At 43.3% G+C, this 115,343-nt stretch carries 123 protein-coding genes and 2 pseudogenes (2 of these 125 only partly in view); 13 read left to right on the forward strand and 112 right to left on the reverse strand.

The genetic code is table 11. From position 1 onward, the window contains the following. Positions 1-226, forward strand: partial view of an FAD-dependent oxidoreductase gene (locus MHI01_RS06245; RefSeq protein WP_340982774.1) — the 3' end only. The gene continues 2,057 nt to the left of window position 1, outside the view; only the last 226 of its 2,283 coding nucleotides appear in the window; its start codon lies beyond the left edge, outside the window; it ends in the stop codon at positions 224-226. 59 nt (positions 227-285) lie between these two features. Here MHI01_RS06245 and bglB read toward each other — a convergent pair whose 3' ends face one another. The 32 genes from bglB to MHI01_RS06405 form a co-directional block, all read right to left on the reverse strand. Continuing rightward, positions 286-1,356: a beta-galactosidase BglB gene (gene bglB, locus MHI01_RS06250; protein ID WP_101313873.1), complete on the reverse strand. Its 1,071-nt coding sequence runs from the start codon at positions 1,354-1,356 to the stop codon at positions 286-288. A 35-nt stretch (positions 1,357-1,391) separates the two neighbouring features. Beyond that, positions 1,392-3,923 carry a hypothetical protein gene (locus MHI01_RS06255; RefSeq protein WP_340982775.1) on the reverse strand — a complete coding sequence of 844 codons (2,532 nt, stop codon included), beginning with the start codon at positions 3,921-3,923 and terminating at the stop codon, positions 1,392-1,394. A 29-nt stretch (positions 3,924-3,952) separates the two neighbouring features. Further along, positions 3,953-4,777 (reverse strand): carbohydrate ABC transporter permease, encoded by an 825-nt coding sequence (locus MHI01_RS06260; RefSeq protein WP_036609056.1) that lies wholly within the window; start codon positions 4,775-4,777, stop codon positions 3,953-3,955. Continuing rightward, the gene (locus tag MHI01_RS06265) at positions 4,777-5,682 is read right to left on the reverse strand and encodes a carbohydrate ABC transporter permease (RefSeq protein ID WP_036609058.1); all 906 of its coding nucleotides are present in this window, start codon (positions 5,680-5,682) and stop codon (positions 4,777-4,779) included. The genes MHI01_RS06260 and MHI01_RS06265 overlap by 1 nt, the downstream gene beginning before the upstream one ends. Positions 5,683-5,773: 91 nt before the next feature. Then, complete coding sequence (locus MHI01_RS06270; protein ID WP_101313871.1) at positions 5,774-7,045, reverse strand: ABC transporter substrate-binding protein; 1,272 nt, start codon at positions 7,043-7,045, stop codon at positions 5,774-5,776. Positions 7,046-7,067: 22 nt separating this feature from the next. After that, positions 7,068-7,949 (reverse strand): AraC family transcriptional regulator, encoded by an 882-nt coding sequence (locus tag MHI01_RS06275; protein ID WP_036609061.1) that lies wholly within the window; start codon positions 7,947-7,949, stop codon positions 7,068-7,070. Between the two features lie 237 nt (positions 7,950-8,186). Next, positions 8,187-8,981, reverse strand: coding sequence for a phosphotransferase (locus MHI01_RS06280; RefSeq protein WP_445744897.1), 795 nt, complete (start codon positions 8,979-8,981; stop codon positions 8,187-8,189). Between the two features lie 17 nt (positions 8,982-8,998). Further along, complete coding sequence (locus MHI01_RS06285; protein WP_036609065.1) at positions 8,999-9,274, reverse strand: hypothetical protein; 276 nt, start codon at positions 9,272-9,274, stop codon at positions 8,999-9,001. Positions 9,275-9,445: 171 nt separating this feature from the next. Beyond that, positions 9,446-9,985 carry a GNAT family N-acetyltransferase gene (locus MHI01_RS06290; protein ID WP_340982777.1) on the reverse strand — a complete coding sequence of 180 codons (540 nt, stop codon included), beginning with the start codon at positions 9,983-9,985 and terminating at the stop codon, positions 9,446-9,448. Between the two features lie 204 nt (positions 9,986-10,189). Beyond that, positions 10,190-11,377, reverse strand: coding sequence for a glycoside hydrolase family 5 protein (locus MHI01_RS06295; protein WP_036609069.1), 1,188 nt, complete (start codon positions 11,375-11,377; stop codon positions 10,190-10,192). A 207-nt stretch (positions 11,378-11,584) separates the two neighbouring features. Beyond that, on the reverse strand, positions 11,585-12,001 hold the full coding sequence (locus MHI01_RS06300) for a hypothetical protein (RefSeq protein WP_340982778.1): 417 nt from the start codon (positions 11,999-12,001) through the stop codon (positions 11,585-11,587). 26 nt (positions 12,002-12,027) lie between these two features. After that, complete coding sequence (locus MHI01_RS06305) at positions 12,028-13,056, reverse strand: alpha/beta fold hydrolase (protein WP_340982779.1); 1,029 nt, start codon at positions 13,054-13,056, stop codon at positions 12,028-12,030. Positions 13,057-13,107: 51 nt separating this feature from the next. Continuing rightward, on the reverse strand, positions 13,108-13,743 hold the full coding sequence (locus MHI01_RS06310; RefSeq protein WP_047842592.1) for a hypothetical protein: 636 nt from the start codon (positions 13,741-13,743) through the stop codon (positions 13,108-13,110). Continuing rightward, on the reverse strand, positions 13,740-14,267 hold the full coding sequence (locus MHI01_RS06315) for a GNAT family N-acetyltransferase (RefSeq protein ID WP_340982780.1): 528 nt from the start codon (positions 14,265-14,267) through the stop codon (positions 13,740-13,742). The genes MHI01_RS06310 and MHI01_RS06315 overlap by 4 nt, the downstream gene beginning before the upstream one ends. Before the next feature lie 360 nt (positions 14,268-14,627). Then, entirely contained in the window at positions 14,628-15,095 is a 468-nt protein-coding gene (locus MHI01_RS06320; protein WP_340982781.1) for an NUDIX domain-containing protein, read from the reverse strand. A 20-nt stretch (positions 15,096-15,115) separates the two neighbouring features. After that, positions 15,116-16,060, reverse strand: coding sequence for a serine hydrolase domain-containing protein (locus MHI01_RS06325; protein ID WP_257467760.1), 945 nt, complete (start codon positions 16,058-16,060; stop codon positions 15,116-15,118). A gap of 46 nt (positions 16,061-16,106) precedes the next feature. Beyond that, on the reverse strand, positions 16,107-16,550 hold the full coding sequence (locus MHI01_RS06330) for a GNAT family N-acetyltransferase (protein ID WP_101313462.1): 444 nt from the start codon (positions 16,548-16,550) through the stop codon (positions 16,107-16,109). A 59-nt stretch (positions 16,551-16,609) separates the two neighbouring features. After that, a complete protein-coding gene (locus MHI01_RS06335) occupies positions 16,610-17,068 on the reverse strand; it encodes a GNAT family N-acetyltransferase (protein ID WP_340982782.1) in 459 nt (152 codons plus the stop codon). Further along, positions 17,065-17,634, reverse strand: a complete 570-nt coding sequence (locus MHI01_RS06340; RefSeq protein ID WP_340982783.1) for a hypothetical protein — start codon at positions 17,632-17,634, stop codon at positions 17,065-17,067. The genes MHI01_RS06335 and MHI01_RS06340 overlap by 4 nt, the downstream gene beginning before the upstream one ends. Then, positions 17,631-18,173, reverse strand: coding sequence for a GNAT family N-acetyltransferase (locus tag MHI01_RS06345; RefSeq protein ID WP_127546102.1), 543 nt, complete (start codon positions 18,171-18,173; stop codon positions 17,631-17,633). The genes MHI01_RS06340 and MHI01_RS06345 overlap by 4 nt, the downstream gene beginning before the upstream one ends. A 2-nt stretch (positions 18,174-18,175) precedes the next feature. After that, positions 18,176-18,700 (reverse strand): GNAT family N-acetyltransferase, encoded by a 525-nt coding sequence (locus MHI01_RS06350; protein ID WP_340982784.1) that lies wholly within the window; start codon positions 18,698-18,700, stop codon positions 18,176-18,178. Between the two features lie 455 nt (positions 18,701-19,155). Next, complete coding sequence (locus MHI01_RS06355) at positions 19,156-19,623, reverse strand: DUF2691 family protein (RefSeq protein WP_340982785.1); 468 nt, start codon at positions 19,621-19,623, stop codon at positions 19,156-19,158. A 48-nt stretch (positions 19,624-19,671) separates the two neighbouring features. After that, a complete protein-coding gene (locus MHI01_RS06360) occupies positions 19,672-20,202 on the reverse strand; it encodes an AAA family ATPase (protein ID WP_340982786.1) in 531 nt (176 codons plus the stop codon). 12 nt (positions 20,203-20,214) lie between these two features. Next, a complete protein-coding gene (locus MHI01_RS06365; RefSeq protein ID WP_340984832.1) occupies positions 20,215-20,700 on the reverse strand; it encodes a GNAT family N-acetyltransferase in 486 nt (161 codons plus the stop codon). After that, positions 20,690-20,842: a DUF952 domain-containing protein gene (locus tag MHI01_RS06370; RefSeq protein ID WP_340984833.1), complete on the reverse strand. Its 153-nt coding sequence runs from the start codon at positions 20,840-20,842 to the stop codon at positions 20,690-20,692. Before MHI01_RS06370 ends, MHI01_RS06365 begins: the two co-directional genes overlap by 11 nt. Before the next feature lie 95 nt (positions 20,843-20,937). After that, complete coding sequence (locus tag MHI01_RS06375) at positions 20,938-21,459, reverse strand: AAA family ATPase (RefSeq protein WP_340982787.1); 522 nt, start codon at positions 21,457-21,459, stop codon at positions 20,938-20,940. Positions 21,460-21,659: 200 nt separating this feature from the next. Further along, positions 21,660-22,724 (reverse strand): polysaccharide deacetylase family protein, encoded by a 1,065-nt coding sequence (locus MHI01_RS06380; protein ID WP_127546090.1) that lies wholly within the window; start codon positions 22,722-22,724, stop codon positions 21,660-21,662. A 220-nt stretch (positions 22,725-22,944) separates the two neighbouring features. Then, positions 22,945-23,997, reverse strand: coding sequence for an ABC transporter substrate-binding protein (locus MHI01_RS06385; RefSeq protein WP_340982788.1), 1,053 nt, complete (start codon positions 23,995-23,997; stop codon positions 22,945-22,947). A gap of 108 nt (positions 23,998-24,105) precedes the next feature. After that, the gene (gene yjfF / locus MHI01_RS06390; protein ID WP_017689006.1) at positions 24,106-25,080 is read right to left on the reverse strand and encodes a galactofuranose ABC transporter, permease protein YjfF; all 975 of its coding nucleotides are present in this window, start codon (positions 25,078-25,080) and stop codon (positions 24,106-24,108) included. Beyond that, positions 25,070-26,113 (reverse strand): ABC transporter permease, encoded by a 1,044-nt coding sequence (locus MHI01_RS06395; RefSeq protein WP_083657362.1) that lies wholly within the window; start codon positions 26,111-26,113, stop codon positions 25,070-25,072. Before MHI01_RS06395 ends, yjfF begins: the two co-directional genes overlap by 11 nt. A gap of 4 nt (positions 26,114-26,117) precedes the next feature. Then, the gene (locus MHI01_RS06400) at positions 26,118-27,629 is read right to left on the reverse strand and encodes a sugar ABC transporter ATP-binding protein (protein ID WP_340982789.1); all 1,512 of its coding nucleotides are present in this window, start codon (positions 27,627-27,629) and stop codon (positions 26,118-26,120) included. Positions 27,630-27,714: 85 nt separating this feature from the next. Beyond that, positions 27,715-28,737, reverse strand: coding sequence for an ABC transporter substrate-binding protein (locus tag MHI01_RS06405; protein WP_017689009.1), 1,023 nt, complete (start codon positions 28,735-28,737; stop codon positions 27,715-27,717). 243 nt (positions 28,738-28,980) lie between these two features. Here MHI01_RS06405 and MHI01_RS06410 point away from each other — a divergent pair, with 243 nt between their 5' ends. The 3 genes from MHI01_RS06410 to MHI01_RS06420 are packed head-to-tail and all read left to right on the forward strand — an operon-like array spanning position 28,981 to position 33,345. Next, the gene (locus MHI01_RS06410) at positions 28,981-30,792 is read left to right on the forward strand and encodes a sensor histidine kinase (protein WP_340982790.1); all 1,812 of its coding nucleotides are present in this window, start codon (positions 28,981-28,983) and stop codon (positions 30,790-30,792) included. 5 nt (positions 30,793-30,797) lie between these two features. Further along, positions 30,798-32,387, forward strand: a complete 1,590-nt coding sequence (locus MHI01_RS06415; protein ID WP_340984835.1) for a response regulator — start codon at positions 30,798-30,800, stop codon at positions 32,385-32,387. Then, positions 32,380-33,345, forward strand: coding sequence for a sugar ABC transporter substrate-binding protein (locus MHI01_RS06420; protein ID WP_076326773.1), 966 nt, complete (start codon positions 32,380-32,382; stop codon positions 33,343-33,345). The genes MHI01_RS06415 and MHI01_RS06420 overlap by 8 nt, the downstream gene beginning before the upstream one ends. A 393-nt stretch (positions 33,346-33,738) precedes the next feature. Here the strand turns inward: MHI01_RS06420 and MHI01_RS06425 are convergent, their stop codons facing one another. From MHI01_RS06425 to MHI01_RS06455, 7 genes are all read right to left on the reverse strand, one after another. Further along, entirely contained in the window at positions 33,739-34,263 is a 525-nt protein-coding gene (locus MHI01_RS06425) for a GNAT family N-acetyltransferase (RefSeq protein WP_127546075.1), read from the reverse strand. Between the two features lie 37 nt (positions 34,264-34,300). Continuing rightward, positions 34,301-34,624, reverse strand: coding sequence for a hypothetical protein (locus MHI01_RS06430; RefSeq protein ID WP_100528755.1), 324 nt, complete (start codon positions 34,622-34,624; stop codon positions 34,301-34,303). 45 nt (positions 34,625-34,669) lie between these two features. Beyond that, positions 34,670-35,116 carry a GNAT family N-acetyltransferase gene (locus MHI01_RS06435; protein WP_339286498.1) on the reverse strand — a complete coding sequence of 149 codons (447 nt, stop codon included), beginning with the start codon at positions 35,114-35,116 and terminating at the stop codon, positions 34,670-34,672. 180 nt (positions 35,117-35,296) lie between these two features. After that, positions 35,297-36,103 carry a phosphotransferase family protein gene (locus MHI01_RS06440; RefSeq protein ID WP_340982791.1) on the reverse strand — a complete coding sequence of 269 codons (807 nt, stop codon included), beginning with the start codon at positions 36,101-36,103 and terminating at the stop codon, positions 35,297-35,299. 96 nt (positions 36,104-36,199) lie between these two features. Beyond that, positions 36,200-37,132, reverse strand: a complete 933-nt coding sequence (locus tag MHI01_RS06445) for a hypothetical protein (protein WP_340982792.1) — start codon at positions 37,130-37,132, stop codon at positions 36,200-36,202. 34 nt (positions 37,133-37,166) lie between these two features. Further along, positions 37,167-37,994: a methyltransferase domain-containing protein gene (locus MHI01_RS06450; RefSeq protein ID WP_340982793.1), complete on the reverse strand. Its 828-nt coding sequence runs from the start codon at positions 37,992-37,994 to the stop codon at positions 37,167-37,169. A gap of 44 nt (positions 37,995-38,038) precedes the next feature. Continuing rightward, positions 38,039-38,815 carry a class I SAM-dependent methyltransferase gene (locus MHI01_RS06455; protein WP_340936232.1) on the reverse strand — a complete coding sequence of 259 codons (777 nt, stop codon included), beginning with the start codon at positions 38,813-38,815 and terminating at the stop codon, positions 38,039-38,041. Positions 38,816-38,972: 157 nt separating this feature from the next. Here MHI01_RS06455 and MHI01_RS06460 point away from each other — a divergent pair, with 157 nt between their 5' ends. After that, positions 38,973-39,422 (forward strand): DUF1569 domain-containing protein, encoded by a 450-nt coding sequence (locus tag MHI01_RS06460; protein ID WP_076249741.1) that lies wholly within the window; start codon positions 38,973-38,975, stop codon positions 39,420-39,422. A 59-nt stretch (positions 39,423-39,481) separates the two neighbouring features. On the opposite strand, the gene MHI01_RS06465 is transcribed toward MHI01_RS06460, so the two are convergent. The 42 genes and pseudogenes from MHI01_RS06465 to MHI01_RS06670 form a co-directional block, all read right to left on the reverse strand. Beyond that, entirely contained in the window at positions 39,482-40,063 is a 582-nt protein-coding gene (locus MHI01_RS06465; RefSeq protein WP_340982794.1) for an HAD-IA family hydrolase, read from the reverse strand. A gap of 48 nt (positions 40,064-40,111) precedes the next feature. Beyond that, positions 40,112-41,047: an acetamidase/formamidase family protein gene (locus tag MHI01_RS06470; RefSeq protein WP_340982795.1), complete on the reverse strand. Its 936-nt coding sequence runs from the start codon at positions 41,045-41,047 to the stop codon at positions 40,112-40,114. 87 nt (positions 41,048-41,134) lie between these two features. Next, entirely contained in the window at positions 41,135-41,614 is a 480-nt protein-coding gene (locus tag MHI01_RS06475) for a DinB family protein (RefSeq protein ID WP_340936236.1), read from the reverse strand. 35 nt (positions 41,615-41,649) lie between these two features. Further along, positions 41,650-42,444 carry an aminoglycoside N(3)-acetyltransferase gene (locus MHI01_RS06480; protein ID WP_340982796.1) on the reverse strand — a complete coding sequence of 265 codons (795 nt, stop codon included), beginning with the start codon at positions 42,442-42,444 and terminating at the stop codon, positions 41,650-41,652. Between the two features lie 134 nt (positions 42,445-42,578). After that, complete coding sequence (locus MHI01_RS06485) at positions 42,579-43,037, reverse strand: DUF5662 family protein (protein ID WP_240767979.1); 459 nt, start codon at positions 43,035-43,037, stop codon at positions 42,579-42,581. A 50-nt stretch (positions 43,038-43,087) separates the two neighbouring features. Next, positions 43,088-43,606: pseudogene (locus MHI01_RS06490) on the reverse strand (phosphotransferase-like protein). 53 nt (positions 43,607-43,659) lie between these two features. Continuing rightward, positions 43,660-44,142 carry a DinB family protein gene (locus MHI01_RS06495; RefSeq protein ID WP_340982797.1) on the reverse strand — a complete coding sequence of 161 codons (483 nt, stop codon included), beginning with the start codon at positions 44,140-44,142 and terminating at the stop codon, positions 43,660-43,662. Beyond that, positions 44,139-44,867, reverse strand: a complete 729-nt coding sequence (locus MHI01_RS06500; RefSeq protein WP_340982798.1) for a metallophosphoesterase family protein — start codon at positions 44,865-44,867, stop codon at positions 44,139-44,141. Before MHI01_RS06500 ends, MHI01_RS06495 begins: the two co-directional genes overlap by 4 nt. 34 nt (positions 44,868-44,901) lie before the next feature. Beyond that, positions 44,902-45,558: a DUF4367 domain-containing protein gene (locus tag MHI01_RS06505; RefSeq protein ID WP_127546035.1), complete on the reverse strand. Its 657-nt coding sequence runs from the start codon at positions 45,556-45,558 to the stop codon at positions 44,902-44,904. Positions 45,559-45,600: 42 nt separating this feature from the next. Then, positions 45,601-46,155, reverse strand: coding sequence for a helicase (locus tag MHI01_RS06510; RefSeq protein WP_127546031.1), 555 nt, complete (start codon positions 46,153-46,155; stop codon positions 45,601-45,603). Between the two features lie 179 nt (positions 46,156-46,334). After that, positions 46,335-46,859 carry a YfiT family bacillithiol transferase gene (locus MHI01_RS06515; protein WP_255319731.1) on the reverse strand — a complete coding sequence of 175 codons (525 nt, stop codon included), beginning with the start codon at positions 46,857-46,859 and terminating at the stop codon, positions 46,335-46,337. A 260-nt stretch (positions 46,860-47,119) separates the two neighbouring features. After that, positions 47,120-47,443: a YxeA family protein gene (locus tag MHI01_RS06520; RefSeq protein ID WP_340982799.1), complete on the reverse strand. Its 324-nt coding sequence runs from the start codon at positions 47,441-47,443 to the stop codon at positions 47,120-47,122. 15 nt (positions 47,444-47,458) lie between these two features. Further along, positions 47,459-49,387, reverse strand: a complete 1,929-nt coding sequence (locus tag MHI01_RS06525; RefSeq protein ID WP_127546025.1) for an FtsX-like permease family protein — start codon at positions 49,385-49,387, stop codon at positions 47,459-47,461. Next, positions 49,384-50,163 carry an ABC transporter ATP-binding protein gene (locus tag MHI01_RS06530; protein ID WP_127546022.1) on the reverse strand — a complete coding sequence of 260 codons (780 nt, stop codon included), beginning with the start codon at positions 50,161-50,163 and terminating at the stop codon, positions 49,384-49,386. Before MHI01_RS06530 ends, MHI01_RS06525 begins: the two co-directional genes overlap by 4 nt. Before the next feature lie 150 nt (positions 50,164-50,313). Continuing rightward, complete coding sequence (locus MHI01_RS06535) at positions 50,314-51,366, reverse strand: sensor histidine kinase (RefSeq protein ID WP_127546019.1); 1,053 nt, start codon at positions 51,364-51,366, stop codon at positions 50,314-50,316. Between the two features lie 11 nt (positions 51,367-51,377). Next, complete coding sequence (locus MHI01_RS06540; RefSeq protein ID WP_127546015.1) at positions 51,378-52,061, reverse strand: response regulator transcription factor; 684 nt, start codon at positions 52,059-52,061, stop codon at positions 51,378-51,380. 221 nt (positions 52,062-52,282) lie between these two features. Next, positions 52,283-52,438: pseudogene (locus tag MHI01_RS06545) on the reverse strand (NUDIX hydrolase); the annotation flags it as partial. Positions 52,439-52,622: 184 nt separating this feature from the next. Continuing rightward, positions 52,623-53,180 carry an HAD-IIIA family hydrolase gene (locus MHI01_RS06550; protein ID WP_127546009.1) on the reverse strand — a complete coding sequence of 186 codons (558 nt, stop codon included), beginning with the start codon at positions 53,178-53,180 and terminating at the stop codon, positions 52,623-52,625. A 367-nt stretch (positions 53,181-53,547) separates the two neighbouring features. Next, positions 53,548-53,760, reverse strand: coding sequence for a helix-turn-helix domain-containing protein (locus MHI01_RS06555; protein ID WP_127546006.1), 213 nt, complete (start codon positions 53,758-53,760; stop codon positions 53,548-53,550). Positions 53,761-53,862: 102 nt separating this feature from the next. Then, the gene (locus tag MHI01_RS06560; RefSeq protein WP_127546003.1) at positions 53,863-54,264 is read right to left on the reverse strand and encodes a GNAT family N-acetyltransferase; all 402 of its coding nucleotides are present in this window, start codon (positions 54,262-54,264) and stop codon (positions 53,863-53,865) included. Positions 54,265-54,350: 86 nt separating this feature from the next. Then, positions 54,351-54,851 (reverse strand): DUF7674 family protein, encoded by a 501-nt coding sequence (locus tag MHI01_RS06565; RefSeq protein WP_282321781.1) that lies wholly within the window; start codon positions 54,849-54,851, stop codon positions 54,351-54,353. Positions 54,852-55,050: 199 nt separating this feature from the next. Continuing rightward, complete coding sequence (locus MHI01_RS06570; protein WP_340982800.1) at positions 55,051-55,374, reverse strand: hypothetical protein; 324 nt, start codon at positions 55,372-55,374, stop codon at positions 55,051-55,053. Positions 55,375-55,647: 273 nt separating this feature from the next. Next, a complete protein-coding gene (locus tag MHI01_RS06575; RefSeq protein WP_340982801.1) occupies positions 55,648-56,409 on the reverse strand; it encodes a nucleotidyltransferase domain-containing protein in 762 nt (253 codons plus the stop codon). 57 nt (positions 56,410-56,466) lie between these two features. Continuing rightward, positions 56,467-57,093, reverse strand: a complete 627-nt coding sequence (locus MHI01_RS06580) for a Type 1 glutamine amidotransferase-like domain-containing protein (protein ID WP_036609152.1) — start codon at positions 57,091-57,093, stop codon at positions 56,467-56,469. A 179-nt stretch (positions 57,094-57,272) separates the two neighbouring features. Then, entirely contained in the window at positions 57,273-57,677 is a 405-nt protein-coding gene (locus MHI01_RS06585; RefSeq protein ID WP_036609153.1) for a DUF4259 domain-containing protein, read from the reverse strand. A gap of 212 nt (positions 57,678-57,889) precedes the next feature. Further along, positions 57,890-58,534: an HAD hydrolase-like protein gene (locus MHI01_RS06590; RefSeq protein ID WP_340982802.1), complete on the reverse strand. Its 645-nt coding sequence runs from the start codon at positions 58,532-58,534 to the stop codon at positions 57,890-57,892. 237 nt (positions 58,535-58,771) lie between these two features. Continuing rightward, a complete protein-coding gene (locus MHI01_RS06595) occupies positions 58,772-59,491 on the reverse strand; it encodes a ferritin-like domain-containing protein (protein ID WP_051447116.1) in 720 nt (239 codons plus the stop codon). A gap of 314 nt (positions 59,492-59,805) precedes the next feature. Next, positions 59,806-60,351: a M23 family metallopeptidase gene (locus tag MHI01_RS06600; RefSeq protein ID WP_340982804.1), complete on the reverse strand. Its 546-nt coding sequence runs from the start codon at positions 60,349-60,351 to the stop codon at positions 59,806-59,808. Between the two features lie 334 nt (positions 60,352-60,685). Then, on the reverse strand, positions 60,686-61,969 hold the full coding sequence (locus tag MHI01_RS06605) for a hypothetical protein (RefSeq protein ID WP_340982805.1): 1,284 nt from the start codon (positions 61,967-61,969) through the stop codon (positions 60,686-60,688). Between the two features lie 164 nt (positions 61,970-62,133). Beyond that, positions 62,134-62,931 (reverse strand): hypothetical protein, encoded by a 798-nt coding sequence (locus MHI01_RS06610; RefSeq protein ID WP_340982806.1) that lies wholly within the window; start codon positions 62,929-62,931, stop codon positions 62,134-62,136. 148 nt (positions 62,932-63,079) lie between these two features. Further along, on the reverse strand, positions 63,080-64,108 hold the full coding sequence (locus MHI01_RS06615; protein WP_340982807.1) for a hypothetical protein: 1,029 nt from the start codon (positions 64,106-64,108) through the stop codon (positions 63,080-63,082). Between the two features lie 350 nt (positions 64,109-64,458). After that, positions 64,459-64,698: a hypothetical protein gene (locus tag MHI01_RS06620; protein ID WP_192132250.1), complete on the reverse strand. Its 240-nt coding sequence runs from the start codon at positions 64,696-64,698 to the stop codon at positions 64,459-64,461. 194 nt (positions 64,699-64,892) lie between these two features. Next, positions 64,893-65,270: a hypothetical protein gene (locus MHI01_RS06625; protein ID WP_340982808.1), complete on the reverse strand. Its 378-nt coding sequence runs from the start codon at positions 65,268-65,270 to the stop codon at positions 64,893-64,895. Between the two features lie 638 nt (positions 65,271-65,908). After that, positions 65,909-66,349 (reverse strand): hypothetical protein, encoded by a 441-nt coding sequence (locus MHI01_RS06630; protein ID WP_340982809.1) that lies wholly within the window; start codon positions 66,347-66,349, stop codon positions 65,909-65,911. A 359-nt stretch (positions 66,350-66,708) separates the two neighbouring features. Beyond that, positions 66,709-67,212, reverse strand: coding sequence for a hypothetical protein (locus MHI01_RS06635; RefSeq protein ID WP_340020052.1), 504 nt, complete (start codon positions 67,210-67,212; stop codon positions 66,709-66,711). A 202-nt stretch (positions 67,213-67,414) separates the two neighbouring features. After that, complete coding sequence (locus MHI01_RS06640) at positions 67,415-67,861, reverse strand: DinB family protein (RefSeq protein ID WP_340020051.1); 447 nt, start codon at positions 67,859-67,861, stop codon at positions 67,415-67,417. 304 nt (positions 67,862-68,165) lie between these two features. Continuing rightward, on the reverse strand, positions 68,166-69,263 hold the full coding sequence (locus MHI01_RS06645) for a Gfo/Idh/MocA family protein (protein ID WP_340982810.1): 1,098 nt from the start codon (positions 69,261-69,263) through the stop codon (positions 68,166-68,168). Between the two features lie 58 nt (positions 69,264-69,321). After that, entirely contained in the window at positions 69,322-70,494 is a 1,173-nt protein-coding gene (locus tag MHI01_RS06650) for a Gfo/Idh/MocA family protein (protein ID WP_036609172.1), read from the reverse strand. Then, positions 70,491-71,405 (reverse strand): sugar phosphate isomerase/epimerase family protein, encoded by a 915-nt coding sequence (locus MHI01_RS06655; protein ID WP_338708929.1) that lies wholly within the window; start codon positions 71,403-71,405, stop codon positions 70,491-70,493. Before MHI01_RS06655 ends, MHI01_RS06650 begins: the two co-directional genes overlap by 4 nt. A gap of 347 nt (positions 71,406-71,752) precedes the next feature. After that, the gene (locus MHI01_RS06660) at positions 71,753-72,250 is read right to left on the reverse strand and encodes a metallophosphoesterase family protein (protein ID WP_340982811.1); all 498 of its coding nucleotides are present in this window, start codon (positions 72,248-72,250) and stop codon (positions 71,753-71,755) included. Positions 72,251-72,284: 34 nt separating this feature from the next. Beyond that, positions 72,285-72,719, reverse strand: a complete 435-nt coding sequence (locus tag MHI01_RS06665; protein ID WP_340982812.1) for an Rrf2 family transcriptional regulator — start codon at positions 72,717-72,719, stop codon at positions 72,285-72,287. 42 nt (positions 72,720-72,761) lie between these two features. Further along, positions 72,762-73,139 carry a DivIVA domain-containing protein gene (locus MHI01_RS06670; RefSeq protein ID WP_017689054.1) on the reverse strand — a complete coding sequence of 126 codons (378 nt, stop codon included), beginning with the start codon at positions 73,137-73,139 and terminating at the stop codon, positions 72,762-72,764. A gap of 199 nt (positions 73,140-73,338) precedes the next feature. Between MHI01_RS06670 and MHI01_RS06675 the strand changes: the two genes are divergently transcribed. After that, positions 73,339-73,905, forward strand: coding sequence for a TraR/DksA C4-type zinc finger protein (locus MHI01_RS06675; protein WP_047842547.1), 567 nt, complete (start codon positions 73,339-73,341; stop codon positions 73,903-73,905). Between the two features lie 189 nt (positions 73,906-74,094). On the opposite strand, the gene MHI01_RS06680 is transcribed toward MHI01_RS06675, so the two are convergent. From MHI01_RS06680 to MHI01_RS06710, 7 genes are all read right to left on the reverse strand, one after another. Continuing rightward, on the reverse strand, positions 74,095-74,787 hold the full coding sequence (locus MHI01_RS06680; protein ID WP_036670450.1) for an ArsR/SmtB family transcription factor: 693 nt from the start codon (positions 74,785-74,787) through the stop codon (positions 74,095-74,097). Between the two features lie 133 nt (positions 74,788-74,920). Next, entirely contained in the window at positions 74,921-76,210 is a 1,290-nt protein-coding gene (locus MHI01_RS06685) for an MFS transporter (protein ID WP_340982813.1), read from the reverse strand. A 262-nt stretch (positions 76,211-76,472) separates the two neighbouring features. After that, positions 76,473-76,748 (reverse strand): barstar family protein, encoded by a 276-nt coding sequence (locus MHI01_RS06690; RefSeq protein WP_076318557.1) that lies wholly within the window; start codon positions 76,746-76,748, stop codon positions 76,473-76,475. Between the two features lie 14 nt (positions 76,749-76,762). Then, a complete protein-coding gene (locus tag MHI01_RS06695; RefSeq protein WP_036609184.1) occupies positions 76,763-77,203 on the reverse strand; it encodes a ribonuclease in 441 nt (146 codons plus the stop codon). Between the two features lie 269 nt (positions 77,204-77,472). Then, complete coding sequence (locus MHI01_RS06700) at positions 77,473-78,480, reverse strand: Gfo/Idh/MocA family protein (RefSeq protein WP_340982814.1); 1,008 nt, start codon at positions 78,478-78,480, stop codon at positions 77,473-77,475. Between the two features lie 2 nt (positions 78,481-78,482). Beyond that, positions 78,483-78,857, reverse strand: a complete 375-nt coding sequence (locus tag MHI01_RS06705; RefSeq protein ID WP_036609188.1) for a helix-turn-helix transcriptional regulator — start codon at positions 78,855-78,857, stop codon at positions 78,483-78,485. A gap of 516 nt (positions 78,858-79,373) precedes the next feature. Beyond that, positions 79,374-80,522 (reverse strand): acyltransferase, encoded by a 1,149-nt coding sequence (locus tag MHI01_RS06710; protein ID WP_340982815.1) that lies wholly within the window; start codon positions 80,520-80,522, stop codon positions 79,374-79,376. 72 nt (positions 80,523-80,594) lie between these two features. Here MHI01_RS06710 and MHI01_RS06715 point away from each other — a divergent pair, with 72 nt between their 5' ends. Beyond that, positions 80,595-80,987, forward strand: coding sequence for a YidH family protein (locus MHI01_RS06715; RefSeq protein ID WP_340029874.1), 393 nt, complete (start codon positions 80,595-80,597; stop codon positions 80,985-80,987). A 177-nt stretch (positions 80,988-81,164) separates the two neighbouring features. Here the strand turns inward: MHI01_RS06715 and MHI01_RS06720 are convergent, their stop codons facing one another. The 11 genes from MHI01_RS06720 to MHI01_RS06770 form a co-directional block, all read right to left on the reverse strand. Continuing rightward, the gene (locus MHI01_RS06720) at positions 81,165-81,770 is read right to left on the reverse strand and encodes a general stress protein (protein WP_017689064.1); all 606 of its coding nucleotides are present in this window, start codon (positions 81,768-81,770) and stop codon (positions 81,165-81,167) included. Between the two features lie 868 nt (positions 81,771-82,638). Beyond that, positions 82,639-85,158 (reverse strand): ATP-dependent helicase HrpB, encoded by a 2,520-nt coding sequence (gene hrpB, locus MHI01_RS06725; protein WP_340982816.1) that lies wholly within the window; start codon positions 85,156-85,158, stop codon positions 82,639-82,641. Between the two features lie 153 nt (positions 85,159-85,311). Further along, the gene (locus MHI01_RS06730; RefSeq protein WP_017689067.1) at positions 85,312-86,118 is read right to left on the reverse strand and encodes an SDR family oxidoreductase; all 807 of its coding nucleotides are present in this window, start codon (positions 86,116-86,118) and stop codon (positions 85,312-85,314) included. Positions 86,119-86,347: 229 nt separating this feature from the next. After that, complete coding sequence (locus MHI01_RS06735; protein ID WP_340982817.1) at positions 86,348-87,190, reverse strand: protein phosphatase 2C domain-containing protein; 843 nt, start codon at positions 87,188-87,190, stop codon at positions 86,348-86,350. A gap of 10 nt (positions 87,191-87,200) precedes the next feature. After that, on the reverse strand, positions 87,201-87,953 hold the full coding sequence (locus MHI01_RS06740; protein WP_017689069.1) for a vWA domain-containing protein: 753 nt from the start codon (positions 87,951-87,953) through the stop codon (positions 87,201-87,203). A 215-nt stretch (positions 87,954-88,168) separates the two neighbouring features. After that, positions 88,169-90,241, reverse strand: a complete 2,073-nt coding sequence (locus MHI01_RS06745; protein ID WP_340982818.1) for a hypothetical protein — start codon at positions 90,239-90,241, stop codon at positions 88,169-88,171. Between the two features lie 158 nt (positions 90,242-90,399). Next, positions 90,400-90,675: a WXG100 family type VII secretion target gene (locus MHI01_RS06750; RefSeq protein WP_017689071.1), complete on the reverse strand. Its 276-nt coding sequence runs from the start codon at positions 90,673-90,675 to the stop codon at positions 90,400-90,402. 186 nt (positions 90,676-90,861) lie between these two features. Further along, a complete protein-coding gene (locus MHI01_RS06755) occupies positions 90,862-91,410 on the reverse strand; it encodes a WXG100 family type VII secretion target (RefSeq protein ID WP_017689072.1) in 549 nt (182 codons plus the stop codon). A gap of 6 nt (positions 91,411-91,416) precedes the next feature. Beyond that, entirely contained in the window at positions 91,417-92,247 is an 831-nt protein-coding gene (locus tag MHI01_RS06760; RefSeq protein ID WP_047842537.1) for a hypothetical protein, read from the reverse strand. A gap of 16 nt (positions 92,248-92,263) precedes the next feature. Next, positions 92,264-96,268 carry a type VII secretion protein EssC gene (gene essC, locus MHI01_RS06765; protein WP_340982819.1) on the reverse strand — a complete coding sequence of 1,335 codons (4,005 nt, stop codon included), beginning with the start codon at positions 96,266-96,268 and terminating at the stop codon, positions 92,264-92,266. Positions 96,269-96,322: 54 nt separating this feature from the next. Next, a complete protein-coding gene (locus MHI01_RS06770; RefSeq protein ID WP_339286458.1) occupies positions 96,323-96,643 on the reverse strand; it encodes a hypothetical protein in 321 nt (106 codons plus the stop codon). 422 nt (positions 96,644-97,065) lie between these two features. On the opposite strand from MHI01_RS06770, the gene MHI01_RS06775 reads away from it, so the two are divergent. Next, positions 97,066-97,305, forward strand: coding sequence for a hypothetical protein (locus MHI01_RS06775; protein WP_074094612.1), 240 nt, complete (start codon positions 97,066-97,068; stop codon positions 97,303-97,305). A gap of 122 nt (positions 97,306-97,427) precedes the next feature. Here MHI01_RS06775 and MHI01_RS06780 read toward each other — a convergent pair whose 3' ends face one another. The 6 genes from MHI01_RS06780 to MHI01_RS06805 form a co-directional block, all read right to left on the reverse strand. Beyond that, the gene (locus MHI01_RS06780) at positions 97,428-97,580 is read right to left on the reverse strand and encodes a hypothetical protein (RefSeq protein WP_164783094.1); all 153 of its coding nucleotides are present in this window, start codon (positions 97,578-97,580) and stop codon (positions 97,428-97,430) included. A 245-nt stretch (positions 97,581-97,825) separates the two neighbouring features. Further along, positions 97,826-99,301 carry an aldehyde dehydrogenase family protein gene (locus tag MHI01_RS06785; RefSeq protein WP_339286457.1) on the reverse strand — a complete coding sequence of 492 codons (1,476 nt, stop codon included), beginning with the start codon at positions 99,299-99,301 and terminating at the stop codon, positions 97,826-97,828. Between the two features lie 170 nt (positions 99,302-99,471). After that, positions 99,472-100,011 (reverse strand): GNAT family N-acetyltransferase, encoded by a 540-nt coding sequence (locus tag MHI01_RS06790; RefSeq protein ID WP_340982820.1) that lies wholly within the window; start codon positions 100,009-100,011, stop codon positions 99,472-99,474. A gap of 163 nt (positions 100,012-100,174) precedes the next feature. Continuing rightward, positions 100,175-100,513, reverse strand: a complete 339-nt coding sequence (locus MHI01_RS06795) for a L,D-transpeptidase (protein WP_339286456.1) — start codon at positions 100,511-100,513, stop codon at positions 100,175-100,177. 56 nt (positions 100,514-100,569) lie between these two features. Beyond that, positions 100,570-101,679: a ribosome small subunit-dependent GTPase A gene (rsgA, locus tag MHI01_RS06800; RefSeq protein ID WP_051447125.1), complete on the reverse strand. Its 1,110-nt coding sequence runs from the start codon at positions 101,677-101,679 to the stop codon at positions 100,570-100,572. A 448-nt stretch (positions 101,680-102,127) separates the two neighbouring features. Further along, the gene (locus MHI01_RS06805) at positions 102,128-102,721 is read right to left on the reverse strand and encodes a DUF2087 domain-containing protein (protein WP_100529429.1); all 594 of its coding nucleotides are present in this window, start codon (positions 102,719-102,721) and stop codon (positions 102,128-102,130) included. Between the two features lie 178 nt (positions 102,722-102,899). Here MHI01_RS06805 and MHI01_RS06810 point away from each other — a divergent pair, with 178 nt between their 5' ends. The 3 genes from MHI01_RS06810 (at position 102,900) to MHI01_RS06820 (ending at position 105,276) form a co-directional block, all read left to right on the forward strand. Then, positions 102,900-103,898, forward strand: coding sequence for a YpdA family putative bacillithiol disulfide reductase (locus MHI01_RS06810; RefSeq protein ID WP_076249782.1), 999 nt, complete (start codon positions 102,900-102,902; stop codon positions 103,896-103,898). 5 nt (positions 103,899-103,903) lie between these two features. Then, positions 103,904-104,347, forward strand: coding sequence for a DUF441 domain-containing protein (locus tag MHI01_RS06815; RefSeq protein ID WP_036609212.1), 444 nt, complete (start codon positions 103,904-103,906; stop codon positions 104,345-104,347). 416 nt (positions 104,348-104,763) lie between these two features. Next, positions 104,764-105,276, forward strand: a complete 513-nt coding sequence (locus MHI01_RS06820) for a hypothetical protein (RefSeq protein ID WP_036609214.1) — start codon at positions 104,764-104,766, stop codon at positions 105,274-105,276. Positions 105,277-105,375: 99 nt separating this feature from the next. On the opposite strand, the gene MHI01_RS06825 is transcribed toward MHI01_RS06820, so the two are convergent. Together MHI01_RS06825 and MHI01_RS06830 are read right to left on the reverse strand one after the other, a co-directional pair. Beyond that, on the reverse strand, positions 105,376-105,825 hold the full coding sequence (locus MHI01_RS06825; RefSeq protein WP_282321827.1) for an NUDIX domain-containing protein: 450 nt from the start codon (positions 105,823-105,825) through the stop codon (positions 105,376-105,378). A gap of 56 nt (positions 105,826-105,881) precedes the next feature. Continuing rightward, the gene (locus MHI01_RS06830; RefSeq protein WP_036609218.1) at positions 105,882-106,178 is read right to left on the reverse strand and encodes a HesB/YadR/YfhF family protein; all 297 of its coding nucleotides are present in this window, start codon (positions 106,176-106,178) and stop codon (positions 105,882-105,884) included. Positions 106,179-106,663: 485 nt separating this feature from the next. Here MHI01_RS06830 and MHI01_RS06835 point away from each other — a divergent pair, with 485 nt between their 5' ends. Beyond that, the gene (locus MHI01_RS06835) at positions 106,664-108,409 is read left to right on the forward strand and encodes an ABC transporter ATP-binding protein (RefSeq protein WP_036609220.1); all 1,746 of its coding nucleotides are present in this window, start codon (positions 106,664-106,666) and stop codon (positions 108,407-108,409) included. Positions 108,410-108,421: 12 nt separating this feature from the next. Beyond that, positions 108,422-110,512, forward strand: a complete 2,091-nt coding sequence (locus MHI01_RS06840) for an ABC transporter ATP-binding protein (RefSeq protein ID WP_340982821.1) — start codon at positions 108,422-108,424, stop codon at positions 110,510-110,512. 183 nt (positions 110,513-110,695) lie between these two features. Here the strand turns inward: MHI01_RS06840 and MHI01_RS06845 are convergent, their stop codons facing one another. The 5 genes from MHI01_RS06845 to argS all read right to left on the reverse strand — a co-directional run. Next, positions 110,696-111,322: a YdcF family protein gene (locus MHI01_RS06845; protein ID WP_340982822.1), complete on the reverse strand. Its 627-nt coding sequence runs from the start codon at positions 111,320-111,322 to the stop codon at positions 110,696-110,698. Further along, complete coding sequence (locus tag MHI01_RS06850) at positions 111,319-111,864, reverse strand: hypothetical protein (protein ID WP_053061520.1); 546 nt, start codon at positions 111,862-111,864, stop codon at positions 111,319-111,321. Before MHI01_RS06850 ends, MHI01_RS06845 begins: the two co-directional genes overlap by 4 nt. A 99-nt stretch (positions 111,865-111,963) precedes the next feature. After that, entirely contained in the window at positions 111,964-112,674 is a 711-nt protein-coding gene (locus MHI01_RS06855) for a hypothetical protein (RefSeq protein WP_340982823.1), read from the reverse strand. Continuing rightward, positions 112,671-113,726 carry an ABC transporter ATP-binding protein gene (locus MHI01_RS06860; protein ID WP_340982824.1) on the reverse strand — a complete coding sequence of 352 codons (1,056 nt, stop codon included), beginning with the start codon at positions 113,724-113,726 and terminating at the stop codon, positions 112,671-112,673. The genes MHI01_RS06855 and MHI01_RS06860 overlap by 4 nt, the downstream gene beginning before the upstream one ends. 6 nt (positions 113,727-113,732) lie before the next feature. After that, positions 113,733-115,343 carry the 3' portion of an arginine--tRNA ligase gene (gene argS, locus MHI01_RS06865; RefSeq protein WP_340982825.1) on the reverse strand. The gene runs 120 nt beyond the window's last position, so 1,611 of the gene's 1,731 nt are visible here — the last part of the coding sequence; its start codon lies off the right edge, out of view — the gene reads right to left on this strand; its stop codon occupies positions 113,733-113,735.

Here is a 115,343-nt window from a genome sequence, read left to right on the forward strand (position 1 = left end):
CCATCACACAACATTCCGTGTGATGCCTGAGCTGGTGCGTGATTATCACGTGGAGGTACTGACTCCTGCTGGCGAATGGACACAAGTCGCAAGTGTTCAAGAAAATCACAAAAGAAAAGTTATTCATTCTCTGGATGTCCCTGTGTCAGCTCAGGCTCTGAGAATCATAATTGATGCCACAAATGGCAGCAGATATGCCCAATTAATCGAGATTCGAGCTTACTAAAACAAAAAGGAGGATACAGGAAACTGTATCCCCTATCCTCCGTACAAGTCCGCCTGATTCTATTCGGCGGTTGGAGCCCGCAAGCCCTCAATCAGGATAAACAACGTAAGTGCTTGTCCATATCCCATCGGACTGATCGCTATATCTTTATAAAACTGAGCATCCTGCCCCACAGGTGTACCATAGGACACCTGCTGTACAACGCCGTTATCATCAATCTGTTTCAACACCGCTTCAAGCGCACTCAAGCCATTCTGGCGATAGGATTCATCCAGGTATCCATACCGAATTCCCTTAAGAATGCCGTATCCAATCGCTGCCGTTGCCGAGGTTTCTTTGTAAGAGGTTGGATCATCCAGCACAGTGTGCCACATGCCATCCTCACCTTGAAGCTTGCTCAGTGCTCTGACTTGAGCGGTTGCTGTATCCAACAGATAGGCCTTTAACCCGTCTTCGATCGGAATGATATTCAGGAAATCCATAACTCCCGCCGTATACCATGCATTGCCTCTTCCCCAATGAACAGCACCATAGTTATGATTTTCATTGAAATCCCAGCCATGATAGAACAATCCGGTTTTCTTGTTATATAGATATTTGATATGCACAAGGAACTGTCGTTTGGCTTCTTCCACCATGTCGGGTTTCTTGAAGTATACCCCTGCCTTGGCCAAAAATAGCACCGTCATAAACAGGGTATCAATCAGAATTTGACCATCATTGGCATCTCCCGTAATCATATGTTGAAACGCACCATCTCCGGTTCGCAGCAGTCCATCCATGATCCAACTGCTCCACTCCTCACAGACCTGTTCGTACTCCCTGTTTTCGGTCAGCTCGCATAGTGAGATCAAAGTAAGGAGCGGAGCGCAGGTGTTCACATTTTTTTCCGGTAACCCTTCCATCAGCCTTGCATTGTACCATGATTCGAGAAATTCCAGCACTTTAGGATCTTTCGTTGCCTCATGGAGTTGAAGCAAGCCATACAGACCGACACCTTGCGGCCATTCCCATAGATGTATGTCGATTAGTCCGATGGGAAACTGTTCATTGATACTTGTGTTTTTCATAGACTCCATCGCTTGGGATACCTTGCTTATTCTCTCCTGCAGCACCATTTGATTCGGCATGTTGGTTATCACTCCCTTGGTTTCTTGCAAATGATTCAGCGCTCCATGTCCAGTAACTTCAGTTGTCCCTTCACTCCATAACCTTCATGTATAATTTCCTCTTCTTTAATAAGAAAAGGCTTGTTCATTCCCCATTGAATTGGACCATATACCGGGTCTGTTAGAGTGAGAGTTAAAGCTTGATTATCGAATTGCGGGCTTGCAGAACGAACTTGGTTGATAAAAGCGTCAAATGACCCGAATTGCTGTTCGCTTCCTGCTCTTATAATCCAGGCGTTACGCAAGCCAGGTGAAATAAGCTCACGTTTTCTTGTCACCCCGCTGCTCTCCATACTCGTCCCGTTGGCCGCATATATAGCTGCATAACCCTTATCCAAACGGGCAAAGTGCCAGTTCTCATGCCTTACCCATTCCGTGAAGGAGTGAGTAGGAAAATAAGCATGTGTCCAGTCAGAGTTGTTGTCCGCAGGAATATCAAACATCATCAAAGCGATCCCCTCATGCTGAACAACATCGGGCAATATCCCATTCCCAGCCCAGAAGCAAGGTCGACCATCCCCATGCTTGTATATTTCTGCCGGATGATTCACCCAGATCAGCGCCTCAGGTGACAGAGATAAATGCTGGACATGCTCCTGATAACCTGGCTTGCCTGAACGAAAGCGAATGATTGAGGATAAGGAGTATTCCCTGGTCCGACAATGATAGAGCTTGGCGTAACCTCCCTTGCCCTGCTGATTAGCGAACACCAACTGCTGATTGTCCCCAAGCAACAGATGCTCCTGATATGCTGCTGGAGGGCTGTAATCCGATAAACTCAAGGCAACATTGCTTATTGAATAATTGTTTACATTGCCAACGCCATAAGCGATCCAGCACATTGAAGTTGTTCCCGCTGCATAACCACCCAGCAGTTCCTTCTCATAGCTGCGCCCAAACGTTGTGGACAAGACTCCTTGATGCATCTGAACGGTAATATAATAGAATAACAAGTCCATTGCCTTTTTGGCTTGCTCTCTGAGCTGTTCAGTATGGGCAAATTCATAGATATGCAATAGCCCAACCGCATCAATTGGAATGTATGCACTTGAATTCCATTCTGCCAATCCTTCATCCAAAAAGCACTCAAACCATAATGCAAGCCTCTGCTCTGCTTTTTGACGGTGTACTTCACCTGATTCACCACTGTTGCTGAACGTTTCATCTCCAAACAGCTGTCCGGCTAACAGTTCATTGGTATGGAACAACAAGGCATGGTTCTCACTGAAGAACCACATCACATCATCGCCAGGTTCATCAATCCAATACCGATAGCCCAGAATACTTGCTTTCACCCGATCCCAGAACGATTCACTGAACAGACCGCTATTTCGCTCATCTCTCCAAAGACGGAACAGTCCCACCAGGTAGAAGTCACTGCAATCCTTCCGTTGCTCAATCCCTTCCACACCCTCAAGCAAAATGTTCTCCGCTTCTTGCAGATTACCTCCTGTTTTGAGCATGGCGATGGCCTTATGAATATTGGAACTGCCCTTCTCGGCAATGCATCGCAGAGCCAGGGATTTGCGAGCTTCAATATCCGCAGCTTGCTGAGCAGCCTCATCATAGCTCGTATCATAGGATTGGCAGCCAAACTTCTTGGTTAGTACAACATTTGAAACTGAAATAGCCAGCGTGAAATATACGTAATGATGACCGAGTTGATTCGTATGTGCCAGGACCAAGTCCGTTTCCTTTTCGGCGATGTGTATCGTCTTGTTTTCGGTACCGTCAAAAAAATTGCCATACTGAATATCAACCTCTCTAACGATATCCGGCAAGGGAAGCGGCAGCTTGAGCTTAATCTGCTCACCTCTGAAGAGATCCGAAGGAAAATAAGCCTGTTCGAGGGCTTGCTCTGCGGATTTTACAGACTCAGCCAAATGAGGAGCAATAGGCAGGGAAATCACCAATTCCTCGTCTCCCAGATATTCCAACGCAAAGGCATACATGGTATCCCGCTCAGCCAGATCCTCCCAGCAGGCATAGATCTCATTAATTCCAGCTAAAAGTTCAGCTTTAATTACGATTTCCTGCTCCTTGTTACGCATGAGTGGCGCAAAATCCGTTACCATTTCCCCATTCACCCACAACGTCAGACTGCCATAGGTCTTAATCCGCAAAGAGGCGGTATGAGCAGTCGGAGAAATGAGTCTTGTCGCCGCGTAACTGCGCAGATGTGTCGGTACAAACCAAAATCCTGATTGCTCCACACGTGGATTATTCCAAGGAGAATACAGTGCCCAAGGCATTCCGTTCTCTTCTCCAACGAAGTCGTCTCCCGGGCTAGGAAACTCGCTCCATTGATCAAAAAATCGCTTCACAGGCTGCGTTCTCCTATGTTCTACAAATTCCTTTCTGCATGGATTCTCATGAATGGCAAAACCATCGATAAGCCAATCATTAATATCTCCCTCCATCGTTGTTGGAACAAAGGCAACAGGCTTTGTATATATGCCGCTGATCATCCAATGATTAATGACCTGATTGTGACCTAATTTCATAGGTTTATAATTCAAGGTATCCATCCCACTCCGGGTGGTATCTGACATTCAACTCATCCTTTCATTCCTGAAGTAATCATACCGCTGACAAAATACCGCTGGAAAACCATAAAAACAATCAGTACCGGAAGCATCGTGATGACGGACATCGCAAGCAAACTTCCCCAATCCACGTTGTATTCACCAATAAAATTAGAGAGCGCAAGCTGAATCGTATATTTCGATGGATCACTAATCGCAATTAATGGCCATACAAAATCATCCCATCTCCACATGAAGGAGAAGATTGCGAGCACCGCAAGAATCGGCTTCGCTATCGGAAGAATAATGCTCCAGTAAATTTTCCATTCGCCCGCTCCATCCATCCGGGCAGCTTCCAACAGCTCGTCCGGTACGGACAACAAATACTGCCGCATAAGGAACACACCTGTTGGGGTTGCTGCTGGCGGGATAATAATCGCGAGTAGGCTATTATACAACCCCAGTGCACTCAGCACTTTGAATATAGGGATCATAATTACCTCAATCGGAATCATGAGTGTTGAGACAAAAGCAATTAATATGATCGCGCTTCCGCGGAAGCGATATTTCGCCAATGCAAAACCTGCCATGGAGTTAATCAATAACAGTAGCAGCGTTGAGCTTACAGTTACGATCGTACTATTCATAAAATACAAGCCAAAATCGCCTTTACTGAATGCCTCCTTGAAATGCTCGAAGGTGATTGGCTGCGGCCATAACTTGGGAGGGAAGCTGTACAGATCGCTATTCGTTTTTAGAGAAGAAATCACGACCCACAGGACAGGCAGGAGCCACACCACTGCGGCAACACTTAACAGACTGTAGATGAAGATTTTGACCATAGGCTTCATTACCATTACGTAGCCCCTCCTTTCGATAGACGGAATTGCAGAGCCGAGAATCCACCAATAAGGATAAACAGTATCACCGACATGGCACTGGCCAGACCGAGTTCCTGTCTGTTAAAGCCAATCTCATAAATATATTGAACAATATAGGTGGTATCTTTGCCCGGCCCACCACCTGTAAGCGCAAACATAAGTGGGAATGCTTTGAACGCGTCAATCAGAGTCAGCATAACAACAAGCAAACTTGTGGGCTTCAAAAGCGGGAGCGTGATATAGCGGAACACCTTCATTCCCGTTGCCCCATCCAAGCGGGCAGCCTCATAATAATCCGTAGGTATAGCCTGCAAACCCGCGATAAAAATGACCATGAAAAAGCCTGCACGTGACCATACTGTCGCGATGATTACTGCCGTATTTGCCCAAAAGGAAGAGGTTAAAAAGCCGACAGGTTCCACACCAACCACGGTTAACAGATGATTCAAGATGCCAAATGAATCTCCGAAAATCCACTTCCAGGTCAATCCTACGATAATGTAAGAAATCATGGTCGGCCAGTAAAATACGGCCCTGAAGAACCCGCGCATTCTAATCTCGCGTGCAAGCAGTAAAGCAATGCCTAACGCTGCTGCATATATTAGAGGGACAACAATCGCTGCATAAATCCCCGTTCGTCCGATGGTCGACCAAAATTCCCGATCCCCTATAATTTTGATATAATTATCCAGCCCGTTGAACTTCATTGGGTTCAATCCATCATAGACATGAAAAGAATAATAGAGGCCCAATAAAGAAGGAAATACGATAAAAGTTCCAAAGATCAGGAGGTTGGGTAGTATAAACAGATAAGGAGCAATAACGAGCTTCCTGTTCTGTTTTGCCAGCGTATTTTTGTTTAATCGTTGTCCTTCACTCATCTGCTTGCCCCTTCCTTATGCGTTATTCGAAAGGGAGGCTTCACAGGAATCGGTAAGCCCCCGTATACGAATTAACCAAAGCGCTTTACGTTTATTGACTGCCAACAGCCTCGTTAATCAGTTTGGCTGTTCGATCCAATGCCTCCTGCGGAGTTGCCTTATCGGATAAAACCTCAACAATATTATTTTTCAGGTCCGTTGAAATTTTGGATATAATGGTCTGTCTGGACCAGTCATTAGCTGCAAGAGGCGAACTGTTCTTCAGTTCATCCGCGAAAATTTCAAACATTTCCTTGCCGAATTCATAATTCAATACAGAGCTGTCCTTCCGTGGACTCATAAACAATGATTCTTGGTTATATTTTGAATTTACTTCTTTGGACGTTAAGTATTCAATAAATTCTGCCGCCTCCTGCTCATATCCGCTGCCTTTGAAAGCCATCAGAAACTTCCCGCCTGGTACTGAAGAACGTTGTGTTCCTTTTGGCATATAGGTGACTCCCCATTCAAAATCGGTGATATCCTTGTAATTGCTGATCATCCAGTTGCCAGCCCAGTGGGTAGCCACCGTCCCGGAACGGAACAGGTTGTTCGGATTTTCCCCTCCGAGCCATACGGATTCGGGCATGATCCCTTCTTGATGAAGCTGCTTGAACTGCTCCATGCTACGGATTCCGGCTTCACTGTTAATCGCTGCTGCAGTGCCATCCTCTGTTAAGATGCTTCCGCCATTCTGATACAAAAGAGTGGACCATCTATGCGGTGTGACATCCCATACCATGCCATAACGTGCTCCGCCTTTGTCCATAACCTCTTTTAACGCAGCTGTGTATTCATCCCACGTCCATACCTGGTCAGGAGAGGTCGGTACTTTGACGCCCGCTTTATCAAATAAGGTTTTGTTATAAATAAGCCCATTCGCTGTAACATCCATAGGCGCCGCTACCAGCTTGTCATTAATAACATAATAAGGTTTAAGTGAGTCAATAAATTGATCCTCGAATTGGTCCGCATTGTCCACGTAAGGTGTCAGATCAACCGCCTGATTAGCAAATGATCCGGTATCCGTGACCCGGCTCAGGGCAGGTGGCTTTCCACCGGATAACATTGTTTTTAATTTGGTTTGGATATCCTTGAAGCCAACTTCAATCAGGTTGATTTTAACCTTGGTATTGGTCTGCTCATAATCTTTAATGATTTCCTTGATGACTTCTCCTTCTTTTCCGTCAGAGAACCACAGGAAATCCAGGGTTGTTTGTTTTGGATTAGCATTGGTACCTGAATTTCCGCAAGCAGTCAATACGATGAGTAACATGACCAATACCATGCTAGTGATGAGCTTAAACGTTGTTCTTCTTGTCATATCAACATCTCCTTGGAAGGTTCTAATGAATTTTGGCTTCGTTGAGCAATTCACTTTTACGGAATAACTGTGGTGATACACCCACATATTGTTTAAAGGCCCTGCTAAAATATACAGGTGTGTTAAAACCTAGCGTCTCAGATATGGACAAAATCGGTGCATCCGTAGACAGCAACAATTTTTTGGCCTCTGCAACTCTTTTCCGTATAACATAGTTGCTTATGGTATATCCCGTCGTCTCTTTGAAAGAATGACAAATGTAGTATTTATTCAAATGGAGTGTTTTGGACAGTTCATCCAATGAAACATTCTCCGTGTAGTTCTGGTTTAAATAATGAAGAACCCGGCTTACGCTTGTTTGCTTCTGGGAAGAACATAAGATAGGATTGGCGGATTGCTCACTGGTTGTTTTCCGGTAAATCCGCAGTAGCAATTGGGTAAGACTTAATTTGACCATTGTTTTGTACCCTGTATTTCCTGCCCCCATCTCCTCCTTGATTCCCTTAAATATAGCTGTGATATACTCACGCTCCTCCGGAGGCCAATGCACCAATAACCCATTGGGATGACGGAATATGGACATCAGATTCTCCAACTGACTGACAGCAAGCATGTCCAAAAGCAATAATTCCGTGAAATTGACAAAACTTCGCTTGTACACCATTTCTCTTGAAGGATTGATTCGGTGGGGCACACCGCCTCTGAATATAAACATATCTCCAGGCAGCGGCTTATATATTCGGTCACCGATTAAAAAGGTTGCATCTCCTTGAATAAAATAATGTATCTCATACCCATTATGCGTATGAACAGGCCATTCATCCTGAAAATTATCTGCTTCTGATCGCACATAAACTTCATTTTCCTGCAAAGCAATATTCGTCGGGGTGTGTATGGTTAGCATCAGTAAGATCTCCCTTCCCAGAATATAAAAAGCAATATAGTTTAATAATTTACAATGATAGCGCTTTACAATGAATTGTATCACAGTTATTTCGATCTAATCTGAACTATATTGCTGTATTGTTGATCACAATTGTTGAAAATGATTAGAAAGGAATTTATAGGGATTTGAAAGATGAAAACAAAAAAAACCGCTGTCCAGCCCGTAGGCTATCACGCGGTCCATTAGCATTACCTTTCAAACCCATTCATCCCAATGGTTTTCAAGAAAAATGACTTCTTTCTCATAGTGGGCCAGATGCCCCTCTTCGACCATCTTCATAAAAGCGACATCTCCATCAGCCGCACGATCAGTCAGTGTTTTACACATGAAACGGATACGTGATATGACCCAATCCTTCAAATCTGCTGGAACACTCAGCCCGTACGTAGCCATGAATAAGGCAATCCGTTCTTTTCGAACAGTTCCGTGTGCCTGGCTGACGTATGGCATTACACCCTTTCCGTCCATCTCTGGTGAGAAATTTGCGAGTGGAACGGATGTATACAAGACATAGGCGATATCCCACATTCGCGGACCCGGACCCGCCATATCAAAATCAATAATGCCTTGAGGACGGCCATCCTTGTACACCACATTATACGGCGCAAAATCGTTATGACATACAACTTCATCTTCTGTTATGCCTGGATATCTGTTCGTTGAAACTGATGTTGTTGTAAATCCAACGGTCGCATCATGGTAACTTCTCAACAGTTTTGCGACTTCAATCAAAGATTCGTCTGACCACATATACTCTTCTAGATCAGGGTAGTCATTGCCTGGAACGATGCCTTTGAGGTAAGAGAGCGTTTCTCTCCCCTGTTCATCTATTCCCAGAAATAGAGGGGCATGATCATAACCAACTTTTTCGAGATGTAAAAGCAGTTCAACCACATATGGATTTGGTTTCACATGCCGGCGAACCGTCTCACCTATTCTGACGACCTGATTCACATTACCTCCCGATAACACTTCCTCCTGTTGGGCCACTTTCATCCCTCCTCAAGCTAAACTTCCTTGTTATACCCATGATTACGATTTTTCTTATAACTCCCGGGGAATCCCGCCACCAATAGTATGAATCCAACAAAAAACATGAAGTATACGAGTAAACCTGTTGGATGCTCGTTCATCTGAGCAAACTGGGGTACGTTCGTCCCTCCTGACGCATATCCTGCTTCTACTATAGCGACAGAAACTCGGATTGAAATTCTCTCCATCGTTGAAATAAACACACTGCCAAGCATGAGGACTACACCCAAAATCTTGTTAATATTATTCATTTCATGCCTCCTTGATTAACCATCCACTTTTTATTAGATTATGTTTACCTATTAATGTCTTTCGATTCTCTAGTCCATATTCCTGCATGTTATATTAACGGTCCGTTCCTATATCATTATATCAAATAGCGGCGTCATCACTGACGCCGCTGTTGACGCTCTCTGAATAAGTTACGTAGCTACCACTTGGTGCAGATCCATACTATTTTCGAAAAAGGCTGACCGTTCAACATAATACAGATCATACATCTGTTCATTCATATTAATTCGTTGATATACATCTGGATACACATCATTGGCTGACTTCACATAAGGCAGTTTTTGTACTGCTTTTCTGGATCTTATATTCTGCTTGCGAATCTTCATAAATACCGTTTCAATCCCATGTTCCAGAAATAATTCAACAAAAAAGGCTGATTTGGCTCTTTGGCTATACCCATTTCCAAAAAACGGTGATCCAATCCATGTGGCTAAAAAACCGGTTTGATGCTCGATATGATATAGATCAATGGTTCCAATAGGCTGCCCTGTTTCATTCAAAATCGTTCGGGAAATCACTGTCTTTTGCTCTTCTTCGACCATCAATTGTTTGGTCAGGAATAGATATTCTTCATACGATTGGCATTGATAACGAACGTAAGGAGAAACTGCAGGGTCCATCACTAAGCTGTACAGTGAAAGGCATTCCTGCAAATCACGTTTTTTTAACATTCTGTCTACCACCTAGTCCTTTTAGTTCGCTATATCAAGCAAATTAAGTATATAAAAGCTATTGTGGGATTTAATGAATTCTGTATGTGGCTTATGTAAAATGCATTGGTAAATGTTGTTCATCTTCATCTCCGGTAGCACAAAAAAACGGCATGTCCCTTTTACAGGAACACGCCGTTTACACGGATACAGCCAGACAGTAATTTATTGCATACCTTGCATGATGGCATTAATGATATTTTGCTGCGTCACGGTTTTGTTTGAACGGTTAAACAAGGCGAATCCATGTTGACCGTTATGCCCGTTATCCCAATAAACAGGAACCATTTTGTATTTCTTGGCTTTTGCTGTAACTGCTTTGGCGTAAGCAGCACGATAGACATTGTTGCTGGAATCATAGGACGTTTTATCAATGGAACCGAACTCACCAATCACTACGGGATAGCCCTGAGTCACAAATTTGTCGTACATGGACTTGAACTGCGATTCAAGATAATCCTCTTGGCCCCAAGTAGACTTTTTGGCAGGATTCGTAGAAGTTGCACCCCACTGTGTGATATTACCGTTTTCCTCACCTGCAAAATCCCACGGAGAGTAATAATGTGCCGAGATCATGATTCTCTTCTGCGAACTAGGAATAGCCGAGGATCTGTAATTATCTGTCGGAAGAGCAAAGCCATAATTACCAACAGTGTAGTCAATATTGGTATTCCAGCCTGGAATCAGCAACCATCTGGCATTGTTGTTACCTCCAGTCTGACGAACCGTATCCACGAAGATTTGATTGTATGCGTTCAGATTGGCGTAATAGGCCGAGTTTGGATTGCCATAGTTACCATCGAATACTTCGTTCATGGATTCGAAAATAAGACGGTCATTGTAGTTGCTAAACTTGGTGGCAATCTGCTGCCACACCTTCTTATATTTTTCCTTAATGGCAGTCTGATTGCCACCATTCACGAGTAGCCATCCACCCTGTACGGAATTAAACCCATCACCATGAATATTGATGATCACATACAGACCTTCATTGTACGCATAATCCACGACTTGCTGAATTCGATTCAGCCATGCCGCATTGATTGTATAATTGGGAGCGCTTCCAATGTTACTCAAATAGGAAACGGGAATACGAATGGATTTGAAGCCTGCCGCTTTTACCTTTTTAATTAACTCTGGAGTTACCGTAGGATTGCCCCAAGCTGTCTCATTCGGTGTACCGTTCACCGCTGCTTCCAGCTGATTGCCAAGATTCCATCCTGCACCCATCTCAGACACTATTTGCGAAGCGTCCGCTGCTGATGCTTTAGCGCTCCATCCCGTAAAGGCTACCGCAGCCACTAATACCAGTGCCAAGCTGCTGATGCCAAATTTCTTCCATTTTTTGAACATAACCATACCTCCGCTTATTCTATTATTTTTAACAAGCAGTGCAGTTAATCTATGCATACAGATTGAATGATTCGAGAATACGTGCCTCCTCTCTCTATCGATCAAACAAATGAATTCTTCGTCCAACACCAACATAATAACACATTTATGGAAAATAAAGCGATATATTTATTGTTTTTTGTGACTATTTACTACAAAATAATCCATCTATCCGTTTAAGTGGATTGCTTGGATTTGTTCTCTATCAAAATCAATAATCATAATGTGATCGCGCAAAATATGATCTCCGCAAGATATTGTTGCGCCGTAATCGGCTATACTGTTAAATGTGATATCCACACGATAGACTTCAATTTCATTAAACCAATTCTGATGTACTTTTTCCTGAAGTTCATTCTCATAATAATCTCGAAAGACAGTCTCACACGTTGAAAACCACTTAATGTAGTCTTCTATTTTATGAACAACTGAATCTAACGGTGTATTAGTAGACACATATATTCGAACGTCATTTAAATCCTCATCCTGTATGCAATGTTTAAATATTTGCACAGTATTTTGCAGAGTGTAACACCGGTAACTCTCATCACTCTCTTCTTCAAGCTCAATGAATTCATTTAACAATATGATCTTACTCCTCTCAATGCATATTAAAATAGCTCATTTAACCATTTTACGAATTTTTCTTTCTCCTCAAACTGTGGGTAATGCGCCGACTCGTTGAATACAATGAAGTCTTTGATCGGTGCATCCAATACGTCAAAATAATCACGTGCTGCATTTGCAGTGGTCATATAATCATATTTACCCGTTACAAAATAGGTAGGAATCTCCAGATGATCAACAATATCAGGTAAATTTTGATCAAATGCTTCCCTCAGTAAGATGTCTTGTGAACTGAACATCCCTGAATAAAAGCGAATCATATCCAGCCCATTATATTCGGGATTGAAAAGGAATCCTGAAATATAATCTCTATTCTCGTTGATTAGTCTGGCTGCACCACCGTACTTTTGCAACAAAATTCTAGGCGTAAGTTCCTTTCCTTGCTCGATCGAGTTGCGGATTAGCTCCAGTTTTTTAACATCATCTTCATTACCGGCTTGTTTCGCTTGCTCGTACGTGTACTCCAAACTTTCCAGTTCGCTCTGAAGTGTATTAGCCATCTGTCCAATGCCTATATAAGCGTGAAACTGAGTAGGTGCTTTAGCCGCAGCTTTCATCCCGATGTATGTACCAAATGAATGACCGATTAATATAACCTTCTCTTGACCTAACTCCTTAGATACATAATCCCTTAACGCTAACAAATCATCTACTAATACATCTGTTGTGAGATTCGAGTAATCTTCAAAAAAGTGATAGGACTTCCCACTCCCACGTTGATCGTAATGCACCACCGTGAAGTGTTGCTCAAGCTCTTTCTGATACTTCCTTACGTATGGAATCTCCGAGCATCCTGGCCCACCATGCACAAAAATCAGGATAGGGTTAGTCCGATCAACCCCCCTGATCATGACTTCATGTCCTGTACCGTTAATTTCGACCTGTTCTAACATGCTGATGCTGTTTTCACCTTTAATTTTGGGTGTCCATGTGGGAAATATCAGAGCTACTATAACTATTAAAATAATACTGAATATGCTGTACTTGAGTGTTTTACGTATTTTTTTGCGCATGTAATGCTCCTTAAATAATAAGTTTCATTTGTAATTCTACCAACGGTTCCTTTATCGTAACGGATACAACAATTCAACGGGTTCTATCATCAGCTCTTCTTGGAAGATGTAATTGTGATCGGCTCCAACGATACAGAGGATTCGTTTTCCTGGATGAGCTTCAATTGTATTTTTGACTCTTTGAATCATAATCTGATTACGGACCACCCAGCGAAAGTTCTGTGCCTTCGCGTTTACCTGATGCAACCATTCATATTTTTGTCTGGTTACACGATCGAACTCCTTTGAATTAAAAGGAATCTCGCCAAACTGATACGTCTCCATTTGCTCTGCAAACCAATGATCATCCCGTTGTTCAAGTTCTTTGCGTTCCACGTCCGAATAACCGTTGAATGGATCAAAAGCATTCCAGACATCCAATTCAAACCAGTCAATAGGGACAAATGGGATGTTATGCTCCTCGCATAAAGGGAAGACCAATTCCCAATACTCACTGGCTGGTTCTCCCCAGTATCCTCTATCATGTTTGTCCTTCAGATACCTCAACCAACTCTGCGGATGAACTTCACCACAAATGAGATCTGGTTTAAACTCAGTTATCACATTCTTGTAAAGGGAAAGAGAACAATGATATCGCTCCCTGAGTTCAGGATTATGAATGGTTCCGAGTATCCCAACCGTTGTCATGTGCCCAGCTCCTTTATCATATGTATATCGTTCGGCTCTTTGTCATAAAGTTCTTGATCAATCTCGCTTGCAATCTGACTGCCCTGACTTCTATAAAAGGATACCGCTGATTTCGTCTCTGTGGAGGAGATATACAGATACTGTGCACCACGTTTCTTAGCCTCTTCACCTAACTCGTTTAGAATACGTTTACCAATACCTTGTCTTCTGTACCCGCGTGAGACATACATCAAGTCAAATTGATTTCGTTCTTTTCCTCTATATTGATGTGCCAGCACACCAAATCCGATTAATTGATCGTGAGCAAACGCACCATATGCCATGCCACCTTGTTCTAATTCGTACACATATCGATTTTGAATCTCTTTCAAAAGCATCTCATCCCAGTTTGAGCATTCATGATTTTGTTCAAGTTCAACCAATCGGTTCTCTCTCATTTCATAAATGAGATCAATATGTTCCGAGCGATCTATTTCCTGCAGCTGATTCACATCATCAAGGGTCAACGTTCTATACGTTATCATGATTGTTGCATCTCTCCTTCCCCATGTTATTTCTAAGATCCTATGGCTTTATTGATCGAAGTCTGTATTTATCAAAGACCCTTTTATCGTACAAAATAGTGTATTCCTTGTTCTCTTCAATTAGTTTTGACATATCCATTGGAACGGCTATTGTTCTTTCAAGATTATTAAAATTAATTACAGTCATTTCATTTTCATTAATCTTTTGAACAGTAACTGCTTCAAAAATTGAAGTTCGAAAGGAATTCCATAACAAAATTAAAATCAATAAAAGTAATAGTGACCTGATGAGTCCCTTATTCTTATTCACTAGTTCTTTTCATCTCCTTTAGTTTCAAAACAGAGTTTCTCCAACTAAAACTAGCTTATTTTAATTTCAGGTAACTCATTCAAATGATTTATTTCGATAGTGTATTTCTTAAGCTTATGGTTCTCAAGTCCATCCCATCTGTCTGAGAAACGATAAAACATATCTCCGAAGTTCATGCCTTCAGGTAATACATCCACAAGCTTTATTTCATCGATTTCAGACTCCGGTAAGCTCTCCAGCAATTTAACCTCAGCATAAGAAACCATACCAAAGCTCCCATTCCATTCATATACACCATAAGGTATTAATTCGAAGTGTACTGCCCCTGTCTCTTCATAGAGTTCTCGACTTGCCGTGTGTAAAATGGTTTCCCCTATTTCTTTGTTGCCTCCTGGGATCTCCCAACCTCCTCTTTTCCTATTTTTTACAATGATGAATTTATTATTGTATTTAGCGATCATAACTGCAAATTTGATTAACTCCGGATCAAGTTCATCTAGATCAAACCAGTGGCTCATGTTATCTCTCCCATAAACAACTATTCTTTCAATATATAATTGTTAAACCATTGAAGTGGTAACAAGCTATCTTCGGATATAATCGTTGTGAATACCGCAACCAATCCTTGCTTTTGGTTAACAAAGATATATTGCCCTCTTCCTCCGCCCATACCCATAGCATAAAACGTTTTATTTTCAGCGTCTTCTTCCTTGATGCTTTTCATTATGCGCCAGTGGTAGCTATATAAGGGTTCGGAAGTAAGAGAAGGACTTACACTTCTAGCAATCCAGTCAGCAGAGATGAGTTGTTTAGAATTCCACTTCCCATTCTCAGCGTATAACATTCCAAACTTCAGCATATCTTCAATTTTCATTCGTAAACCAAAACCACCTATGGCAATCCCTTGTGTATCCTGATACCAATGAAAATCGTTAATACCTAGAGGTGCAAATAAGTTCTTTCTTGCAAATTCCGAAGTGTTCATACCAGTCGCCTTCTGCAATATGGCGCTAAGTATATGCGAACTCCCGCAACTATATTTCATTTGGATTCCAGGTTCGAATTCAATGGGTTGCTCAAGAACAAATTTCGTCCAATTCCTAGATGGGATCATCGCTTCATTCCCCGGATAGTGCAAGCCCGAGGACATCGTTAATAGATGCTTAATCGTAATCCCCTTTTTGCTGTCATCCACATCGTTAAAATAATTCACAATTGGGGTATCCTCATTCTCAATGTAACCCTGTTGTATAGCTATTCCCACCAATGCGGAGAGCACACTTTTTGTAATTGAATTCACTTTATGTTGTTTTTCTTTCGTTTTTCGATTCCGATAAAATTCATATTGAATTGCGTTTTCTCGGTATATCATGCAGCTCTCCGCTTTATTTCGTTTTATCTCTCTTTCGAGATCATTAAATTCAGTGATATGTAACCCTCCCTTGTGGCTCGCATACTTTCCGCCATCCTTTTGTTTCTCCATAAAAATTCATCATTCGTTAAATCCAATACTATGTTAGGTACTCGTCTTATAATCTTTTCTTCATAAAATATTGAATGATTCCATCAGGATACTCATCAATTAATCCAAACACTTCATAGCCCATTTTTTGATAGAATTTCGGTGATTGATATGAAAATGTGCTTGTGTGTGCAAGCTTACATCCTAATTCAGAAGCCATGCTTTCTGCTTGCATGATTAAAGACTTCCCATATCCTTTCTTTCTGTGTTCCTCATCTATCCAAAAATTATCAATATATAATGTTTCACAATATGTAGCACAGAAGATCCCACCAACTGCCTTACCTGTCTTGTCCCGTAAAAAAAGATTTATTGTCTTTCCAGGCTTCTTTAATAACCCATTTGTTTCAGAGACGTTATAGTTATATAAGTTATTACAAACGTTTTTGTAGTCTTCTTCATGATCATCAAATGCGATTTGTAATTCTTCTTCATGATTCATACGATTCATTGTTTAAGTCCCCTCATTTAGAAAGTCATCACATGTAATCTTTACACTATTCAAATTTCTTATTTTATTTCCAACCTGTAGATCACTTCATCATCTGAATTGGTTCTGTTCTCACTAATGAAGGACATGCTCTTATACAAATTCTGTGCTATTTCGTTATCACGTTCAACCGTTAATGAAATAACCTTGCACAACGGATGCCGTTTTGTAATGTAATCTAGAATGGCTCTTATAGCGCGCTTTCCCATTCCTTTGCCTTGATAGGATTGATCGATTTGAAAACCACCAATCCAGTAATTATCTGTACTATCGGGAGTGTAACTCAGATAAAAGAAACCAAATACCTCCCCATCAATCTCAAGTACGTAAGGATCAAATGCTTCATCCCACGGTTTTATATAGGCGTAAGCGATCCCCTCAATAACAGATGGAACTAATGAGACTTGGTGTTCATACAAAGAGATCTTCAGCGCCTCTTCCCAATTCTCTCGGGTGACTGGTTGTATTTTTATATTCACCACTGCATCTCCTCTTTCGACAATCCTTGTTTGATTCTAACGTTCTTTTCAATCTCACTTACAACCACTTCCAAATGATGTTCAATCAACTGTATCACTTGTTTTTTATTCTTCGTGATTGTTGCAGTCTTATGGTTTTTGTTAATTGTACATATAACTTCTTTTATATTATATTGATGGTTCCATTTCACAATCATCTTGCATAAGTTCTTGAATGACTGCTTGTAATTCCACGGTTGCAAACCCATTCTGGACAATACAAACCTTTTTATAATCCGATAATCTCTAATGAAAACATTTGGAGCTAATACAAAAATCAAATCCGCTTCCTGGATGGACGCTATTGTCCAATCTTTGCACTGTACTCCTTCTATGATCCAAGTTTCGGAACTGACAATAGATTGGAGGGATTCATCCCTAACATGTTCAGGATATCTCAGATTTTCGGCACTTCTGTCCCAGATGAGATTGTCTAATTCATAAGAAGGAACACCGTATTGATCCGACAATTCTTGGGCTAATGTTGATTTCCCACTACCGCAAGATCCAATAATTCGGATTCTCATACATATTCTTTCTTCAAAATTGCATAGATGACATTATCAACAAATCGATTTTTCCAATAAAAATGTTCTTTCAATATGCCTTCTTCACTGAACCCAATTCTCTCAAGCAACTTTCTTGATCCCGCGTTCTCTGGCTCTACAAATGCTTCAATTCTGTTTAATTCAAGGTTCTTGAATCCATATTCAACGATTTTCTGAGTTACCTCGGTCATATAACCCTGTCGCCAAAACTCCGGTGCTAACTCATATCCCATCACAGCTTTATGATGTTGTTTCATCCAACCATGAAATCCGCATGTTCCAATAATTCTATTGTCCGATTTCAAAGCAATTCCCCAGCGGATGACCTGACCATTTTCGAATCGTTCAGTCCATCTTTGTATGAGTTCTTCTGCTTGTTTTATAGTTGTAAAACTTTCTAAATCGTAGAATCTTGTAACTTCATCTGAAGAAAAATATTGAAATATGTCTTGGGAATCACTCTGTTTAATCTCTCTTAACAGCAATCTTTTGGTTTCTAGCTCAGGAAATGGAGTCATATTCACTTCACCTCAATCGAGTATACTGCTACATTTTTCCCTATTATGTCTACATCCTTCTCGTGTTTCATGCCATTCTTTTGCGCGACTTTCATAGAACCCACATTGCCATGTTGAATTAACGATATTAATCTTTTCTGCTTCAAGTGATCCATACCATATTCTTTCCACGCTTTTGCTTGTTCATATCCGTAACCCATTCCCCAGTATTGCTCTATAACCCAGTAACCAACTTCAAGCTCATCAGTGCCTTCAATGATTTGAGGAATCAGACCAGAGGTTCCAATTAACTTGTTATCCTCTTTGTTAAATGCGAGTAACAGCCCTTTATCGTCTTTATTCCAGTTGATGAACTTTTCCAGGCTTTGCATGGTTTCTTCCTTCGTCCAGGGTCCTCCATGTCTAATAAATTTCATCATATTTGGCTCACGTGTCATCTCAAAAAGTAAATCGAAATCATTTTTAGTATATTTCCGAAATATAAGTCGTTCTGTCTCCATTTTTCTCTCAACTCCTTCTTCATTCATAAAGATGTAATCGTATTCATACACATTCAAATATCATGGGGGAAACGGACTAGAGTGTGTCTTCAAACTCAGGCAAGTAAACGATGATGGGTGCCAGCTTACCGTCCGAAAATCCCTAAAGTTCAGGGTGGCTGATGCTGGCGAATGGCCATGCGATTTTCTAAGGAACACAGGACATCTTATTCGGCCTTCAGGTCCTCTTTTAAAATTGTAAGGAACATGAGACATCTTATTTCTCAAAATCATCTGACAAAAACGCTACAAAAGGCTATTTTTTCTGGTATAGCGTGTCTCAGATTCCTTAGTTTTCGGAGGGCGTTTCAAATTCCTCAATAAGACGTGTCAGGTTCGTTAGCGTTAACACCTAACACCTAAACTCAACGCTATGCTAATGCATATCAACGTATGCATGGGATGGTCTATCAAACCTTAGCAGTTAATCCCATGTTCCTTTATCACCAGACCGATAGTTTTGTCCTCGTATCATTATCATCCGTTAAATATTCGAGAGATTCAAATCCCTGTCTATTTATATGATTATATAATTCCTCGACTTTCTCTAGATCTTTACAATAAACCGTGACGTAGGTACTATCGATTACAAAAAGAACCATCTGACAGTCACTCTCCACATAATCTTCATAGGTGATAATATCTGTTATTTGTGTGCCTTTTGGAAATGCTTTTAAATTCGCAAATATTAAATAATACTCGTTGTTATCAATAATCTTCTGTAATTCTTCTCCATTCATACCCATAATCACATCCGGAAAAAGATCATCCCCTAACGTATCATCAACAACGAAATAGGACTCCTCCTCACCAATAAACCAATCGAAATTAGATACTTCCATTGGTTTTAAAATCTCCCCAAGAAAGCGACCATAGGCATTTGGTATTTCAAAACGTATTCCTCTGTTCATCTGTTCACCCTCTTATCATTTTCAATTCGAAGCATAATAACAGTACAGTTATTTCAATCGATACTTCTCATTATTTATAATTCCACTTACTATTTCAGGTAATTGTGCTTCTGTAAAATGATTAGTATACAGCTTGTTATCTACTTTCAGGTCCGGATGATTTTCAAACTCATCCAGCAGAATTATACTTCTTTCTTTCATTTGATATTCTTCTGCTCTTAGACGGTCTCTACGAATAATGGTTTGACGATCAACCATGAGTACAACATAGATTATGCGAACATGATAGTCTGCCAATTCTGTCATTAATCCATCAATGTCTTCCGGAAGGGCCACATAGTCCAGAACAACATCGTATTTATAATCCAATAAGTTTTTCACTAGACTAGATATATTTTTCCAAGTTAAGTCGTTTGTATCCTTATCAAACCAGGGTTTACCTCGCCCTTTGACCGGAAAGTGACTAACCGCATCTCCAGAAATGTAGGCACTTTTATCTAAAGTCTGAACCAGCAGCTTGGAAGTTGTAGATTTCCCTACTCCAGGGGGGCCAGATATAATATATAGGTTTCTACTCATTTCGTATTCTCCTTACAATATCTTTTGGAAACTTCCAATATCCAGTTTTCTATCGAATTTATATCCAATCTCTTTAAACAGAGCACATTGTTCATAACCATTTCTCTCAAATAATGATTTACTTCTTGTATTCTCCATGCAAATCGTCGCAATTAAGGTATGGAATCCTTGTTCTTTTGCAATCTTCTCAATAAAACGTAGTGCTTGTTTCCCCAAGCCTTTTCCCAAAATATCGGGCTTCAAATATATGGTGACTTCACCGCAAATGTCATATGCCTGTTTACTCTTATATTGGGTGATCAGAACATAACCCATCATTTGATTGTTTTCAAGAATTACATAAGTTTTATACCGCGTATCCTTGTTCATCACAGAGGATTTAATCTGATCAATATCTAATTCCTCCGTATGAAACGAAATCGTTGTATTCATTACATAATAGTTATAAATCTCTCTAATTTCAGGGAGGTGCTGTTCGGTTACCTCTTCAAAAGTCACAGTCGTCAATTAGGTTCCATCCTCTTCTGTTCATGTCTTCATCATATGTATGAAATACCGCGTCTAGATTTAATTCACCGTAAATATGAGGATATTCCCTGCCTTCATTATACAGATCTTCCCATATAGCTTCTGACTTTATTTTAGAATCCCATTAATCAACGCGGCTTCCCTCTCTTTTCTTAAGAGTACATGTACAATCATCATCCTAAAATCCTCCTTAATAAAAAATGATAATTATTTGGATAGGATCTTCCTCAATATGAGTTCTATGATTTCACTAGTCTCCAGATGATCGGTAATAATGCGAGTTTGAAATTTTTCATCTTTGAAAGCTTCAACACACTTTGGTGCTTGTTGATACTGCCAGCCTCCATATTCATCTCCACGTTTAGCCAAACGATGATAAATCGTCTCTTCTGTAGCCGTAAGGCAAAAATGATGAATGTCCTGATCGATCTCTTTCAACCCGTTATAGATGTAATTAAAGTTTTCCTCTTTATAGATGGTCATGGGGATAATTAAGTGTCTGTTGTATTTCTGCTTTACTTCTTTAGCCGTCTTTACGGTTAGAATTTTCCATAAATCGATATCTTGAAAATCATCCGTACGTTCCCTTTCCTCTCTACAATTCTCCGGAAGAAGTTTTCTGAGCATATAACCTATTTCTTCAGGATCGTAGATCATGCTATTGGCAATTAAGGGCTGAAGTGCTTCAGCTGCAGAAGTTTTTCCCGAACCAAACGCTCCGTTAATCATGATGATCATTTGATGATTTCACTCCCATTCAATGAAACTTTTCAATAGAAACCAGATTCTTCACATACAATTTCATCCATTATAAATGTTTTCCTTCCACTTTTGTGTTACAAAATGGAAAAAAAATATAATTAAATCCCATTGGGTCAACCCAACGGGATTTAATTATAGTGCATTATGTTTCAATCAACCTAAGCTTGTTAATGTATTTCCAAGTAATCGATATATATGTCCCATGTCCCGTCATCGGCTGTTACAACCAACTCAATGACCTGATTTCCCGTCCCATGACTGATATTATTCAGGGTATAAACCGCTGGAGCGCTTCCGCCAAAGTAAAAGGTTCCCTTCGTCTGTCCGCCAATCTTCAAATCAACTCTAGCCATGTTGGCATTGTTTGAAGCTCCACGAAGCGAGAAATTATGAGTGCTCGTTGCAAAATTCTGAGTGTATTTAACCAAATCATTGTTGGCATAAAGGACCACACCATTGAAAGGAGAACTGATATTGCCGGTGTATTGTCCACCTTTGGTCATGTTCTCAGCTTCCACTTTTGTTCCGTTACTCGGGGGATTAGTAGTGCTATTATCGGGTGCGACTGCCCGACCGGTAGTTGATGAGATCATCCCGGAGCAAAGGCCGCGATTCTTCAGATTTTGTGCAATCTGCGGAATGGCCTGAAGTGTCGTCTGGTACTGATCATGCATTAGTATAACGTCACCACTTTTCATCGTATTCACAGCTGCTACAATCTGGGTTGCGCTGGCACCATTCCAGTCTTGGGAATCTACGTTCCACAGTACTTCCTTCAGACCGTTTTGGCTCACAACGGATTTCAAGGTCGCATTTGTCGCACCGTAAGGAGGTCTGAACAGTTTAGGTGAACTTCCGGTAATAGACTGGATCGTCTGTTGTGTCCGAGTAATCTCTGACGACATCTGAGAACTGTTCAATGTAGTCATGTTTGGATGTGTATAGGAATGATTGCCAATCCACATACCAGCTGCTACTTGTGCAGAAACCAGAGATTTATTATTTTGTGCATTTTGTCCAACATTGAACATCGTTGCCCGTAAGCCAGCCTGCTTCAACGCGTTAAGCATGTTTGTTGTATTTCCAGATGGGCCATCATCAAACGTCAGACCTACATAACCATTCGGACAACTTGCATCTGCAGCACGAGCATCAGGCACCCCCGGAATAGAAAACAAGGTACCGAAAAGTGCGAGAGATATTACCGCCTTTGCCAGCTTAACTTTGAACATAAAATTACCTCCTCATAATATATTCACAGCATACTACCTTCTACACTCCCTCTCTTTATCGAACTCTCACCCCTCGAAAAAAGCGCTTTCAAAAGTATGTAATCCGCTACGTCCTTTCTCATAGAGAAGAGCTTTTAGTTCAAGGTGAGTTCAGTATAAACGATACCTCCATTTAAAGTAAATTGAATTTCATCCAAAATGTTCTAATTTTTCACATGTTCTAGAATCGCCTGTTGTACATCTCCCGTCCAGCACTCTCCTGTGTAAAAATGTCCTCCGGAGGCACCATGCGCTTCGGGAGTGTACGCCCTGCAATAATTTCTTTTGTAGCCTGCATAAGCTGAGGACCAAGCAGCGGGTTACATTCCACCACAGCGTTGATTTTCCCACTCGCCAGAATTTCAAGTGCTTTGCGGGAGCCGTCCACCGAGACAATGATAATGTCCTCTCCCGGCTTCAGCCCAACTTCTTCTATCGCTTGTATAGCGCCAAAAGCCATTTCATCATTATGGGCAAAAAGAACCTGCGGCCGTTCGTCTTCCGGGACCTGAAGGAATTCTTTCATGACTTGTTTCCCATTGTCCTCCGTAAAATCGGCAGGAGCACTTTGTGAGAAGATGATATCTGCTCTGGTTTCGAAAATGCTTCTAAATCCCTCGCCACGCTGGATAGAGGGTGTAGAACCACTCGTGCCTTGCAGTTCGGCAATCCGTAACAAACCCGGATGATTTCGCATCCGATCCTGAATGTACTTCCCAGCCTTCACACCTTCCTCATAAAAGTCCGATCCAATCGTTGTCACAAAAAGTGAAGTGTCTTTGACATCAACTGACCGGTCTACGATGATCACGGGTATACTTGCATCCCTGGCCTCCTGAAGAATACCATCCCAGCCCGATTCCACGACAGGTGCAATGGCAATGACATCCACCTTTTGCCTGATGAACGACCGAACAGCCTCGAACTGTTTCGTCTGAGACTGTTCTGCATTTTTTATTACAAGGGAGATTCCCGATTCAGCCGCAGCATTGCGAATAGACGTGGAGTTTGCCAGACGCCAGGCACTCTCTCTGCCCAGTTGTGAAAAACCTAAGACAATCGGTTTCGTAGAGATATCCCTTGCTACCGCTGATTCCATCCATTCCTCAACGGAGGGAAGAGTTTCTAAGTTGTTAGACGAGATGGGAGGAGGAACAGATTCAGACTCAGGGGTTGTGCAGCCGACAAGCAGCAGTAGAATGAACAAACACAACCAGTTCACATGTCTTCTCACTCACGTATCCCCCATCTCCATGTTACGCTCAGCATTCACCAATGCAGAGCGCATATTGTTATATCATTGTTTCGGTATCCGTGTTCAATATCATTTAATTCGATCAACTTAATGCAGTGATTTCGAGGATACTCGCCGCCCGCTAAGAAGTCGCTGGAACAAAATAAAAACAAACAGCATCAGGCCAATCACAATCTTGGTCCACCATGAGCTGAGCGTACCTTCGAAGCTAATTATAGTTTGGATAGCCCCCTGGATCAATACACCAATAAAGGTTCCCGCTACATACCCCACACCACCGGTTAACAAGGTGCCTCCTATCACAACAGCCGCGATGGTATCGAGTTCAAGACCCATGGCGTGTAATCCATAACCGGATAACATATAGAAGGTAAAGACAACACCGGCAAGCGCGGAGCACAAACCGCTGAACGTGTACACCAGGATTTTGGTACGTGCAACCGGCAGTCCCATGAGCAACGCGGATTGCTCGCTTCCGCCGATGGCGTAAACGTTGCGCCCAAACCGGGTGTAATGTGCCAGGTAGATCGCGAGTAGTACAATGACCAGAGCAATAATCACATTAATGGAGACAAAGCTGCCCCCTGGCAGAGAAATCTTCGCCTGCGCAACCTGTGTGTAAAATGGATTCGTAATGGTAATGGTGTCGAGACTGATGACATAACACAGCCCCCGCGCCAAAAACATGCCTGCCAGTGTCACGATGAAAGGCTGAATTTTAAAATAGTGGATGATCGCCCCCATGACTGTGCCAAACAACGCACCCATGACAAGCACCATAGGTATAACGATCGCAGGCGACCATCCTTGCTTCTCGACCAGACTTGCGCTAATGATGGTCGTCAGCGCAATGACAGATCCTACCGACAGGTCGATTCCTCCCGATACAATCACAAAAGTCATGCCAATTGCCGTGATAATCAGAAATGCGTTATCAATGAGAAGATTAAGCAGTACCTGAGTGGAGAAGAACCCCGTATAGCGGAAAGAGCCTATGGCAAACATCACGGCCAGCAAACCGAAGGTGACAAAGACCGGGAGATACTTACGATTAAGAAACATGGCGGTTAACCCCCTGTTCGGCTGGAAACTTCCGTTTTTTCCAACGGATCACCATGGAATTGCGGAATGAATCGGATTGAATCAAACAAACGGCCAGTACAACAAAGGCTTTGACAACCAGCGTAACTTCTGGCGGGACTCCAATCATATAGATCGTCGTTGTTAAGGTTTGGATAATGAGTGCTCCAACGACGGTACCCATTAGATAGAAACGACCACCATTGAGCGAAGTACCCCCGATGACTACAGCAAGAATGGCATCAAGTTCATACCACAGACCTGCGTTATTGCCATCCGCACTGGATACATTCGAGCTGAGAATAAGCCCGGCAATGCCGGCACACAGACCACAGAAGACATATACCGTGAGAATAACCGTTTTTGAACGAATGCCTGCCAGTTGGCTCGCGTTTGCGTTACTTCCAACCGATTCGATAAACAGTCCCAGTGCCGTTTTTCTCGTCAACAATGAGGCAACTAGCAGCACAGTTAATACGATGAAGATGGAAAAAGGCAATGCTGCAAGCGAACCTGCCCCGATATAGGCGTAGTTCGCGTTGGATACAGTAATAATCTGTCCACTCGTAATCAATTGCGCAATCCCACGTCCGGCTACCATCAGTATAAGCGTTGCAATGATGGGCTGGATTCGGGCAACCGAAACCAGCGCCCCGTTCCATATGCCCAAGATCAGTGAGAGACCTATAGATAATCCAAGTGCACCCAACACAAGCCAGAGCGAACTCTGATCCACTCCTCTGCTGATGCTCATACAAGCCACGGCACCGGAGATCGCTACAATAGAGCCCACGGACAAATCGATACCTCCGGTTGCAATCACCAGTGTCATGCCGATCGATACCAGAATTAAGGGCGCTCCAAAATTGAGAATATCAATCAAGCTGCCATACAGATTCCCTTCACGCATGACGAGGGAGAAGAAATCCGGAGAGTACAGCAAATTAAAGATTAAAAGTAAACCAAGCATACATAACGGCCAAAACAAATGATGTTTACGCATCTTGCCCGCCATCTCTTTAACCTCCTGCCATTGCTTTCATGATTTGCTGTTGATGGATCTGATCCCCGCTAAGTTCTTGCACTTTTTTGCGGTCCCGGATTACGGCAATCCGGTGGCTGACACGAATCACTTCTTCCAGCTCGGACGAAATGAACAGCACGGCCATTCCCTGCTTCGACAGAGAGAGCACCAGCTTCTGTATCTCAGTCTTTGCACCGATATCAATTCCACGCGTAGGTTCATCGAGAATCAACAGATCGGGGTTCATCAGCAACCACCGTGCAAGCAACACCTTTTGCTGATTACCGCCGCTCAGATTTTTAATTAAATGCTCCGGGTTTTTCGGATGGATATTTAACAGGTTGATGTACTTTTCGGCGATCTCATCCTGTTTCTTGCGTGAGATGGGTTTGGACCAGCCTCGTGTCGCTTGTAAAGCCAGAATAATGTTCTCCCGAATGGTCAAATCATCGATTATGCCTTCGGTTTTACGGTTCTCGGAGCAAAAAGCAATATTCTGATCAATTGCATGACGCGGAGACTTGACCGTACTTCCTGTATCTACAACGAGCAGCTTGCCTTCATCTGAACGATCTGCACCAAAGAAAAGGCGAGCAATCTCAGTACGACCAGACCCCAATAATCCAGCCAAGCCAACGACTTCTCCTTTGCGAATGTCCAGATCAAATGGCTCAATTGCTCCTTTGCGTCCAAGTGCCTTAGCGGTAATTAACATTTCTCCCGACTCCGCCTGGGCAGCATCTGCTTCCTTCGGAAGCTCCTCAAGCACCTCAAGCTCCTTGCCGATCATCTTGAGCACCAGTTCCATGCGTGGAAGTTCTGCGGCTATGTACTCTCCTTCCAATTCCCCGTTACGGAGCACCGTTAGACGATCCGACATTTCGTATACCTGATCAAGAAAATGAGTAACAAAAAGAATTGCGAGACCTTCACTCTTTAATTTGTGCATAATACGAAACAGTTGCTGAACCTCGTTTTTGTCCAGACTGGATGTGGGTTCATCCAATATGAGCACTTTTGCCGAGATGCTGAGTGCTCTTGCAATTGCAATCAGTTGTTGCATCGCGACCGAGTAGGTCTGTAAAGGAGCCTTAACGTCGATGGACAGATGTAATCTGTCTCGCAGAATGTTCTCCGCATCTTTGTTCATTTGCTTCCAATTGATTTTGCCAAATCGCATCGGCTCCCGCCCGATGAAAATATTCTCAGCGACCGTTAAGTTCGGACAAAGATTGACCTCTTGATAAACGGTACTGATTCCCGCCTTTTGCGCTTCAAGCGGACCGGAGATCGAAAGATGCCGGTTATCCATGGTTACCGTTCCTTCATCAATGGAATAAACGCCAGTCAGAACTTTAATAAGCGTCGACTTCCCCGCTCCATTCTCACCCATCAAGGCATGAATCTCGCCCGGAAACAAGCGAAAGTTGACGCTGGATAGCGCTTTAACCCCGGGAAATTGTTTGGTGATGCCTGTCATTTGCAAAATGGGTGCTTGCTCGGCCATATAACCCTCTCCTTTGTTATGGAAAAAAGTCATTTAGCGACAGCCTGGTCGAAAAATGACTTTTCGGTGTTATACGAATCTGCTTTTAATATTCACGTGTTGGCAATGCTTCTTTGGCTTGCTCCGATGTGAAGGTCGTCTCATCCGTAACGATTCGGGGTTCGATGTCTTTCCCGTCCACTACCGATTGAACCGCTTCCATTAATTGAGGTCCTAACAACGGATTACATTCAACAATAAAGTTGATTTTGCCATCAGCAGCAGCCTGCATACCATCCTTCACGGCATCCACAGAGATAATGGTAATATCTACGCCTGGTTTCAATCCTGCCGCTTCAATGGCCTGAATTGCCCCAAGTGCCATATCGTCATTATGTGCATAGAGAACATCTATTTTTTTATGTGCTTTGAGGAAAGCTTGCATGACTTCTTTGCCTTTGGCACGTGTAAAGTCACCCGATTGTGAAGCAATCACTTTAAGCTTCGAATTGGAAGCAATCAATTCCATAAAGCCCTCTTGACGGTCATTCGCTGGTGCAGAGCCTGTTGTACCCTGCAGCTCAACGATATTGATCTCGTCTTGTGTGTCCTTGTATTGGTCACTAAGCCACTGACCTGCTTTGCGTCCTTCTTCTACAAAGTCGGAGCCAATAAAGGTTTTGTAGAGGGTTTTATCCGGCGAATCCACAGCACGGTCCGTCAAAATCACGGGAATTCCTGCATCCTTCGCTTCCTTCAATACGGTATCCCAACCGGATTCTACAACAGGGGAAAAAGCAATGACCGTCACCTTCTGTTGTATGAAGGATCGCAAAGCTTTGATTTGATTTTCCTGCTTCTGCTGCGCATCGGAGAATTTCAAATCATAACCCGCTTCTTTGGCTGAATCCTGAATCGACTTGGTATTCGCCGAACGCCAGCCACTCTCCGCACCAACCTGCGAAAAACCAAGCGTAATTGTTTTGGCGCTGGCAGGTGTACTGCCATTCCCACTCGTTGAAGTTTCATTATCGGAGCCTGCTCCTCCATTGGTACTGCTACATGCCGTGCTGACCAGCATCACCATAGCCAATGTTATGGCAAGTCCCCACTTTTTTTTGGTTCGCATGTTGTGATCCTCCCTTTTTTCGTTTCACCTTGTGGTGTGACCACATTATAGAACGCTTTCATTCCGAGCTTATATGGAGTCTCATACTTTATTTATGTAATAATTTAGTAATTTCAAAAAATGGAGTTTAAAAAGTGTAATTTCTTTGTTTAATTGTGTAGTATTTAGCGATTCTCTTACATATTAGAAAATCATGTTATACTAATGATACATTTTTGATCCCTTCAGATGGAGTGGAATACGTTGAAACTCATTCAATGGATTGCTTCAAGCCTCAGGCTTAAATTACTCAGCATGTTTATCATCCTCAGTTCAGTACCACTGATCGTGGTTGGATTGATTTCTTACCACAAATCCTATACGGTCGTATCCAATCATAACAAGGCCTCGACACAGCTGGTTGCCGACCAGCTTGCCAGGAACATTGACATCTTGTTTGAGGATACGGAACGGCTGCTCGAACTGGGCAAGAACCCGCAAGTGCTTCAATACTTGTATTCTCAATCGGAGTCCTACCCGGAAGCCAAAGCCATCCTTCAGACATACAATCTTTATCGGGAAACCTACAAGTATGACAAGGTACTTAATATCTCATTCGTGAATTTTTATGGAAAAGGCATAAGTGAACGAAAAGGCGTGTTCAAGCTGGAACGAAATCCGCTGCGTAACCCGTACTTCAAGTATCTGATACAGTATCCGGATGCCATTCTGCGCATCCCTCATTCTGCATCCTATGCCGAATATAACAGGCTGGATGGGTTTGCTTACCCTAAACAGAATGCGCTTTCAATTATAACCACGGTCAAAGAGCGAATTACGCATGAGGTCATCGGGTTCATCGTGATTGATTTGAATGACTCATTCATTGATGATTTTTTGACGAATACCCCCATTAAGGATTCCGGTTTTTTCTATATTAGTGATCAATACGGAAATACACTCTTCAGGCCGGATGTCACCCCGGCATCCATAACCATGATGGATCAGATCCGATCGGTCCCTTTACATCTACAGCACGACAGCTTTATCCTGTCTGCAGGATCCAAACCCCAGTTTGTTGTATACAGCACCTCAAAACAGACCGGATGGAAAATGATCGGGGTAGCTCCTTATCAGGAAATCATTGCAGAGGCCAATAGCATTCGCCAATTGATCATCATTACCGTTTTGTTAAGTGCTTTCTTTGCGATATCGTTATATTTTTTCCTGAATAATCGACTGATTCTTCCCATTCGGATTCTGATGAACAAGATGCGTAAAGCTGCAAACGGTTACTTAGAAGCCAAAGTCACACCACACGGCTCGGACGAAATTGCTGATCTGGGCAAAAGTTTCAATGTGATGCTGGATAATCTCAAAACACTAATCGAAAAGAGCATTCGAGAGAATGAACAGGTAAAAATAGCTGAACTACGTACGCTGCAAGCTCAGATCAACCCTCATTTCCTGTATAACACGTTGGAATCAATTCTATGGATGGCTGAAGCAGAGAAAAAAGAAAATGTAATCAAACTTGTGCAAGCCCTCTCGAAGTTCTTTCGTTTGAGTCTGAACAAAGGATTCGACTGGGTATCCATTCAAACCGAGCTTGAACATGCGCGGAGTTACTTGGTTATTCAACAGATGAGGTACCACGATATTCTCACCTACGAGATCAGCGTTGATCGTGAGCTTCAGGATTATCCCATTTTGAAAATGACGCTGCAGCCCCTGATTGAAAACGCGCTCTACCATGGGATCAAGAACAAACGCGGTCAAGGGCTAATATCCATACACGGATATGTAGAGGACAATAGCATCATTCTCACCGTACAAGACAACGGAATTGGCATGTCTGCGGATCGATTGGCACAATTACGTGAAGAGCTGGAGAAGCCGGCCGGTTCCCGTTCACCCCAAGATGACGAGCAGGAAGGCGGATTTGGTCTGCTCAATGTACATCACCGGATTCGACTCTATTTCGGACCAGCTTATGGCGTTGAAATGGAAAGTACCTATATGGAAGGCAGCACATTTATGATTCGTATCCCCAAAAGCAAGGAGGTTAACCGTTGAAAAAGGTGATGATCGTGGATGACGAAATTGGAATTCGGGAGAATATACGGAGTTGCATCGATTGGGAAAAGGAAGGTTTTCACTATTGTGGGGATGCACCCGACGGCGAGCTTGCGTTACCTTTAATTCATGAATGGGTTCCGGATATTCTGATTACGGATATCAAAATGCCATTTATGAACGGATTGGAACTGACCTCCATCGTTCGCACTCAACAACCTGATATCAAAATCATTATCATGAGCGGTCATGATGAATTCAGCTATGCCCAGGAGGCTATCCGACTTGGTGTGACCGAGTACTGTCTAAAGCCCATTAGTGCAGCAGAGCTAATCCAAATGCTTCATAAGGTCAGCAAACAAATGGATGAAGAACATCAACGCATGACAAACCGAACGATCACCAAAGAAAAACTGCTGGCCGATCTGTGCGGAGGACTCATCGGTACAACCGATGCGATTGAATCAGCCAAACAACTCTCACTTCCACTCTCGGCCCGGTATTATACAATTGTCATTATCGACGTTCGATTAACAGATGACTCCCGGGACCCGGAATCCCTGATGAAGAAGCTGCTTCCCATACTGGAGGAAACTCGTGATCCCCACGTCGAACTTCTTCCTTATATTCGAAGCCGGACCGAGTTGGTGCTTCTGCTCAAGTATCACTCCGATGACAGCATATCCGTATATCTGGGGCAGCTTCGCGGGCGGGTTCGTATGGAACTTGAGCATACGTTCAAATGTAATATTATTCTGGGCATTGGCAGTCAACAGGAGCGGCTGCAAGGAATTCATGTCTCGTATCTGGAAGCGGAGGAGGATAAATATATTAATCGACTCACCCTTCAGAACAGAGCTTCTCTACATGACATTAACCTGGATGAGCAAACGACTCTTTTTCTCGACAGGAATTCGTTTCTTGAATTTCTCAAAATCGGCAGCCCCAATCTGCGTGACCATTTTGTGCAAGAGTTTGCCACTCCATTACAGTCCTTCGACTGGAAGTCCTCCTCGTATGGCTTCTATCTGTTGAATGATCTTACGCTGGAGTCGTTTCGGCTCGCGAATCAGTTGTTCCGCATGAGTGACCATTCGGATGAGAACATTACTTCCCTGCAACAGACGATTCGGAAGATTACGTGCTGGGAGGATTGTACCCAATATCTGTGTTCCCTGCTTAACCTGTTATGGCAGAGAAGAGCAGCGTGCTCTGGAAAATACAGTGATGTCATTGATCAGGTGAAAGCCTATGTATCCCGTGAATACAATAACGAACAGGTCTCGTTGAAGATGATTTCTGCACACGTCAGAATCAGTCCAAGTCATCTAAGCAAGATTTTCAGTCAGGAAACTGGTCAAACGATAACGGAGTATCTAACCCAGATTCGAATCGGCAAAGCCAAGGAGCTGCTTAAAACAACCAACAACAAAACCTTTGAGATTGCTTACAAAGTTGGTTACAATGACTCTCACTATTTTTCTAATATATTCAAGAAAACAACCGGTTTTACGCCAAGAGAATACCGAACTCAAGGAACCGAGGAATCGCAGGCCAGACCATCAGATATGAGAAAAGAGTCAATGTATGAATAAAGCCAGATTTGCACTTTTACTTACACTAAGCCTTCTGTTCCCGATGATCGTTTCATCCGGTTCGGCACACATTCGCCCACAGCAGATGGCTGCAATACTTCCTGCGACTTCACCTGTAGAGAAATCTGCAGCGAGCAAAACTTTCGGTATTATTTATCCAATGACGTATCCAACCTATGAGATGATCACGAAGGATGCAACGGAGTATGCAGGGAAACACAATATTACATTAATTGTAAACGCACCTGATGAAGCCAATACCGAACAACAGATCCGTATCATGGAGAATATGATCAAACAGCATGTGGACGGGATAGCTATATCTCCCGTGGATGCTGCTGCACTTACACCCGTTATTGATGCAGCCCAAGCTGCGGGTATTCCTGTCATTACATTTGAGTCAGATGTCCCATCCAGTCATCGAATCGCTTATGTGGGCGCCGATAACTATCGCACTGGCCAGCAGTTCGCGATGACGACTACAAGACTTCTGCATAATCAAGGCATGATTCTTGTCGAGAATGGTTTGGAGGAGATGCAAGGTTTGCAGCAGCGGCTTAATGGATTCATTGATTATATCCGCAGTGAAACAGACATCGAAATCTTGGAAGTTCGTTATCATCAAGGGAATGAAGATCAAGCCATGTCCGATATGGAGAACATGATTCAGGCTCACCCTCACTTCAATGCAATTATCGGGCTCGATTTTGTTTCTGTCTCTGCTTCTACCCTGATCTGGAAAGCAAAAGGCCTTAACCGGCATTTAATCGCGTTCGGTGATAGCCCGACTAGTGAAAACGGGTTGCTCAACGGTCAATTGTCTGCCGTTATTTCGCAGAATGAAGGAGTCTGGGGTGCCAAAATGATGGAGACCCTGTTACTCGCTAGCGACAGTGTGCCTGTGAAGGAATTTATTGATACGGGGATCATTGAAATAAATCAGAAAGAAAGCAATTAAGGGGATGTCCGCCTGTCATTCTGATGACAGGCGGACATCCCCTTTTAATTTTCGTACACGTAGTTATTTCTACCCTTTACGGTTTAGCTTCATAATGATCCGATCCAGGATGAACCCCACTCCGCCCCAAAACATCAAATGGAACAAGTATATTAACGGCCTGAACAATGAGTTCGTCTCTGGATTTGTATTTATCTTGGTCAACCAGTCATTCAGCAACGGATTTATAGGATTCGTTAGGTAAATCAGAATATTCTTATCATCATTTCCTGATAGATTAATGAAACATACGGTTAGCGAGAAAATAACAAACCAAAAAGTCAGCTTTTTCAGTATGCTCAGCATGACGAGTGGGAGAACCTCCTCTCAAGTATGATGATCGCTTTTGATAAGCTATTTTTTCCATTCATTTTCTAATATGCTCATTTCGATTAGATTCCAGAATGTATCTTCATATCTTCTCGCATCACGAATAAGTCCCTCTTGTACAAAGCCCGCTTTTTCATAACATCGGATGGCTGAGACATTAAAATCAAATACGCCCAGACTGATCCGGTGCAACTTCTCCTCTTCAAATCCAATTCGAAGTGCCTCATCGATCATTTGCTTCCCATAACCTTTACCCTGATACGGCTCGCCAAGTAGCACCTTACCGATACGCCCTGAACGATTATATCGATCGATACCGCCAAGAGCAATATGACCCACAATCTCCTGAGTTGATTCATCCATCACTTTATAAATGAACTTATTTGAAGTGTTCTTATCATTGGCACCCTGCAAATAATCCGATAGTTGCTCTCTGGAAAGTGGATATTGGAACTGAGGGCCGGCCCACTGGAGCAAAAATGCTTCATCCCCACTCCATTCGATCAGTTTATCAAAATCTTCCGGTTCAAAGTATTGGAATGTAATCATGTATATCCGCCCTTTCTTTTTTATGTCATATCATAACCTATTTCAGTTCTCTTGTGTCGTCATAATTATGAGTTTCATCAAACGCTCTGTTTCTTATATTCATTTCATGAATGTAGTTTCTGACAACATTCATTGTACTAATTAAACAGATAACTCCACCCAAAATGCATATCGCGCCTATCCAATAATTCAGTACAAAATTCACTTGATAATCACTCGGAGTATAGCTGCCAGCTGCTGCTGACTGGAATGCTGCATACCCTAGCTTAGGAATCACCTCTTCAATCATTTTCGAGATTGTAATAATCACAATTCCCAGCATGATAAAGAGTAATGAGAAAATAATGTGTATATGCTTCAAAGACAAGCTACCTCCTTTACAATCCAAATCGCGTGTGTTTTGGCACTACTTGCATCTTAGAAGCCGAACGACTTCGCCATCAATCAGCCCTTCACTTACGCTGTGAAAACCAAATGATTCATACAGATTTCCGGCGATACCATTTTCCGGCCTGTGTCCAATCATGATGCGTTTGCAATTCAGCGATTCTTTCATTAGATCAATCAACTTCCTAAGCGCTTCTCTTCCATAACCTCTGCCCTGATATTTTGTATCTATCATTAGAGCAAGAAGCCAGTAGTTATCCTCATGATCGGGCTTATCTGAGTACACAGCAAAACCAACCAGATCCGAATCAAAATAGATGGCCATGGGTTGAAAGTCTTCCACTACTTTGGATTCAGCAATCCAATATACAACTGGCGCGGGAAAACTTTTTTTCTGTTCTTCCGTTACATTAAGTTGAGTACATGCATACCAATTATCCACCGACACACTTTTTAATTGAATCATAAATTGAAACTCCTCCTAGTGAAAATTACACAGAGGAATCCCTCGATACCCTTCCCTGGGTCCTCTGCGCTAGACAAAAACACCTCTTGCAACTTCATTTCTTCTACTCAGATTTGTATTGTTTCTCATATCACATCACTCCTCTCACGTATATTTCAGCGTTTCAACGAAATTTCACGATTAAGACTTGTTAAAGCTCGCTTGCAGTGTCCATTCTAATCTGCGGAGCCATTCCCTATGTACATCTGGATGAGCATTCTTGATTCGGTTCATGATCTGTATTACTTTGGATGTGGAATATGCCCGAATTAGATCATTTGTTACATCAATATTTGTACGTTCTGTATATGCATTTAAGAAGACTTCTGACAGATCCTTTGCCATGTGAGGGTAATGAAGATGCACAAACCAGACCACCCATGCGATATCAAACAACGGATTGCCCCATCCTGCCCACTCCCAGTCCAAAATGAACATTGAATCGTTGGATAAGATGACATTATGTGGTCCGTAATCTCCGTGAATCAGAGTTTGCTCCCCATGATCGGAAATGTCCAACACTTCTTTTACCATGCTTTTGATTCCGGAGGGTACAAACTCAAGTTTCTCCACATCATTAGCGGACTTCGTTATGACTGGCAGCTCTGCTTCGCAGTCACCTCGTTTGATTGTGTGCACGTCTCTGGCGAGATATATACCAAGTTGCTCATAAATTTTCCTGCCTTGGTCACGTCCATCTTGATCCAGCAGCCTCTGTGCGTTTATTCCTGGAACATAATCCATCATAACAAACAGCCAGTTTTCTTTTTCAAAGCAATCATGCACTCGCGGAGTCACGCCAGAATGATTTAACAACCTTAGCGCGCTTATTTCTGTCCTTGCATCTGTATTTTCTACATGATAGATTTTAGCAATCATCTGCGGATCAGTTCCCTCAAGTAAAAGGGTCGTATTGGTATAACCACCTGTTAGTTTAACAATGTTCACATTCGGAAATCTGTTTAACAAGATGTCATGGTTCACTTCATGCATTCCTTCTTTCTTAGTCCTTGAAGTTCAGTCCTCTTTTAGACAACCTCAAACCTAATCTTCGATCTCTGAAAGCATAGGGCTATGTTTAATCAGTTCAGCGATTTCAAAAGATTTATTGGCACCTAACACTTCCCTAACAGCTTCAACCCCCTCTGACTTCCAGACCGAACAGACATATTTAGAAAAAGCATACCCATTCAAAGCATATCCATTGTCCTGTAGCCGTCTGAATAACCCCACACTTTCCTCTACCTTTTCAATATCTGTCAAAATACATGCCAGATTGTTCATCGCGATGTGAACATCTCTCTGTGAGTTACTGGATGAATTCAATTGTCTCCAGCTACCTACAACTTCCTGATTTTTTATTTGATCTAATGCTGACCAGTCGATCTTGTTTATCAAATTCAGCGTTTCATCCAGAAGCAGATTTACTTCTCTAACCTCCCCAACATGATGCAGATAGGCCAGACGCTGTTTGTTGTATGTAATTCGGGCAAAAAGAATATTGGACCATGTCTCATCTTCTTGTATAAGCTGGTTCATATTTTCAAGCACACTGTCCATTTCACTGTATCTCTCCAAAACCCAAAGCGAACCACCCAAAGCCCGATGGCTCTCGAATCGAACACCTCGGTTGGTATCCAACTTCGGGGCATAATCGCAAGCATATTGGTACCAATCCATCCAATGATCAAAGTAGTTCCCTAGAGATAACGACAACGCTTGTGTCGAATCCGAAACGATCCAGTGTAACTGCTCCGGGGCGAGGTTTTTTCTCCCCCATTCGAAGAATTCCCGGTGATTGGCATAAAGCGGTTCCGGCTCTCTTAACAAGGCATAACCATCTGAAATATTCCAGTAGACCCAGCCTCGTTCATGGACAGACAATTTCCTGGATTGTTCGAAGTTTTTCAGTAACTCAATCGTACCCTGATGATCCCCTCGAACTACTAATTCCTGAAAAGAATGAACGATATTCATCCCCATCCTCCGTCCTTAATTAGTTTCAATTCAGCTATGTCAATGGCTTTGTGCCGCAAGCTGTAATGAAATTCATCATGGCATAGGCTTCCGGCGAATGATTTATCGCTTCAGAAGCTTGTTGCAGCTGAGCAAATTCCTCCGAACTGATCACACCTTTTTCAGCAAAATGTACAAAACGATTAAGATTAAACTGGTGCTTAAACCCTTCTATGCCTAACAGATCACTATGTTGAAGGACAGAATCAATGTCAACATCGATGTATCCGCTCTCAGAAAGGAGACGCGGCAGACTTCTACCAATTAAACGATTACCGCCGTGTTGTGCTACATAGTTCGAAATTTTCATTAATACCGTATGCAAAGCAGGAACATCAGGATTCACTGCTCCAAAAACGCCGTCATCCACATCAATAATAGCAAGACGGCCACCAGGCTTCAGTACACGATATATCTCTTGTGCAGCTTCGTCAGGATTGTTCAAATGAAGAAAGATAAGTCTTGCCACGACAAAATCAAAAGAATCATCAGGCTGATCCATCTGGTAGATGGAAGACTCTACAAATTGTAATCGCTTGGAAGGAATATCTTTCAGCCGTTCTTTGGCTTGTCCTTGCAGCGAATGATCAATCTCAAGCGAGGTAAGCTCGCTGTCCGGCAGGCTGTTCAATAATTGCTCTGTAATGTAACCTGGTCCGCTTCCGACCTCCAATAGACGCATTCCATTTTTCAAACCATACCATTCTAGATTTCGGAATTCTTTGGACCACCCCATTATCGCCTGCATCTTTAACCTCTCTAATTCCTCTTGTAAGCTTAACACTGCCGTTTGGATACTGTATGTTGAACGCGGATCACTCATATATTCTCTCCTGTTCTTAAGTAGAATAATAAAAACATATATTCTTAGACCTTTTTCTTCCCTAGAAAAAGCGCAACCTTATGTTGTTTCTCTATCGTTCCACCTGCAGCATCAATGGAATGTTTGATTCGCTCTAGAAGTGAACGCCGAACATCAATAGAAAGCTGCTGATGTTTGGAGTTGGTATTTAATAAAGCGACATATTCTTCGCTGGAGCAAGTCTGTATCCAGTTATACTCCTTAACCTCAATATCCGTGAACAAGCCGGATTTTTCTGTTATTTCTTTACGCTCCTGGATAACTTCATCTGGCGAAGGATAGTGCGAATCATCGAGATGAGGGGATAATGCTGTGTAGTGGGAACGAATTTCATTGTGCAGCTGGTCATAGACCGGTACATGAATCGTCCAGAAAAGTCCAATGCCGCCTGTATTCTCTAGCAATTCCCAAGCCCGGTGGTAACCGACCTCCGGATCAATGAAGTGAAAGGCCGTTCCTGACACAATCAATTGAAATCGCTTTCCTTCGTTATTCCAGTCCTCAAAGGAAGTGTTGATTACTTGAATCGATGGATATGATTTGAATTTGTCTGCGGTGAACTGTGCCAAGTTGTTGCCTAATTCAATACACGTGATGTTTGTATAATCCTTGCTCACCAATCCGCCTGTGGCCTGCCCCGTTCCGCAGCCAATCTCAAGAATGGAACCCTCTTTACTAAGATTCAGGTATGTAAAAATCTCATCAAACATTTCACTCGGATAAAGGGGTCTATATCGTTCATATTCATGTGTTACGAGATTAAACGTTTCCTTATTTTCCAAGTTCGCATCCTCCGATTTCAATTGTGATTTTCCTATAACACATTGACTAAACTTACCATATCTTATTATTCTTGATAGTAAGAGGATAAACCTTTCAATAAGAGAATGATGATAGTTTAAGTTCAAATTTTATATCCTGGAGGAATGAGGTGTTCTTGTGAAAAGTATATTTGATACGATGAATGCTGCTGAAATTACAGAGCGCATGGATCAACTTAGTGAAAAATCCATCCCTGAATGGGGCACGATGCAGGTCTCTCAAATGCTGGCTCACTGTTCAGCATTTCATGATATCCCCTTAGGAAATGCTTTTCCACCTAGAGGATTACTTGGAAGACTTATAGGACGGTTCGCAAAACCAATGTTTTATAATGACAAGCCCTTGCCCCATAATATGTCTACGATCCCGACAATCATTATTGATGACCAACGACAGTTTATGGCAGAAAAAGAAAAGCTTGAGCAGCAGATTAATATCTTTCAACAAGGTGCTTCAGAAAATTTCTCCCGCCACCCCCATCCCTTCTTCGGAAAATTAACAGCCGAGCAATGGGGTAAGGGCATATACAAGCATTTAGATCATCATCTAAAGCAATTTGGAGTTTAGCGGTTATGCACGGTGTGCCAGTTATGCATGCTGTTCTATTACTGTTTCTGGATTACATTCTAAATTAGCAATGACTCAACTTCATTAACCCAATCTCCTTCTTCGTCAGCCAGTAAAGTCTTCCAACCAAGTAGCTTAGCAGAATGTAAATTTTTCTCTTGATCATCTATAAATAGAACCTCTTCTCCAGCTGCCAGGAGGGTTTTGACCCGTTGGTATATCTCAATCTCAGGTTTGCATAAACCCACTTGATTAGAGATGGTTACACTTTTGGTAAATGAGCTTAAACAGCTCAGATTCGGCTCAATCCATTCCTTACAATGATTGCTGAGTAGATGGATATCTGCGAACTCACTCCATCGCTCAAGGTATTGAGCGGCTGGTAAGGGAACAATTGAATTGTATAAGATGTCCTTCGCTCGGCTTATTGATAATTCGGGATACATCTCCTTCAACGATTGCCAGAACTCTTCTTCCCTCATCATTCCTGTCCAGAGCTTTCGTTTGATTCCTGCAAAATGTACTTTCAAAGATTCTGCCGATAGGTTGGTTTCCTCACTCATATCTTTCCAGCACGTCAACGACATATTACTTAACAAAACCCCTGCGATATCTAAAACGATCTGTGGTCTGCCTTTCATTTTATCGACCCCCGAGTTCAACTAATACGACGTATAACAGGCCTTAAGTCACTTAAAAGCGTCATGCGGAAGGACAGCATGTACACCCTTAACGCCATTCACAATTTGGGTGATACGCAGGTCAATTACCGCGCTTCCAAGTGCAATCGCTTCCACTCGATCTAGTCCGTACAACTCACCCATCAGATTGAGCATCCCGTCTAATGCTTGAACCGTAGCCTCATTAAGATCTTCATGAAAACCGAAGGTAAGCCAGCCGGATGGCGTATGTGCACGAGGATTGGTCAAAATCATATCATCAATCACGTTGATCGTGATATCCACAACCTCCATTGGACATTCGATGGCCTGACAGCTGACTTCACCGTCTCCCTGCCGTGCATGACCATCACCAATCGCGAGATAACCTCCGTCTACGGGGATAGGTAAATATAATTTACTTCCCTGCACCAGTTCCTTGCAGTCGATGTTTCCTCCACAATAGCGAGGCGGCCAAGTCGTATGAATTCCACCTGACTCTGGCGGCATACCCACTACACCCATAAACGGCGAGAGAGATACCGTGAAGGATTTCCCGTGTACTTCACAGGTTCCATTCATCGTTTGGCGATCAAGTGTCCAGTTCAGCGACAGTTCTTCAACCTCTGTTAGATGTAACTTATGGTTCTGCCAGTTCGGATATCCGCCAGCGGAAGTAAACCCGTAACTCCCGGGTACGATCTCATTGAAAATAACTTCCAACGTCTGTCCTTGCTTCGCCTCATCGATATAGATCGGACCGATTAAGGCATGACCTCCATCTTTTTCACCTTGACGATCAAAAGGTTTCATGCGTTCCACATAACTCACACCTGTTCCCCAACCCGCATCTAGCGTCTGAAAACGAATGGAATCACCAGATTTCACGCTCAAAATGGGGGTTACCTCATTAGTAAATGAACCGATCAGATTTTCCTGAGTTAATTCAATTGTATGAGTACTCACTACAATCCCTCCCTGGTTTGGGATACATATTATATTCAAAGCAAGCAACATGCTGTGTTCCGTGTCACCCCCTGCCTGCTAAATCCTTTATGCTTCAAGGTTGGCAAGATATTTCTTCAACGGTTCCATATGATGCTGGTCATGCCATATAAAATCTTTAAGGTATTGAGGAATATAAAATACGTTTCCCTCTGCGTCTAAATACGTCTGATGAAGCTGTTCCTCCGATAACCCTCGAATGTCATTCATAATTTTATGGCGGTACGTGATAGCCTTATTTACGATTTCGGACGTCTCTGTGCGGTTACCAAATTCAATAGCTTTGCGATTAAACTCTTCAAAATTCATATGTTTCAACGTAACTGGCTGCTTCAGAGCAATCTTCTCAATCGCTTCCTTGTAAAAATATCGGTCCCATAACATGATATGAGTGACGATGGATTTTATCGTCCATTTCCCTTCTTCCATGCTGGAATTCCAGGTCTTCTCTTCAAGATGATTCATCGTCTTGACAAACACCGTCCATTCTTCAAAAGTTTGAAGCAAATGTTCAATTTCTTTGGTCATGATTACATTTCCCCCTTCTTTCTTTTTGAGATGATTCACTGCTCTCTTCGGTTCCGATTCATCCATCCCAAAGCATAATCAATCATCTCTCTTTGGGGTATCAGATAACTCACAGATTCCCCTACCATTCCTTCGGTAACAGCGTTAGTCTGGATCTTAAACTCATTAAAAATCAATTCAAAATCATCTGATTCATTGTTAATATCATCGTATGTAGTCCATTGCTCAATTCCATCCACCAGTATTTTTACTCCCCAGACTTTTGGCTTAACAAATGAATTCTGCTGTTTATATTCGGCCAGGTGCAAGGAGGTGTTACTATTTGTAGGTGCACCAAGTAACAGAATGTATCCACTCAAATCATAGATTTTTCCTAACGGAGATTTCTCATTTAATGCATAATGCAAGTTGTGATCTTCCATTATCCGTTTGGCCTCTTTCCCCCAGGCAGCAAAAGACATGTGCGGATGTGAGCTTCGAAACACACCATCTTGCCTCCGAAACACCTCAGGAATGATACCCATATACGAGGTTGGTGTTAAATCAGGATAATAAATAGGCATGTTGTCTTTGATGAACTCAATTTCCTCTGAAGACAGGTTCGCGTCATGCTCTGAAGGTTCACAAAGATGTTCTGTTTGAGTGGGCATGACAATGGTTCCATTGGTTCCAACGGCTTCTTCCAGAGCTAAAATAACACTTACCGGGCCACCTATAACCTTACCTATTGCTTTGAAGGAGGAATGAACGATTATCGTCATGCCCTTCTTAACACCTAAGCCTCTTAAATCATTAATGAGCGTACTTTTTGTAATTCCAGCTGTTATCATATGAACTTTTCATCCCATGCTGTATTGATAATTCCCAGTCTAACATTCCATTCTTTCAGCATTTTTCGTTTTACGGCAGCCCGCTCTCCTATGGCCAATTCCAAAAACCGCATATCATTTTGGATCATCATTATTCACCTCTCTAATAAGTACTGCATAAGCGCTTCTCTCGTCATTGGATGCAGAATAACATCTTCCGAGTTCATCATACGTTCTGCCAAATTGGAATCTTTGACTCTGCGGCCCCATTTTCTTGAAAAAGATCTCCAGTCACATACCATTTCTATAAAATATTTTTTTGGCATAGGCAAAGCTTCTTTTGTAGTTCTGTTTACAATCCAATACTCCCAATGATGTTTATTATGATTCTGGTGATGTAACCATGCGTTCTTCCATCTTAGTTCTGTATCTTCATCTTTACGGCCCGCATAAAACTTGATTGCATAAGGGATAAATTCTTGAGGACAAAACTTGGATAAATCATGAAGCAGCCCTTGTACATATAAACCTTCATGCCAGCACTCGATTAAAACATTCAATTTATGTTCAGTTACATATAAAAAGTACCTCCAGTATGCAGAAAGCAATGTCATCCACACCCCCAGCTTCTTTTTACATTCTCTTCAATTCATACAGTGAACCCCTATTCACTTTTAAACAGCGTATTTATAATCATCTCGGCACATTCCTCAGGTGTATGCAGACTCGTATCCACCGAGTAGCTATACTGAATGTCGGAAGCCATGATTTGATGTTGCTCATCCGATTGCTCTTCTCTTCGATCACCACGTTCGATGTTCCGCTGACGGCAGATGTCGAGGGGGCAATATAACTCAACGATATCCAGTGGATACCCTTCAAAAATCTGTTTGACTTGTTCATAATGCGGCGCGAGCTCCGGTCTTTCCACAAGAATGCCATCAATCAGAACATGCTTTCCATGGTCTGAAAATACTTTTGCCGTATGATACATCATTACAATCGCTTCACTCAGATACTTCCAGTAATCCGTCTGAAGATGTTTATCACCAATCGTATTTTCAAATAAATCATTAGCCACAACATAGAAAAACGGATCATCGTATTATTGCATCGCCTCGACAATTGAAGTTTTACCAGAGCTGGTTACACCGTTCAAAAATATAATTTTGCCTTTTTCCATGATAGTCATCTTCCTTGCTTAAGTATAATTTTATAAACGTAATACAGCATGTACTACGTGTGTTTCATTGATTTTTTGAGCAGCATGATCTGGCCAATATGATAGGCATTATGAATACATAGATTTGATACAACTCCCCACCATGGCGCGTTGAAATAGGAAGGGATTTCACGAGTCAATTTATGTTCTTCGCTATCTTCAAGTGCCCTGTTCCAATCACCAAAGACGGTTTTTAGTCTATGTAATGTCTTGCCCCACTCCACATCATTCAGGTTAGACGGATCTATCTCGAATGTATCCTCATTATTCACTGAATGCTGCCCGTCGACCTGTTCGGCAATATATCTCTCAAGCCACTTCTCATTCCAGAAAATAAGATGATTGACGATCGCCCAGATGGAGTGCTCCACCTCATTCTTTACATAAGCGGCCTCCGCCGCATTGAGGTCTGTCAAAATATCATGAAGCGGTATAAACCAGCTCTTGTCATGATAACAGGCATTTAATTGATCTATGAGAATAGTTTTGTAACTCATCGTTGCACCTCACTCAGATTAAACTTTGAATCAAAAGTTACGTAAGAACCATTTTGGTAAATCAAACCATTCAGCTGCATTCCATAGGCACATCCACCATCAATGCCTATCTTGTCTTCACCAAACCAAACATCCGCAGATCCATGAATGTCTATCGTTCTTGTATGTCCAAAGACGATCTTTTTGTGTAGATTGGTGAACGTATGATGAATAAATTTATCTTTGATATACATAAAATCATGATCTGGTTGTTTCCACCATTCTATGTAATCGGGGTTTAATCCGGCATGAACGTAAATATGTGTCTCATCCTCATGGTATAGAGGTAATTCACTCAAAAAATTAATATGATGACCGTAATCCATTTTTATTGCCTCTCTCGCTTGATCCAACATCTCATCAGAAATTGCGCCTTCAATATTACAATAGCTCTGAAGTGTTTGAATACCACCATGTTCAATAAACTTCGCTTTAATTACGGAACTCCCCTCATTTATAAAATCAACGAATCTTTGATCGTGATTACCTCTTAATGCGATCGCATGATTTTCTTTTACTAATCTGATAACCTCTTTGACCACTTCTTTACTGTTAGGACCTCGATCCACATAGTCACCGAGCAAAATTAGTTGATCATATTTCGAATTGTAATTGATATCATCCAATAACTGATTAAATGGATCAATGCAGCCATGAATATCGCTAATCATTATCGTCCGATTCATAGAAACTCCTTTTAGAACAGTTATAATATAAAATTTATCCGTTCATTGACTTCGCAATCTTCATCACAAGATCTTCTGACATGTTTCTACCAATGATCTCGTATTGTAGCGCCTTCCCATGCACATCCTCTTCGATCCATATCAATTGGGAAGTTTCGTTATTGAAAATATAAAATGCTTGGACGCCACGTATGGCTACCTGTTTAACCTTAGTACCATCATGATCAGACAATGCGATCCGGCTCTTTGTTGTCCCGAAAATATTAAGTTTATAACCACCGTATTCTTTATAGGTGATGCTGATGCCCACAACCCTCTTATTGGGCTTCAAGTCGCGTATCACTACATTTCTGCCTGACCTGTTACTTTCTTCAATCATTTCATCAATTTCTTGCGGAGTTAAATTATCAAATCCATAAAATACATGAATGGCATCTATATCAGAATCAATCGGAAATTTCGGCTGCCATGGAGAGTAATGCCGTTGCAATTGTTTCAAACCGTCTTCCCATGGAATGGGTGCATAATTGGTCTGTTGCGTGAATTGATTTTCTATAACATCTGCGGTATAAATCGCCTTCCCCTCACCAGGCTTTAAGTCAAAGACGATTCGGTCAATCGCATGATTATTGCGTAAGGATTCAATTTGAATTTTTCCAAGCACATCTCCGCTTTTGTTTTTGATATCCATTGGTCTTTCACTCCTTTGTTTTCAAAAATACCTTTCTGATCTTCATGCTATAGAAAGCTGAGACCTACAGAAGATAAAACGATCATGAGGACTCCAAATATGCAAATCGTCGGCAAGATATCCTCGTAACCATAACTTGTCGTTTATTCGTCTGAGATAAAAACCTTTTGGAAATTCATTATCCTCCGTAAGGGCTGCAGATGCTATCGTAATGGAGCCGGACGGAGCTTTGTTACCCTCTGAAATATTGGTAGAACATATCTCAGGCTGATCCAAACATTGCATTCTTAGATAAGGTCCTAACTCAACCGGACAACATTCTAGCCCAAGATCATTTGCTCTTCGAAAGAGCTGAAAAGTCGTAGCACCATCCGAAAATCCAAGTTGTCTGACGGTCCACTCAACCGTTTGCAAGCTTCGCTTTGTACTGGAAACTATAAATCTCTCATCATTTAACAACTGTTCTCCATATTTATTCAATAAAATAGAGTGTTGGTCCAGTTTCTGTATAAGCTGTGGTTTTGTTAAACCGCCAACGTCTACTATTCTAATTTCAACTGCGCAATCAGGGTATACTTTTTCATCTTCAATCAACATCCGTATCCCCTAATCTAGTTTTCTTATAATTGACTTTATATTTCAAGTGCAGTCACTAATCCTGTTCTGAATTCGTTTACATACATATCCCCGGTAAATGATAGCAACAGACCAAGGCTCCTCAGAAATTCAACTCACAATTCCCCATATGTTACCTCCACACCTGAGATAAGACCCTATCACCTCTGCGATGTTATACAAGATTTAATTTGAGCAATATGATGCTGCCCGTGCCATACAAATCTTTGAATCGCGATATCCAATGAAATTGTACTTAACACTTCTGTTCGGAGTTTTCGTCTAAACTGATCGGGATGTAGCCCTTGCAGCAACGTGAGGAATCGCTTGTGCAGTATCTCCATCAGCAAAATTGAATCTTCGATTGGCGTATTCCTGTAATCATGTAATGATGCCCATAAATCCTCTCGATATGAGCTTGCCATCGGTTCATCTTCAGTCAAGGCTCTCTTAAATCTGATATAAGCGTTCATGTCATTGTCCGCCAGGTGGTGCACAATTTGTGTGATTGTCCAACCGCCATTACGATAAGGAGTACAACGTTGTTCATCATTGAGATATTGTGTAATCTCTCTTAAGGTCTTCGTAATTCCGGGAATTTGACGAATAATATGGATTCGGTCCTCATTAGAGAATTTAAGACTTGGCTCAAAGTGTCCTATCGGAAAGCGTATTTTTTCATCCAAAGTTGTCCACCTCTCCATTTCTCTACTATAGTACCAAATCATATCCAATATAACCCACAATGTTCCATTTACGAAGTGTAAAAGCAAAAAAAAGAAGCAACCTTTGTTCCCAGGCTGCTCCTTATATTAAACTACTCTCATATCTGTATCCTTAGTCATTTCACAAGATACCAAGCGGCCTAGGCTCCGTTCATCTCACCCCGGAAATTCGGCCTACTGCAATACATCCTTCGTAAGAATGGATAAAACGCTCCCTCTCTTTAATTCGATGGCATTTCATCCTCTTTGATAAACTTATAGTCTGCTGTGTAGGTACCTTTGGCGAGTACTTTTAAAAATGTGCCTTGATCGAGTCTGGTACTGGTGCTGAATACCACTCGTTTTGTCTCTCCACTTTCGGTGACCCCCTGCTCCTTATACTTATATCTGCCGTCATCATCTACAGGTTCATCTTGAACCTTAACATACACATGTTCCTCTTTAATCATTGGATTAAAACGATCAAATGGCTCACGCATGAAGAGATAGAGACCAGCAATCATAACGATAGCAACGAGAAAAGAAAAAAGGTTTCTTTTTTTCATCATTGTTCTTCCTTTCTATAGAGCATTGATAACGATATTTTTGTAATATCGAATGGTAACGACCGTAAACACTAAATAGATCACGATATAAGCTGCCATACTAATGAGGATTGGAGTAAGCATACTTGTAGCGATGAGTATGGAACTTACCTTCAAGGCAAAAGCAGCGTGAGTTAGCCCAATGCCAAGCGGAATTAAATAAATAAAGAGCTGTTTACGGATGATGCCTTTCATCATATCGTCTACTTGAAATCCGAGTTGGCGCAGTGTCCGATAATGAGGTTTCTCTTGTTCGGCCTCGGTCATTTGTTTAAAGTACAAGATACTTCCCGTTGAAAGGATAAATACCAAGCCTAGAAAACCGGCAATGAAAATGAGGAGTCCGAAGTTTTGACGTGATCCCTCGTATGTGGAATAAAAGTCCCTGAGTAACAGGTCACTGTCCACGCTCGTTCGAAAGATATCTGAAGCGATATCTGTTTTCTCCGTATCCAATACGTTAAACACCTCAAATGTCACCAATTCTTTGAATTCATCCTCCTGAATGCTGTCTCTCATTCGCTCGAAGGTTTCTTGAGAAACAAGTAATTGATAGCCATGAAGAATGTAATTCATCACATTATTAAGCTCAGACTTCGAGACGGTTATTAGATTAACTTCATCGTTTGAAGCGTACTGCACCTCTTTTGGAGATAATACCTCCATGCTTTCTATAATGGCTCGCGAACTATGATAGATGGCTTCACCATCTTGGGGACGCTTCAGATCTAATCCAACCTGTGCCATCTGCTCTGCTGAGAAAAGTAAAAACGGTCTGTTACGATGGCTTGGTTTTGAATTCTGATTCTGATCCACCCATGCACCATGAAATCGGATCGCATCCACTTGATGATAATCAAATTCAATCTGTGCCTCTTCTAACTTACTTGTGATCACAGCGGCTTCCTCAGGCATATTTTCTACTGCAAAATCAAAAGGCATCGCTAATCTTACATCCTTTTCAATGGAATAATATAAGGAATAGGATAGTGAAATCATTGTAATGGTCATCGCAGACAAGATCGTGATTAAGGTTAACGAATTGGCGTGACCTTTCATTCTGTGCATTAGAGATGCGATCGAGAGACTGTTAACCAGGCCGAGATTTCCATTTTGCCTTTTTCGATAAACATATAATATCCAACTTATGGTTGTATGGAAGACTAAATAGGTTCCAAGTATGGTACTGACGAGAACAATTAACATGATAAAAATCAGCGCATCTGCAGTGTATCCAATAAGAGTTGACACATAATAACCAAACCCGATCAGACCTATTCCGGCTGCCCCTAAAATGGCTGACACGATGCTTGGGCGTTTGACAAAACTTTCATTTTGATGATTAGCCTGAAACAATTGCAGCAATGTATTGCGATATACTATCCATATGATTTGTAAGGTTGTAACCGCAAGCAAGCAGGTAAATACAGCAATCGTTTGAATAAATGCCTGACCTGAGAAGGTTAATCCAAACTTGGCATTAAGCCCTAACAGGTTCATTAACAGCAAGAGAAAGAGTCGTGAGAGCATGGTTCCAACAAATGTTCCGATCAATAAAGCCCCCAGGCCAAGTATGGTGTGCTCCAGGATCAGTACCCGAGCGACCCAAGCCTTGGACAAACCAATTAACTGATACAATCCGATTTCTTGGCTACGCCTTCTGATAAAAATATTCGTCGCATACATCGTAAACACAATGGTGATGAGAATAAGCAATATGCCTGCGATCTGAAAAGCCGTTGAGAAGTTTACGCTGGTTTGAACGGTTTCCATGACGGTTTGATCGTTTTGCAGGGTCGAAAAGATAAAATATAAGCTGATGCTGAAAATCATCGCGAAAAAATAAAGATAATACATCTTGATGTTTTTCCGCGTGCTGCGCATCACCAGTTTCCAGATGTTCATTTCGGGCTGCCCCCTCCAAGAACGGCCTGCATATCCAGAATGTCTTTGAAGAACGTTTCTCTCGTTTTCTCTCCCCGGTACAATTCAGCAAAAATCTTTCCATCCTTCAGAAAAACGACCCGGCTACAATAACTGGATGCCAGCGGGTCATGTGTAACCATAACAATGGTGACTTGTCGTGTCAGGTTGATCTCATGTAAATTCTCTAATAGATTAGAGGCTGCTTTGGAATCCAGAGCACCGGTAGGCTCATCCGCAAAAACAAGCGAAGGCGAATGAATTAACGCTCTTGCCGCAGAGGTACGCTGTTTTTGGCCGCCTGAAATTTCAGTAGGATACTTATCCGCTAATTCCTTAATGCCTAAAATCTCTGCAATCTCATTAAACTCATGTTCTGCTTCGATTTTGCTCATGTTGGTTAAAGACACCGGCAGCAAAATATTTTCTTTGACCGTTAACGTATCAAGCAAATTATAATCCTGAAAGATAAAACCTAAATGCTGACGACGAATATCTGAAAGCTGTCTATCCTTCATTCTGGAAATCTCGTACTCTTGTATGAAAATTTCTCCATCCGTGGGACGGTCAATGGTAGCTAAAGTATTGAGAAGGGTGGTTTTGCCTGAGCCTGAAGGTCCCATAATGCCAACAAACTCTCCTTCTGTCACGCGAAGGTTGATGCCTTGTAACACCTGTTGAGCATTTCCCTTTGAACCATATGATTTACGTAGTCCCTCAGCAAGTAAAACGGTCTTCGGTGTGATTTGATCTTTCATCCCATACACTCCAATCAAGTTGTTCTATACACAGTGTAATTCTTTTATGCCTCTTGGTCGTAAGCTTTAGGTGATAAAATGGGACCCAATGTGATATTTTTGTCACCTTGCCAAAATAAAAAGCAGTCAGGTTTACATATCCTAACTGCTTCATTCATGCCTATTATTCAGGGGTGATCGTCTAATCCGTTCAAATGGATTGTCACTAGAGAATATCATCCCAATCGATGTACCTTCGCCAACAGCTGTAGCAACCTCAAGTCGAATGTGTAATTTCTTGCTTATTTCTTTTGCAAGATAAAGTCCCATTCCAGTGGCCGAGTGCTGAACCCTCCCATTTTCCCCAGTAAAGCCTTTATCAAATATACGTGGCAGATCATGTGTTTGAATGCCGGGTCCTTCATCCATAATCGATACCATGACATTTTCATTTTCTTGGAGATCAATATGAATGGATACCTTACCATCTGTTGGACTGTACTTAATCGCATTTGTTAAAAGCTGTCTCATCACAAATCCACACCACTTTTTATCCGTGTACACGGTAGCAGCGGTATTCCCCGTCACCTCGATGGTTATATTTTTTTCCATACACCATGTTGATAGCTCACGCACTTCTTCTCTTATCAAATCTTGCACTTTCCGCTTGTCCGGGAGCAAGTCTGAGTCTAAGTTAGCTAATCGCGAAATATAAAGCTGCCGGTCGATCAATAAGTGCATTCTCAACCAGGGCGCATTTAACCTTTGTACTAACTCATTAGAACGGTGACCATCCATGATGATCTTCATCGCTGTAAGGGGCGTTTTCACTTCATGAACCCATGAGGAAAGGTCATCATGATCCATTCGTTGAGTTAACTGGTCCTCACGACGTTTGTTTAGATCATACTCATGAATGTTTTGCAAAAGGGTATACATCACCCCGTCAGGAAAACGACGTTGGGGTTCCGGGATGCTTTCAAACCAATCATCTCCCACATCATTAAAAAGGGTATGCAAAGACTTATAATAGGCTGTTTCCTTCTTATATCTCCATATCAAAAAAATAATACAGATGGTTAGAAACAATGTATTTAAATAGATAAGGGAATGAGGCTCCACATCTATACCGGCGTCAAATTGTATCAAAGCATTCGTGAGCAGAAGCAATAACCCTATTGTGCTGATCCAACTTTTTTTATAAAAGAGATAAGCGATGAACAATGTGAAACCTCCTAAAGCGTAACGGCCATATACCCCAGACCTTTTTTAGTTACAATTCCCTCGGCTAAATGGAGAGAAGCGAGCTGTTGCCGTAACCTTGTGATGTTGGCAGTGAGCGTATTGTCATTAATATATTGATCATCATCCCAGAGCCTTTTCATCAGTTCATGACGTGAGATGACCTTGTTATTGGACCTTACTAATATTGATAGAATAAAAAACTCATTTCTTGTCAGGCTAATAGTTTTCCCATCCTTATGAATTTCGCAACTTTTCAAATCAACAATCGCTTGATTCCACTCCATTACATCAGAGGATGCTTCTTCATATGTATACGCTCGACGAAGAATTGCCTGAACCTTGGCGAGAAGTACATCCATATGAAAAGGCTTCTGAACGTAATCGTCCGCCCCTAAGTTCATGGCCATCACCATATCTGTCGGATGATCTCTTGATGAGAGAAAGATAATCGGAACTTTGGACACGGCACGTATTTCTCTACACCAATGAAAGCCGTCAAACTTGGGCAGCTGTATATCAATAATCACTAAGTGAGGCCGATGATCTACAAAGGAATCCATCACATGCGAGAAATCACTTGGGTGACTTACTTCATATGACCACTGACTTAACCCTTCTCTAAGTGCCTCTAGGAGAAGAGGGTCATCCTCAATAATGAAGATATTCATATTCATGTATAACCCTCCTTATCTTTTATCACATACTTAATTATTCTAAATTAATCACAATCAGAAAACTAGCGCAATTAAACCTGACTTACGAAGGTACAATCATATAAAAAAGCGCCCCGATCTTGGGTCGAATGGTGTTTGTCTAGAACATCACCAACCAAGAGAAGAGCGACTTTAAGGTGGAGTCTATCATAATGCAGAGCTTATGGAGTGTCGTATGGATTAGTTTCCTCTTTCACTTCTCGAACTGCTGCCTGTCTAATAGTCTCTCCTTCTTCAACACAACCTTGAGGCATTTCCCAGCCTCTTCGACCTTTCATGAGTAAAATCTCATTATGTTCATTGAGAACGATTACACTAGCAGAAACGATAAATTTCATTCTAATTCATCCTATAAAATTATTTTTTTTAATAATCATACAAATAAAATCCAAATTTACTATTCTTAAATGTCTTATTTCTACATCTAACATAGTTTTTATAGGCTCTTTTCCAAGTTTTTCTGTTAGTATCTATCTATATTACGTTCCCATATTCACAACACAAGCAGACCTTAGATAGTTCCTATCTTAGGTCCGCTTCAATCGTTCCTTCCAGACTAATAATATAATTAACTGCTTCTTCGAAATCACTTGCAATAAAATCCGCTTCTGTGTTTGACCATTTATGTCTGTATTTATTTAAAGCTTCATTCCCTGCTCCAGTCAAAACTAATACCTTTTTGCATCCAGCATGATGACCTGCTAAAATATCAGACCATCGATCGCCAATTACAATACATTTACTTAAATCTAAATTGTTTTTCTTAGCAGCGTCAAGTAACATTCCTGGGTTCGGTTTGCGGCATTCACATCTCTCAGTATGTTGATGCGGACATATAAAAACATTATCAAAGCCAAATTCTATCATTTCTCTAACAAATGCTTCTTTTGTAGCTTCACCTCTTGAAATACCGGGCTGGTTCGTAAATCCATACAGTTTAATTCCAAGTACTTTTAATTTTTCCAGAGATTTTTTAGTGTATGGAAACAATTCAAATTCCCCCGGGTAAAGGACTTCATCTGAACCACCGATCGTTCCATCACGATCGATAAAAACTGCTTCTACAGTGAATGCTCTCATAATTAACCTCCAATTATCGGATTTTGATCATTTATAAATACACCTTCACTAAGCTGTACGAAAACGTTTCTGTAATCACCACTCGAGACCAACATTAAGATTATCTCTTGGAAAACATCTAAGAATTGATTCTAAATCTAACTAAAGTCTGTCATCAAACCACTGTTATTCCTCCCTGATTTTAACATTAGCGATAATCTCACAAAACGTTCCCGTACTCACGACGTTCATTTTTAAATATGTAATCTGGAGCGCTTCCATAAAATACACTTCCCGCAGACTATGGCTCCGTTAAAAGCCACAGCATAAATATAATGTTATACGGCGGAATCGATTCTCTGATTTGACTAACATATTATTTATTTCTTCAACTTAGTTTCGAATCTGCTATATGCTCCAATAGATTTCCAGGCTGACATCCCAATGCCGTACATAATTTATCGATTACTTCTAACGATACATACTCATTCGTATTAAGTTTTGCCATCGTTGCCGATGAAATCCCCGTCATTTTCAATAAATCCTGCTTCTTAATCTCCCTGTCAATCAATAATTTTTGAAATGGTTTATAACTTATCATCTGGTATCCCTTCATTTCTGAATTGAAGCTTTATATAGGACCTTCTCAAAAAAAGATCCATCTATAATCAATTCTCATCTGATCGGAATCTTTACTTCAATGCTATACCAAATCTGAAATAAACATGGCTTTAGTTCCTTCTTCTGGCTTAAATCCAAATATTCCATAGAATTTTTCTGCACTATCATAGGATATAAGCACTTTTGTTTTGACATTAGAATATCGACTAAGCATTTGTTCCATCATTCTCTTTCCAATTCCTAATGATTGATATTCTTTGTGCACTAACATGTAATGAAAATATACTGTCATCACGCCGTCAGACAATGCATTTATTAAGCCAACTAGTTTGGTATCATCCCATGCAGTAATAACCGTATGCGAGTTGTTTATTGCTTGTCTCAGATCTTCTGGAAAATCTCCTGATTTCCAGTCCACCGAATGAAACAGTTCTTGAATTGCCTGTGTATCAATGTCTTTTATTTCTTTGAAAATAATTGTCATAATATTGCTCCTATGCTTGTTGTTTTGATTGGTAGTATTGGATACCCGTTCTTATATCCACGATGTCCCACCACGTTAATCAGCTTCTATCTAATCCTACCTAATCCTCTATCAGCCTCTAATTGAAGTTGCATGGTTTTAGGTCCCATATACTCTTGTGCAGCCCGAAGAATCTTTTCGTCGTTACCCAATATTTCCAATACTGTAACTGAAAAAATGCTATTAATTAAGTAATCATCTTTGCAATTAGATACTTCTTCAAAATAATCAAAAATACTTTCTAGAAGCTTGTTATTTCTATTCTCGCTTAATAACTTAATAATCTCCGGCATGAATATTCCCTCAATTATGACAGTTTCTAATACCATACCGTGATTCTCAATTGATTTTTTATAATCAGTACTAGTGGAAGGGAAGAAATTTAACATCATCTTTAAAAATTCCTCCGATTTTTTAATCATGAATCCCCACTCCTCTGTATAAACTGTCTTTGAATTACGATGACGCAAGTCTGAAAATTTTTGTATTTGATTCTGTTCTTTAACACAGTTCTTAACAGAGGTTTTTGCTAATGTTCTTGTATTCACGACGTCCCACCGACTTTAAGAGACGAAGTCGCTGGGCGTGATGCGCTTAGTCGGTGCGGATGTGTACGGCTGATTCCACTTCCCTCCAGCTACCAAATACTTCTCCGAATCCTCATCTTACTTTGGCCGGACCGAGCTCCGAATGACTCGAAGAGTGAGATGGATCAGACTTCTGCGAATTACTAACCATTATCCATTTTTAGAAGGCCCATCTATGCTCCTCTGGCAAACACTCATCACAAAGTAATTGCCCTTCAACAACAGCTCCGTTATTGAGTTCATCAATATGATTTGGCTTTTCTCTATCAGTTGCCCATGAATTACATTTTGCGCATCTTCCGCAATTCATTGCTTCTGGATCGAGATATACAGAGGAACTGCTCTCCCAATGTAATTTCAAATCTCTCCTTATTGTAATTTCATTTTCTAGTACAGGAATCAAATCCCCATCGATTTCTTTATATTCTTCGTCAGTTAAGTCAATTAGATAAGCTATATTCACAAGATATGTCTTCTTACTCATTTCTTTCATCCTTTAAATTTTCATGGTTTATACGTTCTTCGGCCTTTCGCATAACGTTCGTGCATTCACGACGCCTCAATGGCTTAAGGTAGGTAGGCCGAGTGGCTCCGCCACTTTGCCAGTGCAGGGTTGATCGCCTGACACCGCTTCCTGGTTCCTTCTTCTGGTGACCGAAGGACAGTATAGGAGTACGATGGGTGAAAACAATGTTATCCGCTGTTGCCGGCATCATTGAATTACATTCTAAAACTCTTCAATATATTGTTAGCCAAATTAATTTCTGGAAGAAGCCATTGTATTTAAAGCGTTCTCAAAATAGCGATATACTTCATCTGCAATTCTCAGAAACTCTTCAACAAGTACATTGCTACTATCCAAGTAACAAGCATATAGATACTCAACTAAAGCGGAGTCAATCTCACAATAGTTTAATATGGCATTCTTCATCTTAATGATTTCATCTTCCCATACCCCTGTATCTTCTAAAACCAAAGAGTATAATGCACGAATTAATCTCTTAGAGTAACCTTTAATATATCTAGTTTTCATTGAGTGATCACTAACATTAGAAAGTGAACGATGTACACGATCTACTTCCTCCTTAGTATCTGTATTTAAGTCTAAAATGAATTCTGGAGAAATTATGATCGGGGGTACTTTTTCACCAATGTCCTCCCCATGTATGCAAACACAAATGATCTTAACCCAAAAACCCCAATCGTTCGGTCTACTTAATACATCATCAATCGAGCAAATGATCGTATCCATCTTAGTGACGAATGGATATTCTTCCAACAGCCTGTCTTTGATATTTGACAATCTTTCGTAATCAATATCTTGGGGATTTGCACATACAATAGTAAAGTCTGCATCTGACTTAAAAGGTTGAGCCGTTCCTTTGGGAATCGAGCCACACATATAAATGCTATGAATCTTATCTTTAAATTCGTTAAGGATATGATCCACATACTTATCAACCAAATCCTTATATTCACTTTGTATTGCAATTCTATTTATAACTTTTTCTAATATCATATAGACTCCTCCTAAAATATGAGCTTCTTCGAGCTACTTTCAATGAATTTACGACTTTCAATGTGCTTGGTTCATTAAGATTGAGATATATTCTTCATCTTTAAGCCTTGTCACCTTACAGTTCTTATTGCATTCAAATTCTACTATTCTCTCTTCAATTGTTTTATTAGTACTATCTTTAAATATGTCCTCTCTATCATAGTGAGGAAAAATAAGCTTGTCGGTTACACCTAATGCCTTAAAATCCGTTAAATCCATTGTATTCATCTGTGGAGTAAAGAAATCGACAATGTTAATATTTGGCCCCAGTAATAACGTTCCTGCACTTACTCCAACTATAATTACATTCTGTGCGGCCAGTGATTTAATAACTTCATCAGCACCACTTTTCTTCGCGTAATACAATAATGTAAATGGATTTCCACCATTGATATATATAACATCTCTATGTAAGAGAATTTGCGGGTCATCAAATTCTATATCTACAAAATTGATATGCTGAAATCCCATGTCCTTAAACTCTTGCATTGCTCTTTGTGCATATCTATTAGTTTCTTTTCTAGGGGATGCTGTTGTAATAATTGAGACTTTTAATTTAGAAATATCTCCATCAATAAACTCCAGAAATTGATTTTTAATATCTTCAGTATAAAAACCACAAGAGGTTAGTAACAAGCTACTCATTGAAATCCCCGTCCTTAACTAATAGTTTATCTAATCTTTATAATTTAATTAAGCATTCCCCTGATTTGTGCTAACGTTCCTTTATTCATGAACCCCAAAGGGGTTGTCTGCCGAACGGAGCCACAGCTTGAATATTTTGTTATGTGAAGTTCCCTCTTCTCGAAAAGCTATCAATTTCTTTACAATCGATTTTCTAAGTCATTTATTGTATTTAACCAGATTGGGTATTCTTCTGATTCTTCCCATAGCTCTTTTAGTTCTGAATCCTTCTTAATTTTCTTAACTGCTCGTTTAGCTTTTGAAATGAGTTTTTTTCCTTTACCTTTATGTTTATCGATCCAGTCATATAGATCCTCTGTATTACTTTGATTATTCAATATTTCTTTCCCAGGATTACCTTGTAATGCTACAAGGATCTCAATTGCGCCTAAAGCATTGGAAGCTAAATCTGACTCAATATAATCTTCTTCTAATACTTCTTCAATCGTCTCTTCAATTAATTCGATGTCATCAGAATCAAGTAAATCTGCCTTCCAATCTAATACATCATCGTTCTCGAAAATTCCAGTTCCCCATGCTCCCATCAATTAACCTCCAAAAAGTGTCATTATGTTTTAAAGCTCTTAGGGACATAACGTTCCTGTATTCATAAACCCCAAAAGGGGTTCTGCCGAAATTCCTCTCCGAAATCCTTGCAGACCAAGGCTCCGTGAAGAGCCGCTGCTTGAATATGATGTTATAGGATGTCAGCGTCTTCTTCCAAAACACTTACACAAATATTCCACTTCCCATGATGTTAAATATATTTTTTCAATTCAAGTAAATCATCAATAATATAATCCGCTTGTTTAAGCTCACATTCTTGGGCAAAGTCAAATCGACAACCAAAAGCCTTCAATCCATTGTTTTTTGCTGCATTGATATCAGAGATCCTGTCGCCAACTACAGCAGCGTTGTTGATGTGATATTTCATAAGGATATATCTAACTAAGTCATCCTTATTCTGAGTCTCTATTTGCTGGATGCTAAAGGTTTCTGTCACCCAATTATTTAACTTGTAACAGTTAACGATAGCATTGAGGTATTCAATTAGTCCATTACTTGCAATAAAAATTAAGCAGCCTTCCTGTTTTAAAAAATCAAAAACTTCTTTGACATGCGGATAAAGCGCACCTTTGCCATAATTAATATTTGCAATTAACTTCTCCAAGAAGATTTCGTCTACAATTCGTCTGATTTCATTTGAATGGTTCGGCAATAACGTTTCCCAAACTACTGGTAGAGGAACTCCCATAATTTCACGATATTTTTGAGTTGGAGTTTCACTCGACCATTCATTACGAGACCTCAAGACAGAAAACGTTTCTTCTAACGATAACTCTAAGATTTTGTTTGTTTGAAATAGTGTACCATCCATATCGAAAATAACCGCTTCCAGCATGATTCCACTCCTATTCAGAGTTTGAATAATTTATTTTGTATTTTTATACGCTGATTTCCTATAACGTTACTGTATCCACGACGCCCCACCGACTTAATTCACGTTAGGGGCGACCGCGATGCGGTTAGTCGATGCGGATGTGTCCGCCTGATTCCACTTCCCTACCAATTCCCTTCGGGCTGAACGAAGGAGCGTCAGGACCCAAAGCTTGGATATAATGTTATCTGACGTAAACCTCTACTGTGAATTAGCTATCATCTTCTTTGTTAAGTTAAACTCATGACGGCATTCATAGTAATAACTTTTGAGTTTATATCCCCCAGCTTTAAATACAGGCTTATGTTGATACCACACTATAATTAGCGTTCCTTCAAAAAGGATTCTACGAAGGATATAAACTATTCTGTTAAAGAGAACGTTTCTATTTTGAGCAAAATTATGAAGTGTTTCGGATTGAAACTGAACATGTTTCTCCTCATCACTTAAAATCTGATTACATAAATCTATTAATACTTTTGACTTTGTAGATTTTTGCAAAGCTTTATAGTACAACTTAGCAATGATCTCAGCAGTTAATAGAACAATGACTGATTGTTCTAGACTCGCATATTGACGTAATCTTCTAAATACATTGTCCACCCAATGTCTACGAAGGAGTGGGATTCCCTGTACCTTCATAAATCTGCCTAGATCTCTAGCGTGCCTCTGTTCTTCTTTAATGAATTCTATAAGCGCTTCATAGTAATCCTGATCTTGCGTCTGATGTACATATTCTTGCGCACGTTTAATTAGATGTTTACCTTCAGAGTTTTCTCCTAATTGAAACTGTTGAATTGACTTAATGATTATTTCTCTTTCATTAGTTGTTAATTTATAGTTGTCATCCCAATGAATATATTTGAGGTTTTGATTATTTCTTCGATAATATTGAACCCATTTCGAGAAAGTGATATTCATTATTTGCTCCTAAAATGTAATAGTTTTATGTCAGATAACGTGTTGTGTTCACGAGCCCAAAAGCCTTAAGTGACCAAAGGGAACGGGTCGATAGACTTAGGCTTGCAGGGTTGTCCGGCTGAACCTGCTTCCTGACTTCTCAACTTCTACCGGACCGAGGAGTGGACGCGCCGATGCTTGAACATGGTGTTATGCGTTGCTTTCAAGTTCTTCGCTCCACTTACAATTATTAATCTTGCATAACCCTTTGATAGCTCTTCACTTTTGTAAAACACTTTGATCTACATAGATCTTTTACAATATTGAAATCTTTATTAACATAAATATATCCTCTCTCCTAGTTTATTTAGTTGAGTTCCCATTGCCTGTAAGTCAAATCGAATTTGTAATGGAGAATCATTGATCCATGCACCTACATGAATATGTGGATGTCTTGAATACCCATTGTTTCCTGCTTTGGCAACTTCTTGACCAGCCGTTATAATGTCACCTTCTTCAACACATATCTCCATTACATGGGCATATGTAACAATAACACCTTCTTCTCTTGCAAACTCAATAGAACTTGCTCTTCCCGGTGTGATCTCCCCAGGCTTATTAGTTATCGGATTAATAAATATAGATTTCACCATTCCATCAAATGGTGCCAGCACCTCAGCCTCCCAAGTGTACCAATCCGCATTTTTTGTACCATCACCGTCATACATCCGCATCCAACCGTATGTAAATCGAGCTATCATGCAATCTCTTCCCAACGCGTCACCAATGTACTGATACTGTCCTTCGGGATGTTCAATTGTTAGAAAAATATGATGAAATATAGGGTGTATAGTCACTTCAAAAATGTTCAAACTTTTCATCCCTTCTTCATTAATCTATTATCAGATATAGTACCGATTGAATATTTCGCTTTATATTAACAAGTCCGTAAGGGCTAAATTACCAAAGAAACTATTGATTTTGCCGTAACGTTTACCTTATTGCAAATAGAAAATACGACTTTGCAGCCATTTGATTGGTATTGCTTATTAGTTATTGTTCTCTATATTATTACGGATTTAGGAAGTTACGCATAACGTTTCTGTATTCACGACCCGACGTATGCTGGGTGGCCGGCGTTTGCCGGACCAAGGACGAATTCCCGCAGCGTGAATATTATGTTACATGAAGTATCTATATCTATGACTTATTGGCTCACTTCAGAATATGAACTAACATTTCAAATTTTTCTTTAATAATACTAAAGTTTTCTTTCAAATTTTTCTGGTAAACAGCTTCTCTTTTTTGTTTAATGTCATCTGTGAAATACATTTCAATGTTGCATTTATGTTCCTTAAAGTAGTCACTAGTATTAAAAATAGGTAGGGGTATGAATAAATCACCTATTTTATCAAAGATCACTCCTTTCACCTTAAATAAACTCAGTAGTTGCCTTAAATTAAAATCATTTGTCAAAAAAAATGGAATGAAAAAACGTCCCTCTCCCCCTCGCTTAAGAAAATATTCCATGATACGAGGAACTGAAAAATCCCAAGCTATATTTTCAATTTGACGAAACAATTTCTCAGTATTCATGCCTTTATTAATTTTATTGAGCATATTGACGTTTTTTGAATTCAGAAAATACTGATGTGCTACAATGAATTCTCTTTCATAATAAATTCCCAATTCATCGTTAATAAACTTAAATAAATTATCTATTTTTTTTGGAACTCCCGCTTTATTCTCAAATTTGCTAATTAAAATACCAATGAGTAATAGAGTCATACATTGATGAATATTTTTAAATATACCCATAATTTCCTCAATACTACTTGCATTGAAGGTTCCATTAAAAATTTGGTCAGCAAGAATAAAAGCCTCTGTTTCACTAATCGTGTAAGAAAGAGTGCCACTCTCTAAATACTGTTTCTGATCAATGCTTTTGAAAAGCTCTAGGCTAACCAAATTTTTATACAACTTCGCTCTTTTATCCTTTCTAATTGACTCGTCTTCTTCTCCTTCTAACTTGAAAGAGTTTTTGTAATTCTCAATCATGTAAAATAAATAATCGTAATGGTGTCCTCCTCGAATAAGTATATCTATAGATTGAAATACTTCGTTAGTCATTGTTGACCATCCGTTATTGGTAACGAAATTATCAATATAGCTAGCATAGTTAGTATCTAACATGATTGAATAATCTACTTTGAATGTTGTGTCACTACTTCCATTCATGATCATTTCTTTAATTAAATCATTTTCTATAAAGTACAACTTATCCGTTGAAAAATAAGGAATAATATGGCTGTTCTCAGATTCAATAAGTTTTTTTATTCCGCTTGGATAACCACTTTTATGGTAATTATCTAACGAGAAAATACCAGTTGTATCATTAGAATTATTCATTATTGCCCAAGCTTCAAAAAGTTCATTTGGTTCACTCGCTTGTGAAAGACCATACAAGCCTTCTCCAAAATATCGGCTTTTTCTAGACATAGACGGTTCCTCCAAGTAATAGTATCTAATATTTGTAGATATTTCATGTAACGTTCCTGTATTCATAAACCCCGAAGGGGTTGTCTGCTGAAATTCCTCACCGAAATCCATCCGCAGACCAAGGCTTTATCGGAGCCGCTGCATGAATATTATGTTATACGAGGTTATTCTTCTTTGAGAAACTCACTCATCCATTTTTTATCTTCCTCACTCTGTTCAAATTTAAATTGACCTTCATCAATCTTATTCCAATAAATATGCTCATCAAAATAATCATAAAATACAATCTCACTGGTAACATATAAACACCATGTGCATACCATTATCATATTTAAATTTATTCTTGTAGGCTGGTTATTCTTTGTGTGTTTTGTTAATCCGTTAAGTTCTGAATGCAGTGAACTGATATGTACGAAGTGATTACTTAACAGTCCTTGTAAACTCCCTAAGTTTGGTATCAACTGTTTTCCGTATTTTATAGTTTTATTTACATCAAGCTTTCCATCCTGATATATTTTGTGTCCTTCGGGTTCTATTATGAAATAAGCCACTGTACTTATCGTTTCTATTACTGAACGAAGCAGCATACATGGTTGTAAAGTATAACCTAATCTTAATAATTCTACGGATGATTGAATTGTAGCGGCAGCATTCATCATTAATTGTGTACAAGTGACTTTTACTGAATCATCCTCATAATTAGCTCTAAAAAAACTATTGCTGATAATATAGTTGGCTTTACTAAACAGTTCACTTATGGGAATTAGCTCATTAGAATATACCTTATCAAAAGATTTTGCTATTCCAAATGAATCTCTTTGAATTCTCTTTTGAAGCATATCTTTGGAATATACACGAACTTGATTGTTTTCATTATCTATGACAGCACCCAAAAAGTTTTTTTCGTGTATACGCCCATCTAAGAATTGTTTTTTCCTCTTTTTCATCTTCTTGTTTTTCATCTATTGTTTCACCTCAAGAATAATTTCGTCTAACGTTCCTGTATTCACGACTCAGCGCATGCTGAGTGTCCGGCGTATGCCGGACCAAGGGCGTATGCCCGCAACGTGAATATTATGTTATATGAAGTCGAAATCTCCGTTGAATAATCTATCCAATCTTTTTAAGAATCACCTCACCAAATAATTCATTAGGCTTCCAATCAGTAACTATCGCTTTAATCTCTCCAATGGTAAAATTATTGTTTACTAAAAAGATATTAATATGTTCCCGTATTTTGTATGGAGTATAACCAGTTTTACTTATTACAGTTTTTTGACCTCTTTCATTCTCAAAGTAATAGCATCCTTTTTCATCTTTTCTCAATGATAATTCTTCATTAATCAAGTACATATTAGGTTTTATATTAACAAATTCATCAAAATACTTTTGGTTTACTTTTATATGAAGTTTAACTGGTTCTGTATTCAGTGCAGATATAAACTTCTCTTGTAGTTGTAGACGCTTTTCAGGTAAAACTGCAATTGGTATCATAATTTTAGCTCTCATCTTTTCAATTTGTTCATCAGATAATAGTTGAGCAAAATTATGAGGCAATTTATTCTTTAAAAGATTTATTTGTTCTTTGATTTCTAAAATTTCTTCATTAATTACATCTGTTTTTACGTTTTCTTCTTCAACATTTAATAAGATTTGGTTCTTATAATTCTCCATTTCCATCAGTTCGGCTTCTTTAATTCCTATCATATTTAATGTTTTGAGTTCCTCACCTATAACTTGCCCCCAATCATCGATCGATGATTTAATAGTTCTTTGAAGGAATAGTGTGATTATTTTCAAACTATTTGGGTCATATTGCTGTGTTTTCTCCATTCTCAAGACTGCATCTTCCAAAGTGATTGCTGCTGCTTCAATTTCTTTAATACGTCTAAATGCACTAAAAGCAAATTCCTTTTGACTTTGTTTGAAGCTATGCACTGCGCCAAAGTATGTAAATATTCCTGAGAATGCTATTGACAAAACAAAGACCAAAATATTGATGAAAATTGTTTCTGATACAGTTAACTGATGATTGATAAATGCCATTATTAATTGACTAACAATGATTATAGCTGCGAGTGATAAGCTTAAGAAAAACGAGTACTTCAATATAATGCTTTGATTCATCAAATTCTTCATAGGGCACTCTCCAATATCCTCTTCATTTTGATTTCATATAACGGTCCCGTATTCATGAACCCCAAAGGGGTTGTCTGCCGGAAAACTACTTCGAGATCCACCAAGCAGACCCAGACTCCAAAGGAGCCGCAGCTTGAATATTATGTTATCTGATGGATTGAGCTTCTTCGAGTAGAGATTACACGTTGGATTATAACTTTTTTTATTGATATTCATAATATCTCTTATTAACATTTTGTAAACAAGTCCACTCAATCCTATTTTCCATCTGATTTGAATTTGATAGGTTTCAGCGATTTACTATTAACAATAAGCCTTTGCTTTTATTTTCTTTTGTGATTATTATATCTCTATTTTTTACGGATATCTCTCACTTCATTAATTAACACATCTAATCTTTCAATAATTCTTTTATCATTTTCAAGTTTCTTTTTTAATCTCCCATCTATAATTGCTACTCCCATAACAATAATTATAAGCAGGATCAAAATTAGCACCTTGATCACTTCCCCTCTAGCAACAGAACGTTGCAATTGAATTAACTCTATAATTAGATAATATATACTTTTTCTTTTTACAGTTTTAATCATTTTTCAATCTTACAGATAACGTTCTTGTATTCACTAACCCTCACTGGCTTAAGGGCTACAGCCGGGTCTGACGGACTTAGCCAGTGCAGGGTTGTCCGGCTGCTCCCAATTCCCCTGCCTGACCCAGGGCCGAATGGCCCGAGGCGTGAATATATTGTTATTTGCAGTGCCCTCTTCTGTGACCAAGCTATGGGCTATCTGTTATTTAGCTTTTCCAATAATTCTAACTCCTCTTCCTCTGAAAGTTGTTCTTCCGCTCTTGTTCTCGTCTCATCTATCTTTCGTACTTTTAATCCTCTTTTTATGAGCCATTCTTCACCAGGTTTCATGGTAGTTGCTGGATGTGGATATACATCCTCACTTATAATTTCCTCATCAATTATGTAAATGTATCCACATAACTTACCATTATGAAATCTTGCGCCATTCTCATCAAAAGAAACAATAGATGGTTTCTGCGAAAAGATTCTTGCTAACTCTTGATCTTGAGTTATTGTGCTTCCGACTAGTAATTCATTTAGAAATAATGGCGAGCCATGGAACCAAGGCTTACTGTAGTCCCAATCTTTCATAATTATCACCTTCAATTAACTTATATGTTTCTTCTTTAGTACTGTTCTTTAGTTTCTTCTTGATTTTAGGGTATTGAATATAACGTTGTGCATTTCTGACGTCCAAACGGCTGAAGGACCGGAGGTCCGAGTGGCTTTGCCACTTAGCCGGTTGGATGTGTCGTCTGATTCCACTTCTCCGAAATCCCTCTTGAAGACCGAGGAGCGTCAGCGACGAAGCAAAAATGCATTGTTATACGCTGCCCCTTCTTCTTCGATTCCACAACCTTATATGTCTTGTGTGTTTTATGTATTTAATATGTCTTTACGTGTTTTATCTTTTGGTTCTATCTTTTGCTCCTATCAAATCCGTTCCGCATAGGAAAGATCCCCTCATTTACTCTCGTACGCCTTCAGAAGTATCAACTTTGATTTATGTAGTAACTTCATCCAATGAACGCTAGCCTTATAAGAGGCTCGTGTTCCTCGGACCGGAGATTTGCCGATGGCTTCATTCAGATTCCTGCTCACGTTAGACACCCCGGACACCCCTGCCTTAAGCTATGGCTTACTTCTAACCTCACCATCGAGACTTAATCCTTGATATAGAATGCATGCTGAACGCACAATCAAAATTTAAGAGGATTGTTGTCCTCCCTTTAATTCGCAATAGACAAATATGTATTAATGACATGCACAATACCAAAAAGTACTGTTGGTATAATAGCCAGATAATTTTGAAGCCAAATCTCAGCTAATATAAAATATACTACCGGGAGAACGGCCATCCCCAAAAAAATAATCGAGTTTGCGTTGCCTGTAAAATACAATATCCATAGCCCATAATAAAAAATCAACATTATTGCCATACCAATTATATAAGGACATCGCACTTCAGATGCTTGTTTTCTTACAACAAATATCAGAAGAAAGAAAAATATCGCCTGACTTCCGTGCTCCAAAACATCTAAAATCAAATGGCTATTTGCATTGTTTCCTGATATATCTGACGCAGGAATTAAAAAATGAAATATATTTGGTATCATTGGCAATAAAAAGATTATCAGACCCTTCCATGAAAAACCAAAATGATAATTCATTTGATCCTCTCTTTCGCATAATAGCAATATTCTTTAGTTTGCACTTTATTATGAATCCGCTTCTCTGGTATTCCTCTTGATGACCAAGGAGCATAACTATCAATGTGAAAATTTATTGTTATATGGTACACCTTCTAATATTCCGTTCATCCTGGTTTTCAACTGCTACGTTGTAAATGTATTCTTTCACCTATATTTATTATATTAATTGGTTGCATGGTTTAACCTTCTTAAGGGGTTGCGTATAACGTTTCTGTATTCACGACTCGACGCATGTCGAGTGTCCGGCGAATGCCGGACCTAGGGCGTATGCCCGCAGCGTGAATATTATGTTATGTGTTGTCAGCTTCTTCTTCGAACTACTTAGAAGGATTTCTTGATTTCCTTGCCATGCTTTTGAACTCTTCATACTTCTCTTTAGCAGCTTTGATTTTGTTTTCTATTACATAGGGAGCATCATCCGAAAAATTCGGTAGTTTCTCATTTATATAAACGTATAATGATCTTTTTTCAGCAGTTGTTGGAATTATTGGAGCAACAGGTATAGGTAGTGGCTTGTCTTCCTTTTCATCTTCTATTCCTTCAAGCAAATCGGCCATTCCAAAAGAATGAAAATTATGAAAAGCTCTTTTTCTATCCTCTTCTGTCTGTACATAATTCCCCTGAGAATCCAAACGGAATCTATCAAATCCCACCATCAGCAGCTCATGTGGCTTCCTATCTTTATTTCTGTAATATAAGATTACTTCAAGTACGTCCTCACCTGCTAACTGAGGAACAGATTTATATTTATGATCTTTAGGACGAGCGATCTTCACGACTTTGCCTTCACGCGATACAAATAAATATCTACTCTGAATCATCTATCTCACTCTTTCTTTCTCTTATTTAAGCTGATTGCACATAACGTTCAAAGGTTCACGACGGGCTTCATCCTTAGATAGCTCTTATCTTAGGATGAAGTCTGTGTTGGTGATTTACTTCTATTGTATTCACATCTTCCAACCAAGGACGAATGTCCGCAGCGTGAATATGATGTTATAGGATGTCCATGTCTTCTCTGAATCACGCTAATAGGTTTTCGATTTGTTTCTTATGATGTTCATCATGGTGTACGAATATTTTTAGATATCTTTCATAGGTATAAGGTCGTTTATCATTGCCTATAAAAAAGTGAATTTCTGAATGATCTACCTCACGGAATTGGTTGACTAAATGGGTTCGAGTTTCAATAAAGGTTTTAATCATACTTTCTCTGTCTGTAAATTCTTTAGCCTTCTCTATTGCTTTTAAGTTATGGGTATCATGATCGACGAATCCTGGGAGTTTCACTTGGTCTTTTATGTGTGGGAGCATTGTATTTAAAGTATATATATCCCAATTCCATAGATGGGTCACGACTTCCTTCACCGTCCACTTTCCAGGAGCAATCGACTTTTGCCAAGTCACATCATCAATTGATTTTACAAATTTATTGAAATATTCAAACTGCTCTAATAGTTTCTTGTTCATCTTCTTTAGTCCCTCCTGAATTAACTTCGCATGGATTTCCTATAACATCATCTCTACGAACTTCGTAAATACCTCTCTTTTCAAGCAATATCCGAACTACATATAATATAACCCAGATTAATCCATATGCGAAGTCACGAACATACTCAAAAAAAGCAGCCCCAGTGCGAACTACTCCATTCGTTAGACATAACTAACCTGTTGGATGCAGTTTAACATTTGGGCTGCTCTTTCTTCACTCAACAATAGAAGAATTACGGATAATCTATAGTAATCAACCTTTGCTCTCCTTCACCTAAAATATTTACTTCGCTCCGCTACTCCACACCACGCGCTCGCTCATCGCTTTATGTTGTGCAATCAGACAGAGTTCTGCGGCTTTGAATGCATGTTCCTGTGTCATGGCTGTCTCGGTGCGATCCAGACAATCGCGAATGAGTTGGCCGAAGAACGGGTAACCTACCTTGCCTTTTACATTGTAGCGGTACTCCCCTTCATGATTGACCAGGTACACCTGATCCCCCTGAGGTTCCCTTGCGATGTCGATATACTTCCGCAGCTCGATATAACCGTCCGTTCCCAGAATAACGGTACGCCCATCCCCCCATGTGCCCAGACCATCCGGTGTGAACCAGTCCACTCGGAAGTAACCGGACGCTCCGTTGTCCCCGATCAGAGAAGCTTCGCCGAAGTCTTCCAGTTCCGGGAACTGTGGGTGATTGAAGTTATGCACACGACTGAACCCTACCTCAGCGTCCGTACATGAAGCAAACGTCAGAAATTGTTCGATCTGATGACTTCCGATATCACAGAGAATGCCGCCATACTGCTCATGCTTGAAGAACCAATCGGGTCTTCCTCCAGCATTCAGGCGATGCGGGCCTGTACCCATAACTTGCACTACTTTGCCGATTGCCCCTTGTTCAATGAGCTGCCCCGCATAGATCGCACTTTCTACATGCAGTCGTTCACTGTAATACACCATGTACTTTTTGCCTGTTCGCTTCACTTCTTCTCGTGCAAGCTTTAATTGCTCCAGCGTGGTAAACGGTGCTTTGTCTGTAAAATAATCCTTGCCTGCGGCCAGAACTCTCATACCAAGCGGCGCACGATCTGAAGGGATCGCTGCACTTGCCACCAATAACACCTCATCATCTGCAAGCACCTCTGCTTCAGATCCAGCAACTTGAGCCTGTGGGAACTGCTTCTGAAATGCCGCTACCTTCGCCGGGTCCGGATCATACACCCACTTGAGGGTAGCACCAGCCTCCAACAATGCCCCAACCATGCCGTAGATATGCCCGTGATCCAGCGCAACAGCAGCAATGGTGAACTCACCCGGACCACATACGACCTCTTTTGTGACACTTTTTGGTGCATAGAACATCCCGTCTTTAGCCATGTCATCCCATCCTTTTTATAAAATGTTGATTACAATGAACTCTTCTTATATGACATCTTCATTTAAACGTTTGACTCAAATCAGCAGGTTGACTGCCACTGAATGCCTTGTCTTTCTTCGTCGTTGAGCCAGCAATGCGTTCCTGCAGATGCTCATAGAACAGATCCTCATCGATCGGCAGATCCACCCAGTTATCCGTCCAGGTGGACAGCAACATAGCGTTCGATAACGTCAATCCGTGTATACCATCCTCACCGGGAGCAATAAGTGGTACGCCTGTACGAATCGCATCAACCCAGTTACGAATCAGACCCGGGTGACCCGTTTCCACACCTGTAATCGGAATCTCGCATTTCCAGCATTCTGGCTGTCCAAAACCTCCGGTAAACCGCTGATTGAATTCAGGCTCAGATTCCCGAAGTCGCCAGAACGTAAGTTTTCCATCTTCGATCACGATTTTGCCCCGGTCTCCGTTGACCTCGAATCGATTGGTACCCGGTGCTTCTCCAGTAGTCGTTACGAAGACACCCGTTGCTCCATTTTCATACTCCACATAAGCTGTTACATCATCTTCCACTTCAATGTTCCGATACTTGCCAAACGAACAGAAAGCACGCATTCGCACCGGCATCATGCCGATGGTCCACTGCCACAGATCCAGTTGATGCGGGTCCTGGTTAATCAGTACACCGCCCCCTTCACCTGCCCATGTTGCCCGCCAGCCGCCGGAATCATAGTAACTTTGGGATCGATACCAGTTCGTAATAATCCAGTTGGTACGCCGTACCTCTCCCAGTTCCCCTGAAGCAATCAAGTCTCTCAGTTTAATATAGAGTGGATTGGTCCGCTGGTTGTACATCATGGAAAAGACTTTACCGCTGGCTGCGGCCGCTTCATTCATCTTGCGTACCTGTTTCGTATATACACCGGCCGGCTTCTCGATCATGACATGCAAGCCATGCTGGAAAGCCTGAATGGCTTGTTCCGGATGATCATAATGCGGCGTTGCAATAATGACTGCATCAATCGTACCCGAAGCCATCATCTGCTCAGCATCCTGCCAATAGGTTACCGTTGCCGGAAGATGACTGGATACCCAGCTCTCCATCTCTCTTCTTACATCACATACGGCAACCAGTTCTGCACCGGGTACTTCTCCAGCCACCAACGTTCTGGCATGTGCTGCTCCCATGTTTCCAATACCAATCACCGCTACTCGTACGATACTCATGACTGCTCCTCCTCGTCCACACGACGCTCAATTTCGGCGAAAACGTCTGCAAAATGCTGTAACATCGCCTTGGATTCCAAGGCACCACTAAAGTCCTCTATTCCGTAATATCCGTCATACCCGACGGCACGAAGATCCCGCACCATCTGTACCCAATCCACCATGCCTTCAGTCAGCGGCGTCCAGTGACATTTCCAGGCTGTATTCAGAGCCACTCCGCTGCTCTTCTCAGTCACATTAGCCTTTTGTGAATCTTTCCCTTCTGGTTCAAACCACCCGGCATTTTTTACATGTACATGAGCCAGATAAGGCCCCAGCAACTCAAGTCCCATCCGATGATTCTCATATCCTTCATGCACCATATTGCCTGGATCGTACAATACACCAACATGCTGCGGGTCGAGCGATTGCACAAGTCGATAGGCCAGCGATGCCGTCGGTGCAATCGTCTGGTGATGTGTCTCTACAATCGCCTTGATGTTGTACTGTTTGGCCAGATCTTGTACTTCACTCAGGTAATCAACGGCTTTACGATACAACTCAGGATAACTGGTCTTGCGATCATATCCAGGAACACCCACACGCATCATAGATGCTCCTAAACCAGCCGCAGCCTGAAACGCTTGCTTGGTGGCAGACAGATCTTCACAGTTCAGATACGGTACAAGTGCGATCGATTTTCTACCTTTCCCTAACGCTGCTTCACGAAAAACAGGAACCTGTTCCTCCCAGCGGCTCGGATCTACCGAGCATCGATTATTTCTCCAGTAAGAAGGCTCTTCAGATATAGCATCTTCAGGAATTCCACGGAATCTCCACTCAATTCCATCAATTCCCGCTGCTGCCGCAGCCGATGCCAGTTCTTCTGCATTCAGATCAGGGGTAGCCACCGTGAATACAGACAGTTTCATCATGATCCATCTCCTTATGTAAACGTATTCATTTCATGTCGTAAAGGCATTGTATCACTCCACTGAACGTCACCATAGGGGAAAACGCCAACAGATGAATGACAGATAACGAACAGAGCACATTCCCCATTCAGAGATAACTTCCAAGAGAATGATGTGATCAGAAATCAAAAAAGACATCCCTGGAACAGATTTGAATTCTGCTCAAAGATGCCTTGTACAATAATCATATATATAAGATGAAATTTAAGGAGAAGGTTCCCTCTCAGTTATCAAGTCGCCACTTCAGTAGCTGGTTCTGGTTCTAGCTCTTGTACTCGTCCAACTTGCAACCAGCGCTTATCTCTCTAATCCCGATCAAAGAACACATGTTCAGCCTGTATTTTCCCCTGATCTATTGTCATGATGCCAAATGAGTATTGTTTCTGAAAACGCCGATCCGTAGGCGACCCCGGATTAAATACCAGTGTGTTGTCCACGGTATGCATCACCGGGATATGTGAGTGTCCGTAGATCACAGCATCCACATGCTGGCCTGCAAAGGTATGAATTGCATTCTGCTCCGTACCCTTTGATCCCAGATGACCGTGCACTAGCCCCAGACGAAGTCCTTCCACTTCAACAATACGGGAATATCCCAGTTTTTCAGCGATTTCGGACGGGTCTGTATTACCCGTTACCCCTTCAACTGGTGCATACTCACTAAGCAATGGGTACACACTCCAATCCGACCAGTCACCGGCATGAAGAATGAGATCGGCACTCGGCAATACATCCAGGAGCCTAGTCGGTAACTTCCGTGATTTACGTGAACAATGCGTGTCAGAGATGACTACAATTTTCATATAACAACCCACCTTTCCTTCGTCTTGTTGCAATCTATTCTGTCTGTGATGGAACAGCTTGCATCTGAGTACAGGAACGTTCCATATCTTCGAGTGTAATGGATGCAAAGAACTGCTCCACCTTCGCCTCGGCAACCTGATACAGATTAGTCAGCAAGCCGTCTATATGCAAGCCTACCTCACAATCCGGGTTACAATTGCCGTGAATCGGGAACAATGGACCTTCGTCCTTGGCAGCCTGATAGATCATGGCTAATGTGATTTCACTTGATGGCTTCGCTAAGTAGAAGCCTCTTGTTCCAGGAGAGGAGTTCACCAAGCCCACCTTTTTCAGCCCGCCCAGAATACGTCTGACGACGACAGGGTTGGTATTCACGCTACCTGCAATATGTGCAGACGTGATTCGTTCAGGCGCGCTGAGTGACAATAACAACAAACAATGCACACTGACCGAAAAATGAGTACTCATGATTAACCACCTTTATTTAATATAATCCAGGACATGCTGACCTTATTCAGAGAACAGATCCTTTTCGGGACGTGCTCTGATCTTGAGCTGTCGCACACTGTATTCCAGTTGTTTCACAATATCATCCAGTTGTTTGCGATCAATCTTGGTCGGATCTTCCACCGGTTTTGCGGACGACTTGAGATCACGGATCGTTAACTGCTGTTCTTGCCATTTGTCCATCAGATCTGCAATATTGGCATAGAAACGTTCGTAATCTTTGATGACCAGGTCAAGATAAGCATCTACCTCATCCGGATCATAACCACGAAGTTTATAATTAAATTGTTTTTCATGAATCGATAACGCATCTAGCTGCACACCCAATTGTTTGAACAACTGTCTCTGTTTATCCAATCTTCGTTTCATATGTTCATCCATATTGACAACCTCCATTATAAGCCAAGCCGTGTTTCTATTTCCTGTAAAGATCATACGGCATTTTCTCTCTCTATTTTTTATAACACATAATCCGTCAGATATAAAACGATACAGCCCTATTCCTCACGAAAATGATTGCTTTTCATCCAATTCGGGTAAAGACACACTACACCCCACAACGGGAAAGGAGCATGTCCTTATGAGTACATTAACTAAAGATCAACATCAAATACTGAAAAACGCCCTTTTGGAGCAACGTGAAAACTTACAGCGTCATTTTGAATCCAGCATGGAAGACGGTGCTCCAGTCGAGTCGCTGAAAGATTCAACCGGTGAGCTGTCCTCCTACGATAATCATCCGGCAGATGCCGGTACGGAAACATTTGAACGTAGCCGTGATCTGGCGATTGACGATACATTAACAGACGAATTCAATCAAGTGAACGATGCATTGGAACGTATGGAGCAAGGTACATATGGAACCTGTGTAACGTGCGGCGAAGATATTCCCTTCGAACGACTTGAGGCTATCCCCTACACCGCTTACTGTATTGACGACACACCTAATCGGGAGATCAGCAACGATCGGCCCGTTGAAGAAGAAGTAATGACCCTGCCTCCGAGTGGTGCTGGGGAAGGAAGACAGCAGCGGGCCGGCAAGTTCGACAACGCAGATGCCTGGGAAGCGGTCGAAGAATATGGCACATCCAACTCCCCCGCAACCGCAGCCAAACGTGATGTGAAGGGTTACGATGAGAACATGTAACTTCGTTATGAACTGAAACGTTAAGCGTTAAAATTGATTGATTCCATAGGTTGCTCCACCATTAGCCTTCCTTATCACGCATTAAAAAGCCGCCATTGGGCGGCTTTTTCTAGTTTTCTCCTAAGCAGTCTCTCACGTTTGCGGTTACTTGCTTCCAGCGATAACGCTGAACCCATGTATTCCATCCGTTTATTCTTCTGACTCACTACCAGATGATGCAGATTCCTGCCGCTTAGACACAGATCGAGACGTTTTCGGAGTTGCTTTACCCTTATCAGACGTAGCTTTCTTTTTCTCTTTTGCATTTGTCTTAGAAGCAGGTATTTTCACTATAGGTTTAGAGAGAGCAGAGAATAACTGAAAGACCTCATGTTCCCCTTGTCGATTCTCTTTTGTAGTATAAGGTTCACAGAGTTTTATGATGTTTTTATACAATTGCTCTACTTCCTCACGGGTTGCATACAGCGTGATGTCCGAGAGAAACATCCGATCTTCGTTTTCCGCCTGATGCATGAATCGCTGACGACTCTGTTCGAACATCTCATTTAATAATTTGAGTGTCTCGGACCGAAACACCTGTTTCAATGGAGAGTTTTCCTTGTCTTCATCTTCGTGACGGAGATGGATCTCTCCGGTGAATGGTTCGTAGTATTTTGCGATAATCCCATTAATCTCACGTGTGGAAACGATCGTCAGCAGACCAATTTTCTCCAGCTTTTTTACATGATAGTGAACTTTGGCTGGCACCTCACCCATCTGGTCGGCGATCTCTTTGACAGTGGATGGTCTGCCCTGCTTGTTAAACATATTCATGATCTGTATCCGATACGGATCGGAGTAGATTTTAATTTCTTCAATTGTTGAAAGAACCTTGTGCGCCATCCCTGTATCCTCATTTCCGGGGTACCTGTTGTCCATCGATATCTCTATTATAACGTTGCGTCAGGACTTCGGTCAAAACGAGCGAGAAATGACTTGATACAGAAAATTGGCTAATGATCACTTCTGAATATCTTCACAGAGCACTTCGAAAACTTTTGCTAAATAACAACATACCTGCTGACATGGCAAGCATAATACCAAAGACAATAAACAGAACAGGCATGGTCATCCAATCTGCAAGTGCTCCCGAAACCAGACTTCCAAGTGGTGCGACACTCAAGACAAGCATACTTTGAAGGGCGTACACTCTGCCTAGCATCTCCGAAGGGGTAACTTCCATAAGATAGGTGGCCAGCGGTGTTGTAGCCAGCGGAATCCCCATACCCATCATTAGACAAAAGACCGCTGCAACCGGCAGTTGGAAGGAAGTCATGTAAGCGGGTAGTGCCGTCATCGCATAACTGAGACCCAACATGACAATACCGCTGATGACCAGCACACTTTTACGATAATTCGCTCCCCTTTGTGTCAACCATACACCACTGAGCAACATACCTCCCACCAGCAGCCCACTAAGCAGACTTAATCCCCCAGCGCCAGCATGCAGCGTTTCAATGACATAAGGTGTACGAAGAACATTAAACGGCATCAGGCAGAAATTAACGAAGGCAAACAGGATGGAGACAATTAACAATAAGGCATGTTTACGGAGAAAATGAAAAGCTTCCGCCATTTCGGAAAATATGCTACTTTTGTCGGATGGATGAGAATTCATTTCAGTTGATGTTTTATCTTCATTGTTAGCAGATGTTATGACTTCAGGGTAGCCTACTCGGCTCATAATTAAAGCACTTAGCGCAAACAACCCCGCATCAATCAGGATCGTCCAGGCAATGCCTATTGTAGCAATAAGGGCACCAGCCACTGCAAGTCCTGCGAGTTCGGCTACTCTGGTTGCGGAAGAGGACATGGCATTACCCGAAAGCAGCATTGATGGGGGAAGCAATCGGGGGACACTGGACACTTCTGCAGGACTAGTGAAGCATTCCAGCAAAGAATTCAGAATTGTAATGACAAACAGATGCCAGACTTCAAGTTGGCCCAATCCAAACAGCAGAGCTGTAATACCCACCAACAACCCGCGACCCGTATTCGTAATCACAATCACTTTTTTGGGAGACATGCGATCAACCAAAGCCCCGGCGAACAGACCCAGAAGGATATTGGGCAAAAAATTCACCGCCAGCAACGTACCCATCAACACTTTCGAACCGGTTAGAATGTACACCATCCAACTGTAGGCAATCGAGTCAATCGAATCACCAAATCTGGATACAACTTTACTAAGCATAAATTGCATGTACGGTCTGATTCGTATTAACTCACCCATACCTTGCTTGCCAACTACTGTGTTATCGCTCATCCCTTTTCACTCCTCAACGTTAAAATATTTTTCATGTTAATTTTATTTTAACGTAAGTTATGCAGAAATCAATACCTCCGTGAAAATAATTTTAACGACAAATAGGCAAAGTTATAGCTCGCTATTCTTTCAGAGAATTCGTAATCAACACAGGGACTTTTGGGACAACCTTTTTGAACAACCTCCTATAACACAAAAAAAACAGACCACATGTGGTCTGCTCGGCTGGACGTATTGTATTTGAACTGTCTTTATTTGCTACCTACTTCTCAACAAGCAATTGAAATCCAGCCTGTTCAGCCTGTACCTCCAACATCAAATCACGTACCCGGCCTGCTTCATTCCCCAGTCGTTCTTCGCTGATTTGGTAGTTGGTCCATTTTAACTCTAGTGGAAGTTCAATTGTACCCGTCAGGCAATCCCACAGAGCGTCGAGATTACCGCCATAAAAATCCGGCAGTTTAAGCTTAACCTTTAATTGTTGATGAAGTTCAACGCTACTAGCAAAGTCTTCTCCATCCAGAATCACGGTATTCATGGCTGCTCCTTCCTCTATTTCAAACGTGTAAAGGATGCATAGTGATCTGTCGTTTTGTAGATGAGTCCATCATTGGAGTACACAATCCGATCCGAATTACGGAAGCCGGAAGTATAGTTAATATCCGCTTCGCGCCATGTACGTCCGCTGGCCGAAGGCAGAAGCCCCTCCCGATTGCCAAATGTATCCCCACCGATGCTTTTCCCAGGAGCAACTACAGCCAAGTTTCCTTTTGACGCTACCCAGCCAAGTCCTGTTGCCTGTGATTTGGTAATAAAGTTACATGGCAACGTTCCATTTGCACTCAAATAATTTGCTACACCTGTAAACGTATTGATGATGGTACATGTTGCAGCAGATGCCTTCTGCTGTGCGACTGGAGTGAACTGTGAACCTGTGAGGAAAACAAACGTTAACAACAATGCCAGTAATGCGGTGGATATCAATTTTTTCATCAATCCGGCCTCCCGATCCCTCAAAGTAGATGAACGTTGTCACGATATGCGTTCTGCAAGCTGTAATGGTCTAGTTGTATGTTCTGCTAGATTATAGTAAACAAGTCATCTCATGACTATTTATATCACATCATTTTGGTAGAAATATCAAATGAAGACGTTTAAATTGTAAAATATTATAATTGTAACATTTTAAGACAGAAAAAAAGACTCTCATCCCTGAAGATGGAGTCTACTTTTCTAGTATGTTTAAACTGACCTGACCTAATCTAACCGATCAATTGCACACGTTGACGAGTTCGAGCCGATTCCAGGCACGCATCAATAACGCGCATGTTTTGAATGGTATTTTCCGGACTGAAAGGTAAGGCCTCTCCTTCAAGCACAGCCGTTGCAAACGTCTCCACCTGAAGCACATAGGAATTCGACACGGATACACGTTCCTCACGGCTGACCGAATCGGTGTGCACAATAATCTGAGGTGGAATATCGCTGTTCTCCCAGCCAAATACTTTTGGCAGTTCAATCCGCCCTTCCGTCCCGAGAATCTCCATCTCCGCTCGACCTGAAGCCCACATGCCACAGTCAAAAGTTAAAGCTACCGAATTCGGAAATTCTACCAGTCCAGACGCCATCATATCCACGCCATCATACTCGTCCGAGAATAGAGCGTGAACTGTCACCGCTTCCGGTTCCTGTCCCAGATACATCCGGGCCGCCGAGATCGGATACACGCCAAGATCGAATAATGATCCGCCGCCCATCTCTCTTTTGAACCTTACATTCTCCTTGTCATCAGCGGTATTACAGGTAAAATTACCATGGATGGCTCTGACGATGCCAATCTCTCCACTAGCTATAATCTCTTGCACACGTCTGTGCTTGGGATGATATCGATACATAATCGCTTCTGCAAAAAGAACACCATGCTGATGACATACCTCGATCATTTCTGCCGATTCATCTGCATTCAAGGCAGCCGGTTTCTCACACAACACGTGTTTGCCAGCCTGTGCCGCTTTGATGGTCCATTCTTTGTGCATATGGTTAGGCAAAGGAATATAGACGGCTTCAATGTCCGGATCAGCGATGAGCTCTTCATAACTGCCATACGATCTGGCAATACCGAGTTCTTCGGCAAGGGTTTCCGCTTTTTCTTTGCTGCGGCTGGCAATCGCCAACACCTCACCACGTTCAGACTGCTGAATCGCCGGAATGACTGCATTTTTGGCAATGGTTGACGTACCGAGTACCCCCCACTGTAACTGTCTATTCATGCTCATCTTCCTTTCGTACCGTAATTGTCCTCTTCTGCCTTGTGTAACATGCCGAGACAACGATCCAGGTCCGTTTTGACCTGTTTCTTGTATAACTCAGCTTTTTCCGCACCATCATCCGTGAAATGATATAAAACGATTTCCTGAAAATCGACCTTTGGATCATTACCTTTAAGCTTTTTCGTGCGATAAAAAACACCTTGCTGTACCAATTCATGCAGTGCCCGATATACCTCGCTCTGGGGTGGTACATAACCGTAGTCTTTGAATTCCTGCTTCATCGCCTCCAGCATCTCGTAACCATACCCCCTGTGCTGTTCAACCATCGTAATCAGATACAGCTTGATAAATGCCCGCTGTGCAATCATAAAAGCCACGTTCATTCCCCTCCTGTCAGAACCTATTTATCTAGTATTATAAAACTTATGTTCGGGTTCTGCCATCTTTCTCCGCTTGGTCTGCCTTTTATCCATCTTCAAAGAAGGTGAGAAAGAAATCGTGTGAATACGCGTTAACCTGGGGGAAGCACGGAAAAAGGTTTTCTGTTGTGAATTTTTCATGTAATGAAATTTTAATTTATATTCAAAAGAATCAATTTCATAATACCTTTAGCTGCTTCAATCAAGGCTGGATATAGATCGAAACGGTTCAATTTGTCTATATCCAGTTACAGAAATCCATTTTTAGTGAGTTATGAAATTGATTCGAAAGTTTGTTTATTTCAGGGCTCAGGGAGTCGTGAGATCGAATTTTAATGACAAGAAAGTCTGTGCAAAAGCTGTAAAAGCTGTAATACCTGTGCTCCTGTATCTTGTGTTCGTATACTCTCGTACACCTGTACACTCCTGTGTGGCTGTGGTGATCTATTATGAATTTTTCATATGTTGATGGATTCATTTATCGCGGACAGACTTCGGTACGGTTCCCACAATCCATTTGCCCCAGCTTACACGCGAGATAAGCCATGTCACTACACAGGATAATGTAAGAGCCAACAACCAGGTGATGATCATTCGGACGACAGGGTTCCAACCCATAGCAACGTAAAACAACTCATCCGGAATGTAGCTATACCGCAGCATCAACATATGCATCAGATAACCGCCATACGATACACCACCAATCCATCCCAACAATCGTGTAGCCCTGAGGTTATGCAGTTTCCCGGCCAGCTGGTACATGACCATAATGGAAGCGATCAGAAAGAGTGCCATATCAGGGCGGATCAAGCTGACTGTGTAGAATGTAATTTTGATTCCTTCCGGCTTCTGAAACTCCAGCATTAATAAATAAGTAAACCGCAGACCCAGAACAATAAACACTGTCCAGTATATCCAGCGCAATCGATGAATCCATTCATTCCAGTGCTGGACGGATAACCCCGCGGCTGCACCTAGCACAAAATAAATAAAAAAATAGAGGAAATTGCGGTCTGCATACGTTGTAAAAGCATCTGTCAGCACCGGGATATTCAGCCGTTCCATGAATTTGGCGATGTTTCTTAATTGATCCGCAAGTACAAGATACACCACACCAGAAATCAATAATGCGATCAAGCGCCCCTTGGCCTCATATCGGTTATATACATAACGAATGGCTCGCAAAAAGAGCGGAAATAACAGATAAAACTGAATCAACATAATGATGTACCAAAAGTGTGAAGTCGTTTTGCCCGTAAGCAACTTCAGGCCTAGGTCTGGGATGTCATTCCATCCAAATCCGGTCCAGCCTCGCGGTGCAAGTGTAAAATAAATGAGTGACCAGATCAGGTAAGGCACGATCACGTCGTTTACTCTTTTTCTCATAAACTTGCCGTAATTCAGCTTGTCTCCCGTGTTATAAAACAGCACCATACCTGTTATGAATATGAATAAAGGAACTGCAAATTTGGAGAGCATCAGCAGTATGGCCAGTAACACGCCATCCTCCAGTCTCGTTTCCGGGACTAATGAGTAATGTGCGATGGAATGCTGGAGAACCACCGCTCCAAAGGCAATTCCCCTTAAGTTCTCTATTTCTGTAATTCGTTCTTTGCGAGGCATACATTCAGCCATCCTTTCTTGGTTTTGCGATAAAAACAAAGTACAATGAAGCCGTATATTTAATGAACGGAGTTGATTCACATTTCTTTAACAGACAAAGACGTAACCACTACCGATTCCAAGTATGTCCAGCAACATCTGGCTAACGAGCGAACTTTTCTGGCCTGGGTACGCACCGGTATTGCCATGGCGGGCATCGGATTTCTTGCTGCCGGATTTGGTTTCAACTCGTCGGCGTATGATCGGCTTGCACATATTGCGGCGATTATTACGGGTATCACTTCTCTGATTGCCGGCATATCCATCATTGTGTATTCGGCAGCAGCGTATCATCGGAAGCGTACACAAATCAATGAACAGACGTTTCAGGCATCGACCGGATTAATCCGGTTTCTTACCATGATGCTACTGGTGATTGGACTCGCTTTGGCTGTACTGTTATATGTATTGTTATTCCCTGCTTGACTGGGTAAAAACACCATCCGACATTATTGACACCCACCCATATGCAACACAGGGACAAAAGCCGGCTTCCCTTAAGGAAACCGGCTAATGACCATCTGGTGGATCATATATGTCATTCCATTTTACAGATAATAAGTCATTGGGTTTTATTTCATATCGATTAAATTCGCGGCAAGTTTACAGGAATGTATTGTTACCGAATCGCGCTGCCTTGTTTTGGGCTTCCAATCTGCGTTCTTCCATATCCAGATCCGGACGTTCGGCTGGCACATCTCCGCGATGAGCTGCTTCGGCTCTGTCTCGGTTAAGCTGGCTGTTGCCACTGAACACATCGTACACATCGGAGTCCCGATCCGTAGAATCTACGAGCAACAGGATTTTACCATTCTGTACATACTCCTCATACTGTTTAGCGTCCTCTTCCGGAATACCAAGACCCACAAGTCCACCCACCAATCCGCCAGCTCCTGCGCCCACAGCTGCACCGGTAAATGCTGCTGCGATAGGGCCTGCGGCCAGAATCGGTCCTATGCCGGGTATGGCTAGTGCACCGATACCTGCGAGCAGACCGGCTACACCACCAAGGACACCACCTGTTGCTGCACCAGCAGCCACGCCCTCAGGGGCTTTGGTACCTGTCTCTTCCCGAATTGCCTTCAGTTCGTCCCGATCTTGTGTAACAACGGAGATTTCGTCTGAAGTGAATCCTTGTGCTTTCAGACCCTCGATAGCCTGCGATGCTTCACGTTCTGTATTAAACACACCTACGATTTTCTTCTGCATAGTGAATCCCTCCTCATATTATTGAGTGGTTCGCTATGTTATTACCCGCCTAAGTTTCTTTTAAACGTTTGCAAGTCAATATACTATGTGTTGATAGTAAAAAATTGCTGAAGTTCATTCCTTATTAATCCTCATCAGGGTGTGCCTTCAAACTCAGGTATGTGATACGTTATCAGGCATGTTTTACGTTGAAGCACGTCGGCGTCCAGAACATCTTGAAGTCTAGGCTGGCTGATCCTGGCGGATTGTCCCAGGCAATTTTCTAAGGAACCGAGGACGTCTTATTTATCCTTCGGGCCCTCCTTATATTTTGTAAGGAACATGAGACACGTTATTTACCAAAATCACCTGACAAACCCGTTGTAAATGGCTGGTTATTCAAATATAGCGTGTTTCAGATTCCTTAGGTTACTGTGGGCGCTTCAAATCGCTGAATAAGACGTCACAAGTTCGTTAGCGCTCCGCTCCATGGTTCTGCTCCATGTTCAGCTCCCTAGGCACGTGCAGTTACGCTTTGGCTTCGGCAGGTTTGAAGATACGCTCTAGGATGTGTCTTCAACCTCAAAAGAAGCAGATTTTTCCAAATTATCGTTCCATGCCGGAAGTTTTCAGCAGGCGTGCCGGGGCACGTCAAGGGAAAGTGACGCAGCATGGGACGAAAAGGCAAAGTGACGTAACATGGGGCGAAAAGATAGTAAAAGATGCACGTTAGCTAGTTTTGAGACACGTTCTGGTTAAAGGGTGATTCTTTAAGACAGAGAATGATTCGATCAGCTACAAAACTGACTGTTGTTCAGCAAAGTCTAACCCTGATAACGCGCCCTTTGGGAACCAAATCGTTGATGTCTTTAAAAATGAAGTAATTCATCTATTTGCCCCGTGGTTTGGCCCGATTTGTGGCGACCGCTTCAAGTGGATTATCCGGCCAGTAATGCTTCGGATAACGACCTTTCAGATCTTTTTTGACGTCAAAGTACGTCTCTCGCCAGAAATTCGCCAAGTCTCGTGTGACCTGTACAGGTCGCTGAGCCGGTGATAATAGGTGGATGGTCAACGGGACTCGCCCACCCGCTATACGCGGTGTCTCCTGTTGTCCAAACATCTCCTGTAATCTTACTGCCAGCGCCGGGTCCTCTGGACGACTGTAGTCCACAGGAATACGTGAGCCACTGGGCACCTGTATATGCGTCGGAGCTTCATCGTCCAGTTGTTGTCGTTGCGTCCAGCTCAGGCCACCAAGTAATACATCTTGCATCGACAATCTCTTGAGGTCGGCTGCCGATCGCATGCCTGTCAGATAAGGGGTAAGATGTTCTGCCAGCTCTTCGGTCAGATCATCTTCAATCAGGTCAGGCCACTCAGGTAGATGGAGATGCAGGAACCGTAGCCTGTCCGCAAGTTGTCTGGATGTTTTTGTCCAAGGCAGACAATCCAGCCCTTCCATTCGTATTCCGGTTAACAGTGCTTCCAGCACCTGATCTTCAGGTGGCTGTGCAATACTGCTCTCTTTAATCACAAGGGCTCCAATCCGAAGTCTCTTATGTGCGCGCACGCTGCGAGTGTTGGAATCCCAGGCCACTTGCACTTCATTGTGCAGCAAGTGCTGACCTGCCTGCACCAATGTCTGCTCCTGCAACGGCGCAGCCAGCAGGATGCGCGCATCTGCGCCCTGGTCGTCTGCCTCGGCTGCGACCAGATACGCTGCACGGCTCAGCGATTCTGTCGCTGCGAGCCTTACACCGCGGCCGCTGCTCAGCAGATAGCGGCCGTCCTCCCGGCGTTGCCCGATCCGGTCCGGATAGGCGAAGGACAGCAGCAATCCGCAGCTGTCCTCATCCGGCCGCACCGGATCGGCCGCCGGGCCGAGCGCCGAGCGCAGCTGGCGGCTCTCCTGGAGCATGCGCCGCACGGCCGCGCCGTCTGCGATAGCCGCTGCCGCTTGCGGCATGCCGCTGCTGTCCGCTGTCAGCAGCGCCTCTACGCGCGGGCGGAGGTCCGTGCCCGCGCCTGCACTGCCACTGCTGCGAAGGCCGGCAGGCTCCTGCAGCAGTGCCGCCAGCATGCTGGCGTAGCTGGCCAGCCCAAGCTCCGCTGCGCGGAGCAACATGCTGGCCAGTCGCGGATGCACGCCAAGCGTGTTCATCCGCCGCCCGAAGGGCGTGATGCGGCCTGCGTCGTCCAGGCCGCCCAGCTGGCGCAGCAGCGCCTGAGCCTGGCCGTAGGCGGCGTCAGGCGGGGTGTCCAGCCATTGCAGCTCTGCTGGGGACTGGACACCCCAGACGGCAAGCTCCAGCGCCAGCGGCGCAAGATCCGCGGATGTGATCTCCGGGCGAGCTGCCTCAGGCAGTCCCCCATGAACCTCTTCGCTCCATAGCCGGTAACACACCCCCGGGGCAATTCGCCCTGCACGCCCCCGCCGTTGATCGGCTGACGCCTTGGACACCGGCAGGGTGACAAGCCGGCTCATGCCCGTACGCGGCGAGAATGCCGATGCACGACTCAGCCCTGCGTCTACCACAATCTTAACTCCAGCGAGTGTGAGACTGGATTCCGCAATGGAGGTGGACAACACCACTTTGCGCGAGCCCTCAGCCGCCGGGCGTATGGCCTCATCCTGTTGTTCCACCGGCATACTGCCATACAGAGAATGAACTTTCACATGTCCAGGAAGAGAACCATTCGATAACTCCCGCTCTGTACGGTGTATCTCTCTTGCGCCTGGAAGGAAAACAAGCACATCCCCCTCCTGTTCGGCTAATGCCTTGGTCACCGTCTGAGCCGTGAATTGTTCCAGCGGCATAACTGCCGGTCTCGGCACATATCGTGTTTCCACTGGAAACGTACGTCCCGGACAATGAATTGATTTTGTACCTTCGCCAAGCAACCCACAGACTGGAACAGGATCAAGGGTCGCCGACATCACCAGCAATTTTAGATCTGGACGTAACATCGCTCGGGATTCCAAGGCCAGAGCCAGACCCAAATCCCCATGTAGATGCCGCTCATGGAATTCATCAAATATAATCATCGCCGTATCCTCAAGACCCTGGTCCTGTTGCAGCATCCGGGTCAATACCCCTTCCGTCACAACTTCAATGCGTGTCCCCTGACTCACCCGGGTATCCATGCGTATACGATAACCTACAGTCTGACCCGCCTTTTCCCCTAGCGTAGCCGCCAGTCTCGATGCAGCTGAACGCGCTGCCAGCCTTCGGGGTTCCAGCATAATGATTTTCCGTCCAGCAACCCACGGCTCCTCCAGCAAAGCCAGCGGAACAACAGTCGTTTTTCCCGCTCCTGGCTCTGCAATTAACACACCTGTATCTTGATCCCGAAATAATTGTCTTAACTCAGGAATAACCTCTTGTATCGGTAACTCTATATGCATATAATCGCTCCTAATGAATGTACCCTACTGCTCTTCAGTATCTCTATTCGAATGTTAGCATTATAACAAAAAAAGCCGTTCCAGAGGAACGACTATCGCAGACATACCCTAAGACACGCCTTAGCAAAAATGAAATTTATCCAGAATACTCACTTAGCTGAGCAATGATTCGGCACCATCAATAACGATCTCTGCTCCGGTAATATGTCTGGATTCGGACGATGCAAGGAAACTTACCAGATCGGCAACATGTTCCGGCTGACCCGGCCCGTCCGCCAGCGGCTGCTGTCCTTCCGGGAACTCCATCGGAATAATGATCTGCTGTAGATCATCCGTTTTGACCGTACTTTGATCGATATTTGTTGCAATCGCTCCTGGACAGATCACGTTCACACGTATCTTGAACTTCGCCAGCTCAAGCGCAGCCATCTTGGCAAAAGCAACCTGTCCTGCCTTGGACGTGCTGTATGCCGACATGCCAAAGCTTGAGAAGCGTTGATTGCCATTAATCGAACTCGTGATGATAATACTGCCGCCACCCCGTTTTTTCACGTGAGGCAATGCATATTTAATCGTGAAAAACGTACCATTCAGGTTGGTTGTAATAATCTGTTGCCAATCTTCAACCTGAATTTCCTCAATCGGTGCCGATACACCGTTAATGCCCGCATTGGCAAAAACAATATCCAAACCGCCGAATAACTCAACAGTTTCCAGTACCGCCTTTTCCACACGTGCCGGATCGGAAATGTCTACATCAAATGCTCTTGCCGCACCGGGGTGCAGCGCATTAATCTCTGCTTCCGTTTCCGAGATCCGATCATTCACCAGATCAAACAATGCAACATGTGCACCCTCTTTAGCCAGCTTGACCGCAGTGGCTTTCCCAATCCCGGATCCTGCTCCGGTAATAATCGCAACCTTGCCTTGGAACCGTGACTTGCCGTTATGTTGTGTCATTATCCATCCCACTCCTTTGATTTAGCAATTATGTAAGAATGTACGTTCAAGCTCATCGTTAAAGAGGTTGTTCAAAAAGTCCGCTTTTGAACACGTACTTAAAATCAATTCTTCACAAGATTACCCAAAAAGAGTGTCTTTTAAATCAACACCAACAAGTTTTTTCACAGTTGATCTTCGCCGCTGTCACAGCTTCATGAGGATCGATCCACATCTTGATATCCGGCACTCACCATTCCAGCTCAATGAAAGCGGCATCATCTTCAAGACCGCCGGTATGTGTCGCATCCAGCAATACCTGAATGTGTTCATCCGGGACATAGGCTTGAATGGCATCCAGGTCGTTCAGTCCATCCGTATATAACTGAAGACGCAGTGAATCTCCTGCGGACCCTTTCATCTCGCAGATGTGCGGCTTACCACCAACAGGTCCTTCAAGTGTAGACCAACGCTCATTTGTCTTGCAGTGAGTCTGAAATAATTCAGACTGTTCCTGGCCATTACGCCACAGGCGAATACGGGAATCTCCTTGCCACGCAAGCCACACCCGACTTTTGCGGCCGCCTCCCGTGAGCTCGATCCGCCCACACACATACATGGCCTGACTGCCCCGACTTCGCTTTTCCATCAACACTTCACGCAGCAACAAAGGGGAACTTTCCAGTGGCTGTAATTTCTCCAATTGCTCCGATGCGGGAAGGGTAAGATCATGGAGAAGACGCTCAACACCCTCTACCGTTGTGTTTTGCGTCGTTTCCAACCAATCCAGCAAAGCATTCCCCAGAAAACGCGCTGCAAAATCGCCCAGGTAACTCATGCCTACGCCATCACACAAAACAAAATTGCAGATATTCCCTTTCATACGTACCGCAGCAAAGTCCTGTCCGGTATCTCCCTGATGTACCGTCTCAGCCGCTCTGCCATAACCATATCTGCACTTGAATGTGCCCTGATAGCGAGTTAGCGGCTGTTCCCCGGTCTGTACACTCACATAGCGAAAGTTGCCATGCCGTTGCTCGGCATGGCCCCCCTTATCTCCAGCAGACAATGTTGCCAAACGCATCGCTCTCATGATTCCCCTCCTATCTCACAGGCGTAGCAGCGGACATCTGGAACCCGATTGATACCAATTCTGCACATGTACCTGGCAGCATCATGAGTGCACCGGGTGCAAGCAAATAATCAGCTTCAACAAGCATTTCTCGATAACTTTCAGGCAGAACGGATGACATATTCCGCAGCTTCTCTCCATGCTCATCCTGTAGATTCGTTTCCGAAGAGATTCCCTTCCATCTTCGAGGTTCAGCAATTGGCCCTTCAAGCAGATGATCCGATATAAAAATATTCTCCACCAGTACATTGCCGTCAGGTACACTCATCCCCATGATTCTTTTGGCAATAGGTTCGGGATCTTCACCTGTGGCTACCCCATCGGTCATGTGGCATACAAGTGGCGCAGGACAGTCCTGCATATTCGGAATTTCGGCCTGTAGAATCTTTTCCGCCTGCAGGAAAGCCTTCGCAGAATCTGAAAACCGTCTCGGAGTCAGGTCAGGCAAAGAACCAACGGCAGCGATCTCGTCAATCCCTTTGATTCCGTTCAACAAGTCATATACATCATCGCTGTAAGCCAATATGGCTATACGATAGCGAGGTGTCAGACGATTTCCCTTGGTAGAGCGAAATACCATTTGGCGGATCGCGAGAGATAAGGCATCATAGACGACGTCAATCCGTCGACGATTTTCCAGAACCATGTTCATGGAGGCGCTAATATCAATTAAATATATAATAAGTGCAGGTGTACGCTGTGATGCTTGAATCGTGTAGTTCATCTAGGGTGAGTCACCTCCATCATTCACATTAATTTACAAGGTTGTTCAAAAAGTCCGCTTTTGATTACGAAGGATGCCTTCAGGCATCATCAGCATCGAATATGAAATTCAGCCGAAATGTCCGTTGCTCACGTAGTTTTCCCTACGCTCCGCTACTCCATTTCTAGCTTCATCCCATCTTCTCGGTACTGAAAACCGTCCTTTTTGAACACGTACTATAAGTTGGGCAACTTGTAACTGTTGTTGCTCAGGAATTTGTTAATGGCACTCATTCGAGCGGCTACTTTGCCAACACCTTTGAAATAGGAAGCATCGGTATTGTAAAGATTTTTGAAATCACGGGCATATGCTTCCGCATTTTCAATTTTCCTGCCTTTTTGCGCGTTATACGTTTTATTGTAATGAGCAATCAGCGTGACCACATTCTGAGCACGTTTTTTCTTCAGAGCTGCTTTCTGAGCAATCTCCTGTTGACGTTTAACTTCAGCTGCCGCTTTACGCTCCGCTTCCTGTTTTGCAAGCTTGGCATCATTCTCTTTTTTCCAGACCAGATAAGCTTCATATTTCGCCTGTTTATCGTATTTTTCCTGCTCCGCTCTCTTAGCCGCTTCTTTCTTCTGCTGTTCCTGCTTCACCAGAAAGGCCTCATATTTCGCCTGTTTGTCGTACTTGGCCTGTAACGCCTTACGTTCTTCTTCTTTTTTCTTTGCTTCAGCTGCCTTCTGCTTGGCTTCAGCAAGTTTTTTCTTTTCCTCCGCGTCCAGTTTTGCAGCATCTGCGGCCTTTTGTTTCTCTTGTTCTTCCTGCTGTTTGAGCGCAGCTGCCTTTGCTGCTTCAGCCTCTTCCGCAGCTTTGATATCTGCCAGTCGTGTGGCTTCCTGCTGTTCTTTCTGTTTCACCTCTGCCTGATCGGCGAGTATTTTGACCGTTGGCACGCCACCTGCCAGCAATACAATAAGCACAGCGGAGGATATCATGAACTTTTTGGATCTGTAGAATGGCACAGGTACAGGTTTGTCTGTGTCTTCTTTTGGATTAAGCTTTGCATCCAGTTCCTTAATTGCGGCCTCGACTTCCATCTGCATCGCGCTGTTATGAGGAATAAAATGATAAAGCGAGCGGTACACTTCCAGTGCTGCAGCCGGTTTATCTTCATCCTCCAGGGCTCTTGCTTGCAGGAACAGACGGTTCACAACCGCTTCCTGATCGGGAGAGTGCGGCGTTTGGGGACGGTTCCCGTCTTGCGTATTCACCGGTTCACTTACTGGTTCTGAGCTCTTTTTCAGATTCACATCAGCTTCGGATGGATTGGCAGCTTTTTCTTCCGATGTCGCAGCCGCCGCATTGGCCTGATCCACGTCTACCGCAGCCAATGCAACATACCACTCACCAAACGTCGGACAACTGCTCAGATCGTGACTTTCCCAAGCTCGAATAAACAGATCGGACAGTTTGGAACCCCAACGCTTCTCAAGGGACTCCCGCATCGCATAATACCGTTCACTCACCGTTTGCATTTCATGCTGGTCAAAATAACTTTCGCCCCACGCTTTCTCTACAATCACAGGGTCGGACCAGCTTAACATTTCAGCAATGATAACCGCTCCGGCGAATCGGTCAGCATATGAACTCCACAAACCGCTGTGCACTGTTCGATGGGCTGCATAACCGGGTGACCCGGCAAGCAGGGCATCCGGACGATCCATCTTGGAACCGTACATCTGCTCGACATCCACAAGTTCTACCGCAGACATCTTCCCCAGGTTCTCCACTTCGGAAAAAAACGGAATCATTACATTGGGAGCGGACATATCGCAATGAGCCAGTCCACGTTGTTCCATAGCCGAACCTGTTCCAGCAAGCGCTCTAGCCAGCTTCAGGCTCTCCTCAGCCGTCAACTGTCTCTGATCACTGATTACATCGAACCAGGTCTGACCTTGCACCCATGGCATCAACACCGCATATAACAGATCGGGATGTTTTCCAATGAGCGCTCCGTTTCTTTCCGGAGTGAGCACATCACGCTTGCATACCTGCAAACCTGGCAGTTCACTATAAGACTCCATATGCTCAGACTGATATACCATAGCCGGAATACGGAATTTAGGAAAAAATACTTTTAGTGCTTTAGCCCCATGAATGGAACCATTTCGGGGTAACAACTGATAAACAATCCCCTGCCTTCCGGCTTGGGCATAAGCCAGACCCGGCGCTGCCGGATGTTGCCCAATCGTATAGGCAATGTCGTTAATCACCACTTCATCCCCGGGATTTGGTTGAAAAGACATGCTTATCCCTCTCTCTGTCCTAGTGTCATAGTTGCAACAAAAACCGGGTGTTGTGAAAACGCCCGGTTTTTGCTGTAGTTGTACATCTTCAGCTTGCTATCCACCTATAATTCAGGACGAATTCAGACTTCACATCGGCCTGATCTATGTAAAGCAGATTAACGAGCTTGGTCAGCTGTACGGAATTTGTTAGCAATAGCTGTAAGTTCAGCGCTGATGCTGTTCAGCGTTTGAACGAATGATTGCATTTGTTTGCTAGCTTCTTGGAACTCTTGGAAGAAGCGTTGCTTTGTCATACCTTCCCATTGTCCTTCCATGCTTGTGATGGATTGAGTCAATGTAGATACGATTTGCTGACTTTGCTCACCGCTTTGTTTAAATTGGTTGGAAACCTGATCAAGCTGCTCTGGGGTAACTAAAATACGTCCTGCCATTTGTAAATTCCTCCTTGGTTTGTGCAATTAAATTTTTACTTGTTCAAATTGTACTATACCAGGATCGATCGGACAAAAGCCGAAGGACCTAATCCTATTTACCCCATTTTCAGCACTTGAAACTTCTCCTAACAGCCTATTTACAAAAAAATATTCACTTTCTGCTGTTACTTTTATTCACCCTGTTCAGGAAACAACAGGCTCGGTCCCTCTTCTTCCCCGAAAGGAAGGATCTGTGAATCTCCATGCTACAGGCTCAGGCTGCATAGCCTGCACTAGTGTAGCCGGGGAGCCATCAGGCGGAGCGGCATCCTGTACACGATATACGGCCGCCATTGCGGAAAGGGGATCGGATACTACAGCTACAGTTGCAGAATGTGCAGGCATGATTTCTCCTGTACGATTGTTCTGAAGAACATTCAGCATATTGACCGCATTACCATAGGCTGTGTTCACATGACTCAGCACGGAACGATACTCCATGTCTGCCTGCTGGAATAACAACGCTTTGCGTCCCAGCTGTACGCTTAAGTCCATTAATCGACGCAGCGCATCCTCGCCCAGTCGTTTACTGTGATTCCATTCATTCATCACCGCTGCGCGGGATTCAACCTCCCACTCCAGCGAATGAATCGCCTGATCCAACACTGTCATCTTTTGCTGTATTTGCTCCGCTGCATACTGAATCTGCTTGCTCAGTGCCCGAAGCACATCCGGTTCCACACGAATGCGCATTTACCATCACCTTTCCTCTTCCCCTGCAGGCTGTTTAAGCCAGTCCAGCAGCATCTCGTGAAACTGTTCTCTAGTCGTTAGTGCTGCAACAAGCCAATCATCTGAAGCCGCAGTGCTCATCCGGAACAACCAGTTGGATACCGCACTTGCAGCAAATGCTGCCGACTGCGACTTCCACCCGTCTTCATTCCATACAAGCAACCTAAGCTCCCCGTCTGACTCCTTACCCACCAGACAGCGTGCCAGTGCAAGTGAGCCCTCAGGATCACTTGTCTCCTGTTCGAGTTCCGCTGCTACGGTCTGTACTCCGCTGTTTTCGAGCTCATTCATGACATCATAAAATTTTTTCTTGGAGCACATTAGGGCCGGTTTCTCCGCAGGAGAATGGCCGCTCCATTTCATCCGCTCTATCAGAACATCAATGGCTTCACGAACACTTCCCAGATCGCTGAGCCGGAACGAGTCCGGTACGTCGTCAACACGGGAAACTTCAACGACCCGCTCATCCGTGCAATGTATATAACTCTCATACGACTTGCCGTTGATCGTGTAGCGAATCCAACAAGCTCTGTCGGACAATCCGGCAATGGCTACCCTGGAGAAAACGGTCGGTGTCATGATCAGCTCATCGGTATCCTGATCCCGAATCAGATATCCTTTGTCAAGCAAGGAGGTTTTGACACGCTCCCACTCCATCGCGATATCCTCCGCCATATAGCCGCGAAACGGATCTTCCACACCAAGCAGTCGGTCTGAACCGAGAATACCAGCCAGGAAAAAAAGTTCCTTTGTTTGCAACGTGACTACCTTTTGCTTAGAATCATGAACCGTCAACATTATGAGCCACCTCCCCTCAAACTACAACATGCCATCGGTCACGAATTTCAGAAATCCAATCGGTCATTTTCCAGCTGTCATCACATGGAACTGCACCTTTAACCCTGGAATATTTACGTTTTACATAATAACCTTGACCCGGAGGCAGTACCTTCAGCCCACCTGAACTACCTCCGGATTCGGAATAAGGTATACGGAAGAACGAGAGATCGTTAGGGTCTAAAGTCCCGAACAGCATTCCACTCTGGGAAGCCTTCACATCCGTTACCCAGTCAGAACCAAAAGTTGGGAAGTCTGCCGGAACTCCGGATAGAATCACGTGTACACCGCGATCCCTTCCTTGACGAACAATCGCTCCCAATTGATCTTTCACATTAAAATCGTTTAACTGCTTGGACAAGGTGTCCGCATCGTCGATGACGAGCACAAGTTCCGGTCCACCGGAAATCTCGCCTCTTTTCAGAACTTCATCGTACAACTGTTGAATGACAGGCGCAAGCTGTTCTTCTCGCGATACATGTCCACGGACATGGGGCAAACTGCTGATTTCCCCCAGCCCACCTGAGCCATAACGCATATCTACTGTGTATATTTGCACATCTTCCGGAGAAGCATGATAAGCCAGTGATAACATCCATGTCAATAAAAATGTCGTTTTGCCGCCTTCCATCGGACTCGTTACCATGAAATGCGGACCTTCACGCAGATTAAGCTCGAATGGTTCCAGATCATCCGTAAGCAATCCCACAGGGACAGTTACAGACGATGTATCCCAAGCCTGACCATATGATCCTGTCCGAATGAGCAGATCCTTCAGTTTGATTTCTTCAGGAAGTGGAGCAATCTGCGGCGCTTCTTCCCCTGTCCAGCCTTGGCGAATCTCAGCAATCGTACGGCGCAGTGCCGATGAACGCTTGCCCTCATCTGCCCCTGAAGAGGGTAATGCCGCCTGAAACATTAACGGAGGCACTTGCCCTTTGACCAGACCTCTTCCTGGCGGAAGTTGGCTTGGGGCCTTGGAAGGTCTTCCCACGGCATAATAATAATCGCTTGGATCGGATAACTCAAATGAAACCGCATTGGGAATATTGCTTCTGAATTTTTCAAATACATCTGTTACCCGATTGGCTGTGAGCACAAAGGTGATACCCAGACTTCCGCCTTCACGCAGGATCGTCTCCAGAAGTTCATTTTCTTCCGGATAGGCATTGCGGAATGAAAGATAACCATCGATAACGACCACAACCTGCGGGACAGCCGCGTGAGCTGTCCGGCGGTACGCCGAAATCGTTTTAACCCCCGCCTCCGAGATGATATCTTTGCGTTGTGCTGACAGCTTGAGAATATAGCGGAATAACCGCTTGATCCGGTCTTCCTCTTCAGCCATCATCACACCACCGATCTGAGGTAGTGCTGCAAAGTCTTTCATCATACGGCCCATATCGATAATGTAACCATGCCAAGGCTCAGTTCTATGGGAACGGGCCAGAGACATAAGCAAGGTCTGAACAAATGTTGTTTTGCCCAGTCCTGGCATGCCGTACACGACCAGATGTCCTTGATCCACAGGCAATGCGAGCGGTTGTTGGCGCTGATTAGGGAGATCATCCAGCAAACCAACCAGTGGTTTCAGACCACTCGCTCCGCCATCAAGCAGCAGCTCCCGATTCTCTTCTTCCTGCCATTCCTGAAGACCTTCCCATTCCAGTGTCTCTGGTAAAGGTGGCAACCATGGTCCTGGCAAACGACGGATACCCGCATCCGCTGCAGACTGCGCAACATAATCAATAAATACCTGAAGCTGTTTCGGAACATCTTCACCTTTGAGAACGGCTCTGCGCTCTCCAGTTAACAGAGGCTCCCGCTTACCGTTCAGGCGCACTTCCATAACAGGCAATACCGTTGTTGAATCCTCCTGCTGGTTATAAGGTGCACCACTCCAGGCGAATTGCATTTCTTCAAACACTTCATCACTACCAACCTGGAAATATCCGCGACCAGGCTTTGTAATCCAGGCAGCATTTGGAATCTTGATCATATCCCTGCTATCTCCCTCACTCTGTACGCGAAGGCAGATCCGGAAACGAGAATTACTCCATATTTTATCGTCTACAACACCAGCTGGCTTTTGGGTTGCCAGAATTAGATGAACCCCAAGTGTCCGACCAATGGCCGCGATACTGATCAATTCATCCATGAACTCCGGCTGGTCCCGCTTCAATTGAGCAAACTCGTCAATGATAATAACCAGATGTGGCAGTGGCTGTTCATGTCTGGAACGCAGAATCTTGTAATATTCATCAATATGCTGGAGGTTTCCCGCATCATTTAATATTTTTTGCCTTCTGACCAGTTCGGCACGAAGTGAAATATTCGCCCGCTCGATCAGATTCCCATCCAGATTGGTGATTGTCCCTACCACATGAGGCAGATCAACAAATGTATTGGACATCCCGCCACCTTTATAGTCAATCAGCATGAAGGCCAGATCATGTGGATGGAATTCAGCAGCGAGTGAAGCTACGATGGACTGGATGACTTCACTTTTACCTGAACCGGTTGTACCTGCAATCAGACCATGGGGACCATGACCCTGACGTTCAATTTTGTCATGCAGGTTTATCGCAATTTTTTTGCCGCCAGCGCGTACACCCATTGGTACGGGCAGCGTGTCAGGATATCTCGTCTGTCCCCACCTGGACACCACATCCAGATCTTCCACGCGTGATGTGCTCAGCATATCGAATAACGGAAGCACTTGCGGGATATCTGAAGCAGATGACCGCTTTAACCGGATCGGTGACATATAACGGGAAAGAGCCTCTGCCATCTCCTTCGAGATCACATCAGGCTTGTACGTTTGTTGAATAACATCCGCATCTTCCGTTTTTTTGATATACACCCCTTTGCCTTTGGAGGCATCCATAATCAACTGACAATGCATCGGTAGAGACTCCTTGCGATTAGCCAGTATGATGGTGCATACATCAATCTCGTGAGCCGACTCCAGCAGCAGCGGAAGCAACGGTTCTTCTTCAATTAATTGCGTATCGGAGAGAATTACAACGTAGCACGGCGTTTGTACGCTTTTCTTGTAGCGGTCTTCCTTATTGTTACGACGCCGATTCAACACGGAAAACAAGCTGTCCGCCAATTGATGCGCACCGCTGTGCCTGTCGGCCATATAGCGTTGTCCTTGGTCTTCATCCCAGATATGGGGCATCCAGCGAAGCCAGTCCCATTCCTTGCTGTCCTTTTCTTCATAGAAAGCAGCAAGCTTCAGTTCATCCGGGGAATGGCGTACCGTCAGTTGTGAGATGATGACTCGCAGGGAAGCAAGCACTTCCTCCCGATCACCGACAAGTCCCATAACCTTCGATTGGAACAAAGGCAATGTAATGGAAGCATCTGGTACCGTCTGGAATTCAGCCGCAAGTTCATGGGCCGCTTCAATCAGCTCATCCTTCTCGTAACCATCAATCCGCGGAACCTGAAGTTTGATTCGGAATGGAATCTCTCCCGTACCAATGCGCACCTGAAGGAAATCATCATCCTCTGGTGAACGCTCCCACAAGGAACTGTTCCGGTTCTTCACCACTTGAAGACACACACCCGGATCACCATGAATTTCGTATAGGCTCTTCACTTGCTCCGCCTGAGCTTCTTTCAGTTCTTCCCGGTGTTTGTCCAGTTGGGCAAGATACATTATTTTTCGTTCTTCCAATTTTTTGCGATATGATTTCTTGTTGCTCAGATACACGAAGAATGGAATGGTGTAAGAAGTAAGCATCATCATGACCGTCATCATCTGAAACATCATATAACTGCTGTTATTCATTTTGCCGGTCATATTGATATATACGTAGAAACCAATGCTGACCATAGTCATCATGATCGGCACAATAATGGATATCATGGAAAACGTGGGTTTGCTCGGTTCTGTTGGAGGCCTGAGTATTTCGAGTCTCTCTTCCTTGAGAACCGGTGTCATTCTTGGAGAACGCTGATATAACACATTCACGAAGAGAAGACCTCCTTTAGTTCGTTCAATAATGAATGTATACGTTCAAAAGCCCTATTCGTTGCTTTCCTGTTGAAACAATGAACGTCTTCCATATACAGGCGCTTCTTCCGAAGTTGTTGAAAAAGCCCGCTGGACACGTACGCAACTGCCTTGTCGTAGCCCCGTTTCCATTAACTGCTGTGCGTTCTGCGGAGAGAACCACAGACCTTCCGGAAACTTGGCTTCAAGGATGTACTGAATGCCGTCTCCCGGTGCCTGTCCAAAAATGCGAACGCCGAGTAATGTCTTCAAATGTTCAATGGTACATTCGTCCGGAACATCGATGTCGAACCATTCTCCTTCCTCGCGGCCGGAATACACGGTTAGAATCATCCGAATCCCTCCCATGGTCTCATATGTAAATTGTCCTAATGTCAGATTAAATCAAAAAAAAGAGAATGAATCGTTATATCAACCCTATTTTCTTACATAAACACCCTGTTTGCAATGTACCACCTGTAATTTTGTTACATATGACCCACGTATATATTAAAATATCGTACATTCGACTCAGAACTTTTGTGGCAGTTATGCAATTTAATATTGCGAGGATACGAAAATCATCGTTTTTTGTTCCATTTAAATGGTAATTAAGTTACGTTTTTCAGGACTTTTATTCCTTCGCTCACAATTGAATTGTGAACACTTTTCAAACATTACCCACCTTTATGTTTTCATAAGCTGATTTTAAGGTAATTTTAAGCATTGGAATTTAATATTAGCTGTATGAAATAACAACCGTGAGGTGATTTCAAGTGAGAACCCTAATAACCTTTCAAAACAAATCAATCCCTGTATATTTTAATCAAGAAAACAAACAACCTATGCAGAAGACATTAAGATTGCTTAGCAGTGCTCTTGAGCATAAAATTAGCAACGGTAAACGCGCCATTCAAAAATGTCTGCATTCTTTAATTAGTATTGAGATTGTTAATGGAGAAGCCATTCTCCACAGTCGAAGTGAAAACGACTCCCTTGCTTTATCGTTATATTAAAAGGAGTCAACCAAGACACATTCATTACAAGACATGAAAAAGGAAGCTGTCGTCATAGACAAGCTTCCTTTTTTGAGTTGTATACACGTTAACAGCGGATCGCAATTATTATCAGCCATCGCTCAGTGCAGTTTGCTCAGGACATAGGCGGCATCATGTTCTTCCGCAATCTCGGCTTTACGAATACGAATGACAAACAGCCGAACCAAATTGGCACGTGTATGTTCTTCCTGACAGGTATTCAGTTTCCTCAGAATAAAGCGGTCAATGGACATGAATTTAAAGCCCCTTTGCCATTGGATTTACGGATCGATTCTTCCGTGTATCCATAAATAACCAGATAGCGTCAGCCCCAAACAGCTTTTCCACTCTTATATTAAGCCGTATTTTGCCAAGGTGTAATATTGTGCAAAAAGCCCGTCCCACCAAGCTGGAGACGGACTTTCGCATGATTTGTCGATCTTTTTGTAACCCACTCTAATCATTCATAAATGCCCCTGCTAATTTACTCTTTTTCGACTTATTTCACTCCCGGATATTCCCGATATTGGTGCTGAATGCTGATCCAACGAGTACGTGTAAACTTCTCAATCGCCCAATCCCCACCGAAACGTCCAATCCCTGAAGCTTTTTCACCGCCAAACATCACATGCGCTTCATCGTTCACAGACTGATCATTTACATGCACCATACCCGATTCAATGCGCTGGGCAACCTGATATCCTCGATTCAGATCTTGGGTGAATACGGAACCACTAAGTCCATAAGGAGTATCATTCGCCAAACGTACAGCTTCCTGCTCATCATGAGCTTTCATGATCACTGCTACTGGGCCAAACAATTCCTGTTGCACGATATCTTGTTCAGGTTTAACATCGGCAAGTACAGTAGGAGACAGCACACTGCCTTTACTGGTCCCTCCGAGCAATAACCGTGCACCTTCGGCCTTGGTTTTGTCCACAAGCTCCAGCAATCGTTCTACCTCTTTTTCCCGAATGAGAGGACCCACGAGTGTTTTGGCATCCGCCGGATCACCTGCCTGGACATTCTTCGTTTTGGCAACAAATGATTCGACGAATTGTTCGTAAATATCGGCATGCACAATGATACGATTCAGCGCCATGCAGATCTGTCCCTGATGCAGAAACTTGCCAAAGACCGCCGCTTCGCTAGCACGTTCAATGTCCGCATCTTCCAGCACAACCATCGCGTTGTTGCCACCTAGTTCCAGTGCCGTTTCTTTTAAATGTTCCCCCGCCAGTTTACCGATCCCTTGTCCAACTTCTGTGGAACCCGTGAATGAAATTACTTTGGGAACCGGATGAGCGACAAAGTAATCCCCGATTTCACTGCCACTTCCCGCAACGACATTCAGCACGCCCTCAGGCAGACCGGCTTGTTCAAACAAATCGGCAATGAGCCAACCTGCCGTAATCGGAGTGTCTGATGCTGGTTTAATCACCACACCATTACCAAGGGCAATCGCTGGAGCTACAGATCGCAGGCATAGATGCAAAGGGAAGTTCCATGGCCCGATAACACCAATCACTCCCTTAGGCTCACGAACCACACGGTTCTCTTTGCCAGGGGTATTGGACGGGATGATCTCACCCTTCATGCGATAAGGAAAAGATGCTGCTTCATCCACAATGCGTTTAGCCGCTGCAAACTCCGCCTCCGATTTGATCCGGGTACTCCCGGATTCCGTGATCAACAGTTGAATGATCTCCTCTTTGCGCTCCGCCATCAGGGATGAAACTTTACGCAACACCTCTTCTTTCGCAGCGGGCAAAGACTTCGCCCATTCAATCGAATTTTTCTGAGCTGACTCATAAGCCTTATCTATGTCTTTCTTATTGGAAGAGCGCCATGTGGCAATAACTTCTCCCGTATAAGGATTGATATTCTCCATTGTTTTCTCACCGGAGCCATCTACCCAGCTGCCATTAATATATTGTTTCGTCCATGTTGTATGTTCAGTGTCCATTAAAGTCATGTGAATACGCCTCCTGATCAAGATTAAATGTCACACCTGCACAACGGTGTAATACATCATTAACCTTGTTCAGAATTACGCAAACGTGAAGACCTGAATTAGCTCTTCCATTCTTTAAGCTTAAGGGAAACAATACAACCCCCACTATTCTCTCAGCATCTGGACGTCTTTCAACAGTCGGGCAGGCTCTTCTCTCCAAAGAGGCTCATGTCCTCCCATCCGTAGCCAACTTCGATCAGATCTTGACCACCAATGCGGAGGGACTGTGTCTGGACTGGAGTGCCTCCCATCTTTTCATAGAAGCGACAAGCTGAATTACGCTCCAAAGCCCATATGATCAAACGTTTCATATTGTGGGTCTGCAGATGATGAACGACATGTGTCGCGAGTTGCTGACCTATCCCCGTTTGTTGCACTTCCTTCAGCAAATATATAGCATACAACTCTCCATCATAAGGTAATTTGCCTTCACGCTCCTTACCCCCACAAGCAAATCCGACAATGTTCCCATCATCCTGTTCAGCTACCACCAGGATCTGATCCTTTTCGCCAGAACGAATGGTCTTCTCCCACTGGGACAATCTTGATTCTATAGTCAAATGATCCAAAAAATCGTCAGGCACAATTCCCCGATACGTTGTTTTCCAACTCTCCGTATGTACATGAGCTATCCCCTGCGCATCCCCTTCACGCGCTGGCCTGATCAGCATAGCTATCACTCGCTTTCTCTCGTAACTGCCGCAACTTTACCATATTATATGTTCTTCTTTCTATAATTCCAAATTCATCCACTTCAGTCCTGATGCCGCTAGGCATGATTCGTAATCAAAAGTGGACTTTTTGAACTGCCTCTTATAAAAGTAAAATCCGGCCCTACGGCCGGATCGTTACCCTAGTGCCTACAGATACCTTGGAAGACAGATCCAGTACATCCGAGTTGTACATGCGTATACAACCATGGGAGACGGATTTGCCAATAGACCAGGGCTCATTGGTTCCGTGTATGCCATAATGGGGAGCAGACAGCCCCATCCAGAACACGCCAAATGGCCCACCTGGATTCGATTGTTTGTTAACAATAGTGAACTCCCCGTTTGGAGTCTGCGTGAGCATCTTGCCGGTGGCCACAGGATAGCCCTTAATCACCTGATTGCCGTCCAGAAGATATAACATGTGGTCAGACAGATCTACAATAATCCTGTAATCTGGCATAATGACATCCCTCCTGACCTATCTTATGCAAGATACCGGATGATGCCCGCCTGATTTCAGGCTTCCTCCCACTCTTTCACACTACGGGAGTGCTTGGGTTTGCGACTATTGGCCGGTTTGCTGGAAGCGGTACGCCTTCTGGATGCCACTTCTTCCTTGCGCTGCTGATATTGCAATTCCTTCTGCATTTTCAGATAATTATTCAATCTTTTTTCATCCAATGAACCATCCTGTATGGCTTCTTTCACTGCACATCCAGCTTCCCGTGTATGACTGCAATCCAGAAATCGGCACGTGGCGGCAAGTTCTTCAATTTCTCCAAACGCATGCGACAGCCCATCATTGCCCTCATCCCAGAGATTAAGCTCGCGCATTCCTGGAGTATCGATCAATACGGCTCCCTGTGGAAGTACAAACATCTCCCGGTGTGTTGTCGTATGTCTCCCCCGACTGTCTCCCTCGCGAACGGATTGCGTAAGCTGCACATCCTCACCCATCATCCAGTTCACCAGCGTAGACTTGCCACTGCCAGAAGATCCTGTGAGCGCAACAGTCAGCCCTGGCTGCAAATATCGTTCCAGTAAGGATTTACCTTGACCCTCCACTGCAGATATCGCAAGCACTTCAACGCCTGGAGCAATCCCTTCTACACTTCGGATCTGTTCTTCCACATTGTTGCACAGATCACTTTTGCTCAGAACTATGACTGGCCTTACGCCACCATTCCAAGCCATCAGCACGTATCTTTCGAGCCTTCTAAGGTTGAAATCATGATTAAGTGCTGCCACGATTAACAGTGTATCTACGTTTGCGGCGATTAATTGTTCCTTGGTCACCGGACCTGCCGCCTGCCTTGATACCCTGCTCCGACGTGGCACCAGATTGTGAATAATTGCTTCTTCACCCGACTGACCTGTAATGGCCACCCAATCTCCAACCGCCGGTGCCAAGCTGGTCTCCAGACTATCATGACGCATTCGGCCCGAAATCCTTCCCCAGCATTCGCCCTCTTCTGTAATCAAACGTAGCAGATGTCCATGGTCTGCGATAATTCTGGCTGGCTTTTTCTCCTGCTCTTCCATCCCTGTCTCTTGCCACAGTTCCTGCCACTTTGCTGACCAGCCGTACTTCTCAATATGGTTATCTAAAATAAAAATTCCTCCCAAAATAAGTTGTTTACTTCGTTCAAGCCGAGTGAACAATCATCTCCGGTTCAGATCAAAACAAAAAACCACGAGTAGAAATACACCCGTGGCAATAGGTAGTTAGCCGAATCAAAGATCACCCCTTCTTGTAGATCTACCGGATAGAATACTTAACCCTCCGATATAAACCATTCAGGAACACCCTTTTATCGGCAAACAAAAAAGCCACGGGTGCGTCACCCGTGGCTTCATCTGAGCATGCGATACTTCACGTTACAATGGATACTGCTATCCATCTAACGCAAAATTACATGCTTTGATCCGTTCCGGAGACGCTGTTCATATTCAAATTAACGTATACTGCATTTAAATTTGTCATAAACAATCGCCTCCCTTGTAGAATTATCCATTATGTTACACACTGAGCTTAACAGTTGTCAAGCCCAAACTTTTTTTACCACCAGCTACTCTATTTAACCTGATCCCAGCGTGTCCACATTTCCTTCGGATTCAATTCGTAGATCTCCTCTTCCCGATACATGAACTGATGCATGATAAATTCCCGACGAATCGTGGCAAAGTCTTCATGGTATTGCTTTATAAATGTATTGATTTCTTTTTCCGTATACTTCCGACCAAATTCAAGCTGCTCGACCAGATGACCAAGTACAATCAGTTTTTTCTTGTATTGAGCCGGAATCTGACGCAGTCGTCCATCTTTGGAGAAAAAATTTCTCATGACCGACGCTTTCAATGTTTCGTTCACATCACTCATATCCGTAACCTCCTCTCGATTAAAGATAAAATCAACCGAAGCCTGTGCATTCTCGCGGATAAACGAAGGATTGAGTGTGAAATACACTGTATTTTTCTCCCGTCGTTCCTTAATCAGCGCCGCCTCTCTCAGCTTGGATGCATGATGTGTCACGGTTGGCTGTGACAGATTCAGCCGCTCGGCAAGTGCCTGTCCGTGCAGTTCACCCTGTGCCAACAACAGCAGCATGCGAAGCCGGGTCGGGTCAGCCAACGCTTTATGATAAGCCACAATTTTCTCCAGCTGCATCATCGTTCATCTCGCTTTCAATTAGATATATATCTAATTCGATATTAGTCTTTTCTCCTCTACACGTCAACTCCTTTGGTTTCAAGTAAGCTTGTCTAATTAAACTCCACGCTTGAACTGGCATTGGCTCGTTATTTACGGTAGGATTATATTGCTTGAAATAAGGAGGATTAAGAACATGGAAGATGTCATTATTATCGGCGGAGGCCCATGCGGTCTGTCTGCTGCCATTGAATGTGAGCGGCTGGGACTGTCCGCTGTGATCGTTGAGAAATACAATATCGTTCAATCTATTTATCTGTATCCAACCCATATGCAGTTTTTCAGCACAGCCCCGCTGCTTGAGATCGGAAACGTTCCGTTCAGCACACCTAATGATAAACCGTTTCGTTATGAAGCACTTGCCTATTATCGCAGGGTAGCCGAACATTTTGGTCTGCGTGTTCATAACTATGAGGAAGCCCGTGAAATTAAACGCAAGGATGATGGTACGTTTGAGGTACATACGCTCAATCGCCGCGGGGAAGCCATCGTACATGTTGGACGCAATGTAGTTGTAGCTACCGGTTATTTTGACCATCCTAACTATCTGGGCATCCCTGGAGAAGATAAAGATAAAGTAACCCACTACTTCCGGGAAGCCCACCCTTATACCCGTACACGTGTCGCCATTATTGGCGGAAGCAACTCAGCCGTGGATGCGGCCATGGAACTGGTTCGGGTCGGAGCACACATTGATATGGTTTATCGCGGCAGTGGTCTGTCCCAGCATATTAAACCATGGGTACGCCCGCTATTCGAGAGCATGGTGACAAAAGGTCATATCACACTCCACCTGGAATCACGCGTGAATGAAATACTCGATGATTCGATTCGTCTGATACACACGGATGGTTCCACTCGGGAACTGGATAATGACTTCGTACTGGCAATGACCGGTTTCCGTCCAGATCGTCAACTACTCACGTCGGTAGGTGTGGAGATGTCTGATGATATGGATAAACCTCTATATGATGCACAAACGATGGAAAGCAGCGTACCTGGTGTATATGTGGGCGGAGTCATCGCTTCGGGGCGTAATGCCAATGAAGTCTTTATTGAATCCGGGCGCTGGCATGGACGTTACATTGCGGAACATATCGTTAGCAAACAACGTGGACAGACTGAAGGGAAATGAAAACAATGGATATGACTTCCCTGCTGTTGCTCGTATTTGCGGCTCTTGGGATTATCAGCAGCAACACACCTGTGACCGTAGCGATGGTATTTCTGTTGTTGCTACGAGTCCTGAACCTGAATCAGGCATTTCCATGGCTTGAAAAATACGGACTTACACTGGGCATTATCATTCTGACCATTGGCGTGATGGCACCTCTTGCCAGTGGCAAGATGAGTCTGCAGACGATCGGTGAGTCTTTCCTGCACTGGAAATCACTGCTCGCCATTGGCGTAGGATTACTGGTGGCATATCTCGGAGGACGTGGCGCTACGTTGATGGGTACACAGCCAACTGTCGTTGCCGGGCTGTTAATCGGAACGGTACTTGGGGTTGCCCTGTTCAAGGGTGTACCTGTGGGTCCATTGATTGCGGCGGGAATTTTATCATTGCTGCTGGGCAAATCCTGATTCAAGTTGTGAAGGTTGTGACCTGACATGCTATGCAGATTGGCTGTATTTCCCACCGTTGTGTGATATACTTCTATTCATGCAAATTATGTACACGAGTCTACAGCAGAATAATCTACATTAGAGGTTGTTCAAAAAGTCCGCTTTTGATTACGAAGGATGCCTATCGGCATCATCAGCATCGAATATGGAATTCAGCCGAAATAAGCGGAAGGCTTACGAAGTATGTTTCCGAAGGAAACATTTTGGTTGCTCACGTAGTTTTCCCTACGCTCCGCTACTCCATTTCTAGCTTCATCCCATCTTCTCGGTACTGAAAACCGTCCTATTTGAACACGTACTATTATGGTTATGCTGTTGCATAAACGTATAGATTCACTTTGCAACTATTAATGGCGCAGGAGGATTAAGGAACCATGTCACGTCAGTTTATTACAGAAGCCGTGATGGTGGCCATTTACGGTCAATTGCTAGCGCCGCCCGCGCCTGTTGAATATATTGTTCCTTATACCACCATCCTTGAGCTATATGAATTCCAGACCAGTCCTGATCCCATGATGGATAACCCGGCAGATGATCAGCATGTGAAATCCAAAATCAATGAAATGATTTCTTATTTCGAGGAACCGCTGAATAAGAAAAAAATAGAGCGTGCGTTACTTGTTCCATGGGCCAAAAGCCCCTCCATTTTATTTGGTGACCAAGTATCCATTGCCATTATCAATGCAATAGATACGGCACAGTACGGGGAGTATTTCGATCCCATTGAGACCGAACTGCTACTGACATCTCAGCGCCTGAGTATCCCGATTCTCACCGATCAGGTTGAACTGATTGCACGCATAATTGAGTCTGAATCACCTGTACAGGTATTTGATATTGATGATTTTGATTTTGCGATGGATGATGAACCACTGGATCAGGTGTAATTCATGCTCTGAGCACCAGAATCGGATTTTTAAAAAAATGACCTTGGCATCCACTTTATCGTGCATGCCAAGGTCATTTTTTTGCGGTCAACACTTATTTTATTCTGCAATATCCCGCGCTAACAGGATTCGGCTAATCTGATTAAGAGGTGGTAACGACTCCAGCGCAAAAAACTTCAGACCTGCATCACTATTTACACGCGACTCCACAAGGTTATCCTGAATGATCACTGTCCGAAACAGGGCAATGACATAATACTCTTCATCTCCGCTTGAATGCAGATACCGAAGGTCAGGCCCCGAATAGAGACCTTCCAGTGTCATGGTATCAGCAGTCCAACCTGTCTCTTCCCATAACTCCCGATGTGCAGCATCTTCAATAGCCTCACCCGGGCGCATCTCACCTGCTGGCAACCGCCAGTGACCATGTTCAGCATGCTGAATCAGCAGTAATTCACCTTGTTCGTTCTCAGCCCGCACCGCCGCTTTTACAACAATATGAGAGCGTTTTGCGATATACTGGGCCAAATCTCGTGGTGGCAGATTCACTGCTTATCCCCTCCTCCTACTCGGAAGCCGGTGGTGACCTGTAATCCATCTATTGCTTAGACTTCCGTGTAACGATATTCGATATCCTGACCTTCATCAACGATGTCCACATGCAGTTGGTGCCCTTTCAGATACCAATAATCGTGATCTTCCATGAAGAATTGAATCCCCGACACTTCGGTTTGATCCGCAGGATGTCTCGGTTTCTCCACAGCAATACCTAGGGAAAATCCAGGGTGAAGACCTCCGCCCGAGCTATAACGTGCAAAAAATCGAATGCTGTCTCCCTCGTTCAAATTCAGTTCTTCCTTGTACCAGCGAGCAGCTTGATCGGATACATGTATGGTACTCATTTGGTGTCAGCTCCTTCTGTATATATATGTTCCATCATATCTCGACAGGGACTTGAATACAAACCCGAGTGACCACATAAAGACAAAATAAGTTGTGAAAAATGTTTGACAGATTGTAAAAGCCGGTGTTAAGATGCAAACATACGAGGTCTACATTGTATTTATTTCCAAAAAAAGAAAGGGTGATTACGGTGTTTAACAAACATATGATAGGTCAATTCAGCACACAACTAAATACCGGAGCACACCCGAAATCATTATTCCGTTCATAAGTCGGCATGACAGGCGATCTTTCATTAGAACCTCTGTGATGTATACTCACAATCGAACTTATATATGGTGACGGCTCTGTTCTCTGAGCCATGCTGCCGTATGATTATATGAAGACATACCGCCTGCGTGCGGTATGTCTTTTTTTGTGGGTACATTTCGGCATTCATGAACGGAATTTGCATTTCTCGGACATCGAAAGGAAGGGATAACACTTGTTCTCTGTACTTAAAAACCTGGCCTGGTTCTTCCGGCTGGAACGCAAACGATACCTAACCGGTGTCATCTTGCTTATTCTGGTGGGCATTGCCGAACTGCTGCCTCCTCGTCTTCTTGGTAATGCCATCGACGAGATTGTGCGCGGTTCCATTACCGGCACCTCACTTACGCGTTATATTTTGCTTATTCTAGGAACGGTCATCATTATCTATCTGGTTACATACGTTTGGATGCACAAACTGTTTGGTGGTGCCAACCTGGTGGAGCGGCTGCTTCGTTCACGCTTTATGGACCACTTGTTACGGATGACTCCTCCCTTTTTTGAGAAAAACAGAACAGGAGATCTGATGGCTCGGGCCACCAATGATCTTCGTTCCATTGCCACTACAGCAGGCTTCGGCATGCTGACCTTAACAGACTCTACAGCCTTTCTGGCCACCGTATTGTTCGCCATGGGTTTCCTGGTTAGTTGGAAACTGACCTTGGCGGCAATCCTGCCATTACCTTTTATCGCCATTGCCATGATGATCTATGGTAAAGCTGTACATCAACGTTACACCCTGGCACAGGATGCATTCGGAGATATGAACGACCAGGTGCTGGAATCCATCGCCGGGATTCGTGTCGTGCGTGCTTATGTGCAGGAACGTCTGGACGAGAAACGGTTCGCCGACGTGACCGAAGATGTGTATCGTAAAAACCTGGCTGTTGCCAGAATGGATGCCCTATTTGAACCCACCATCCGCCTCTTCGTTGGACTCAGTTATGTGATTGCACTTGCCTACGGCATATATCTTGTATTTCATAATGAAATTACCCTGGGGGATCTCGTATCGTTTAACATGTACCTGGGGATGATGATCTGGCCCATGTTTGCCATCGGTGAATTAATTAACCTGATGCAACGTGGTAGCGCTTCGCTTGATCGGGTCAACGAGACTCTATCGGTAGAACCTGCCGTACAAGATGTGGAGCAACCTGCCCACGTTACGAATCCGGAAGAAATTGCGATGCAGGATGTTACATTCCGTTACCCAAGTTCCACAGTCGACAATCTCAGTCATATCAGCTTTTCGCTGCGACGGGGTCAAACATTGGGTGTTGTGGGTCGTACGGGTAGCGGTAAGTCTACTTTGCTCAAACAACTGCTTCATGAATACCCTGCCGGTTCGGGCACATTAAGCATCTCGGGTCATCCGATTCAGGATATCGCCAAAGATGACTTGCACAGCTGGATTGGGTACGTACCACAGGAACAAGTTCTGTTCTCCAAATCAGTTCGTCAAAACATTCAATTCGGTCAACCTGGGGCCAGTGATGAAGTCATCATGGAAGCCATTCGTACCGCCGCTTTTGACGGGGATCTGGGAACCTTATCCGATGGACTGGATACACTCGTTGGTGAAAAAGGAATCTCTCTGTCCGGTGGACAGAAACAGCGGGTATCGCTGGCGCGTGCCTTTATTGCTAACCCTGATATTCTGATCCTGGATGATGCCTTATCTGCTGTCGATGCACGTACCGAAGCCAAAATCATTGAAAATATACGCAACAAACGCTCGGGCAAAACCACGCTGATCTCGACTCATCGCCTGTCTGCTATTGAACACGCTGACCGAATCATCGTACTGGAGCACGGGAAAATTACGGAAGAAGGCACTCACCAGGAATTGTTAGCCATGAACGGCTGGTACCGTGAACAGTATGAACGGCAACAGGTCGAGTCCAATCTGTCCACGTAGGAGGTCAATTCATTGAAGTCTAATACAGGCAAAAGGCTGCTTGATTACGCCTTGAAAGCCAAAGGAACATTTATCGCTGCATTAATTATGCTTACTATTGGTGTTGCGGCCGAGCTTGCCGGGCCGTTCATCGCCAAATCCATGATCGACAATCACTTGCTCGCGATTGAGCAGCCTTTCTATGAGACAACAGCTTCTGATGAAGCCGCAGTCTACAACGGTAAGAACTACAAACGCGAAGGCTTGTTCGAACCGGATGAAAACAAAGGTTCCGAAGTGCGGGTATTACAAGCCGGCAGAAGTTTTTATTTTGTAAACGAACCGGTAAGCGCACCTGACGGGGACCGCACATATACGGATGGAACCCTCACGGTTACACGCGCAGGTGAGGTAACAGGCCAATATGCGGCAACCCCCCTGTCCGCTGGTGAACTGTTTGCTTTTTACAAACCGGAGATGCCCAGCATCTATCAATTAATTGTGTATTACATGATCTTCCTCGTGATCTCGGTCATTATGGAGTTTGGTAAAACTTTCTGGCTGCAATCCTCGGCCAACAAGGTCATTCAAAGACTGCGTAACGATGTGTATGCCCATATTCAGCGACTGCCGGTGCACTTTTTTGATAACCTGCCCGCAGGTAAAGTTGTATCTCGAGTCACAAACGATACAGAAGCCGTCAAGGATCTGTTCGTTGCTGTTCTTTCGAACTTTTTCTCAGGAATCATCACAATTACAGGTGTGTATGTCGCACTCTTCCTTCTTGATGTTCGCCTGGGTCTAATCTCATTATTCGTTGTGCCGATGCTCATTACATGGATTGTGCTCTATCGCAAATTCGCCACTCGCTACAACACGATCATTCGATCCCGACTGAGTGAAATCAATGCAATCATTAACGAGTCCATTCAGGGGATGTCCATTATCCGCGTATTCCGCCATCAGAAACAAACCAAACAGGAATTCGAAGATCTGAATGATGACTATATGAAACACCAGAACAAAATGCTGAACCTGAATGCCTTCACCTCACACAACCTGGTTAACGTATTACGTAATATCGCATTTGCGGTGGTCCTGTGGTATTTTGGTTCCAGTGTGCTGGATGGCACAAGTATTATCTCATTAGGTGTTCTGTATGCCTTCGTTGATGTTCTGGGTCGCTTGTTCCAGCCAATCACCGGTATGGTGAATCAACTCGCCAACCTGGACTCCTCCCTCGTATCCGCTGGTCGCGTCTTTGAGCTGATGGATGAAAAGGGAGAAGCTGTAACCGATGGCTCTATGCCAAGATACAAAGGGAATGTTGTCTTCGATGATGTATCCTTTGCCTATAAAAAAGATTACGTGCTTCACAATATCTCGTTTAAAGCATCCCAAGGTCAGACGGTCGCTCTGGTCGGTCACACCGGTTCAGGTAAAAGCTCAATCATCAACCTGCTGTTCCGGTTCTATGATCCGCAAAAAGGCAAGATCACGATTGACGGTCAGAACGTCAAAGATCTGCCTAAACAGTGGATTCGCGAGCATATGGGGATTGTATTGCAGGACCCGTATCTGTTCACAGGCACCATTGCTTCCAACGTCAGTCTCGGCGATGAGAAGATCTCCCGTGAACGAATTGAACAGGCGCTGCGTGATGTAGGCGCTGAACGTATACTGGCTCATTTGCCTCAAGGCTTTGACGAACCTGTCATCGAAAAAGGAAGCACATTGTCTGCTGGACAGCGTCAGTTGATCTCCTTTGCTCGTGCACTGGCGTTTGATCCGGCCATCCTCATTTTGGATGAAGCGACAGCCAATATTGATACGGAAACGGAAGCATTAATTCAGAACGCACTCGAAGTCCTCAAAAAAGGACGTACCACCTTCATCATTGCTCACCGTCTGTCCACTATTCGTTCGGCAGATCAGATTCTGGTTTTGCATCGTGGACGTATCGTTGAGCAAGGTGCACATGATGAACTGATGGAGCTTAAAGGCCGCTATTATAAGATGTATCAGCTTCAGCAAGGTGCGCAAGCAGCAGCGAGTGCAACCAGTGGGAATCCGTCGGGTGAGATCATTCCAACCTCAACCTCCTTTGCCGGAGGCAATGCATAACAGAGTAAAACAGAAAGCTCTTTAAGTAACCAATCAAAATGATGTACTCGACGGCAACACAAAAACCGATCTACACAGCTACCTCAGGGTTTGCGGTGTAGATCGGTTTTTTGTATTTTCATCGGGATTCAAATTCCGTTACTGTTTATTTCGGCCAGACAAAAAAACAATCCGCGCGCAACCTCACGGCTGCTGCGGATTATCTATCCATCCTTTGATCGTATATCCCATGTACATCACGGTCTCTCTTGCGAGAAAAGGAAACTTGCTGCGCCAGGTTCGATACGCCGTAGTTCGTGTCGGAGAAGGTACGGCATCCATACCCAGTCCGGCAGCCAGCTTCATGGCCCGTTTCATATGTAAAGGATCACTCACAATCGTATAGGTTTGATAACCGGCCTGTTCACCAATTGGAATTGAATTGACCAGATTCTCCTCGGTAATTCTGGATTTGGTCTCTATGCGAATGTCCGCAGGATCTACTCCATGTGCGATGGCATACTTCTGACCCACTTCAGCTTCCGTATGTTCTCCATCATCACCTGACCCGCCTGTGAAAAGCAGATTACGAACGGTACCCTGACGGTATAATTCAATCCCGTGTTCAATACGTTCGCGAAATACAGGTGAAGGGTTATCCCCCGCCACGGCTGCGCCTAGAATGATCGCTGCATCCGATATTCTGGATGAATCCTCATCCGTATATGCTGATATACGTATTGCGGTAATCCCAGTCCACAAGATTCCAATCAATACTACAGCCAGAGCCGTCATTAATATCCAGCGTTTCGTTATCCGTTTGCTTGTCATTCATCCTCTTCCAAAGCCCTTGCTTGCATACTCTCGGTATGCATACGCTCCAGTGTCTGCAGAGCTGCTGCGGATTCAGCATCCAGACCAAGCTCTGCAATCCAGGCACCCGTATATTGCTGAAGACGGATCTCCAACTCCTGTGCACGGTCTTTGAAATCCTCCAATTCCTTAATCATGCGTGATCGTCCTTCCGGACTGAATGTCTCATGAATTCGTTCCTTGAAATAATGATGTACAATACGGTTACGTTGCTGCCATAACTCATTCAACTGGCGAGTCTCTTCCTCAGAGAATGTAAAATGATGGCGCACTTCGTGAATGAGCTGCCCCAGTGAACTGCTCATCTTTCGTTCGTACAGATCTTCCAGATCCTCTTCAGACACGGCTTTGCCCTGAGACATTTTCATTAATAAAATCAGATTGACCAGCTGCTGTTCAAGCGCCTGCCCGTAGTACACTGCCAATCCGTAATAGGCAAACAATTCCCTGGAGTGTTCGCTGTCCAGCATGTCACCATTCTGGATATCTGTATTTTGCATATGCGAGCGCCCCCTTCAACCGTACAATGTTAACTATTCCATGTCCCTCTATCCTAACCAAACCAAGAGCAACATTCAAGTTATCGGGAAGCGCGTCTTCTAACTCCGCAGATCTCTTCTTCCGGACAGCCACACATGGATGATTAGTAACCCTAATGCATAGAGCACAGTCCACAGCATAACCGAAACAAAAGAATCCATCTTTGATTCATCAAATAACATCATCTCACGAACCAGATAAAAGGTTGGTGGAAGAATGCGGCCAAGCCATTCTAACGATCCAGGCAAACGTTCACTTAAGGAACCTTGGATAAACGATAGTAATAATACAATAATGAGGGCAGGCATACTGCGACTAAGCAAGGGAATGTACGATTTTTGAAAAAATACACTGATGCCTAATCCCAGCAGTGATAACCCCAGATGGCCTAACCAAGTCATCATCCACTCCTCACCTGTGGGTTGTCTCTCGAACATTCCCGCGAACACGGGATACAGCACAGTGATTGCGGTGAGCATGAATTGCATTATCCAGGCACAGATGAGTTGACTTAATACAACTTTACGCCTGCTTCCTGTATGAAGGACAAGTAATTGATACTGCTTAGCAGGTTCGGTATTCATCACCATTACTCCGAGCCAAGCAGCTGCCAGAAATAACAGCATAGCCGTGACACTGTAACTGTCCGCAATAGGGTTGGGTTTGTAGGAATAGATCAGCAGCATGGCGATGATATAAAAGATAACCGGTGCAAAATATTTCTGTGAGCGAATGTGATGCCTTAACAAATATCGGGTCAGATAGATCATTCGGCTTCTCCCCCCGCATCATCCATGGAAGAGCTTAAGTCCACAGATTCTGTGACACCTCTATGACTCGCATGTACAGCTGGATGTTGTCCTTCCAGCAGACTTTCCATATGTAATTGACTTTCTTCCTGTTGTACAGACACAACCGAACCTCCGGAAGCCAGAATCATTCTGAGGACATCATCTGTTGATTGTTGAACCACTTTCCAATCCCACAACCAAGAATTGGATATCCCTGAGCTTGTATTACGAACTAAAGACAGTACTTCCGGTTGTTGTACAATAGATAGATCGTTAGCCAGATCCTCTCCAGCTTCCGTCAGACTTTGAATACGTACAACGGGTTCGCCAGCTTGAAGTATATCTTCACGACTCCAGTAGCGGAGCACGCGGCCTTTCTTCAACACAATCACCTGGTCTGCCAAACGTTCAATTAGCAACGGTTCATGACAAGCTGTAACGATGGATGTCCCTTCACCCTTCCATTGCCCCAATAAGGATACAATGCCCTCTTGAGCTGGAATATCCAAGCCTGATAAAGGTTCATCCAGCAGCAAAAGTCCACCCGGTCCAGGTAACAGGGCCTGAATCAAATTTACTTTTTGCAATGTGCCCTTGGATAATAGGGGTAACTTCTGATCGATCGCGGTATCGAGATATAAAAGTTCACTAAGTTCTCTAATCCGCCCACGCAGTACTTCGGGGCTAATGCCCCGAATACGACCCATATCCCACAAGTACTCTCCAGAGGTAAAGGGTAAACGTGGCAGGCCATCTACTGCATACCCTTCAGAACCCTTCATTGTGCGCTGGATCGATCCTGTATCGGGTAACAAAATACCTGCCAACATACGTAGCAACGTGCTTTTGCCCGAGCCGTTTCTGCCAACAAGTACAGCACATTCGCCCTGCTTCACTTCCAGATTAATTTCATCAAGTACTTGAGCATTACCTAATCGCTTGCTCACTTGTTGAAGCAACATACCTCGACCTGATGAGTCTGGTACATCTTGATTGGCTTTCTTGAAAAGTCCACGTTTACTCCATATCACCTGGGATCACATCCGTTCTGGAGCTTGCACACCTAGCAAATGTAAACTGTACGCGAGGCGTTCGGCAGTCCGTTTGGCCAATGCCACTCGGAAGGATCTTACATCAGATGACGCATCCGCAATGCGTTCGGCGTGATAGAAGCGGTTGAACGCCTGAGCGACATCTATTGTATATTTGGCAATGACCGAAGGCTCATTCCGATGAATTGCTTTTTCCAGATACTCGTGATATTCACCAAGCAGTTTCAGCAATGCCCATGAGGTATCTCCGATACTGGATGAAGTAGTCCCTGTGTCATTTACATCATCTGCAATCGTGCCGTTAGTCAAAGGGTTTTCATTTTCCACGCGGATCGCCTCTTCTGCCTTGGCAAGCACACTTTGAATCCGGGCATGGGTATACTGCACATAAGGTCCGGTCTCTCCTTCAAAACTCACCGCATCCTCCAAGGAGAAGTCCACATCGTTTAACCGATTATTACGCAGATCACCGAAGACAATGGCACCTACACCAACAGCCTCAGCCACCTTCTGAGGGTTCTCCAGATTCGGGTTTTTCTCCTGAATAATCTGCAAAGCACGAGCGACTGCCTCATCCAACACTTCCTGCAAAAAGACGACTTTACCGCGGCGGGTAGACATTTTCCGTCCCTCAAAACGCATTAATCCAAACGGGATATGTTCACACTTCGCAGACCATTCATGACCCATCCGGGATAGGACAGCAAATACCTGCCGGAAATGTAACTTCTGCTCGCCTCCGACCACGTATAACAACCGATCTGCCTTCATCACCTCATGACGATAAACTGACGTAGCCAAATCCCGAGTAGGATAGATTGTTGTTCCATCTTTTTTGATAATCAGGCACGGGGGCATGTTCTCATCTTCCAGACGTACCACGAGTGCTCCATCACTCTCTTCAAGTAAACCTTTTGCCTTCAGTTCTTCAACCACTGCACCCATCTTGTCATTGTAAAAGCTCTCCCCCAGCGTATGGTCGAACTGCACATTCAGACGTTCATACATCCGGTTGAATTCCTTCATGCTCACTTCCACAAAGAACGCCCATAACCGCTGTGCTTCATCATCCCCTTGCTCCAGCTTGCGGAACCAGTCGCGTGCCTCAATCTCCAGAGAAGGATCGTTCTCCGCCTCATCGTGGAAGCGCACATACAGTTCCAGTGACGTACGGATCGGGTCTGCCTGCAACGCTTCATCATTGCCCCACCGTTTGTACGCTGCGATCTGCTTGCCAAACTGGGTTCCCCAGTCTCCCAAGTGATTCACACTTACAGAGGTATAACCCGCTTCGTTATACAACCGATACAGTGCCGCACCGATTACAGTAGAACGCAAATGTCCAATTCCGAAGGGTTTTGCGATGTTAGGGGAAGACATATCAATCACAACACGTGAACCTTGACCAAGCTGAAGCTTACCAAATGCCGCATTCCCCAGTTCTTTCAGCAGATTCGGCGCGAGCTTCTCCCGATTGAAATGGATATTTACATACGGCCCGGCGGGAGTCGCTTCAATTCCAGATGCCTGCAATCCCGTTGCGAGCTCAGTCGCAATAACTGCCGGTGCTTTCTTTAATAACTTCGCTAATGCAAA

The sequence above is a fragment of the Paenibacillus sp. FSL M7-0656 genome, from assembly GCF_038003225.1.
In the GTDB taxonomy this organism is placed as follows: Bacteria; Bacillota; Bacilli; order Paenibacillales; family Paenibacillaceae; genus Paenibacillus; species Paenibacillus amylolyticus.

What these genes read in the sequence shown, in the direction of transcription:
- MHI01_RS06380 (WP_127546090.1), bottom strand. Translation starts at nt 22,724, where the DNA reads ATGTTCAAAGTTAAGCTGGCAAAGGCGGTAATATCTCTCGCACTTTTC.
- MHI01_RS06350 (WP_340982784.1), bottom strand. Translation starts at nt 18,700, where the DNA reads ATGAATGAAGAAGGAGTTGAGAGAAAAATGGAGACAGAACGACTTATA.
- MHI01_RS06495 (WP_340982797.1), bottom strand. Translation starts at nt 44,142, where the DNA reads ATGAGTTACAAAACTATTCTCATAGATCAATTAAATGCCTGTTATCAT.
- MHI01_RS06740 (WP_017689069.1), bottom strand. Translation starts at nt 87,953, where the DNA reads ATGAACTACACGATTCAAGCATCACAGCGTACACCTGCACTTATTATA.
- MHI01_RS06285 (WP_036609065.1), bottom strand. Translation starts at nt 9,274, where the DNA reads ATGAATAATATTAACAAGATTTTGGGTGTAGTCCTCATGCTTGGCAGT.
- MHI01_RS06450 (WP_340982793.1), bottom strand. Translation starts at nt 37,994, where the DNA reads ATGAGTGATCCGCGTTCAACATACAGTATCCAAACGGCAGTGTTAAGC.
- MHI01_RS06845 (WP_340982822.1), bottom strand. Translation starts at nt 111,322, where the DNA reads ATGACAAGCAAACGGATAACGAAACGCTGGATATTAATGACGGCTCTG.
- MHI01_RS06510 (WP_127546031.1), bottom strand. Translation starts at nt 46,155, where the DNA reads ATGTTGATTGAAGATGAAAAAGTATACCCTGATTGCGCAGTTGAAATT.
- bglB (WP_101313873.1), bottom strand. Translation starts at nt 1,356, where the DNA reads ATGCCGAATCAAATGGTGCTGCAGGAGAGAATAAGCAAGGTATCCCAA.
- MHI01_RS06540 (WP_127546015.1), bottom strand. Translation starts at nt 52,061, where the DNA reads ATGAATATGAATATCTTCATTATTGAGGATGACCCTCTTCTCCTAGAG.
- MHI01_RS06815 (WP_036609212.1), top strand. Translation starts at nt 103,904, where the DNA reads ATGGATATGACTTCCCTGCTGTTGCTCGTATTTGCGGCTCTTGGGATT.
- MHI01_RS06620 (WP_192132250.1), bottom strand. Translation starts at nt 64,698, where the DNA reads ATGATTAAAACTGTAAAAAGAAAAAGTATATATTATCTAATTATAGAG.
- MHI01_RS06310 (WP_047842592.1), bottom strand. Translation starts at nt 13,743, where the DNA reads ATGACAACGGTTGGGATACTCGGAACCATTCATAATCCTGAACTCAGG.
- MHI01_RS06560 (WP_127546003.1), bottom strand. Translation starts at nt 54,264, where the DNA reads ATGACAATTATTTTCAAAGAAATAAAAGACATTGATACACAGGCAATT.
- MHI01_RS06650 (WP_036609172.1), bottom strand. Translation starts at nt 70,494, where the DNA reads ATGAGTATCGTACGAGTAGCGGTGATTGGTATTGGAAACATGGGAGCA.
- MHI01_RS06590 (WP_340982802.1), bottom strand. Translation starts at nt 58,534, where the DNA reads ATGCTGGAAGCGGTTATTTTCGATATGGATGGTACACTATTTCAAACA.
- MHI01_RS06790 (WP_340982820.1), bottom strand. Translation starts at nt 100,011, where the DNA reads ATGCTGATCAGGCCAGCGCGTGAAGGGGATGCGCAGGGGATAGCTCAT.
- MHI01_RS06745 (WP_340982818.1), bottom strand. Translation starts at nt 90,241, where the DNA reads ATGTCTTTTCAACCAAATCCCGGGGATGAAGTGGTGATTAACGACATT.
- MHI01_RS06530 (WP_127546022.1), bottom strand. Translation starts at nt 50,163, where the DNA reads ATGAAAGATCAAATCACACCGAAGACCGTTTTACTTGCTGAGGGACTA.
- MHI01_RS06720 (WP_017689064.1), bottom strand. Translation starts at nt 81,770, where the DNA reads ATGCAGAAGAAAATCGTAGGTGTGTTTAATACAGAACGTGAAGCATCG.
- MHI01_RS06405 (WP_017689009.1), bottom strand. Translation starts at nt 28,737, where the DNA reads ATGCGAACCAAAAAAAAGTGGGGACTTGCCATAACATTGGCTATGGTG.
- MHI01_RS06360 (WP_340982786.1), bottom strand. Translation starts at nt 20,202, where the DNA reads ATGAGTAGAAACCTATATATTATATCTGGCCCCCCTGGAGTAGGGAAA.
- MHI01_RS06850 (WP_053061520.1), bottom strand. Translation starts at nt 111,864, where the DNA reads ATGCAAAATACAGATATCCAGAATGGTGACATGCTGGACAGCGAACAC.
- MHI01_RS06375 (WP_340982787.1), bottom strand. Translation starts at nt 21,459, where the DNA reads ATGATTAACGGAGCGTTTGGTTCGGGAAAAACTTCTGCAGCTGAAGCA.
- MHI01_RS06550 (WP_127546009.1), bottom strand. Translation starts at nt 53,180, where the DNA reads ATGAGAGCATTCACTGTAGAAGCAGTTTTTATCGATCGTGATGGAACG.
- MHI01_RS06485 (WP_240767979.1), bottom strand. Translation starts at nt 43,037, where the DNA reads ATGACATTGCTTTCTGCATACTGGAGGTACTTTTTATATGTAACTGAA.
- MHI01_RS06615 (WP_340982807.1), bottom strand. Translation starts at nt 64,108, where the DNA reads ATGAAGAATTTGATGAATCAAAGCATTATATTGAAGTACTCGTTTTTC.
- MHI01_RS06710 (WP_340982815.1), bottom strand. Translation starts at nt 80,522, where the DNA reads ATGCCTCGCAAAGAACGAATTACAGAAATAGAGAACTTAAGGGGAATT.
- MHI01_RS06685 (WP_340982813.1), bottom strand. Translation starts at nt 76,210, where the DNA reads ATGAGCGATAACACAGTAGTTGGCAAGCAAGGTATGGGTGAGTTAATA.
- MHI01_RS06820 (WP_036609214.1), top strand. Translation starts at nt 104,764, where the DNA reads ATGTCACGTCAGTTTATTACAGAAGCCGTGATGGTGGCCATTTACGGT.
- MHI01_RS06690 (WP_076318557.1), bottom strand. Translation starts at nt 76,748, where the DNA reads ATGAATACCGTGATTCTGGATGGAGAAGACTTTGCTAGTAGCGTTGAA.
- MHI01_RS06425 (WP_127546075.1), bottom strand. Translation starts at nt 34,263, where the DNA reads ATGATTACATTCCAATACTTTGAACCGGAAGATTTTGATAAACTGATC.
- MHI01_RS06505 (WP_127546035.1), bottom strand. Translation starts at nt 45,558, where the DNA reads ATGGATATCAAAAACAAAAGCGGAGATGTGCTTGGAAAAATTCAAATT.
- MHI01_RS06520 (WP_340982799.1), bottom strand. Translation starts at nt 47,443, where the DNA reads ATGAAAAAAAGAAACCTTTTTTCTTTTCTCGTTGCTATCGTTATGATT.
- MHI01_RS06770 (WP_339286458.1), bottom strand. Translation starts at nt 96,643, where the DNA reads ATGATTCTAACCGTGTATTCCGGCCGCGAGGAAGGAGAATGGTTCGAC.
- MHI01_RS06295 (WP_036609069.1), bottom strand. Translation starts at nt 11,377, where the DNA reads ATGTTCAAAAAATGGAAGAAATTTGGCATCAGCAGCTTGGCACTGGTA.
- MHI01_RS06475 (WP_340936236.1), bottom strand. Translation starts at nt 41,614, where the DNA reads ATGACCAAAGAAATTGAACATTTGCTTCAAACTTTTGAAGAATGGACG.
- MHI01_RS06525 (WP_127546025.1), bottom strand. Translation starts at nt 49,387, where the DNA reads ATGAACATCTGGAAACTGGTGATGCGCAGCACGCGGAAAAACATCAAG.
- MHI01_RS06395 (WP_083657362.1), bottom strand. Translation starts at nt 26,113, where the DNA reads ATGGCGGGCAAGATGCGTAAACATCATTTGTTTTGGCCGTTATGTATG.
- MHI01_RS06435 (WP_339286498.1), bottom strand. Translation starts at nt 35,116, where the DNA reads ATGATTCAATTAAAAAGTGTGTCGGTGGATAATTGGTATGCATGTACT.
- MHI01_RS06400 (WP_340982789.1), bottom strand. Translation starts at nt 27,629, where the DNA reads ATGGCCGAGCAAGCACCCATTTTGCAAATGACAGGCATCACCAAACAA.
- MHI01_RS06625 (WP_340982808.1), bottom strand. Translation starts at nt 65,270, where the DNA reads ATGAAAGATTGGGACTACAGTAAGCCTTGGTTCCATGGCTCGCCATTA.
- MHI01_RS06305 (WP_340982779.1), bottom strand. Translation starts at nt 13,056, where the DNA reads ATGCGCAAAAAAATACGTAAAACACTCAAGTACAGCATATTCAGTATT.
- MHI01_RS06500 (WP_340982798.1), bottom strand. Translation starts at nt 44,867, where the DNA reads ATGAATCGGACGATAATGATTAGCGATATTCATGGCTGCATTGATCCA.
- MHI01_RS06680 (WP_036670450.1), bottom strand. Translation starts at nt 74,787, where the DNA reads ATGGCGCACAAGGTTCTTTCAACAATTGAAGAAATTAAAATCTACTCC.
- MHI01_RS06810 (WP_076249782.1), top strand. Translation starts at nt 102,900, where the DNA reads ATGGAAGATGTCATTATTATCGGCGGAGGCCCATGCGGTCTGTCTGCT.
- MHI01_RS06805 (WP_100529429.1), bottom strand. Translation starts at nt 102,721, where the DNA reads ATGCAGCTGGAGAAAATTGTGGCTTATCATAAAGCGTTGGCTGACCCG.
- MHI01_RS06585 (WP_036609153.1), bottom strand. Translation starts at nt 57,677, where the DNA reads ATGGGAGCATGGGGAACTGGAATTTTCGAGAACGATGATGTATTAGAT.
- MHI01_RS06635 (WP_340020052.1), bottom strand. Translation starts at nt 67,212, where the DNA reads ATGATTCAGAGTAGATATTTATTTGTATCGCGTGAAGGCAAAGTCGTG.
- MHI01_RS06330 (WP_101313462.1), bottom strand. Translation starts at nt 16,550, where the DNA reads ATGAATCGTATGAATCATGAAGAAGAATTACAAATCGCATTTGATGAT.
- MHI01_RS06700 (WP_340982814.1), bottom strand. Translation starts at nt 78,480, where the DNA reads ATGAATAGACAGTTACAGTGGGGGGTACTCGGTACGTCAACCATTGCC.
- MHI01_RS06665 (WP_340982812.1), bottom strand. Translation starts at nt 72,719, where the DNA reads ATGAGTACTCATTTTTCGGTCAGTGTGCATTGTTTGTTGTTATTGTCA.
- MHI01_RS06555 (WP_127546006.1), bottom strand. Translation starts at nt 53,760, where the DNA reads ATGATAAGTTATAAACCATTTCAAAAATTATTGATTGACAGGGAGATT.
- MHI01_RS06780 (WP_164783094.1), bottom strand. Translation starts at nt 97,580, where the DNA reads ATGTCCATTGACCGCTTTATTCTGAGGAAACTGAATACCTGTCAGGAA.
- MHI01_RS06445 (WP_340982792.1), bottom strand. Translation starts at nt 37,132, where the DNA reads ATGAATATCGTTCATTCTTTTCAGGAATTAGTAGTTCGAGGGGATCAT.
- MHI01_RS06855 (WP_340982823.1), bottom strand. Translation starts at nt 112,674, where the DNA reads ATGATCTATCTGACCCGATATTTGTTAAGGCATCACATTCGCTCACAG.
- MHI01_RS06255 (WP_340982775.1), bottom strand. Translation starts at nt 3,923, where the DNA reads ATGGATACCTTGAATTATAAACCTATGAAATTAGGTCACAATCAGGTC.
- MHI01_RS06675 (WP_047842547.1), top strand. Translation starts at nt 73,339, where the DNA reads ATGAGTACATTAACTAAAGATCAACATCAAATACTGAAAAACGCCCTT.
- MHI01_RS06640 (WP_340020051.1), bottom strand. Translation starts at nt 67,861, where the DNA reads ATGAACAAGAAACTATTAGAGCAGTTTGAATATTTCAATAAATTTGTA.
- MHI01_RS06260 (WP_036609056.1), bottom strand. Translation starts at nt 4,777, where the DNA reads ATGGTAATGAAGCCTATGGTCAAAATCTTCATCTACAGTCTGTTAAGT.
- MHI01_RS06325 (WP_257467760.1), bottom strand. Translation starts at nt 16,060, where the DNA reads ATGGAGAAACAAAAGGATGGCGGAAAGTATGCGAGCCACAAGGGAGGG.
- MHI01_RS06735 (WP_340982817.1), bottom strand. Translation starts at nt 87,190, where the DNA reads ATGAGAGCGATGCGTTTGGCAACATTGTCTGCTGGAGATAAGGGGGGC.
- MHI01_RS06670 (WP_017689054.1), bottom strand. Translation starts at nt 73,139, where the DNA reads ATGGATGAACATATGAAACGAAGATTGGATAAACAGAGACAGTTGTTC.
- MHI01_RS06610 (WP_340982806.1), bottom strand. Translation starts at nt 62,931, where the DNA reads ATGAAAAACAAGAAGATGAAAAAGAGGAAAAAACAATTCTTAGATGGG.
- MHI01_RS06575 (WP_340982801.1), bottom strand. Translation starts at nt 56,409, where the DNA reads ATGATATTAGAAAAAGTTATAAATAGAATTGCAATACAAAGTGAATAT.
- MHI01_RS06275 (WP_036609061.1), bottom strand. Translation starts at nt 7,949, where the DNA reads ATGCTAACCATACACACCCCGACGAATATTGCTTTGCAGGAAAATGAA.
- MHI01_RS06695 (WP_036609184.1), bottom strand. Translation starts at nt 77,203, where the DNA reads ATGAAAAAATTGATATCCACCGCATTACTGGCATTGTTGTTAACGTTT.
- MHI01_RS06465 (WP_340982794.1), bottom strand. Translation starts at nt 40,063, where the DNA reads ATGAAAGGCAGACCACAGATCGTTTTAGATATCGCAGGGGTTTTGTTA.
- yjfF (WP_017689006.1), bottom strand. Translation starts at nt 25,080, where the DNA reads ATGTTTCTTAATCGTAAGTATCTCCCGGTCTTTGTCACCTTCGGTTTG.
- MHI01_RS06605 (WP_340982805.1), bottom strand. Translation starts at nt 61,969, where the DNA reads ATGTCTAGAAAAAGCCGATATTTTGGAGAAGGCTTGTATGGTCTTTCA.
- MHI01_RS06480 (WP_340982796.1), bottom strand. Translation starts at nt 42,444, where the DNA reads ATGATAACAGCTGGAATTACAAAAAGTACGCTCATTAATGATTTAAGA.
- MHI01_RS06315 (WP_340982780.1), bottom strand. Translation starts at nt 14,267, where the DNA reads ATGATAACGTATAGAACGTTGACCCTTGATGATGTGAATCAGCTGCAG.
- hrpB (WP_340982816.1), bottom strand. Translation starts at nt 85,158, where the DNA reads ATGCATATAGAGTTACCGATACAAGAGGTTATTCCTGAGTTAAGACAA.
- MHI01_RS06355 (WP_340982785.1), bottom strand. Translation starts at nt 19,623, where the DNA reads ATGAACAGAGGAATACGTTTTGAAATACCAAATGCCTATGGTCGCTTT.
- MHI01_RS06660 (WP_340982811.1), bottom strand. Translation starts at nt 72,250, where the DNA reads ATGAAAATTGTAGTCATCTCTGACACGCATTGTTCACGTAAATCACGG.
- MHI01_RS06750 (WP_017689071.1), bottom strand. Translation starts at nt 90,675, where the DNA reads ATGGCAGGACGTATTTTAGTTACCCCAGAGCAGCTTGATCAGGTTTCC.
- MHI01_RS06340 (WP_340982783.1), bottom strand. Translation starts at nt 17,634, where the DNA reads ATGAGAATCCGAATTATTGGATCTTGCGGTAGTGGGAAATCAACATTA.
- MHI01_RS06270 (WP_101313871.1), bottom strand. Translation starts at nt 7,045, where the DNA reads ATGACAAGAAGAACAACGTTTAAGCTCATCACTAGCATGGTATTGGTC.
- MHI01_RS06645 (WP_340982810.1), bottom strand. Translation starts at nt 69,263, where the DNA reads ATGGCTAAAGACGGGATGTTCTATGCACCAAAAAGTGTCACAAAAGAG.
- MHI01_RS06785 (WP_339286457.1), bottom strand. Translation starts at nt 99,301, where the DNA reads ATGACTTTAATGGACACTGAACATACAACATGGACGAAACAATATATT.
- MHI01_RS06795 (WP_339286456.1), bottom strand. Translation starts at nt 100,513, where the DNA reads ATGCCAGATTACAGGATTATTGTAGATCTGTCTGACCACATGTTATAT.
- MHI01_RS06760 (WP_047842537.1), bottom strand. Translation starts at nt 92,247, where the DNA reads ATGTTGACGGTTCATGATTCTAAGCAAAAGGTAGTCACGTTGCAAACA.
- MHI01_RS06655 (WP_338708929.1), bottom strand. Translation starts at nt 71,405, where the DNA reads ATGAAACTGTCTGTATTCACGGTGGCTACCCCTGATCTGAATGCAGAA.
- MHI01_RS06420 (WP_076326773.1), top strand. Translation starts at nt 32,380, where the DNA reads ATGAATAAAGCCAGATTTGCACTTTTACTTACACTAAGCCTTCTGTTC.
- MHI01_RS06265 (WP_036609058.1), bottom strand. Translation starts at nt 5,682, where the DNA reads ATGAGTGAAGGACAACGATTAAACAAAAATACGCTGGCAAAACAGAAC.
- MHI01_RS06830 (WP_036609218.1), bottom strand. Translation starts at nt 106,178, where the DNA reads ATGAGTACCATACATGTATCCGATCAAGCTGCTCGCTGGTACAAGGAA.
- MHI01_RS06600 (WP_340982804.1), bottom strand. Translation starts at nt 60,351, where the DNA reads ATGAAAAGTTTGAACATTTTTGAAGTGACTATACACCCTATATTTCAT.
- MHI01_RS06730 (WP_017689067.1), bottom strand. Translation starts at nt 86,118, where the DNA reads ATGACACAACATAACGGCAAGTCACGGTTCCAAGGCAAGGTTGCGATT.
- MHI01_RS06320 (WP_340982781.1), bottom strand. Translation starts at nt 15,095, where the DNA reads ATGAGCCACTGGTTTGATCTAGATGAACTTGATCCGGAGTTAATCAAA.
- MHI01_RS06630 (WP_340982809.1), bottom strand. Translation starts at nt 66,349, where the DNA reads ATGAATTATCATTTTGGTTTTTCATGGAAGGGTCTGATAATCTTTTTA.
- MHI01_RS06345 (WP_127546102.1), bottom strand. Translation starts at nt 18,173, where the DNA reads ATGACTCCATTTCCTGAGCTAGAAACCAAAAGATTGCTGTTAAGAGAG.
- MHI01_RS06595 (WP_051447116.1), bottom strand. Translation starts at nt 59,491, where the DNA reads ATGAATATCACTTTCTCGAAATGGGTTCAATATTATCGAAGAAATAAT.
- MHI01_RS06570 (WP_340982800.1), bottom strand. Translation starts at nt 55,374, where the DNA reads ATGAGTAAGAAGACATATCTTGTGAATATAGCTTATCTAATTGACTTA.
- MHI01_RS06755 (WP_017689072.1), bottom strand. Translation starts at nt 91,410, where the DNA reads ATGCGCATTCGTGTGGAACCGGATGTGCTTCGGGCACTGAGCAAGCAG.
- MHI01_RS06290 (WP_340982777.1), bottom strand. Translation starts at nt 9,985, where the DNA reads ATGTTAAAAAAACGTGATTTGCAGGAATGCCTTTCACTGTACAGCTTA.
- MHI01_RS06580 (WP_036609152.1), bottom strand. Translation starts at nt 57,093, where the DNA reads ATGAGTAGCTTGTTACTAACCTCTTGTGGTTTTTATACTGAAGATATT.